Here is a 115,343-nt window from a genome sequence, read left to right as displayed (position 1 = left end):
CGTGATGCTGGGGCGCGAGGCGTATCACAACCCTTATCTGCTGGCCGAGGTGGACCAGCAGCTGTTTGGCAGCGATGCGCCGGTGGTCAGCCGTAGCGAGGCATTGGCGCAACTGCGGCCTTACATCGTGGCGCATATGGAAAGTGGCGGTGCGATGCACCACGTTACCCGGCATATTCTGGGGCTGGCCCAAGGATTCAAAGGGGCGCGGCGCTTCCGCCAGTTGCTGTCGGCAGACATTCACAAGGCGGCTGAACCCTTGGCGGTGTTTGACCAGGCCGTGGAGTTGTTGCAGGGGCGGTGACCTCAGAGGGAGGGAACCTCGGGCTTGCTTGCGACTCGAATCTTCACCTTTCGTACAGCCCCGTGCGGGCCAGCGGGTCCGCAGGGTTTCGGCGGCCCTTGAGCGGCTGCCGGGGCTCGGGTAATGTCGAGTAAATGCACAGGACAGAGCACGCCCATGACCTCCAAGCTGGAACAACTCAAGCAGTTCACCACCGTGGTCGCCGACACCGGGGACCTGGACGCCATCACCCGCCTGAAGCCGGTCGATGCCACCACCAACCCGTCGCTGCTGCTCAAGGCTGCTGCCATCCCGGGCTACGCCGACCTGCTGAAACAGGTGAAGGCCGACGCCAAGGGTGATGTCGACCTGGCCTGCGACAAGTTTGCGGTGGCGGTAGGCTCAGGCATTCTCAAGGTCATCCCAGGGCGTATCTCCACCGAGGTGGATGCACGCCTGTCGTTCGATGAGCCAGCCCTGCTGAACAAGGCCCGTCAGCTGATCGCCCTGTACGAGGCGGCCGGAGTGGCAAAAGAGCGTGTGCTGATCAAGCTGGCCTCCACCTGGGAAGGCATTCGCGCCGCCGAAAAGCTGGAGAAGGAAGGCATTCAGACCAACCTTACCCTGCTGTTCTCCTTCGCCCAGGCCCAGGCTTGCGCCGATGCCGGGGTGTTTTTGATTTCGCCGTTCGTGGGCCGTATCTACGACTGGTACAAGAAGAGCACCGGCCAGGAATACGTGGGCGCCGAGGACCCAGGCGTGCAGTCAGTTACGCGCATCTACAACTACTACAAGGCCAATGGTTACAACACTGTGGTCATGGGCGCCAGCTTCCGCAATATCGGCCAGATCGAACAACTGGCCGGCTGTGACCGCCTCACCATCAGCCCCGAGCTGCTGCAGCAACTGAGTGATGACCAGGGTGAGTTGCCGCAGGTGCTGAAACCGGGCAACGCCGGTGAAGCCAAGCAGCACCTGAACGAAAGCCAGTTCCGCTGGGCGATGAACGAAGACGCCATGGGCACCGAGAAGCTGGCCGAAGGTATCCGCCAGTTTGCGCGGGACCAGGAAAAGCTGGAGAAGTTGATGGCTGAAAAGGCCTGATACAGTTCGGGTTTGCCTGACGGGCGGGAAGTGTTCAGTATTTTCCGCCCGTTTTGTTTGCCACGCCTTAGTTGTGTATTGAATTCTCGGGCCTGTTCGCGGGCAAGCCCGCTCCTACACCAATCGATGTAAGGGCGGGCTTGCCCGCGAACAGGCCGCCATAGCCACCCGAGCTGTCGATGACCTCCCCTAACCCGTTGCCCCTCGTTCTCGCCGGCCCGATACTGCGCCGCCTGGAACCCCAGCGTCTGGCCGTCTGGCTGGTCACTACCCAACCGCTGCAGCCCGCGTTCGTCTGCCTGGCAAGCGAGGCCCACGTCGATTGCCAGGTGGTGCCGATTGGCCGGCATGCCTACGTTCACCTGCTGGACATCCAATTCGCCAGCCCCCTGCCCTGCAACCAGCTGCTCGACTATGACCTGCTGATCAATGGCCAGGGTATCGCCGACTGGGCGCCGCACTTGCTCTACCCGGGCGCCCAGCGCCCAAACCTGGTGCTGCGTGAGCGCCTCGAGCAGTTGCTGCACGGCTCCTGCCGCAAGCCGCACCACCCTGCTGCCGACGGCCTGCTGTGCGCCGACCGGCTGCTGCAGGCGTGCAAGAAGCCCGAAGACCGCCCGGCCGTGCTGTTGATGACGGGCGACCAGGTTTACGCCGACGATGTCGCTGGCCCCATGCTGCGCGCCATCCATAGCCTGATCTCGCGCCTGGGCTTGTTCGACGAGCAACTGGAGGGTGCGGTGGTAGCCGACAGCCAGGCGCTGTACCAGCACCCGGCCAGCTACTACCACCGCGCCGACCTGCTGCCGGCGCTGGAACGCAACGACACCCTGCGCGAGCGTTTTTTCGGCGGCAAGCGCAAGCCGATCTTCTCGTCCAGCAACGCCGACAACCACCTGGTGACCTTCGCCGAAGTCATGGCCATGTACCTGTTGGTATGGTCGCCGGTGCCCTGGCAACTGGTGGACCTGGGCATCCCCAGCGGGCTCAGCGACGAGCATCAAGCCCGATACCGGCAAGAGCTTCCGCTGATCCAGGGGTTTGCCGACAATCTCGGTCAGGTGGCGCGGGTGATGGCCCACCTGCCCTGCCTGATGATTTTCGACGACCACGACATCACTGACGACTGGAACCTCTCGGCGCAGTGGGAGGAAACGGCCTACGGCCACCCATTCTCGCGAAGGATCATTGGCAACGCCTTGCTCGGCTACCTGCTCTGCCAGGCCTGGGGCAACAACCCGGACGATTGCAATCCGCTGATCAAGCAGTGCCAGGTGCTGACCCGCCAGAACCAGGATGAACTGATTGGCGAGCTGCTGCGCTTCCAGGGTTGGCAGTTCAGCCTGCCGACAGAACCACCGCTGCTGGTACTGGACACCCGTACGCGGCGCTGGCGCAGCGAAAGTAACCTGGCCAAGCCGTCCGGCCTGCTGGACTGGGAAGCGCTGAGTGAATTGCAGCAAGCACTGCTCGATCATCCTTCGGCGGTCATCGTGTCACCTGCGCCGATTTTCGGGGTGAAGCTGATCGAGACGGTGCAGAAGGTGTTCAGCTGGCTGGGCTACCCGCTGCTGGTGGATGCGGAGAACTGGATGGCCCACCGCGGTGCAGCACAGGTCATCCTCAATATCTTCCGCCACTCGCGCACGCCGGGGCACTACGTGGTGCTGTCGGGGGATGTGCATTATTCATTCGTGTATGAGGTGCTGATTCGCCACCGCCAGCGCAGCCCGCATTTGTGGCAGGTGACCAGCAGCGGAATCAAGAACGAGTTCCCCCGGCGCTTGCTGGATGTGCTCGACCGGCTCAACCGCTGGTTGTATGCGCCGCGCTCGCCGCTCAACTGGTTTACCAAGCGCCGAGAAATGGAGGTGGTGCCGCGTACGCCCAGCCACAGCAAGGCCGGGGAACGGCTGTGGAATGGTGCCGGGCTGGGACAGGTGTTTTTTGATGAACAGGGGCGGCCGGCGCGGGTGTATCAGCTGGATGCGGGCGGGGGTGAGGCTACAGAGTTTAAAAACCGGGCGTAGTGAGATTCAGATTTTTTACAGCCTGTGCCGGCCTCTTCGCGGGTAAACCCGCTCCTACACCTGATTGGGGGTGGACACACATTGGTGTTTGGGCGCAGGCCGTCGTAGGAGCGGGTTTACCCGCGAAGAGGCCGGCACAGGCTATAGATCAACTACGCTCCAGCGCATTGACCAGATCATGGAAGGCTTCGCGGTTGGAGTCATTCAGGCCCATGAGGATCTTGTGCGCCTCCAGCACCTTGGAGCGCACCACCTCTTCATTCTGGTCCTGCGACGGCAAGTCGGTCAGGCAATCGGTGCAGGGTATCGGCCGATCGACGATGTTGAACACCTGATCGAAGCCCATCGACTGCAATAACCGTGAAATGTCCGGATTGGTAGTCACCACCGTCGGCAGCAGGCCCACCTTCTGCCGCGACAGGATCGACAGCTTCGCCAGCAGGCCCAGCGTGGTGCTGTCGATACTCTCGGTTTCAGTCAGGTCGATGACAATCGCCGAGAAGTTCAGCGCAGTGAAAATCTTCTCGATCGTCGCATCCAGCGCCGAACACAGGGTCAGGCGCACTTCACCAACGAATTTCAGTACGAAGGTACCGCTCTGCTCGGCGAACTGAATTCTACCGGTACTCATTGAAGGTTCCTGCTCAACACCAATAGGGCGATATCATCCGGCATCTCCCCAAGCGTAGCCAATCCAAATCGTTGACGCAGCCCATCCAGACTGCCACCTGCTGCCTTGACGATCTCCGGCAAGGCGGCTTCTTTATCTTTGAGCGTATCACCCGGCAAAAGGTCCAGAATGCCATCGGACATCAGGCTGAGGCTGAACTGCGGGGGCAGCTCCACCACCAGGTCCTGGTAGGTGGCCTCATCGAACAACCCCACCGGCAGGCCGCGGCCTTCCAGGTAGCGGCAATGCTCGGGGGTGTACAGTACCGGCAACGGCAAATGGCCGCCGACAGCGTAGGTCAGCAGGCCGGACTCTTCGTCGATCACCCCGCCGACCATGGTGACGTGCTTGCCCAGCTTGCTGTTGATCAGGCCGCGGTTGATGTGGCTGAGCACTTCAGACGGCTTGAACTCACGCATCCTGCTGCGTTTGAGCTCGAACATGAGGCGCGTGGTCATGAATTTCAACAGCACGGTGACAAAGGCCGACGACGCCCCATGCCCGGATACATCGGCGAGGTAGAAAGCAATGCGCCGCTCGTCCACGCGGAAATAATCGACAAAATCACCCGATAGGTACAACGACGGGATGATCTGGTGCTCGAAGGCGAACTCACCGGCCACCCAGGGGCTTTCCGGCAACATGTTCATCTGCACCTGGCGACCGGCGGTCTGGTCCTCCTGCAACAGGTGCAGGCTGGCCTCCAGTTCACGGTTGGCGGCTTCGAGCTTGTCGCGGTAGCGCTGGTTTTCCAGCACAAGGCGCGAGCGGTCGAGGGCGCGGCGCACCGAATGCTCGAGTACGGCCAGGTCTTCCAGCGGCTTGATGAGGTAGTCGGCGGCGCCCAGGCGCAACGCTTCCACCGCATCACTCATGACGCCGGCACCGGACACCACGATCACCGGCAACTGCGGCGCACGCTCGCTGACCTGACGGATCAGTTCGAGGCCGCCCATCTGCGGCATGCGCAGATCGCAGATCACGAGGTCGGGCTGGTGTTCTTCGAAGACCTGAAGCCCCTGCTGGCCATTACTGGCCTGGAGGACGCTGAAACCACTGTCTTCAAGGTAGGCGGCGAGGCTGGCACGGACCACGTCGTCGTCATCGATGATCAGCAGCGTTGCACTGGTTTTCTGCATGTGGGCGAACGGCGCCGATTTAGGTTGGTGCAGCGGTGTCGGCAAGGCAGACGGCCAGCTACGGGAATTCTTTATGGTCACACTCTACTTGAGTTGTAGGACAAGAACACCTGCCCGGCAACTGTCAGAGGTACCTTGTAAGGCGCAGACGGTACTCCCATCCGGCAGGGGTTTCAAGCATGCTGGGGTCGACCTCGCCGCTCTTTACAGGGCAAATCACCGGGAGTTATAAGAAAGTCGACCAGCGCAACCCGACGGGAAGGATGCAGCATGCCCCACACGCCCTCCAGCCATAGCGAAAAACGCGACTTCATTCGCATGCGCATCGACACCGAGGTCAGCCTTTTGCACGAAGGCCAGGTGATTGCGGCGGTGTGCCTGGACCTGTCCAGCGGCGGCATGCAGGTGCAGGCGCCGCAGCGCTTTCTGGTGGGTGATCTGATCGAGGTACGGATCGACTCCGACCATCCGGCGCTGAAGGGGCTGCATGCCAGCACCGAGGTGGTATGGATTGCCGACCAGCCGGGCGGGCAGCAGAAGTTCGGGCTGCGGATTCTGGCCATGCATTGATCCTGAGGCCGCTTTGCGGCCCCAGGTTCACAGATCAGAAGTCGTCTTCGACCTCGCCATCCTTCACCTTGAACTCGCGGTTTTGCAGGTAGGCATTACGAATGAAGATGTACTTGTCACCCTGAATCAGCTTTTCGGCCGAGAGCAGGCTGGCGCGGGTGTCGATCACGTCCAGCGCAAAGATCGAGTTGCGCGTAGGCACGTGGTCGATGTAGCGATAGGGTTTGGTATAGGTGTCCGGGTACTTGGCCACACCGTCACGCACGGTGCTTGGGCCCAGCAGCGGGATGACCACATACGGCCCGCTCGGCACGCCCCAGTAGCCCAGGGTCTGGCCAAAGTCCTCGTCGTTGCGCTGCAGGCCCATCTTGGTACCCACATCGAAGAAGCCACCCAGGCCGAAGGTGGTGTTGACGATCAACCGTGCCGTATCCACGCCCGCCGCATGCGGCTTGAGCTGCAACACGTTGTTGGCCAGGTTGGTCACGTCCCCCAGGTTGCGAAAGATGTTGTGGATGCCATCTTCGAGGAACTGTGGAGTGACCGCTTGGTAGCCCTTGGCCAATGGTTTGAGGGCATAGGTGTCGAGGGTATCGTTGAAGCGGAAGATCGGGCGGTTGACCGCTTCCCAGGGATCTTCCTCGGTGGCGGCCTGGGTGGCTGCCACGGGCGCCAGCAGCATGCTGGCACAGACACAGGCCTGGGTGACTCGTTCGATCACACTGGCACCGATCCTACGCATAGATGTTTCTCCATCGAATTTCTCGGCCGCAAGCGCAACAGGTCGCGCTGCTGTTAAGGCGGCAGTATAGAGACTTGCGAGCTGATAAACAGCCTTACACATTTTTGCTGAATATTTTGTGAACAACTGTTGCGCAGCGGCCGATGTCACAAGACGGTAACAATCAACGCATAGCCTTCGAACCATTTGGGGGAAGTTGCCATGGACACTGCGCCCGCCTTCACTGCTGTGTTGTTCGGCTTGCGCGGCTGCCTGGTGCAGGCTACCCATGGCGCGCCATCACCCGCCCCCGGCGCCCTGGCCACCCTTGCCAGCCTGCGTCAGCGCCAAGTGCCGTGCATCTGGCTGGATGACCTCAATACCGCGCAAAGCGAGCGCCTGGCCCATGTGCTGCCCGACTGGCTGCCAGGGCATGCGGTCAATGGCGTGCGCTGGCCAGCGCCGAACGCTTGCTGGCAGGCACTGATGGCGCTGGACAGCGAGCGCCTGGATGGCTGCGTATTGGTCAGTGGCGACCCGCGCCTGCTGCAGTCTGGCCTTAACGCCGGCTTGTGGACAGTGGGCCTGGCCGCCTGCAGCCCGTTATGCGACCGCACTTCTGCGCAATGGCAAGCCATGAGCCCGCAAGAGCAGGATCTGGCGCGTAGCAAGGCGACGCTGGCGCTATTCAGCCTGGGCGTGCACTCGGTGATCGACCATCTGGAAGCGCTGGACACCTGCCTGGTGGACATCGCCCAGCGCCGGCGCAAGGGTGAAAAACCCTGATACAGCAGCCTTGACGCGGATCATGCAAATCGCCAGCAGGTAGATTACCCTGAAGACAGGCCAGAACCTTTGCCACGCCGCCGAGGTCCATGGCTTGCCAAGCCATTGATGGAGAATAGCCAATGCCTGCCCGCGAATTGCAAGAGCGCCTGAACAGCTTGCGCGAGCAACTGGACCGCAACGTACCGCTTTCGGAAGAAGAGCTGGCCGCCCTGCACGAAGAGGCGCGCCAGATCGAGGCGCAACTGAAACTTGAGGAAGCCACGCCAGACAACAACCTGGTGGACGGCGTGAACCTGGCGATCGAACGCTTCGAGGCCGACCACCCCGACCTCACCGCCACCCTGCGCAGCATTGCCAACTCGCTGCACAGCATGGGGATCTGAAAGAGCGGGGGCCGCAAAGCGGCCCCCTGTATTACTGCCGGACCAGGCGTTTGTTATCCGGGCTGATCGCCCCGGTGCTGCGATACGGGTTGATGTCCAGCCCACCGCGGCGCACATAGCGCGCATAGACCGTCAGGTGCTCCGGCTGCAGCAGATTCTTCACGTCCAGGTAAATCCGTTCCACACACTGCTCATGGAAGTCGGCATGCTGGCGGAAGCTGATCAGGTAGGTCAGCAGGCTGGCGTGGTCCAGCGCCCTGCCCTTGTACTCAACCACCACGCTACCCCAATCCGGCTGGCCGGTGACCGGGCAGTTGGACTTCAGCAGATGGCTGTGCAAGGTTTCTTCCACCACCCGCGCCGGGTCACAGCGCAACAGCTCTGGCTGCGGCTGCTCGTAGTTGCTGATGGCCACATCCAGTGCATCGATGCACTGCCCCGGCAACGCCACCACACCCTGGGCTTCAACCTCGGCCAAAGTGCGCACCTTCACCCCCACCGGCTTGCCGGCAGCGGCGGACAGGTCTTTTTCAAGGCATGCCTGCAACGCGTCCAGCGAGGCGAACACCGTCTGGTTCAGCGAGTTGAGGTACAGCTTGAATGACTTGGACTCGATGATGTTTGGCGAATCCGCCGGGATGGCGAACTCGCCGATCGCCACCACCGGCTTGCCCGAAGGCAGCAACCAGCTCAGCTCGAAGCAGTTCCAGAAATCCACCCCCTGCCAGGGTAAGGTCTGTGCAGTGACGCCCAGCTCGGCCCACTTGGCAGTACGCGGGATCGGGAACAACTGCTCCGGGGAGTAGGTGGCGATGTATTCGCTGGACTTGCCCAGCGGGGAATGTTCGGCAGCGGGATGCATGGAAACTGACCTAGAGGTTCGAAAATGCCCCTAGTCTACCGGTTTTGCACCCCGCCTTGCAGGGCCAGTCACTCAATGGTCAATGTCCCGACCATACCTGCCTGGTAATGACCCGGCACGTTGCAGGCAAACTCGATGGGTGCCGATTGGCGGAAGGTCCAGGTCAGCTCGGTGCGCTGGCCGGGCATGACCATCACAGTGTTGCCACCCCCGTGACCATGGCCGTCACCGTGGTCCATCATTTGGCCGTGGCTCATCATCTTGCCGTGATCCATGCCTTCGTGGTTCATCGCCTCGGTGAACACCTTGCCTTGCATGGCAACCATTTCCTTCTGGTGTTCGGCATGCATGGCCTTGTCGCCCAGGTTGAATTCGTGCGGCAGGTTGCCCTCGTTGACCAGCACGAAGCGTACCGTCTCGCCGGCTTTTACCTGCAGGCTTTTGGGCTCGAAGGCAATGTCCTTGAGCACCACGTTGACCGTGCGGGTGGCCTTGGCCGCCGGGGCAGGCTCGCCAAAGGCGAAGCTCTGCGCCTGGCTAGCGACAGCCGGCAGGCTGCCCAGGGCAAGGGTGGCGGCAATGAACAGGTGTTTCATGATGACTCCGGGAATACACAGCAGGATGAAGCCACATTAGCCGGGGCGACTGGCAGTTACCTGACAGGCACATTACAACTTTGTCAGCTTGGGCGAGCGGGCACATCGTCACGTATCATTTCACCCACCCCATTACCCCTGTGCTAGCGGTAAAGCGACGCCATAGGCTACGCACAATCTTTCAGAATATGGACAGTGCATGAAACTGCTGATCGTCGAAGACCAGGCCCGCACCGGCCAGTACCTGAGCCAAGGCCTGAGCGAGGCCGGCTTTGCCACCGAGTTGGCTACCGATGGCGAGACCGGCCAGTTCCTCGCCCTGACCGGCGACCACGACCTGCTGATCCTCGACGTGATGCTGCCTGGCCGCGACGGCTGGCAGATTCTTCAGGCCGTGCGCCAGGCTGGCCTGGATACGCCAGTGCTGTTCCTGACCGCCCGCGACGCCGTCGAGGATCGCGTGCATGGCCTGGAGCTGGGCGCCGACGACTACCTGGTCAAGCCGTTCGCCTTTTCCGAACTGCTGGCCCGGGTACGCAGCCTGCTGCGCCGTGGCACCAGCCCGAGCCAGGACACGACCCTGAGCCTGGCCGACCTGCGCCTGGACCTGATCCGACGCCGCGCCGAGCGCGCCGGGCAGCGCATCGACCTGACCGCCAAGGAGTTCTCACTCCTTGAGCTGCTGCTGCGCCGCCAGGGTGAGGTGCTGCCAAAATCGCTGATCGCCTCGCAGGTGTGGGACATGAACTTCGACAGCGACACCAATGTGATCGAAGTGGCCATCCGCCGCCTGCGCCTGAAAATCGACGACCCGCACCCCAACAAGCTGATCCACACCGTACGCGGCATGGGTTACGTACTCGAAGAGCGCACCGAGTGATGCGCCGGGTTTCCCTCGGTAACCGCCTGGCCCTGCTGTTCGCCGCCTGCACCGCCACCGTCTCGCTGGGCGCCGGGCTGCTGTTCAGCCGGGCCAGCGAGCAGCATTTCGTCGAACTTGACCAACAACTGCTGGACTCGCGCCTGTCCTTGTTTCGTACGCAACTGGCTGGCGTCAGCACATCTGATGAACTCCAGGCCCGCTTGCCTGCGCTGCGCGATGAACTGAGTCACCAGGCCGACCTGGCCTTGCGTATCAGCGCAAGCAATGGCGCCACCTGGTTCGAAAGCCGCAGCGGGCTGCCGCAAGCAGCGCTGGCCACCGGGCTGGCCACCCTGCATGCGCAAGGCATCGACTATCGCAGCCTGTCCGTGCCCCTGAAACAGGGCGCCATGCAGTCGCCGCGACTAACCCTGTACCTCGACATCACCCACCACCAGCACTTCCTGCAGGGCATGCAACGGCTGATCTGGCTGACGGTCGGCCTGTCGGCGCTAACCACCGCACTACTGGGTGCCTGGGCCGCCCGCAGCGGCCTTCGCCCCTTGCGGCAGATGGGCCAGGTGGCCGCCAGCGTGTCAGCGCGTTCGCTCACCACCCGTCTGCCGGTGGCGCAGATGCCCGAAGAGTTGGCCGAGCTGGCCAGCAGCATGAACGCGATGCTGCAGCGCCTGGACGATGCCTTCCAGCGCCTGTCAGCGTTCTCGGCCGATATCGCCCACGAGTTGCGTACGCCGCTGTCCAACCTGCTGACCCACACCCAGGTCACCCTCACCCGCCCACGCAGCCTCGAAGAATACCGAGAGGCGCTGCATGGCAACCTGGAAGAACTGCAATGGATGGCGCAGATGATCAACGACATGCTGTTTCTGGCCAAGGCCGACCACGGCCTGCTGGTACCGGGGCACGCGCCTTTGGCGCTGCATGACGAGGTGGATGCACTGCTGGAGTACTACGCGCCTCTGGCAGAAGACAACGACGTGCAGATGCTGCGCGAGGGTGAAGCGGTGCTGCACGGCGACCAGCATATGCTGCGCCGGGCGCTGTCCAACCTGCTGGACAACGCCATGCGTTTTACCCCGGCAGGAGGACAGATCAAGGTGACCCTGGGGCCGGGGCCGACGATCAACGTGGCCAATACCGGGCTGGCTATCGACCCGGCGGCACTACCGCGGCTTTTCGACCGTTTCTACCGGGTGGACCCGGCTCGGCGGGAAGGCAGTAGCGAGCATGCGGGGTTGGGCCTGGCGATTACCCGGTCGATCGTGCAGGCCCATGGCGGGCGTATAAGGGCAGAATGCGAGGATGGGTGGACCCGATTCGTGATCGAGTTCACTCAAGACCGGTAACCCTGGGGCGCTTTACGCCCCCAGGATCTCAGGCAAACATCAAACCGCCAGGCCAATCGCCGGCTGCACCTGCGACGCCCGGTAGGCCGGGTAAAGGGTCGCCAGGAAACTCATCACCAGGCCGGCGGTGCAGATGATCGCCACATCCCCCCACTGCAACTGCGACGGCAAGCTGCTGACGAAGTACACATCCGACGTAAAGATGTGCTGCCCGCTCACCCGCTCCAGCCAGCCGACGATCTGGCTGACATTGAACGCCGCAACCACGCCCAGTACGCCACCAATCAGCGTGCCGACAATGCCGATCAGGCTGCCCTGGACCATGAACGTGCCCATGATCTGCGCCGGCGTGGCGCCCAACGTACGCAGGATGGCAATGTCCGGCCCCTTGTCGTTCACCACCATCACCAGGGTGGCGATTATATTGAACGCCGCGACCGCGATGATCATCATCAGCAACAGGCCGATCATGGTCTTTTCCATTTTCATGGCGCTGAACAGGCTGCCCTGGGTATGCGACCAGTCATCGGCCCGGTAGTCGTCCCCAAGCCCGGCAGCAATCGCCTTGGCCACCTGCGGAGCGGCATACAGGTCGTGCAGCTTCAGCCGCACACCTTGCACCTGGCCTGGCGCCCAGCGCTGCATCTCGGCTGCATCAGCAACATGGATATAAGCCTGCGACCCATCCAGCTCGGCGCCGACCTTGAAGATGCCGACCACGGTGAGGCGCTGCATGCGCGGGGTGATGCCACCCGGTTCCTTGCTGATTTCCGGCACGATCAAGGTCAGCTTGTCGCCGGTGTTCAGGCGGAAGCGGCGTGCGGTCAGCTCGCCGATGACCACACCGAACTCACCGGGCTGCAAGCCCTGCAGGCGGCCCTGGACGATGTGCTGGCCAACGATGGAAACCTTGCCCTCCTCGGCCGGGTCGATACCACCCACCTGGATCGGCTGCATGGCGCCCTTGTACGACAGCATGCCTTCCATCTCGGTAATCGGCGCCACAGCCATCACCGCCGGATTCTTCATGGCGGCGTCGGCCACCTTGTGCCAATCGTCCAGCGGCTGCACGCCCAGGATGGCGGCATGCGGCACCAGGCCGAGAATGCGCGAGCTCATTTCGCGCTGGAAGCCGTTCATCACCGACAGCACCACGATCATCGCCAGCACGCCCAGCGACAGGCCGATCATCGAAGTCATCGAGATGAACGAGATGAAGTGGTTGCGACGCTTGGCTCGGGTGTAGCGCGCGCCGATAAAGATGGGCAAGGGTCTGAACATGTACGAAATCACCCAGTGGAAACAGGAAAACGGGGCAGCACCTGCCACCCCGGCAGTCGATCAGATGGCCACCAGGTGGCCATCGTCGAGCTTCAGCACACGGTCCATCTGCCGCGCCAGGTTGAGGTCGTGGGTGACCACCAGGAATGCCGTGCGCGAAGCGCTGGACAGCTCCTGCATCAGCTCCTGGATGCCTTGGGCGGTATGGTGGTCGAGGTTACCGGTCGGCTCGTCGAGCATCACCAGGCCGGGGCGGTTGACCAGCGCCCGGGCAATCGCCACACGCTGGCGCTCGCCGCCGGAAAGCTCGGCCGGCTTGTGGTTCAAGCGGTGGCCCAGGCCTACCCGCTTGAGCAGCGCCTCGGCACGCTCCCGGGCCTCGGGGATGGGCGTTCGGCCGATCAGCAGCGGCATGCACACGTTCTCGATGGCGGTGAATTCCGGCAGCAGGTGGTGGAACTGGTAGACAAAGCCCAACTCACGGTTGCGTAGCAGGCCACGGGCACGCTCGCCCAGTGCCGACAGCTCTTCGCCAGCCAGCCACACGCTACCCTGGGTCGGCCGGTCGAGGCCGCCCAGCAGGTTGAGCAAGGTACTCTTGCCCGAGCCGGAACTGCCAACGATGGCCACCCGCTCACCGGCCTGCAGTTCCAGGTTGAGCCCGGACAGCACCTGCACCGACTCCGGGCCCTCGTCGTAGGACTTGCCCAGGTTGCGGCAACTCAGAACGGCTTTATCACTCATGCGCGACTCACTCATAACGTAGCGCCTCTGCAGGCTGGGTGCGGGCCGCACGCCAGGCCGGATACAGGGTGGCGAAGAAACTCAGGACCAGTGCCGCACCGCAGACCATGTACACGTCCTGGGCCAGGATCTGCGACGGCAGGTAATCGATGAAGTACACGTCGGCGTTGAGGAACTTGTGACCGATCAGTGTCTCGATGCCGGCGATCGCCGCGCTCACGTTCAGGGCCGCGAAGATCCCGACGACGGCGCCGATCAGGGTACCGATCACCCCGATCACCGTGCCCTGGACCATGAAGATGAGCATGATCTGCGCGGGCGTGGCGCCCAGGGTGCGCAGGATGGCGATGTCGCCGCGCTTGTCGTTGACCACCATCACCAGGGTGGAAATGATGTTGAAAGCCGCCACCGCCACGATCAGCAGCAACAGCAGGCCGATCATGGCCTTTTCCATACGGATCGCCTGGTACAGGTTGCCGTGGGTACGGGTCCAGTCACGGCTATAGAACTCCTGTTCGCCCAGCTGCTGGGCGATGCTCCAGGCTACGCGCGGCGCCTGGAACAGGTCGTCGAACTTCAGGCGCAGGCCCTGGACCTGGTCGGGCTTCCAGCGGTGCAGGCGGGACAGGTCGCTGATGTTGGTCAGGCCCAGGTAGCCGTCGATCTCCCCCGCGCCAACGTGGAAGGTGCCGACCACGGTGAAGCGCTTCATGCGCGGGAACATGCCGGCGGGGGTCACGCTGACCTCGGGGGCGACGAAGGTGAGCTTGTCGCCGATGGCAACGCCCAGCTTGGCCGCCGCCTTGTCGCCGATCATGATGCCCCACTCGCCCGGCGCCAACTGGTCCAGGCGGCCTTGCAGGACGAAGTTGTCGATGATCGACACCTCGCGCTCGCGAGCAGGGTCGATGCCGTTGAGCAGCACCTTCTGCACCTTGCCATCATGGGTCAGCAGGCCCTGCATCTGGGTGAACGGTGCAACCGCCACCACCTGCGGATTCTGCTTTACTTGTTGGGCAAGGGCCTGCCAGTCGGCAATGGGCTGGCCGCTCTCCAGCGTGGCATGGGGAATCATCCCCAACACGCGGGTGCGCATCTCGTGGTCGAAACCGTTCATCACCGACAGCACCACGATCATTACCACCACGCCCAGGGCGAGGCCGATCATCGAGGTCAGGGAAATGAACGAGACGAAGTGATTGCGACGTTTGGCACGGGTATAACGCGTACCGATGAATGCGAAAAGAGGTCTGAACATGTCGGGGCTTGTTCGGATGAAAGGGAACGTCCTTGTGGCGAGGCGCCTACGGCGGCTTTACACTCGGACCACCGCCGCTACCTTGGGTTCGCCATGACGACATTAGACGAAGAAGATCGCCGCGAATACTACCGCATCGAAGATCGGATCGCACTTCAAATAAGCCCCCTTAGCGCGGCCGAAGCCCTTGAACCAGATGTGTTGCAAGATGATTCGCCGTTGTTCAACCTGCTCAGCGAGCTGCACCTGTCCGACTTCGAGTCGCAACACCTGTTGCGCCAGCTAAGCGACAAGGACCGCACCCTCGCCGCGTTCCTGCGGGCACAGAACAAGCGCCTCGACTTGCTCAGCGCGGTGGTTGCACAAACCCTGCTTGGCGAGGTCGGCGAGCCGCTGCCGGTGGTCATTTCCGAAGGCGGCATCGAATCCGCCCAAGCCACACAGATTGCCCCCGGTACCCGGGTGAAAGTGAAAATGGTGCTGATGCCGCGCGCCCATGGCCTGCTGCTGCGCGGCAAGATCACCCATTGCGACCCTCGCCCGGAGGGCGGCTTCGAGGTCGGCACCGAGTTCATCGACATGACCGATGCCCAACGACAACTGCTGGCGCGTTACATCCTGCAGCGCCAGCAACAGCAACGGCGCCAGCAGCTGGAACTGAACGACCCCGCCTCCTGAGCCAATTTCTCCCTGATTTGAAGGAACGAACGTGACCCTGATCTACGGCCATCGCGGCGCCAAGGGCGAAGCACCCGAGAACACCCTGAAGAGCTTTCAGCAATGCCTGTCCCATGGCGTGACCCGCTGCGAGCTGGACCTGCACTTGTCATCCGACAACGAACTGATGGTCATCCACGACCCCACCCTCAAGCGCACCACGGGCCGGCGCGGCAAAGTGGTCGAGCACCCGGCCGCCGAACTGGTCAAGATCGATGCCCGCAAAGGCGGCCCGGGCCATGTGCAGCCCTGCCCGATCCCGAAACTGGAAGAGCTGTTCGAAAAATGCCCGTTCGAACACTGGCAACTGGAGGTGAAAAGCGCCTCGCGCACCCGCGCGGCCACCACCGTCCTGGCGATCCGTGAACTGGCCCAGCAATATGGCCTGCTGGACAAGGTGACCATCACCTCCAGTTCACGCGAAGTACTGGGCGCCGCCCTGGAACTGGTGCCAGACGTGAAGCGCGGGCTGGTGGCCGAATACGCCTGGCTCGACCCGCTGAAGGTGGCACAGAACTACGGCTGTGAACTGCTGGCATTGAACTGGACGCTGTGCACCCCCGAGCGCCTGCTCAAAGCACAGGGCCAGGGTTTGCATGTGTCGGTGTGGACGGTCAACGAGCCGGCACTGATGCGCCGGCTTGCTGACTTTGGTGTGGACAGCCTGATTACAGACTTTCCCGGTTTGGCCAAGACCACCCTCGGGTAGGGTTGAAATCGGTCTCTCCGACCGGCTCAGGCCACCGGTCGGAGCCGCTCAAAAAAGCCGGTTCAGGCCGTCATAGGCAGCTACCCGATAGGCTTCGGCCATGGTCGGGTAGTTGAACGTGGTGTTGACGAAGTACTTCAGGTTGTTCTGCTCACCCGGCTGGTTCATGATCGCCTGGCCAATGTGGACGATCTCCGAAGCCTGGTAGCCGAAGCAATGCACGCCGAGGATTTCCAGGGTTTCGCGGTGGAACAGGATCTTCAGCATGCCCTGCGGCTCGCCGGCGATCTGCGCACGCGCCATGCTCTTGAAGAAGGCCTTGCCCACTTCGTACGGCACCTTGGCCTGGGTCAGCTCCTGCTCGTTCTTGCCGATCGAGCTGATCTCGGGAATGGTGTAGATACCCGTCGGCACGTCGTTGACGAAGCGCCAGCTGCCGTTATCGACAATGCTGCCAGCGGCCGACCGGCCCTGGTCATGAGCGGCACTGGCCAGGCTTGGCCAGCCGATCACGTCGCCGGCACCGTAGATGTTCGGCACGGTGGTGCGGTAGGCCTCGTCGACCTCGATCTGACCGCGGCTGTTCACCTTGATGCCGATATTTTCCAGGCCCAGCTTGTCGGTGTTGCCGGTACGGCCGTTGCACCACAGCAACGCGTCGGCCTTGATCTTCTTGCCCGACTTGAGGTGCAGGATCACCCCGTTGTCCAGGCCTTCGACACGCTCGTACTCTTCGTTGTGGCGCACGGTGATGTTGTTGTTGCTGAAGTGGTAGCTCAGCGCCTGGGAAATTTCCGAGTCGAGGAAGCTCAGCAGCTGGCCACGGTTGTCGACCAGCTCGACCAATACGCCCAGGCCACTGAAGATCGAAGCGTATTCGCAACCGATCACGCCGGCACCGTACACGATCAGCTTGCGCGGGGTATGGCTGAGGCTGAGGATGGTGTCGCTGTCGTACACGCGCGGGTGGTGGAAGTCGATGTCGGCCGGGCGGTAGGGGCGCGAGCCGGTCGCGATGATGATGTGCTTGGCGTTGAGCTTCTCGACCACGCCGTTCGGGCACACCACTTCCACGGTTTGCTCGTCGGCAAAGCTGCCGGTGCCGACGAACACGTCGACGCGGTTACGGGCATAGTAGCCGGTGCGCGATGCCACCTGCTTGGCGATGACCTTCTCGGCGCTTTTCAGCACGTCCGGGAAGGAGAACCAGCGCGGCTCGCCGATGGCACGAAACATCGGGTTGGTGTTGAACTGCATGATCTGCCGCACCGAGTGACGCAGTGCCTTGGACGGAATGGTACCCAAGTGGGTGCAGTTGCCACCGACCTGGCGACGGTCATCGACCATCGCCACCTTGCGCCCTGCTTTGGCGGCGTTCATTGCCGCGCCTTCACCGGCCGGGCCGGAACCCAGCACCACTACGTCGTAGTTGTAGACAGCCATGCGTACTCCTTCAGAACTGGCCCGCAAGCCACGGTCGCTCGCGGGGCACGATCATGCCGCCGGGGCGCCATGAGAAAATTCGGGTGCAGTCTAATCAACCCTGAACGCCGCGCACATTAACCCTTGGTCGCGTCGTAGGCCAATTTTGCCCGCACTACATATGCTTCACCCATTCCCTGGCGGCAATCATCCCTGCTTGTGCTTTCACTGGCCTTTCACTGCCCGTTCGAACGCGGGCGTAGCTCGGGAGACGAAGCCTCCCTCTGCTCGAGTCACCAAAACCGCAGCCAAGTCATGCGCCACGGCAAAATCCCAGCCTTGCTGTGGACCCAGGATGAGCAGCAGCGTCGAATAGCCATCGGCCAGCAGTGCTGAGGTGTCCAGCACCGTAACGGCAGCCAGGTCATGTTCGACCGGGCGCCCGAGGCGGGCATCGAAGGTGTGCGAATAGCGCCGGCCATTCTGCTCGAAATAGTGCCGATAGTCACCCGAGGTTGATACTGAAAGGCTATTGACCGGGATGATCTGGCGGGCGACCTGACGGTCTTCGCGGGGCAGTTCCAGGGCAATACGCCAAGGGCTGCCGTCAGGCTTGCGGCCAACCGCCTTCAGCTCGCCAGTGGCCTCGGCGACAAAACTACTGATACCCATGGCCTGCAGGCGCGCAGCGATCAAGTCGACAGCATGACCGGCGACGATGCTGTTGAAGTCGAGCTGCACCGGGGCATCCTTGCACAGGGCTCGACCTGTGACGCGCAAGTGCTGGTAACCCACGCGCCGGCGTACCTGGGCCAGTGCCTGTGGTTCGGGCACCTGCTGGTGACGGGCCTGAGGGCCGAAGCCCCACAAGTCGAGCAATGGCTCTACCGTGAGGTCGAAGGCGCCATCGCTCTGCTCGGCAAGGTGCTGGCCCAGGCTGACCAACGCGAGCATGTCAGGCGGCAGGGCCAGGCACTGGCCGGCAGGCAAGCGGTTGAACTGGCTTACGATGGAATCGCCGCGGTAAGTCGAGTAGTGGTAGTCGATGTCGTGCAGAATGGTTTCCACCGCCCTCTGCACCTGGGCCGGCTCCGGGCCACCAGGCTCGCGGACGTACTGGATGCTGTAGCTGCTGCCCATGGTCGGGCCACCCAGGCGCTCCAGGGTGGGGCCCTGGTTGCAGGCGGTGAGTAGCAGCAGAATGAACAGTAGGGCTGTGCGCACAGTAGGGTTTCTCGGTTGCCGGTGCTGGCCCTTTCGCGGGTAAACCCCGCCTACAGGGGCAGCGATAATCCTGTAGGCGCGGGTTTACCCGCGAAAGGGCCGGCACTCACAACACACATTCAGAATAAAAAAACGGGAACCCGAAGGTTCCCGTTTTTTCATTGCCTTACAAGCGAATCAGCGTGGAAACGCTGGCGGGTTCACACCGGCCATGTCTTCCATCACACGAACCACCTGGCAGCTATAACCGAATTCGTTGTCGTACCAGACGTACAGAACAACGCGGTTATCGTTGGCGATGGTCGCCTCTGCGTCAACCACACCGGCGTGGCGCGAGCCCACGAAGTCGGTCGAAACCACTTCCTGCGAAGCCACGTAGTCGATCTGCTTGTGCAGCTCCGAGTGCATGGCGGTCTGGCGCAGGTACTCGTTGATCTCGTCGCGGGTGGTGGCCTTTTCCAGGTTCAGGTTCAGGATGGCCATCGAAACGTTCGGCGTCGGAACACGAATCGCGTTGCCGGTCAGCTTGCCCTTCAGCACTGGCAGTGCCTTGGCAGCAGCGGTGGCGGCGCCGGTTTCGGTGATTACCATGTTCAGCGGCGCGGCACGGCCCCGGCGGCTGCCCTTGTGGAAGTTGTCGATCAGGTTCTGGTCGTTGGTGAACGAGTGAACGGTTTCGACGTGGCCGTTGACGATGCCGTACTGGTCGTTGATGGCTTTGAGCACCGGCACGATCGCGTTGGTGGTGCAGGAGGCCGCCGAGATGATCTTGTCATCGGCAGTGATATCACCGTGGTTGATACCGTGCACGATGTTCTTCAGCGCGCCCTTGCCAGGTGCGGTGAGGATCACGCGGGCAGCACCCGGGCAGGCCAGGTGCTGGCCCAGGCCGTCGGCGTCACGCCATACGCCGGTGTTATCGACGATGAGCGCATTGTCGATGCCGTACTGGGTGTAGTCGACTTCGCTCGGGCTCTTGGCGTAGATAACCTGGATCAGGTTGCCATTGGCGGTGATGGTGTTGTTGGCTTCGTCGATGGTGATAGTGCCATCGAACGGGCCGTGCACCGAGTCACGGCGCAGCAGGCTGGCACGCTTGACCAGGTCGTTTTCGGCGCCTTTGCGCACGACGATGGCACGCAGACGCAGGCCGTCACCACCACCGGTCTTCTCGATCAGGATGCGCGCCAGCAGGCGGCCGATGCGACCGAAGCCGTACAGGACAACGTCGGTGCCTTTGCGCGCCGAAGCGTTCTGCTGACCGACCACGTCGGCCAGCTCTTCACGGACGAACTGCTCGGCAGTGCGGCCATTGCCTTCCTGCTTGAACTTGTTGGCCAGCTTGCCCAGGTCGACCGATGCGGCGCCCAGTTTCAGCTCGCTCATGGCCTTGAGCAGGGGGAATGTCTCGTGGACGGACAGTTCGGTTTCGTCGGTTTGGCGGTGGCGCGCAAAGCGGTGCGCCTTGAGGATCGAGATAACCGAACGGTTGATCAGGCTGCGGCCATAAATCGAGCTCACCACATTGTTATTGCGGTAGAGCTGACCGATAAGCGGGATCATCGCTTCAGCCAGGGCTTCACGATCAATCCACTCACCAAGACACTGGTCGGGCTTCTGAGTCACGGGAACCTTCCACATGTAGGGACAGAAAAAAGGGGCTACATTATGACGCCCCAACGCGGAACCGGCAATGAGTGCCTGACGCAGTGACGCAAGCCAGCGTTCATGCCCTTTCGAGCCTGACAGCCGGCACCGTCACCGGTACAATCGGTCTCTTTGCCGCAACGCTTGGAGTGCAATCTCCCGTGTCAGTTCTGCGCCTACCGCAAATGTCGGCCACGGCCGGCAAACAAACCTGGGGCAACCTGCCCGGTGCCGCCCTCAGCCTTGCCATCGCCGAAGCCGCCAGCAGCGCTGGCCGCTTCACCCTGCTGCTGACGGCCGACAGCCAGGCCGCCGACCGTCTGGAGCAGGAGCTGCGCTTCTTTGCCCCAGACCTGCCAGTGCTGCCGTTCCCCGATTGGGAAACCCTGCCCTACGACCTGTTCTCGCCGCACCAGGACATCATCTCCCAGCGCATCGCCAGCCTGTACCGCCTGCCGGAGCTGAGCCACGGCATCCTCGTGGTGCCGATCACCACCGCCCTGCACCGCCTGGCACCCACGCGTTTTCTGCTGGGCAGCAGCCTGGTGCTGGATGTGGGCCAGACCATCGACGTGGAACAGATGCGCCTGCGCCTGGAGGCCAGCGGCTACCGTTGTGTCGACACCGTCTACGAGCATGGCGAGTTCGCCGTGCGCGGCGCGCTGATCGACCTGTTCCCGATGGGCAGCAAACTGCCCTATCGCATCGACCTGTTCGATAACGAGATCGAAACGCTGCGCACCTTCGACCCCGAGACCCAGCGCTCGATCGACAAGGTGGATTCGGTGCGCCTGCTGCCGGCACGCGAATTCCCGATGCAGAAGGAAGAAGTGACCCGCTTCAAGGCACGCTTTCGCGAGCGCTTCGACGTCGACTTCCGCCGCAGTGCAATCTTCCAGGACCTGGCCAGCGGCATCATCCCCGCCGGTATCGAGTACTACCTGCCGCTGTTCTTCGAAGAAACCTCGACCCTGTTCGACTACCTGCCGACCGACACCCAGGTGTTCTCGCTACCCGGTGTGGAACAGGCCGCCGAGCACTTCTGGAACGACGTGCGCGGGCGCTATGAAGACCGCCGCGGCGACCTCAGCCGGCCGCTGTTGCCGCCGGCCGAGCTGTTCCTGCCGGTGGAAGATTGCTTCGCCCGGCTCAAGCAGTGGCCGCGGGTGGTGGTCAGCAGCGAAGCGCTCGAGCCTGGCGTGGGCCGCGAGCGCTTCCCGGCGCGCGCCCTGCCCAACCTGGCCATCGAGGCCAAGGCCAACCAGCCGCTGGCCGAGCTGGCCAACTTCCTCGACCAGTTCCCCGGCCGCGTACTCTTCACCGCCGAATCAGCGGGCCGCCGGGAAGTGCTGCTGGAGCTGCTCGAACGGCTGAAGCTGCGCCCGCATACCGTCGAAGGCTGGGACGATTTCATTACCGGTGCCGAGCGCCTGGCGATCACCATCGCCCCGCTGGACGACGGCCTGCTGCTGGACGATCCAGGGCTGGCCCTGATTGCCGAAAGCCCACTGTTCGGCCAGCGGGTGATGCAGCGCAGGCGCCGTGACAAGCGCGGCGAAACCGCCAACGACGCGGTTATCAAGAACCTCACCGAGCTGCGCGAAGGTGCGCCGGTGGTGCACATCGACCATGGCGTCGGGCGCTACCTGGGCCTGGCCACCCTGGAAATCGACGGCCAGGCCGCCGAATTCCTGACGCTGGAATACGCCGAGAACGCCAAGCTGTATGTGCCGGTGGCCAACCTGCACCTGATCGCCCGCTACACCGGCAGCGACGACGCCCTGGCGCCGTTGCACCGGCTGGGTTCGGAGGCCTGGCAGAAAGCCAAGCGCAAGGCCGCCGAACAGGTCCGCGACGTGGCCGCCGAACTGCTCGACATCTATGCCCGCCGCGCCGCGCGCAAGGGCTACGCGTTTGCCGACCCGTCCGCCGACTACGCCACCTTCAGCGCCGGCTTCCCGTTCGAGGAAACCCCGGACCAGCAGGCCGCCATCGAGGCCGTGCGCGCCGACATGCTGGCACCCAAGCCAATGGACCGCCTGGTCTGCGGCGACGTGGGCTTCGGCAAGACCGAAGTGGCCATGCGCGCGGCGTTCATCGCCGTGCACAGTGGCCGCCAGGTGGCCGTACTGGTGCCCACCACCCTGCTTGCCCAGCAGCATTACAACAGCTTCCGCGACCGCTTTGCCGACTGGCCCGTGACCGTGGAAGTGATGAGCCGCTTCAAATCGGCCAAGGAAGTGGCCGCCGCCGCCGCGGACCTTGCCGAAGGCAAGATCGACATCCTCATCGGCACCCACAAGCTGCTGCAGGATGACGTGCGCTTCAAAGACCTGGGCCTGGCCATCATCGATGAAGAGCACCGCTTTGGCGTGCGCCAGAAAGAACAGCTGAAGGCGCTGCGCAGCGAGGTCGATATCCTCACCCTGACCGCCACGCCGATTCCGCGCACGCTGAACATGGCGGTGGCGGGCATGCGCGACCTGTCAATCATCGCCACGCCGCCAGCACGCCGCCTGTCTGTGCGCACCTTCGTCATGGAACAGAACAAGAGCACGGTCAAGGAGGCGCTGCTGCGCGAACTGTTGCGCGGTGGCCAGGTGTACTACCTGCACAACGATGTGAAAACCATCGAAAAATGCGCCGCCGACCTTGCCGAGCTGGTGCCCGAGGCACGCATCGGCATCGGCCACGGGCAAATGCGCGAACGCGAGCTGGAACAGGTGATGAGCGATTTCTACCACAAGCGTTTCAACGTGCTGGTGGCCTCGACCATTATCGAAACCGGTATCGACGTGCCCAGCGCCAACACCATCGTCATCGAGCGCGCCGACAAGTTCGGCCTGGCCCAGCTGCACCAGCTGCGTGGCCGCGTTGGCCGTAGCCATCACCAGGCCTACGCCTACCTGCTTACACCTACCCGTCAGAAGGTGAGCGCCGACGCCGAAAAGCGCCTGGAAGCGATCGCCAACACGCAAGACCTTGGCGCAGGCTTTGTGCTGGCCACCAACGACCTGGAAATCCGCGGTGCCGGCGAGCTGCTGGGCGAAGGCCAGAGTGGGCAGATCCAGGCAGTGGGCTTCACCCTGTACATGGAAATGCTCGAACGTGCGGTCAAGGCAATCCGTAAAGGTACCCAGCCGAACCTTGAGCAACCCCTGGGTGGCGGCCCGGAGATCAACCTGCGCCTGCCGGCACTGATCCCCGAGGACTACCTGCCTGACGTGCATGCGCGCCTGATCCTGTACAAACGCATAGCCTCGGCTGCCGACGAAGAGGGCCTCAAGGACTTGCAGGTCGAGATGATCGACCGCTTCGGCTTGCTGCCAGAGCCGACCAAGAACCTGATGCGCCTGACGTCACTAAAGCTGCACGCGGAAAAGCTCGGCATCAAGAAAGTCGATGCGGGGCCCAACGGTGGCAAGCTCGAGTTCGAAGCCGAAACCCCGGTCGACCCACTGACCCTGATCAAGCTGATCCAGGGTCAGCCCAAACGTTACAAGTTCGAAGGCGCCACCCAGTTCCGCTTCCTGGTACCGATGGAACGCCCCGACGAACGCTTCAATACCCTGGAGGCGCTGTTCGAGCGCCTGACCCCACAGCCTGCCTAAGGAAGACTCATGCGTGCCATCCGTTGCCTGACCCTGCTGCTGGCGCTGTTCGCCCCAGCTGCCTTCGCCGAAGGCTTGTATCAGGTAGAAATGATTCTGGTGCGGCAGAACAGCGTGCCCGCCTTCACCAGCCCGTTCGCCCTCGAAGACTGGAGCGCTGGCGCCCCACGCCTGGCGAAAGACGCCGAGCGCCGCCCAGCACTGGAAGATGAAGCCACCCGCCTGGAAGCCACCGCCGACTACACCGTGCTGATGCACAAGGCCTGGCAACAGCAGGTGGGCAACGCACCCAGCCGCATCGCCCTGGGCGAAGGCACCGAACAGTTCGGGCACTTCCCGATCGAAGGCAACCTGAGCATCGCTGAAGGCCGCTTCATCACCGTCGAGGCCAACTTCTGGGTCAACCAGCTGGATGGCAACGGCAGCGTGCTGCAAAGCGAGCAGTTCAGGCAGAGCAACAGCAACGTCAAGGGCGGCCAGCTGACCTTTCTCGACGGCGGGCACCTGGCGGTGCTGCTGAAGGTGACCCCACCAGGCACGCCGAAAATGCCGGTGATGGACCCGGAGATGATGGAGCAGTAAGCCCATGAAGGACGATGCCGCCGAAATGGTGAACGCCTATCCGAACTGGATTCAATCGTTCAGCAAAGCTGCCCTGCAGCGCGGTGAGCGCTATGCCGAGGAAGGCAGGGCCGAACTGGAAGGCATTCATGGGCCAACCATAACGGCCAGTTGCCAGGGGAGCGGCAACAACCACTACCGGCAACACATCAAGTTGCACGTAGCGGGCGGCCGGTGCCATGTGCGCGGTGACTGCGATTGCCCGGTACGGCAAAACTGCAAGCATTGCGCCGCTGTACTTTTCTGCGTCAGCGAGCGCTTTTCCAGCCGTAAGGACACGCAAGCCAACCCGGGCACCTTGTCCGCCGAACTGCAGCACTGGTTGAGCGGCCTGGAGCAGGCCCCACCCAAAGCCGACGCGACCGAAGACAAACGCAGGCGCATGGTGTGCTATCAGCTGCAGCTCACCGACGATGCGGGCTGCGCCCTGCTCGTGCGCAAGGGCACGCGAACGGAGGACGGCATCCGCTTCAGCCGCGTCCAGTCCCTTTACGATTTCCTCTACGAGCCACCGCGCTTCGTAACAGACGAAGACATCCGCATTCTGCGCCTGCTCTCGGCCCTGAATCAGGGCGGCGGCCAGGATCGGGGCTACAAATTGAAGGGCCATGAAGGTGGCGAGCTGTTCCGGCGCGCACTCGAAACTGGCCGAATGTTCTTCGATACCGACCTTCCCCTGCTTCATGAAGGCCCGGTGCGCCACGCCGAGTTTCGCTGGGTACGCCTGGACAACGGAAATTACCGGGGACGGTGGTACAGCGGCGAAGCGATGCTGCGCTGCGTCATCCCGCTGCTGCCGCTTTACTACCTGGACCTGCCGACGCGTGAAGTGGGCAAGGTCGAGCACAGCCTGGATCCCCACGTCGCCGTGCAGCTGACTATCGCACCCGATGTGCCGGAACACCTGGTCGTACCCCTGAGCCACAAGCTCAATGCCCTCAGCCACAAGGTGCCGACCCCGACGCAAGTGCAGGAGCAGTTGCTCGATAACATCCAGCCAAAGCCCCTTCTTGCTCTCGGCAGCCTTGAATACACCGCCTACATGCCGAAAACCGGTCGCATGCAACGGCAGATGCAACACCGCGCCGCATTGGCGTTCGATTATGACGGCTTGCAGGCCAGCGGCACCGACGAGAAGCCGCTGACCCGCCTGGCAGGCAGCACCAGCCAGCGCATTCGCCGCCAGACTCAAGCCGAGCAGGCGCTGCGCAAGGTGCTGCGCGATTTCGGCTTCAAACCCGCCACACGGCAGAGCAAGGCCCTACCCGACAGCGCCGGCGAAATGCACCAGTTGCCTGACGACGAAGCCTGGCTGCGCTTTGCCCGCGAAGGCCTGCCGCGCCTGCGCGAAGCCGGCTGGGACATCGATATTCACCGCGACTTCGCCTTCAACCTGCAGGAGGTGGACGACTGGTATGCAACCATCGACGAAGCGCCTGGCCATGAATGGTTCGACCTGGAACTCGGCATCGTGGTCGATGGCCAGCGCCACAGCCTGCTGCCGATCGTGTTGCACCTGCTGCGCAGCAGCCCGGAGCTGCTACGCCCCAGCGAACTGGCCCGGCGCAGTGATGACGAACATCTGCTGATCGACCTCAATCGCGGCCGTCTCGATGCCCCGGCTTTGCGCGTCGCCCTGCCCTACGGCCGCATCAAGGCAGTCATGGGTACCCTGGGCGAGCTCTACCTGCACGAGGACACGGCAGGCCCTTCCCTGCGCATGGAGCGCGCCGACGCCGCGCGCCTGAACGAAATCGAAGGCCTGCCCCTGCACTGGGAAGGTGGCGAGCACGTACGCGATCTGGGCCGGCGCCTGCGCGATGCCCGGGACCTGCAGGTAGAACCACCCACAGGGCTGCAGGCCAGCTTGCGCCCCTATCAGCAGCAAGGCTTGAACTGGCTGCAGGCCCTGCGCGAGATGGGTACCGGCGGTATCCTCGGCGACGACATGGGCCTGGGCAAGACCCTGCAGGCCTTGGCCCATCTGCTGCTGGAGAAACAGTCCGGGCGCCTGAATGCACCGGCCCTGGCAGTCATGCCGACCAGCCTCATACCCAACTGGCTGGACGAAGCCCAGCGCTTCGCCCCCGACCTGCGCGTCCTGGCACTGCATGGGCCGGGGCGCAGCAAGCACTTCACCAAACTCCATGAGTACGATCTGGTCCTGACCACTTACGCGTTGATGCCACGCGACCTGGAACAGCTGCGTCCCCTGGCCTGGCACGTGCTGATACTGGACGAGGCGCAAAACATCAAGAGCAGCAGCAGCAAGGCTGCCCTCGCCGTCTGCGAGCTACAGGCCGGGCAGCGCCTGTGCCTGACCGGCACGCCAATGGAAAACAACCTGGGCGAACTGTGGTCGATCTTCCACTTCCTGATGCCCGGCTGGCTGGGCGACCTGAAGCGCTTCAACCAGGATTACCGCAACCCGATCGAGCGCCACGGTGACAGCGAGCGCATGGCCCACCTGGCCAGCCGCATCCGGCCGTTCCTGCTGCGCCGCACCAAGGAGCAGGTGGCCACAGAACTGCCGGCCAAGACCGAGATGGTGCACTGGGTCGAACTCAGTGATGCCCAGCGCGATACGTACGAAGCCGTGCGAGTGGCCATGGACCAGAAAGTCCGCGACGAAATCGCCCGCAATGGCGCCGCACGCAGCCAGATCGTGATCCTCGATGCGTTGCTCAAGCTGCGCCAGGTGTGCTGTGACCTGCGCCTGGTCAAGGGGGTAGAAAGCAAAGGCAACCAGGCCGACAAGGGCAAGCTGGGTGCGCTGCTGGAGATGCTCGAAGAACTGCTCAGCGAAGGGCGCCGGGTGTTGTTGTTCTCACAGTTCACCTCGATGCTGGCGCTGATCGAACAGGAGCTCGAGAAGCGCAAAATCCGCTACAGCTTGCTGACCGGTGACACCCGTGACCGTCGCACGCCAGTGCAGCAGTTCCAGCAAGGTGAAAGCGAAGTGTTCCTGATCAGCCTCAAGGCAGGGGGCGTAGGCTTGAACCTGACGGCGGCGGACACCGTGATCCACTTCGACCCCTGGTGGAACCCGGCCAGCGAAAACCAAGCTACCGACCGTGCCTACCGCATCGGCCAGGACAAGCCGGTGTTCGTGTTCAAGCTGATTACCCGGGGTACGGTGGAAGAGAAGATCCAGTTGTTGCAGCAGGAAAAGGCTGCATTGGCGGCCAGCCTGCTGGACGGCGGGCAGGCTGGGCAATGGCGGCTTGGCGATGAAGAAATCGAGGCCCTGTTTGCGCCATTGCCTGGAAAGCGCGGGCGGTAGACCAAAAGCGGATACAGCCTGTGCGGGCCTCTTCGCGGGCAAGCCCGCGCCTACACACGCATCGGTGATTCGGCACAGGCCGCTGTAGGAGCGGGTTTACCCGCGAAGAGGCCGGGCCTGCTGGCCAATTACCACCCGCCGTTCAGCGTTGCCGCCGCCACCGTATTTGCGGGTAAACCCGCGCCTACACACACACGCATCAGTGGTTGGGCACAGGTCGTCGTAAGAGATGCGGTACCTGTGAGCGCGAACAGGCCAGCGCAGTCAATCGACCAGCTGAGCTTCCCTCAACGCCCCCAACGCCTCCAGCCAGCGCGGCTGCTGGCGATAATCGGTCCGCGCAAACCCTTGCCCACGCATCCGGGCAATCCGCGGCGATGGCTTGACCTTCATGCGCTGCGCCGCACTCAGCGCCAGCTCCGCCGCCGCCCGGTCATTGCACACCAGGCCCATATCACAACCGGCGCTCAGCGCCGCCTCGATACGGCTGGCCGCGTCGCCAACTACATGCGCACCAGCCATCGACAGGTCATCACTGAAAATCACCCCATCAAAGCCCAGCTCGCCACGCAGGATGTCCTGCAACCAACGCCGCGAGAAGCCAGCGGGCTGGTTGTCAACCTGCGGGTAGATGACATGCGCCGGCATCACTGCCGCCAGTTGCCCGCTCAGGCGGGTAAACGGCACCAGGTCGGCCTGGCGCAGTTGTTCCAGGCTGCGCTCATCGGTGGGGATGGCCACATGCGAATCGGCTTCGGCCCAGCCATGCCCTGGGAAATGCTTGCCACACGCGGCCATACCTGCCGCATTCATGCCACGGATGAACGCGCCGGCCAGTCGCGTTGCACGCAGCGGGTCACCCTCGAAGGCGCGGCTGCCCACCACGGCGCTACGCTGGTGGTCCAGGTCGAGCACCGGAGCAAAGCTGAGGTCCAGGCCAACCGCCAGTACCTCGGTCGCCATCAGCCAGCCGCACAGCTCAGCCAGGTACTCGGCATTGTCGTTATCGGCCAGCGCACGCATGGCCGGCAGGCGCACAAAGCCCTGGCGCAGACGCTGTACGCGACCACCTTCCTGGTCCACTGCCAGGATCAGTTCGGGGCGAATAGCGCGGATGGACGCGCACAGTTCGCGCACCTGGCGCGGGCTATCGATATTACGGGCGAAGATGATCAGGCCAGCCACTTCCGGCTGGCGAAGCAGTTGACGGTCTTCGGCGGTCAGCCATTTACCGGCGATATCCACCATCAGGGAGCCTTGCAGGCTGACAGTCATGGGTAATCCTTCATTGAAGACAGAGAGAAGCCCACCGGGGGGCAGCAGACACCGGCAGACACGCGCTGTTGGCCACCGGCGAAGCCATAAAGGCGCTGGTCAGCAAGGGAAATGTGAAGTAGATCGAGATAGGGCATGGGCGCTAGCTTAGCGGAAGCGCCCCGCCACGCCCAGCCTTCAGGCCTTGGCTGTAGCCGAACTGGTCTTGGTTCGCGGACGCAGCTGCGCAGTGGCCATCGCCTCGTCGGTTACACCGCTGTCAGCGCGCATGCCTGCCGCCAGGAAAGGCACCATCAGGCGCATCACCTGCTCGATCGAGGTATTGATGCCGAAGTCAGTCTCGGCAATCGCCCGCAAGGCCTTGATACCGGACATGCTGAAGGCCGCGGCACCCAGCATGAAGTGCACACGCCAGAACAGTTCCAGTGGCGGAATGCGTGGCGCAGCCTCGTTCACCAGCAGCATGTAGCGGCGGAACACCTTGCCGTACATGTCTTCCAGATAGCGCCGCAGGTGACCCTGGCTCTGGCTGAACGCCAGACCCAGCAGGCGCATGAAGATCGACAGGTCGTTGTTGCTACGCGGCTGCACGGCCAGCGCCTGCTCCACGAGCATTTCCAGCAGTTCTTCAAGGCTGGGCTTTTGCTCCGGCTTGGCCTGGCGGCGCTCCAGCTCACGCTCGAGACTGGCGCAGAATGGGCCGAGGAAACGGGAAAAAACAGCCTGGATCAGCGCCTTCTTGGAGCCGAAATGATAGTTGACTGCCGCCAGGTTGACCCCGGCCTTGCTGGTAATCAGCCGCAACGAGGTTTCGGCGAACCCCCTTTCCGCGAACAGCTGCTCGGCAGCATCGAGAATGCGTTCAACGGTTTCCGATTGGGCCATGACTACTCCGACTACTCCGTCAGACAAACAGGTGTTTGAAACATACGTTTCAGCCCTGCTTCTGTCAAGGCTCGGTGACTGGGCGGTCGCCATTTAAAAGCGCCAGCCGGCCCACTGCAAGCGCCACCTCTTCTGTTTATTGCGGTTTTTGGCTTGCAGCGCACCCAGTACTGTATATAATCCCAGTCACTGTACAAAAAGACAGAGCGCTTACCATGTTGAAACTGACGCCACGCCAAGCCGAAATTCTCGCGTTCATCAAGCGCTGCCTGGAAGACAACGGCTTCCCGCCTACCCGCGCCGAGATTGCTCAGGAGCTGGGCTTCAAGTCGCCCAATGCCGCCGAGGAGCACCTCAAGGCCCTTGCCCGCAAGGGCGCGATCGAAATGACGCCGGGCGCTTCCCGCGGCATCCGCATCCCTGGCCTGGAAGCCAAGGCCGAAGAAGCCGGCCTGCCCATCATCGGCCGGGTCGCTGCCGGTGCGCCGATTCTTGCCGAACAGCACATCGAGCAATCCTGCAACATCAACCCTGCCTTCTTCCACCCCCAAGCCGACTATTTGCTGCGCGTACACGGCATGAGCATGAAGGACGTCGGCATCTTCGACGGTGACCTGCTGGCGGTGCACACCTGCCGTGAAGCCCGTAACGGCCAGATCGTGGTAGCGCGTATCGGCGACGAAGTGACCGTCAAGCGCTTCAAGCGCGAAGGCAGCAAAGTCTGGCTGCTTGCCGAAAACCCCGAATTCGCCCCCATCGAAGTCGACCTGAAAGAACAGGAGCTGGTGATCGAGGGCTTGAGCGTCGGCGTCATTCGCCGCTGATCCAGGAGGCGTCATGCAGCAGTTCATTCACGCACCCGAGCAAGCCCAGTTGCCCCTGTTCGAAGCATTCCTCGCTCAGCCCGTGCTGCCTGGTTTGAAAGCCAGGGAACCGGCGCGCAAGAGCAGTCAGCCCGAGCTGTTCAGCGAACTGTCGCTGCGCGGTGCCCCTGGCCACTGCCAAAGCCTGCTGGCACCCGTGCTGCGCGAACTGAGCGAAGAGGACGAGGCCCGTTGGCTGACCCTGATCGCCCCACCGCCAAGCCTGACCCAGGCCTGGCTGCGCGATGCCGGGCTCAACCGTGAACGTATTCTGCTGCTGCAACCCCGGAGCAATCAAAGTGCGCTGCAACTGGCCTGTGAGGCTTTGCACCTGGGCCTCAGCCACACCGTGGTGAGCTGGCTGGGCAACGTCAATGCCACTGCACGCCAGCAACTGCTACGTGCAGCCAGTGCCGGAAACGCACAAAGCCTGAACATCCGCCTCGGCTGATGTTCAGGCTCTGCCTGTCACTTCAAATAGCCTGATACGCTGCTGCACACTCAGTGCAGCACACGCGGCCCTTCATCACGCTCGAGCTCGCCATCCATCAGGCGACCGGCCATCTGCACGCCCACACTGAGCATGGCCTTGGCCACTTCCACATGCTGACCCTGCAGGAACACCTTGGCGTCTTCCGAGAAATCCAGGGTTACCAGAGAGCCCTCATCCTCGGCGCGACGAAGCTCGATGCGGCCGTCAGGCAACTCGACAATTTCCAGAAAAGACGTAGACATAAATGGCAGTTCTCCGCGAAAGGCGATTATTGTACCAGCCGTTGCGGCTATCAGCACTCACTCAACGCGTCACGGAAACGTCTCACCAAACTTTTAAGGTCATTGCGCCAGCTTTCCAGCTCGGCACGCGACAGCGCTGGATGCTCAGGCTCATCAAGATTGACAGCTTGAATCAGGGGTTGGGTAACGTCGGTTTTCGGCGCTTTTCTGGCGACCGGTGGTCGGAACAAATCGGCATAAGCACCGAGCATTTGCGCCAGCCAGGTTTCCCGCTGGCGGGCCAGTTCCAGCAACTCGGCCACCTCCGGAATGGCGATACCGTTCAGGGCATCGTCGGCCAGGGCTTGCTCCACCGTTGCGACGACCGGCAGGCGATAGAAGCCCCCGATTTCATGGCACAGGCCTAACAGAGCGCCATACAGGTGGAACAGCGCCGACTCGCGCTCAGCCTGAACCAGGCCTTGGGCATTCATGGCCTGGCTTTGTTCAGCCTTGGCCATGGACTCGAGGGCGAGGCCGGCGAAGAACAGTTTCTGGTTGGTGCGGGTGTAGAGTTCCTGGGCCATTTCAGTGCCCTCCCATAAGGCTACAAGGCGGATATCTGCATCATAAATGATTGGGGCCGCAAAGCGGCCCCACATTACAGCACCGATGGATCAGCGCTTGTCTTCAACCTTCCAGGCATTACCGTCGTAGAACGCCTTCCAGCCGGTCGGCTTGCCATCGACCTCGGATTGCACGTACTGCTCCTTGGTCTTGCGGCTGTAGCGAATCACCGCCGGGCGGCCATCCGGGTCTTTCTGCGGCGCATCGCACAGGAAGTGGTACTTCGGGTCAATCTCATGCTTGTGCGGCACAATCTCCAGCACCAGCGGCGCACGGGTTTCGCGGTTCTTGGGGAACTGGCTGGCAGCCAGGAACAATCCGGAAGCACCGTCGCGCAGCACGTAGGTATCGTCGACCTTCTCGCACTTGAGCTCCGGCATGTCCACCTTGTCCATCTTCGGTGGCGCCGCCTCGCCGCTCTTGAGCAGCTTGCGGGTGTTCTTGCACGCCGGGTTGGTGCAGCCGAAGAACTTGCCGAAACGGCCGGTCTTCAATTGCATCTCGCTACCGCACTTGTCGCACTCCAGGCTCGGCCCTTCGTAACCCTTGATGCGGTAGTTGCCCTCTTCGATCTCGTAACCGACACAATCAGGGTTGTTACCGCAGATGTGCAGCTTGTGTTTCTCGTCCAGCAGGTAGGCGTCCATCGCCGTGGCGCAGATCGGGCAACGGTGCTTGCCCAGCAACACGCGCGATTCCGACTCGCCCTCGTCGTCAGCGGCAATCTCGTCGCCCGGCACCAGGTTGACGGTAGCCTTGCAGCGCTCCTTCGGCGGCAGGCTGTAGCCAGAGCAGCCCAGGAACACGCCTGTAGAGGCGGTGCGAATCATCATCGGCCGACCACATTCCTTGCACGGAATGTTGGTCATGGTCGGCTGGTTTGCGCGCATGCCGTCTTCGCTGGACTCGGCAGTCTGCAGCTTTTTGCTGAAATCGCCGTAGAACTCGTCGAGCACGTTCTTCCAGTCACGCTCGCCCTGGGCCACGTCGTCGAGGTTCTCTTCCATGTCGGCGGTAAAGCCGTAGTCCATCAGGTTGGAGAAGCTCTCCGACAAGCGCTCGGTGACGATATCGCCCATCTTCTCGGAGTAGAAGCGGCGGTTGTGCAGCGTCACATAGCCACGGTCCTGGATGGTGGAAATGATCGCCGCGTAGGTCGATGGGCGGCCAATGCCGCGCTTTTCCATTTCCTTGACCAGGCTGGCTTCGGTAAAGCGTGCAGGCGGCTTGGTAAAGTGCTGGCTCGGGTCGATCTGGATCAGTTTCAGCGCTTCACCCTGAACCATCTCTGGCAGCACGTCGTCTTCGCCCGGCTTGCTCTGCTGTGGCAGCACACGGGTGTAGCCGTCGAACTTGAGGATGCGGCCCTTGGCACGCAGCTCGAAATCGCCGGCAGCGACGGTAACGCTGGTGGACAGGTACTGCGCTGGCGGCATCTGGCACGCCAGGAACTGGCGCCAGATCAGCTCGTACAGGCGCTCGGCGTCACGCTCCATGCCGCTGAGCTTGGTCGGGTGGGTATTCACGTCAGAAGGCCGAATCGCTTCGTGCGCCTCCTGGGCGCCCTCCTTGCTGCCGTAAACCAGTGGCGCCTCCGGCAGGTACTGCTTGCCGAACTCCCGCTCGATGTAGCTGCGTGCCATATCCAGGGCGTCAGCCGACAGGTTGGTCGAGTCGGTACGCATGTAGGTGATGTAACCGGCTTCGTACAAGCGCTGGGCCATCATCATGGTTTTCTTCACACCGAAGCCCAGGCGGTTACTGGCCGCTTGCTGCAAGGTGGACGTAATGAACGGTGCCGATGGCTTGCTGCTGGTCGGGCGGTCTTCGCGCTTGACCACGCTGTAACTGGAAGCCTTGAGCTTTTCCAGTGCAGCCATGGCCTGAGCTTCATTCAGCGGCTTGAAGGCCTCGCCCTTCTCGCGCGCCACCTCGAAACGCACCTTCGCGTTCTTGGCGGTGCCGAGGTCGGCGTGGATCTCCCAATACTCTTCCGGGATGAACGCGCGGATCTCACGCTCTCGCTCAACCACCAGCTTCACCGCTACCGACTGCACGCGGCCAGCGGACAGGCCACGGGCAATCTTGGCCCACAGCAGCGGCGAAACCATGTAACCGACCACGCGGTCGAGGAAACGCCGCGCCTGCTGGGCGTTGACCCGGTCGATGTCCAGCTCGCCTGGCTGCGAGAACGCTTCCTGAATGGCCTTCTTGGTAATTTCGTTGAACACCACGCGCTTGTAGCGGGTGTCGTCACCCCCGATGGCCTCACGCAGGTGCCAGGCAATGGCTTCCCCTTCGCGGTCCAAGTCGGTTGCGAGATAGATGGTGTCGGCATCCTTGGCCAGGCGGCGCAGCTCTTCGATCACCTTTTCCTTGCCAGGCAGGATCTCGTACTTGGCCTTCCAGCCATGGTCGGGGTCGACGCCCATGCGTGCCACCAGCTGGCGGCGGGCCTTCTCTTTCGGCGAAAGCGCCGGCGCCTCACCCGCAGCCTTGCCACGCTTGGCGGCCGGCTCTTTGCTCGCGCTGGCCGAACCGCTGGTGGGGAGGTCTCGGATATGGCCGATACTCGACTTCACCACGTACTGGTTGCCCAGGTACTTGTTGATGGTCTTGGCCTTGGCCGGGGATTCCACAATGACCAGCGATTTGCCCATGGATCGGAGTATTCCTGAATCTGAAGATAAAAAACGCGCCAAGTGCCAGACGCGGCACCGCTATATATAGTGGCAAAAGTGCGAGGTCAAGCTCGGACGATCACGCGTGCGACTTGCCCAGCAACCCGGGCAGCCCCTCTTCGGCCTTGACCAAAGCAAAGCGTGGCACCTGCTCGCCGTCAAATTCGACGGACTCCTGGAACATCGAAAGGGGACGTACCCAGAAGCTGTAATCACCATACAGGCATTGGTAGAACACCATCCACTCTTCGGTTTCGGAGTGCCGCGCAACGCTGAAGACACGGTACTCAGGCCCTTTGTAATGCCGGTATACGCCTGGTTGTATCTGCATGTTGCACACCTCCTGAAGAAAACCTGAAAAAACAAAACCGGGGCACTAGGCCCCGGCTGCTGTCCCGCTACGCGATCAGACGCGTTCGAAGACAGTGGTGATACCTTGGCCCAGGCCGACGCACATGGTCGCAACACCCAGCGTACCGCCATTTTGCTTCATGACGTTGAGCAGGGTGCCGGAAATCCGCGCCCCGGAGCAACCGAACGGATGGCCCAAAGCAATGGCGCCGCCGTGCAGGTTAACCTTCTCATCCATCTTGTCGAGCACTTTCAAGTCTTTCAGCACGGGCAGGGCCTGTGCAGCGAAGGCTTCGTTGAGCTCGATGAAGTCGATATCGGCCATGGTCAGGCCGGCACGCTTGAGGGCTTTCTGGGTCGATGGCACCGGGCCGTAGCCCATGATTGCGGGGTCGACACCGGCCACTGCCATCGAACGGATCACCGCCAATGGCTGGATACCGAGGTCCATGGCACGCTGACCAGACATGACGATCATGCACGAGGCGCCGTCGGTGATCTGCGACGAGGTACCGGCCGTGACCGTACCGCCTTTCGGGTTGAACGCAGGCTTGAGCGACGCCAGGCCTTCGAGGGTGGTTTCCGGGCGAATGGTTTCGTCGAAATCGAACACCTTCAGGAAGCCGTTCTCGTCGTAGCCCTGCATCGGGATGATCTCGTCCTTGAACTTGCCCTCGACCGTGGCCTTGTGGGCCAGCTGGTGCGAACGCAAGCCGAACAGGTCCTGCTGCTCACGGGTGATGCCGTGCATCTTGCCGAGCATTTCTGCAGTCAGGCCCATCATCCCGGAAGCCTTGGCGGCATGCAAGGACAGGTGCGGGTTGGGGTCGACGCCGTGCATCATGCTGACGTGGCCCATGTGCTCCACGCCACCCACCACGAACACATCGCCGTTACCGGTCATGATCGCCTGGGCAGCCGTGTGCAGGGCGCTCATGGACGAGCCGCACAGGCGGCTGACGGTCTGCGCCGCAGAGGTGTGCGGGATCGGGGTCATCAGCGAAGCCATGCGGGCAATGTTCCAGCCCTGCTCCAGGGTCTGGTTGACGCAGCCCCAGATCACGTCCTCGACTTCTTTCGGGTCGACCTTGCCGTTGCGCTCCAGCAGTTTGCTGATCAGGTGCGCCGACATGTCTTCAGCGCGGGTATTGCGGTGCATGCCACCCTTGGAGCGGCCCATTGGCGTGCGACCGAAGTCGACAATCACCACGTCTCTTGGATTCAGGCTCATATCAAATCTCTCGCTCTAGCTCGTTGACCGCTCAGTTGAAGAAGCGCTGGCCGTTCTTGGCCATTTCACGCAGCTTGGCGGTCGGGTGGTACAGCGGCCCAAGGTCGGCGTACTGATCGGCCAGGGCAACGAATTCGGCCACACCAATCGAGTCGATGTAACGCAGCGCACCACCGCGGAAGGGAGGGAAACCAATGCCGTAGACCAGGCCCATGTCGGCTTCGGCAGCGGTTTCGACGATGCCGTCTTCCAGGCAACGCACGGTCTCCAGGCACAGCGGGACCATCATCCAGTTGATGATGTCTTCGTCAGTGACTTCACGCTGCTCGAACACGATCGGTTTGAGCACGTCGAGCACGGTGGCATCGAAGACCTTCTTCGGTTTGCCGCGCTTGTCGGTTTCGTAGGCGTAGAAGCCCTTGCCGTTCTTCTGGCCCAGGCGGTTGGCCTCGTACAGCGCATCAACGGCCGAGCGACGCTCGTCCTTCATGCGGTCCGGGAAACCTTCGGCCATCACATCGCGGCCATGGTGACCGGTGTCGATGCCGACCACGTCCATCAGGTAGGCCGGGCCCATCGGCCAGCCGAACTTTTCCATGACCTTGTCGATGCGCACGAAGTCGACACCGGCGCTGACCAGCTTGGCAAAACCACCGAAGTACGGGAACAGCACGCGGTTGACCAAAAAGCCCGGGCAGTCGTTGACCACGATCGGGTTCTTGCCCATCTTCTTGGCGTAGGCCACGGTGGTGGCGACCGCCACGTCACTGGACTTCTCGCCACGGATCACTTCAACCAGCGGCATCATGTGCACCGGGTTGAAGAAGTGCATGCCGACGAAGTTTTCCGGGCGCTTGAGCGCCTTGGCCAGCAGGTTGATGGAGATGGTAGAGGTGTTGGAAGCGAGGATCGCATCGTCCTTCACCTGGCCTTCCACCTCGGCCAGTACCGCTTGCTTGACCTTCGGGTTCTCGACCACAGCCTCGACGACGATGTCGACATTGGCGAAATCGCCATAGGACAGGGTCGGGCGAATGGCGTTGAGGGCCTCGGCCATCTTGGCCGGGGTCAGGCGGCCCTTCTCGACGCGGTTTCCGAGCAGCTTGGAGGCCTCGTTCAGACCCAGCTGAATGGCTTCCTCGCGGATGTCCTTCATCAGGATCGGCGTACCTTTGACCGCCGACTGATAGGCGATACCGCCGCCCATGATGCCGGCGCCGAGCACGGCGGCCTGCTTCACGTCGTGGGCGATCTCGTCATGCGCCTTGGCCTTGCGCTTGAGTTCCTGATCGTTGAGGAACAAGCCGATCAGGCTCTCGGCGACCGAGGTCTTGGCCAGCTTGGCAAAGCCTGCGGCTTCGACTTCCAGGGCCTTGTCGCGACCGAAGTTGGCGGCTTTCTGGATGCTCTTGATCGCTTCGACCGGGGCCGGATAGTTCGGGCCGGCCTGGCCAGCGACGAAGCCCTTGGCAGTCTCGAAGGCCATCATCTGCTCGATGGCATTGAGCTTGAGCTTTTCCAGCTTCGGCTGGCGCTTGGCCTTGTAGTCCAGCTCGCCACTGATGGCACGCTTGATCAGGTCGAGGGCACCGGCCAGCAGCAGCTCAGGGGCAACCACGGCGTCGACGGCCCCCACTTTGAGGGCGTCTTCGGCACGGTTTTCCTTGCCGGCGGCGATCCACTCGATGGCGTTGTCCGAGCCGATCAGGCGCGGCAGGCGCACGGTACCGCCAAAGCCCGGGTAGATACCCAGCTTGACTTCCGGCAGGCCGATCCTGGCGCTGGTGGACATGACCCGGTAGTCGGCCGCCAGGCACATTTCCAGGCCGCCGCCCAGCGCGATGCCGTTGATGGCGGCAACGGTCGGCACTTCGAGGTCTTCAAAGGCGTTGAAGATGCGATTGGCTTCCAGGTTGCCGGCGACCAGTTCGGCCTCAGGCAGCTTGAAGTTGTCGACGAACTCGGTGATGTCGGCGCCGACGATGAACACGTCCTTGCCACTGCTGACGATCACGCCCTTGACCGAGGCATCGGCCCGGATGGCATCGACGGCCTGGCGCAGCTCGTTCAGGGTAAGGCGGTTGAACTTGTTGACGGACTCACCCTTGAGGTCGAACTTGAGCTCGACGATGCCACTTTCAAGAGCCTTAACCGTGATGGCTTTACCTTCGTAAATCATCAACTGATCTCCACGATATGGAAGCTGAACTGTACACGCCGATCGCTGCAGCAGAAGCAGGCCTAAGCTGCCTTGCCCCAGGCACACCCGTCAGCGCGCTAGTCGGAAGTATGGCTTGGCGTCATGACATACAAACGCTCAATTCATACGCCCGTTTGATTTGGGTGTGCACACATTCTCCGAAAAGATGGGCGTTGTCAAATGCTCACGAGCACGGCGAAAACGCGACTTTCCAGTCATTTTCTATCGTTCGGGTACAAAACATGATGACAGTGATCGCTGGTCATTCATGTCAGCGATTGACCACAAGCATTGGCTGATTGCTTTGCGCTTGCGCGGCGAGCCAAGGCGACTACACTGGCACTTGCTTGAATGAATAACCCGGCCTGCCTGGCCTTTTCTGCGCAGCAGAACGCAAAGCGGCGACTTGGCACCCCACCCCTTCAGGGTTATGCCGAGCCGCCGCTTTGTCGTTACAGAACAGATTGACCCGCCTGGATGCCCCCGTAGGAGCGGGTTTACCCGCGAAGCAGGCACCGCGGAGTTTGGCACCGGCTCTGCCAGTGTTCGCAGATGAATCCGCGCCTATAGGGGTCGCGCATGGGCGGCGCTCAAGCCAAGGTTTCGAGGGCGTAGGCAACATCCTGCAACACAGCAGTATCGCCACGTTCGGTCCAGTAAAGGGCAATCATCCGCGCATCGGCCTCGACCTTGTATACACTCGCCGGCAAGCGCGACAAGGCGCCCATGAAGCGTGGGTCTTCGCAGGGCTCGCGCCACTGGTTCCACCACACCCCGGGGCTGACCTGCCAGAAGCTGAAGCTGTCCTCATGCCCACGGCGCCGGGCTCTGTGATACTGCGGGCAAGGGCTTGGCGGCTCCTTTTCCAGCCAGTGCGGCCACTGCTGCGGCGCCAGTTGCATGGCCAACCCCATGCGCCGCGCCTCCAGGCGCAACTTCATCTGCTCGCTCTGCTTGCGCGAGCTGCGCAGCCAGGAAAGCGGACTGAGAATCAGCGCAAGGATTGACACCACCAGCAATACCGTCATATCAGTAGTTCCCATAAAGCGTTGCAAATGAGCTGGTTAGCCATTTTTCACGGTAGACCCGCCCTAAAGCGACCATACTTCTTCTATCGCGATTGTCAGGAGTACCGCTCATGCAATACGAACATTTGTTGGTCGCCGTCGACCTGACCGAAGAATGCGACCCGGTGATCAAGCGCGCCATGGCGCTGGCAGAGCCTTCGAATGCCAAGGTATCCCTGGTGCACATCGTCGAGCCGATGGCCATGGCCTTCGGCGGTGACGTACCGATGGACCTGTCGCAGCTGCAACAGCAGCAGTTCGACCAGGCCAAGGAGCGCATGGACCGCCTGTTCAACAAATACCCGGGAATCAACCGCGGCGACTCGCACCTGACCTACGGCCAGCCTCGCCAGGAAATCCACCAGTTGGCCAAGGACCAGCAGTGCGATCTGATCGTTGTCGGCAGCCATGGCCGTCACGGCCTGGCATTGCTGCTGGGCTCCACGGCCAACGATGTGCTGCACGGTGCGCCGTGTGACGTGCTGGCGGTACGCTTGCTGAAGAAGGATTGACTGGACCTGAACCCGCCTCTTCGCGGGCCAGCCCGCGCCTGCAAGGGTATGGCAATCCCTGCAGGTGCGGCTTTACCCGCGAAGAGGCCGGAACGGGCTAACGCCAATCAGCCTTCCAGCTCAGCCCAGCGCTCCACCAAGACATCCAGCTCGCCCTGCAGCTTCTCGATCCGTGCCAGCACCGCCGAAGTTTCTGCAATCGGCCGCTGATAGAAGCCCGCCGCATTCACTTCTTCCTGGGCTTCAGCCATACGCTGCTCCAGCTCATCGATCTGCCCCGGCAGCATCTCCAGCTCACGCTGCAGCTTGTAGCTCAGCTTTTTCTTCGAAGCGTCTTCCACCACCGGCGCCGCAACAGGCTCAGGCTTGGCCTCGACCTTCTCCACCACCGCGCTGTTGAGCGCAGACTTACCGCCCTTGCTCTCGGTCACACCCAGCAGCTTCGGCGAGCCGCCCTGGCGAATCCAGTCCTCGTAACCGCCCACATACTCACGCACCTTGCCCTCGCCTTCGAACACCAGGGTGCTGGTCACGACGTTGTCGAGGAAGGCCCGGTCGTGGCTGACCATCAGCACGGTGCCCTTGTAGTTGGACAGCACCTCTTCCAGCAGCTCGAGGGTTTCCACGTCCAGGTCGTTGGTCGGTTCGTCAAGCACCAGCAGGTTGGCCGGCTTGCTGAACAGCTTGGCCAGCAGCAACCGTGCACGCTCACCACCCGACAACGCCTTGACCGGCGTACGCGCGCGCTGGGGGCTGAACAGGAAGTCGCCCAGGTAGCTCAGCACGTGGCGGTTCTGGCCATCGATCTCGATGAAATCACGGCCTTCAGCCAGGTTGTCGATTACGGTCTTTTCCAGGTCGAGCTGGTGGCGCATCTGGTCGAAATAGGCCACCTCAAGCTTGGTGCCGCGCTCCACTTTACCCGCAGTGGGCTCAAGGTCGCCCAGCATCATCTTGAGCAACGTGGTCTTGCCAGTGCCGTTTGCGCCCAGCAGACCGATGCGATCCTGCCGCTGCAGGACCATGGAAAAGTCCTTGACCAGCAGGGGGCCGTCCGCGTGATGGAAGCTGACATTTTCCAGCACCATCACCTGCTTGCCGGATTTGTCCGCGGCTTCGATCTGGATGTTGGCCTTGCCCTGTCGTTCACGGCGCTCGCCACGCTCCACACGCAGGGCCTTCAGTGCACGCACGCGGCCTTCGTTGCGGGTACGGCGAGCCTTGATACCCTGGCGGATCCACACTTCTTCCTGGGCCAGGCGCTTGTCGAACAGCGCGTTGGCGGTTTCTTCGGCGGCCAGTGCGGCCTCCTTGTGCACCAGGAAGCTGGCGTAGTCACCGTTCCAGTCGATCAGGCCGCCGCGGTCCAGTTCGAGGATACGGGTGGCCAGGTTCTGCAGGAACGAACGGTCGTGGGTGATGAACAATACCGCGCCGTTGAAGCCACGCAGGGCCTCTTCGAGCCAGGCGATGGCACCGATGTCCAGGTGGTTGGTCGGTTCGTCGAGCAGCAGCAGGTCGGGCTCGGACACCAGCGCCTGGGCCAGCAGTACGCGGCGGCGCCAGCCACCGGAAAGCTCGGCCAGGGTCTTGTCGGCCGGCAGCTGCAGGCGGCTGAGTGTGCTTTCCACCACCTGCTGCAGGCGCCAGCCGTCGCGGGCCTCCAGCTCGTGCTGGACGTGCATGAGTTTTTCCAGGTCTTCATCGCCCTGGATGTTCATGCTCAGGTGGTGGAACTGCGCCAGCAATTCGCCCACGCCGTCCAGACCAGCGGCTACCACGTCGAACACCGTGCGCTCGTCGGCCACCGGCAGCTCCTGTGGCAACTCACCGATCTTCAGGCCAGGGGCACGCCAGATTTCACCGTCGTCGCCCTTCTGCTCGCCCTTGACCAGGCGCAGCATGCTCGACTTGCCGGTGCCGTTGCGGCCGATGATGCACACCCGCTCGCCACGAGCGATCTGCCAGGACACTTTGTCCAGCAGCGGCATGGCGCCGAATGCGAGGGACACATCGCTGAATTTGAGCAGGGTCATGTTCGTCTCCATAAATCGGGCGCGCATTCTACCTGACTTGGCCCCCGACGGCATCCGCCAGGCCAACCGGCGAGCACCTGGCGACATCTGGTCGAGCTTAATTTCCCGATACAAGCACAGTGCTTTCACCCACCGCCGGCAAACAGCTAAGCTAAGGCAATAGCTTTCAACAGTGCTGGCTCCGCCGACACTCCCCATGGTTCAACTGCCCGGACGTATCATGCGCAGCCGCCTGTTACACATCGCATCCTGCCTGCTGCTTACCGCTGCCACCAGCGCGGCGCAGGCCACCGACCTGACCCTGCAACGCCAGTACTATGACGAAGCCAAGCGAGCGCTGGCCAAAGGCGACAAAGGCCCCTACCTGCGCTATGCCCAGGCCTTGAGCGACTACCCGTTGACGCCCTACCTGGCCTACGACGAACTCACCGCCCGCCTGAAAAGCGCCAGCAACCAGGAAATCGAAGGTTTCCTGGCCAAGCATGGCGACCTGCCCCAGGCCAACTGGATGAAACTGCGCTGGTTGCGCTGGCTGGCCGAACGCGGCGAGTGGGATACCTTCGTCAAGTACTACGACCCCAAGCTCAACTTCACCGAGCTGGACTGCCTCAACGGCCAATACCAGCTCAGCCACGGCTTGCGCGCCGAAGGTTACGCCACCGCAGACAAGCTGTGGAACGTCGGCAAATCGCAACCTGCCGCCTGCGACACGCTGTTCGGCATGTGGGCAGCCGAAGGCCAGCTAACCGAGGCCAAGCGCTGGGAACGCACCAAGCTGGCAGCCCAGGCGCGCAACTACGGCCTGGCCAACACCCTGGTCAAGTCCCTGACCACCCTCGGCCCGCAGGGGCGCCTGTTGATCGACGTTGCGCAGAAGCCCGAGCTGCTTAACCAGCCGTCGCGCTTTACCCCGGCCAACGAGGCCATGTCCGACGTGGTCAGCCTCGGCCTTCGTCGCCTGGCCCGGCAGGACCCGGAGCGTGCCATGGCACTGCTCGACGATTACGCGCAGCGCATGCACTTCTCGCGTGACGAAAAGGTGGCCATCGCCCGCGAAATCGGCCTGACCCTCGCACGCCGCTACGACCCACGCGCGCTCGACCTGATGACCCGCTATGATCCCGAGCTGCGTGACAACACTGTCAGCGAATGGCGCCTTCGCCTGCTGCTGCGCCTGGGCCGCTGGGATGACGCCTACGAGCTGACCAAGCGCCTTCCCCAGGATCTGGCCAGCACCAGCCGCTGGAAGTACTGGCAGGCTCGCAGCCTGGAGCTGGCACAGCCAAACAACCCGCAGATCCCACTGCTTTACAAGACCGCAGCGCGTGAGCGTGACTTCTATGGCTTCCTCGCCGCCGACCGGTCACAAACACCGTACCAGCTGAACAACAAGCCGCTGCTGCTGAGCCCACAACTGGTCAAGAAGGTCCGCAACACGCCCGGCATCCAGCGCGCACTGGAATTCCACGCCCGCGGTCAGATCGTCGACGGCCGCCGTGAGTGGTACCACGTCAGCCGCCACTTCACCCGTGACGAAATGGTTGCGCAGGCACGCCTGGGCTATGAGCTGCGCTGGTACTTCCCGGCCATCCGCACCATCAGCCAGGCCCGGTACTGGGACGACCTGGACATCCGCTTTCCCATGGCCCACCGCGACACGCTGGTGCGTGAAGCCAAGGTTCGCGGCCTGCATTCGAGCTGGGTATTCGCCATCACTCGCCAGGAAAGCGCCTTCATGGAGGACGCACGCTCACCCGTGGGCGCCAGCGGCCTGATGCAACTGATGCCGGCCACGGCCAAGGAAACCGCACGCAAGTTCAGCATCCCGCTGGCCTCACCGGCGCAAGTGCTGAACCCGGACAAGAACATCCAGCTGGGGGCGGCCTACCTGAGCCAGGTACACAGCCAGTTCAACGGCAACCGGGTGCTGGCTTCGGCAGCCTACAACGCCGGGCCCGGGCGCGTGCGACAGTGGCTCAAAGGGGCCAAGCACCTGAGCTTCGATGTGTGGGTGGAGTCGATCCCGTTCGACGAAACACGCCAGTATGTACAGAACGTGCTGTCGTATTCGGTGATCTACGGGCAGAAGCTGAATTCACCGCAGCCACTGGTGGATTGGCATGAACGGTATTTCGATGACATGTGATTGCTGTTGAGCCTGTACCGGCCTCTTCGCGGGTGAACCCGCGCCTACAAGGGTTACGCGGTCGTTGTAGGAGCGGGTTCACCCGCGAAGAGGCCGGTACAGGCAACACACCTATTCCAGGATTTCTACTTCCATCCCTACCTCCAGCCACCCACTGCCATCCACAGCCAGGTTCTGGCCGAACAGCACGTCGCCTTCTTTTTCGCGGAAAGTCTTCAGCGTGGCCATCGGCTCACGGTCAGCGCTGCGCTCCCCGGTAGCCGGATCGATGGTCGTGAAGATGCAGCGCACACTGGGCTTGAGCACGCGAAACACCAAGCTGCCGATGCGAATCCGCTTCCAGGCATCCTCGGCAAACGGCTCCGCGCCCTGCACCACCAGGTTGGGCCGAAAGCGCCGCATCGACAGGGGCCGGCCAATACGCCGGTTAAGCTCGTCCAGCGAGCCCTGCCCAATCAGCAGCAAGGGGAAGCCATCCGGAAACGCCGCACGGTCACTGTTGAAACCGTAACCATTGGGCAGGTAACGCGCACGCTGCTCCGGGCAATGCACCAGGCGTACGGCTTTGCCCAGCAACTCACTCAACCAGGCCGCCGCGGCATCGCCAGCGTCCGGCACACGCAGGGTATCACGCCAGATCGTCACGCCGCGCAGGGCATCATCGGCAGGCGGTACAGGCACCCGCAACGGCGCCTGTCCAGGGGCTTGCAGCAGCAACTGGCCGCTGTCGTCATCGCTCGCGTCGATCTGGCCAAGTAGTGGCCAGGCACGCTGGGTCAGGAAGCGTCCGTTTTCTTCCTCGACCACCATCCAGCGCCGGTCGCCTTGCAACCCCAGCAACCCCACCGGTGATGCCTGCAGGCTTTGCGCCTGCCCCGACTTCACCGGGTATCGATACAACTCACTGAGAAACATCCCTGCTGCCTCGCTTCATGCCAAAAGCCAAGCTTATACCTGGCCGGCACAACGTTCACGCGGCGGTGGTATCCAGCAGCAGGCGCTGCTTGACCACATCGACCAGGCGATCAGGCTGGAACTTGGAAAGGAAGTTGTCACAGCCCACCTTCTTCACCATGGATTCGTTGAAACTGCCCGACAGCGAAGTGTGCAGCACCACATAGAGCTGGCGCAGACGGGCATCGCTGCGGATCTCGGTGGTCAGCCGATAGCCGTCCATTTCCGGCATTTCTGCATCGGTGAACACCATCAGCAGCTTTTCGCACACGTCCTCGCCGGCGTCGGCCCAGCCCTTGAGCATGCGCAGCGCCTTCAGGCCATCACTGGCCACATGCAGCTTCATGCCCAGCTGAGACAGGGTATCGCGCAATTGCGCCAAGGCCACACTGGAGTCGTCCACCAGCAGCACTTCGCGGCCGCGGGCCCGCGCCAGCACTGGGTCGGCGAGCTTGTCGCCAGAAACCCGGGCGTTGTAGGGCACGATTTCGGCCAGCACCTTTTCCACGTCGATCACTTCCACCAGCTTCTCATCGACCTTGGTGATGGCAGTCAGGTAGTGCTGGCGACCGGCACTGGAAGGCGGCGGCATGATCGACTCCCAGTTCATGTTGACGATGCGGTCGACACCGCCCACCAGGAAGGCCTGCACCGAGCGGTTGTATTCAGTGACGATGATGGTGCTGTCCGGCCCCGGCTGTAGCGGGCGCATACCGATCGCCTGGGACAGGTCGATCACCGGCAGGGTCTGCCCGCGCAGGTTGACCACACCGCAGACATAGGCGTGGCGCTGGGGCATCAGGGTCAACTTGGGCAGTTGCAGTACTTCCTGCACCTTGAACACGTTGATCGCGAACAGCTGGCGACCGGCCAGACGAAACATCAGAATTTCCAGGCGGTTCTCACCCACCAGTTGCGTGCGTTGGTCTACCGTGTCGAGAATGCCAGCCATTGGAAAGCCCCCAGGCTTGAGTCTTAAAAGGTGAAATCATCTACCCTGTATCGGCGGCTTCACGCACACCTTGACCCTTGCGGGAAAATGCCGCGCAGATAATTGATATCACTTTACCATCATGTTTTACTGCCGACACGCCAGGGCAAATCGGGGGCACGACAAAAGTTCCCTACCCTAGCCCTTGATCAGGGAAACCCTTAGCGGCAATCGGGTGCAACCTGATGTTCGCGATATCCTTTAGCCATTAATGTGACGCCATTCTCATTGCATGAATGGAGTCAGGCTTTTGCTAGCTATCGTTTCGGCGTGCCCGCCCCCTGCGCCTACCCCACGCGCGGGGACTTGATGATGGACACTGCCTTATCGTTCGATGACGCCCTGCAGGGCTTCCTGCTGGATGCCCAGGTACTGCTGACCCAGGCCCAGGAATGCCTGCAGCATCTGGAGCTTATAGACAATGACCCGGATGCCTGCAGTTGCCTGAACAACACCCTCGACACTATCGCCCGTCAAGCTACGCGCCTGGGCCTGCGTGAAGTTGCCCACTACACCACCGCCCTGCAACAGTTGCTCGCCCCGGCCTGTCACGGTGGTTGCCTGCAGCGTGAAGCCCTACCCGCGATAGAGGCGTGCCTGACCTTGCTGGCCTGGCAGTTGGAGCTGGTCGATAGCCGTACAGGGCGGCTGAACCTGGACATCGGCGAGCAACTGGTTCTACTGGGTGAATTGGCCAAAGTCGTACACCCCCCCTTTGCGCCAGCCTGCGCGTCCTGCGATGAAGAAGGCAGCGCGTGCATTCACCCGCCCAGTGACGTGGCAACCGGCAACCGCCCCAGCCGCTCTAATCGCATGCATTAACCTGACGCAAAGTGCAACTAAGCAACTTTATTGAAACCCGACCATGGTCGAACTTGGAAAGTTCACCAGGCTTTCGGTGCATGCCCTTGAATCATTGCCGCGTTAGTTACAGCACAAGTGGGTACAGGGCGATTAAAGGGTGGCACTTTGCTACCCGAAAGGGCCCGACCAGTAGGCGTTTCAACGCGTTACACGGCCGCGACCGATGCAATGCAAAGTGGTAATATGCGCCCCCACAAACGCTTGCGACCGGAACAAAGGTGGCAAGAATACGTGTTCGAAAAAACAACGAAAGTACTGCGCCAAAGCCTCTGAGCAGCATTGTGCAAGGCCTCCATCAGCAATACTTCAGTGGCCTCCCTACCTATGTTTCCACGCTTGAAGACTTCTTTGCATTGCTGCTCCCGCGCCGCCGTGCTGCGTTGGGCAACGGTCGGGCTTTGCGTGGCCTCACTGGTTGCCAACATGGCGCTGTACCTGGCCAACCAGACAATCCCGGCCACCCTGCTGGTGCTGCAGTTGGTCGCCACGCTGGGTGCTGTTGTACAACTGGGGCTGGGCGCCAGGTCGATCCACCTGCGCCCGGCCGAGCTGGCCGAGCGCATGCTCAAGGTGCAAGAAGACGAGCGTCAGCATCTGAGCCGGGAACTGCACGACGACATCGGTCAACTGCTCACCGCTGCCAAGCTGCAACTGCAGTGGCTGCAACGGCGCATGCCCGAAGACTTGCAGGGGCACTGCGACGCCCTGCGCAGCACGCTGGATGACACCCTCGGTAACGTGCGCGATGTTTCCGCGCTGCTCAACCCCCGGCAGTTGGCCAGCCTTGGCCTGGAGGCCAGCCTGCGCGCGCACCTGGTACGCACCCTGGCCAGCAGCGGCGTGCACTGGAGCCTGGCGTGCAACCAGCGCCTGGGCGGCATCGACGAAGCCGTGGCCATGGCGGTGTTCCGTATTACCCAGGAGGCAGTGACCAACATGCTGCGCCACGCCCAGGCACACAACCTGGTCATCCGCCTGCAACGCACCCCTGAGGGGCTGGCGTTGTCGATCCACGACGATGGTCGTGGTTTCGCCCCTGCCCGGCACCCGGCCGAAGCCGGTCAGCGCGGCTTGGCCGGCATGCAGGAGCGGGTAATCGCGCTGCAGGGCAGCCTCGACATCACCAGTCAGCATGGCCGAGGCACGCAGATCGAAGCGATGTTCCCGTGGTCCCCGCGCACCCAGCAACGCGCCAGGAGTATTACCAACCATGACCTGTAGACTACTGCTGGTAGATGACCACTCGCTGATCCGCGCCGGGGTGCGCGCACTGGTCTGCGATATCCCCGGCTATGACGTGGTCGGCGAAGCCGACGACGGCAACCAGCTACTCGACCAGGTACGCACACTGGCGCCCGACATCATCTTGCTGGACATCTCCATGCGTTCGACCAGCGGCCTGGACGCCCTCACCCAACTGCGGGCCAGCGGCAGTACCTGCAAAGTGCTGATCCTGTCCATGCACACCGACCCGGACCTGATCATGCGGGCGCTGGAAAGCGGTGCCCACGGCTACCTGCTCAAGGACACCAGCGCCACCGAGCTGGAACAGGCGCTGGGTGCCGTACGCCACGGTGAGCGCTACCTCAGCCCGGCCATCGCCCACACCGTCATCAACCAGGCGCTGCGGCACACCAAACAAGGCAAGCAAAGCGCTGGCGAACGGCATAATCTGACCTCACGGCAACTTGAGATCCTGCGCCTGATCGTGCGCGGCAAGTCCACCCGGGAAATCGCGGCGGGTCTGGGCCTGTCGATCAAGACCGTGGAAACTCACCGCTCGCAAATCATGAAGCGCCTGCAGATTCACGACGTGGCCGGCTTGGTGCTGTTCGCCGTACGCGAAAAAATCATCAGCCTGGATGACTGAGCAACGGCGACCCGGCAGGCAGGTGCAGGTGCAACGCCGCCGGCCTTGCCTGAAAACGCAGATTGGCAGCTTGCAACGGCTCGCCATCGAGGTTGATGTCCAACCCCTGCGAACTCTTGATCTCGACCCATGGCAACCTGGCCCGAACGAACAGGCCGTCACCACCCAACAGGTCCCGCAGAGCCCCCACCACTTCCTGTGGTGCAGGCAGAATAGCGACGTCAAGCAAACCGTCGTTGACCATGGCTTCGGGGCACAGCACTTGCCCGCCCCCAGCCTGTCGGCCATTGCCGATACCCAGCGCCAGCAAATCCCCTTGCCAGTGGAAGCCTGGCCCTTGTAGCTCTACCGAAGCCGCCTGTAGCTCACTGAAGCGGGATAACCCGGTGAACAGGTAGGCGGCAGCGCCCAGTACTTTCTTGAGGTCTTCGGAGGTATTGGCGGTGACCTGGCTGCCAAAGCCACCCGTGGCCATGTTGAGGAACAACTGATCGCCAGCCTGCCCCAGGTCTATCGGTTGTGGTGCGACATTCAGCAAGGCCAGCGCCGATGCCGGCTCCAGGGGGATGCCAGCGGCTTTGGCGAAATCGTTGGCCGTCCCCAATGGCAACAAGGTCAGGCTGGCGTTGGTAGCGGCCAAGCCCATGGCCTCGGCCACATCCCGCAACGTGCCGTCCCCGCCACCGGCGACGATATGGCTGTAACCCGCCGCCAGTGCCTCGGCGACCAGCCGTTGGGCGTCGCCCGCCTCCCAGGTAACCCGTACATCCAGCACCCAGCCGCTATCGCGCAGGTCGCGCACGGCGCTGCGCACGTCTTCGTTCATCGCCTGCTTGCCGTGCAGCACCAACATTGCCTTGCGCCCTTGCATGTGCGCGTCTCCGTAAAGTGGACCACCCCCTATCTCGACCACTGGCCCACCCGGATCGTTGCATGCCCTGGAAAAAACAGTGTGCCGGCGCCAGGCCTGCAACTGGTCACGTCGCCGGTCATTTTTTCCACACTTGGCAATCCCGGCTATGCTCAGCAAATACCCCTATTGCCATGGACGCGCCCGGCAGTGGCTCCCCCACTGCTGCCAACGGGCGCGTTTTGCTATCTGCAGCCTTTCGCGAGGACTTCGGGTCATGCGCATTCTCTGGACACTGCCCTACCTGCCTTGGCCGACCACCAGCGGCCACAAGACCCGGCAATACCATCTGCTGCGCGCACTGGCCCAGCGCGGTCACCGGATTACCCTGCTGGTGCAGTCGAAGATCCCTCTCTGCGACGCAGCACGTGAGGCCCTTGAGCCCCTACTCGAACGCCTGATCGTGCTACCCCGCAGGCCGCTGCACAGCCCACTCAACCTGCTGGCCTCACCCATCATCGACTACCCCATGCGGGCAATCATCAATGGCCTGGCGCCTTGCCTGCGGCACCGGTTCGAGCAACTGCTGGACGAACCCTGGGACGTGATCCAGATCGAGCACAGTTACAGCTTCCAGCCGTTCGAAAAAGCCCTGCAGGCTCGCAGGCTGCCCTACATGCTTAGTGAGCACACCCTGGAATCGGTAATGGGCAGCGCCTGCCACGATCGCCTGCCGCTGTGGCTGCGCCCGCTCAACGCCTTCGACCGCTGGCGCTACCGGCGCTGGGAGCACCGTGTGCTGCGCCAGCCCACCGAACTGGTGGCTGTCAGCGCCCATGATGCCGAGCTGATCGCGCAGATCAGTGGGCGCCCGGTGAATGTGGTGGTTAACGGCGTGGACTGTGATTTCTACCAGCAGGTACAACCTGCGCTGCACAGCCAGCGTCTGTTGTTCGTCGGCAATTTCGAATATGGCGCCAATCTGGAGGCCATCGAATGGGCACTGGACGACATCATGCCGAAGGTGTGGATGAGCAACCCGGCGGTGCGCCTGGCGATTGCCGGGCACGCCATGCCGGCCAACTGGAAGCTTCACTGGAACGACCCACGCATTGAATGGTTTGGCTACCGCCCCGACCTGCGTGAACTGCAACGACGTTCAGCGCTGTTCTTTGCTCCCCTGCGTTATGCCGGTGGCTCGAAGGTGAAAATCCTCGAAGCGATGGCCGCCGGCTTACCCGTGATCACCACCGACAAGGGCGTTTCAGGCCTGACCGTGAACAACGGCGAACACTACTTGGGCAGTGACGACGGTGATCAACTGGCATTGCTGATCACCCAGCTGCTCAATCAGCCTTGGCGCATGAGCCAGTTGAGCGATGCCGGGCGCCAGTTTGCCCGCCAGCGCCACGACTGGAGCGTGGCTGCCCAACAACTGGAGAATGTGCACATACGCCTGACCCAGGCGGCACCGGCCGAGGCCACGCCGCTGGCCAGTGCCTGGCTGGGCCGCTCAGCCAAGTAGCTCGCTGAAGGGGATGAATGGCACGATGTCGCCCTGCTTCGGCGTGCTGCCTTCACGCACTTCCACCAGGCCCTCCGCCCAAGCGGCGCTGCGCAGCACACCCGAGCTCTGGTTCTTGTAGATGCGCACGCGGCCCTGTTCGATGCGCGCGCGCAGGTATTCGCGACGCGTACCCGGCTTGGGCCAGTCAAACCCTGCCGGCATGTCGAACCGCAACGGCGTGACGTCAATCACACCCTGACGACGCAGCAGGTAGGGCCGGGTCAGCAGACCGAAGGTGACCAAGGTCGAGGCGGGGTTGCCCGGCAAGCCAATCACCGGCACGCCCTGGAAGTGGCCGAAGGTCAGCGGCTTGCCCGGTTTGATCGCCAGCTTCCACAACGCCAGTTCGCCGGCCTCGCGCAGGGCGGCACCGAGGTAATCGGCTTCACCCACCGAGACGCCTCCGGTGGACAGAATCAGGTCTACGCCACCCAGTTCAGCCAGGCAGGCGCGAGTGCGCGCCAGGTCATCCGGCAGGATGCCGGCATCGACCACTTCGCAACCCAGCCGCTGCAACCAGCTGACCAGCAGCCTGCGGTTGCTGTTGAAGATCTGCCCAGGCCCGAGCGGCAGGCCTGGCTCGACCAGTTCGTCGCCGGTGGACAGCACCGCCACTTTCACCTTGCGCACCACGTCCAGACGGCCATGCCCCAAGGTCGCCGCCAGGCCCAGTTCGATCGGCCCAAGGCGGGTGCCGGCGCTCATCACCTGCTCGCCCTTGCGGGTCTCCTGACCTTGAGGGCGTATGTTCTGCTCGGCGCGCAACGCTTCGAGAAAGCGCACCCGGCCATCTTCGAGTACTTCGGTGTTTTCCTGCATCTCGACGCAGTCGGCCCCCTCCGGCACAGGCGCACCGGTGAAAATCCGTGCGCAGGTACCCGGTTGCAGCGGCTGGGGCGCATGGCCGGCAAAAATACGCTGGCTGACCGGCAGCGGCTGGCCCTGCCAGTCAGCCAGGCGCAAGGCATAACCGTCCATGGCGCTGTTCGGCCAAGGCGGCAGGTCGAGCGAGGCCACCAAGTCAGTGGCCAGCACGCGGCCTTCGGCTTCGGCCAGCGGCAGGTTTTCGGTCTCGCGGATCGGTGCAGCTTCGGCCAGCGCCAGCAGTTGCTCCAGCGCCTGTTCCACCGGCATCAGCGGCCGGGCCTGGCTGACCTCAGCCACGGCTGTCACAGGCCGCTGCCTGCTTCAGGTGCGCCACGAAGTTGCAAGGGCGATGACGGGCATCGAGCTGCTCGGCCAGGATGCCATCCCAACCGGTACGCACAGCGTTGGTGGAGCCCGGCAGGCAGCACACCAGCGTGCCGTTTGCCAGCCCGGCCAAGGCACGCGACTGCACGGTGGAGGTGCCAATGTCGGCCACGGAAATCTGCCGGAACAGCTCACCAAAGCCGTCTACTTGCTTGTCCAGCAGGCAGGCCACCGCCTCGGGGGTGCTGTCGCGACCAGTAAACCCGGTACCGCCCGTAATCAGCACCACTTGCACGTTGTCATCGGCGATCCACGTGGCGACCTGGGCCCGGATCTTGTACAGGTCATCCTTGAGCAGCACGCGCTCGGCAAGGCGGTGACCGGCGGCGCTCAGGCGGTCGACGAACATCTGGCCAGAGGTGTCGGTGTCGAAGGTACGGGTGTCGCTGACCGTGAGTACGGCGATGCTTAGCGCCACGAAGGGGGTATCTGCCTTGGCTTTCATGGGTGTCCGTCACAACAGGATGAGATGGACGCAGTTATATCACAGCGCACCTTTTCCAGCGTTGCTCCCCTAAGCCTTGCCATGGGTCAAGGGGACAAATTAGTCGCTATGCTGCACTTGGAGTGAACTTGCACTAACGTCCTGCGTCATAAATGTCATCTAGCACCATCGCACTTGGAGAAACACGATGATCAAACGGACCCTACCCGCCTTCCTGCTTGCCTTGGGTTTGGGCGCCCTTGCTGGCTGCTCGACCCCAACCGTCATTACCCTGAACGATGGCCGGGAGATCCAGGCAACCGACAAACCGTCCTACGACGAAGACTCTGGCTTCTATGAATTCGAGCAACTTGACGGCAAGCGCACGCGCCTGAACAAGGACCAGATCCGCACCGTCAAAGAGCTCTGATCAAGGCCCCGTTCAGGCCATGGCCCTTTAAACAACAAGGGCTTGCGGGCAAAAACGGGATGCAGTAGGATTTTGGTCATCGGAGTGTAGCGCAGCCAGGTAGCGCGTCTCGTTCGGGACGAGAAGGCCGCAGGTTCGAATCCTGTCTCTCCGACCAAATCCTTGTCAAAAAGCCCGCCTTGCGCGGGCTTTTTGTTGTGTGCGAAAAATACGTCAGTGCGCCGCTTCAGCCTCCAGGGGCACATGCAACCCCTGAAGACCGAGTCAGGCGGTCAGCCGGGAGGTGACTTCGCCCAACTGCCCTGACAAACCATGCAGGCGCTGCCCCGCCTGCTCGGTATGCTGCACCGCTTCCTGGTTGGCCGTGGCAATCCGGGTAATTTCGATCAGGTTGCGCGAGATATCTTCGGCCACGCTGGTCTGCTCCTCGGCCGCGGTGGCGATCTGCCGGTTCATGTCGCGGATCGCCTCCACCGCCTGGGTAATACGTTGCAGCATCTGCCCGGCCTGCTCGACCTGCTCAGCCCCTTCCTGGCTACGTTGCCGGCCGCTTTCGATGGCCTTGACCGCCTCCACAGCCCCCGACTGTACCGCTTCGATGATCTGGTGAATTTCTGCAATCGACGCTGCCGTGCGCTGGGCCAGGCTACGCACTTCATCGGCGACCACCGCAAAACCACGCCCGGCTTCGCCCGCACGGGCCGCTTCGATGGCCGCGTTAAGCGCCAGCAGGTTGGTCTGTTCAGCAATGCCGCGGATCACTTCCAGCACTTTGCCTATACGCGTGCTGTCATGCTCCAGATCGCGAATGACCGTCGCCGTGCCGGCGATTTCGCGGTTGACCGCGCCGATAATGTCGATGGTCTGCTGCATCACCTGCTCGCCGGCCTGGGCGCTGTGGTCGGCGTCATCGGCCGCGCGGGCAGCCTCGGCGGCGTGGCGAGCGACCTCTTGGGCAGTGGCGGACATTTCGTGCATGGCCGTGGCCACCTGGTCGGTACGCTGGAACTGGTCATGAGTACCGCGGGCCATGTCACCGGCAATACTGCGCAACTGGCCGCTGGCACCTTCCAGCTCCTGCGCGTTGTCCTGCAGCCGGCCGACAGTATCGGCAAGAAAGTCACGCAGGGTGTTGGCCGCCCGCGCCAGGCGCCCCAGCTCATCCTCCCGACGGCTGTCGACTCGGGCAGCAAAGCAGCCCTGGCTGAGCTGCGCGACGTACTCGATCAACTGGCGGATCGGCTCGATCAGGCTACGGTTGACCAGCCACAGGCTGAGCAGCCCCACCAGCACCGCTGAAGCCAGCATCACCAGCAGGCCCAACCATACCGTGCGCTCGGCACTGGCATTGAGGCTGGCGGCACGCTGGCGAGCATCGGCGCGCAGTTGCTCGACCAGTTCGCTCATTTGCTCACTGGCGGCACGGTCCACGCCTTTTACCGCCCGGTCGCCCGCTACCGGGTCGCCGCCTGCCGTCAGGAAGGCCTGGCGACCTTGCGCATAGGCCTGGCCCAACTGGCGGTGGCTGTCGCGCAATTGCTGCAGCGGCGGCTTGAGCCTGGCATCACTGTTGTCGATCAATTGCCCGAGCAGTTGTTGTACTTGCTCTTCGCGGGCCTGGAACTGCTGCCAGTACTTGTCCATTTCCGCAGGCTGGCGCCCGCGCAACAGCACGTTCTTCCATTCCTGCACCTGGATCTTGAACTGCAGGTTGGCTTCGTCAATCAATTGCGAGGCCCGCAGCGGCCCGTCGACCAGCTCGGCGTAACCCCGCACGCTGGACGACAGGAACTGGAAACACACCAGGGCGATCAGCAGCATCGCCAGCACACTGCCGCCGAGCAGCGAGAGAATTTGCACTCTGAGGGATTTACGCAACATCGAGGGTCTCGGAACCAGAGGGAGTAGGCTGAGGCCGCTGTACAGCCCCATTACTGGCAGGCCAAAAAAAAGCTGCCATCACGCAATGGCAGCCAGGTCGAGCACTTACGCAACAGTTGAGGCAAATCTTCTCAGGCAATTACTACAGAAATGTTACAAAGCCGCGACACGCTAGCCCGTGGTGAACTGCAGCGCTGCCAGCCGCGCATACAGCGGGCTGTCCTCAATCAACTGACGGTGGGTGCCCACCGCCACCAGCCGGCCCTGGTCGATGACCGCGATACGCTCGGCATGCTGCACCGTGGCCAGACGATGGGCGATCACCAGCGTGGTACGGCCGGCCATCAGGCTGGGCAGCGCTTGCTGGATCAAGTATTCGCTTTGTGCATCAAGGGCACTGGTGGCTTCGTCCAGCAACAGGATCGGCGCATCGACCAGCAAGGCCCGGGCAATCGCCAGGCGCTGGCGTTGCCCGCCGGAAAGGCCTATGCCGCCCTCCCCCAGTTGTGTCTGGTAGCCTCGGGGCAGTTGCCGGATGAATTCGTCGGCATGGGCGCCGCGGGCTGCTGCTTCGACTTCGGCCAAGGTCGCCTCGGGCCGGCCATAACGAATGTTGGCCTCCACCGTGCCACGGAACAGCGAAGGGTTTTGTGCCACCAAAGCGAACTGCCGGCGTAGCTGGTCGGGATCAAATTCGGTAACCGGCTGGCCATCGAGCAGGATGCGCCCTTGCTGTGGGTCGTAAAAGCGCAGCAACAGATCGAACAGGGTCGACTTGCCTGCCCCGGAAGGGCCTACCAGGGCGACGGTCTGCCCGGGTTCGATGGTCAGGCTCAGGCCGTCGACAGCTGCCACTGTGGGCCGTGAGGGGTAAGCGAACACCACCTGTTGCAGTTCGATACGCCCGCTGGCCCGCTGCTGTGGCAGCTGCTGCGCCACGGCGGGCGGCAGGATGGCACTTCGCGCGGCCAGCAGTTCGGCAATGCGCTCGGCGGCACCCGCGGCCCGTTGCAGTTCGCCGATGACCTCACTGAGGGTACCGAAGGCGCTGCCGACGATCAGGCTGTAGAACACGAATGCAGCCAGCTCGCCTGCGGATATACGCCCGGCGATCACATCCATGCCGCCGACCCACAGCATCACCCCCACCGCCCCCAACACCAGCACGATCACCAGGGTAATCAGCCAGGCACGCTGTGTAATCCGCTTGCGGGCAACAGTAAACGCGGCTTCGACCGTATCGGCGAACAATGCGCGGTCGTGCGCCTGGTGGTTGTAGGCCTGCACGGTCTTGATCTGCCCGAGCGTTTCAGCCACGTAGCTGCCCACATCGGCGACCCTGTCCTGGCTCTGCCGCGACAGGCTGCGCACCCGACGGCCGAACAACAGGATCGGTGCCAACACCAGTGGCAGCGTTACCACCACGATGCTGGTGAGCTTGGGGTTGGTGATGAACAGCAATACCACACCGCCAATGACCATCAGCGCGTTGCGCAGGAACATCGACAGCGATGAACCGATCACTGATTGCAGCAAGGTGGTGTCCGCAGTCAGCCGAGACTGGATCTCGGAGCTGCGATTGTCTTCGAAAAAACCTGGGTGCAGGCCGATCAGGTGATCGAAGACCGCACGACGGATATCGGCCACACAACGCTCGCCAATCCACGACACCAGATAGAAACGGCTGAAGGTACCCACCGCCAGCGCCAGCACCAGCAGCAGGAACAGCCCGATGGTCTGATTGAGCTGATGCGCGGAGCGGGTCATGAAGCCTTGATCCACCAGCAGGCGGATGCCTTGGCCCATCGACAGGGTAATGGCAGCGGTCACCACCAACGCCAGCAAAGCCAGCAGCACCTGACGGCGATAAGGGCGAACGAACTGCCAAGCCAGGCGCAAAGCGCGACGTTGGCGCGGAGAAACCGATTCGGGCATGGCAACGACCACAAAGGGTGGGGAAGCCGCAGCCTACCACTCATCCCGGTCGGGAGACTGCATCAAGGTTGCTATAACGCATCGATCTAAACAGCTTATGGAGCTTTCACAGGGTTTCTGCTGGACTGTTGCTGCCGTGACCTGGAAGCTGTCACAGGCCAGTCACGGCGCAGGTCTACCCTGAGCTTGAACCTGAAGAGGAGACAGTGCATGAGCTTGCAGCATGGCAGTGATAACCAGAAGCCCCAGACCTCCCCGCAACCGCAAGTATGCGGTTCGATCATCGACGCCAAGGGGCGCGAAGTGCCGATCACCGAGCAGATGATCCAGCAGGCCTGCAAGGCCCTGGAAGAAAGCCGTGTCGAGCGCGTACGCAAAGGTTGATCGGCGAATTCTTTGCAACCCGGCGCTTGCGCCGGGTTTCTATCTGCCCAAGCCGTGGGCTTGGCCGCTCCAACAGGCAACCACACCTACCTGCAAGGTCAAGACAAGGCCTGCTTAGACCAACACCCCACCCAAGGCACTGACCAACTGCGCCAACTGCGGCGCCTCCCCGTGCAAGCGCACGGCCAGCCCCTCGATCTCGCGCCTTGGCGGGTATTGCTTGCGCAACTGGTCGAACGCCGCTCGCTGTTGCTGCGGATCATCGCTGAGGCTACGGCGGAAATCGGCATCATCACGGCGCGGGTCATATACGGCGCGACACAGGGTGGCCAAGGCCCATGACAGGTCGGTGCTGGCATCCAGCTCGATCTGCGCCAGCGGTGGCTTGGGCAGCAGCTCGGCCAGTCGCACCTGCTCATTCACACCGAGGAAGCGGCACAGCGCTTGGTAGATCTGCGCCGTGCCACGCTGGCGGCCATCGAGGCTATAGCCGGCAATGTGCGGCGTAGCCAGGGTGCACAGGTCCGCCAACTGCAGGTCGACCTGTGGCTCCCCTTCCCACACATCCAGCACCGCGTGCACGTCTTCACGGTCCAGCAGCAGCTCGCGCAGGGCCACGTTGTCCACCACCGGGCCACGGCTGGCGTTTACCAGCCAGGCCCCCGGGCGCAACTGTGCCAGCTGCGCCTGCCCCAGCAGGTGCCAGGTCGGGTGCTGGCCGCCGCGTTGCAACGGAGTATGCAAGCTGATCACATCGCACTGCTGCAGGATGGTTTCGAGGCTGACGTAGTCGCCACCCTCCGCGGCCTGACGCAATGGGTCGCACACCAGCACCTTCCAGCCCAGGCCATGCAGCACCCGCACGAGGCGGCCACCCACTTCACCCGCGCCGACAACGCCATATATGCGCTCAGGCAATGCCACGCCATCCAGTTCGGCCAGGGTCAGCAGGCTGCCCAGCACGTAATCGACCACGCCACGGGCATTGCAGCCAGGTGCGCTGCTCCAGCGGATGCCAGCTTCTGCAAAGTAGTCCAGGTCCAGGTGATCAGTGCCGATGGTGCAAGTGCCGACAAAGCGTACACGGCTGCCTTCGAGCAACTGACGGTCGACCTTGGTCACCGAGCGCACCAGCAGGATATCGGCGTCCTTGACGCTGGCAGCATCGAGGCTTCGGCCGGGGTAGCGGCGAATTTCACCGAAACCCTGGAAGAAGGCATCGAGCAGCGGGATGTTCTCGTCGGCAACTATCAGCATGGCGCTCTCCTTTCTGGGGAGCGCAGTGTAGGCGCAACGCCGGGCGTGTTCCAGAGCGATTCAGTCGGCTTTCTTGCGGATCCAGTACAGGAAAGTGCCGGCGTCCTCTTGCTGCTGCAGCAGCTCGTGGCCCAGGAAGTTGCAGAACTTGGGGATGTCGCGGCGGGTCGACGGGTCGGTGGCGATGACCTTGAGCAGGCCGCCGGCGGCCAGGTTGCGTACGTGCTGGTGCAGCATCATCACGGGTTCCGGGCAGTTCAGGCCGGTGGCATCGAGGATGGCGTCGGGGGTGAAATCGGTCATGGGGGGCTCCGAAAATGATCGCTATTGTCGCGCATAGCGCGACGCGGTCCAAGCACGGCTTTCAAACCCAGCGCTCTTGATCTTGATCTTGATCTTGATCTTGATCTTGATCTTGATCTTGATCTTGATCTTGATCTTGATCTTGATCTTGATCTTCGCGACTTCAGGAGGCCGAACGCAGGCCTTGCGAAGGGAGGTGACGGGCATGGATGCCCGTCAAGCGCTGGGCCCCAGGATGGGGCCTGCAGCGCGGTCCTCCCGGGAGCGAGGCCGGAGAGAGGGAACCCCGGAGCGCAGCGCAGGGGCCGGATGATGGGAGCGCAGCGTTTTTTGGTTACTTTTTGTCGCGTTTGACAAAAAGTGACTCGCCGTAAGGGCGAAAAGGTGAGTCAGCGTCGCCATCGCAAACGGACGGTTCGCTGAGTCAAAACAGACGAATTTGCTTCTTGCTTCTTGCTTCTTGCTTCTTGGATGTGAGCATCCACATCAAGTAGGTATTCATTTGCGAAGGTGGCGCATAGTCACCCTTCCGCCCTTACGGCGGGTCCCTTTTTGTCGTGGCAAAAAGGAACCAAAAACCGTCGGCTCCCATCATCCGGCCCCTGCGCTGCGCTCCGGGGTCCCCTCGCTCCGGGCTTGCTCCCGGGAGGACCGCGCTGCAGGCCCCATCCTGGGGCCCAGCGCTTGACGGGCATCCATGCCCGTCACCTCCCTTCGCAAGCCCTGCACTCGGCCTCCTGAAGTCGCAATCTGCGTCGCCTGAACTATCGCGCGCTTAGAAGCAACAGCAACAGCAAAAGCAGACGCAGACGCAGAAGCAAAAGCAGAACGACGTGCTGGCCTCAGCGTGGCTTCAAGTCGAGCCGCCGCAGGTGGCAGGTTACTTCTTCACGGTCGTGGTACAGCTGCTTGCAGGCAATCGACACCCTGATCTTGCGTGCCTTGAATGTTGCCTCCATACGGTCGAGCAGGCGCCGTACTTCGGCATAACGCTGCTTCATCGGCAACTTCAGGTTGACCACCGCCTCGCGGCACAGCCCCTCACCCAGCCAGGTTTCAATCAGCGAGGTGGTACGCGCCGGCTTCTCGACGATATCGCACACCATCCAGTCTACCGGGTGCTTCGGCTGCCAGGTAAACCCATCGGCCATCAAGTGCTGGACCAGGCCTGTGTCCATCAGGCTTTCGGCCATCGGCCCGTTATCGATGGCTGTCACCAGCATGCCACGGCGCACCAGCTGGTAGGTCCAGCCACCCGGTGAGGCTCCCAGGTCGACGCCGGTCATGTCATCCCCCAGGCGCTGCTCCCACTGCTCACGCGGAATGAACTGGTGCCAGGCCTCTTCCAGCTTGAGTGTCGAACGGCTAGGTGCCTCGCGAGGAAACTTCAGGCGCGGGATGCCCATGGGCCACAAGGCGCTGTTGCTGGCCGATGCCACGCCGACAAATACCCGACGGCCGCTGATGAAGGTCAGCAGCAAGCGTGGGCGACCGGGGTCGTCGACCAGGCGGCCGGCCTTCTCCAGGGCCTTGCGCAACGGCACTTCGAACTTTCGGCAGAAGGTGGACAATTCCTTGCCTTCGTTGCTGTCCAGCACCTCCAGCCAAAGGCTGCCGAACACCGGGAAATCGGCCAACTGCGCCAGCAACACACTGATGCGGTCACTTTCCGGCAGTTCAACGTAACCGCCACGTGCCCACTGCCGCGGGAAAATCAGCTGGTTGAAACGCAGTTCCCCCATCAAGCGCTCGGCACCGCCCTCCTCGCTACAGACAAACTCGGCACTGGCACTTTGCGGCTTGCCTTTGGCATAGCCGGCAACACCCAGGCGGGCGGCATGTTCGCTGATTTCGGCGCAAACCTCGCCCTCGAAACCGGGCCGGCAATGCATGAACAGGGTATTCATCTCTCACTCCACGACGGCTGGCGCACCACAGGCGCCGGCAGGGCGGCGATGATAAAGGAAGTTCGGAACCTGCGACACGCCCCGCCGGTCCAGAAAAGGGTCAGGTAGCGTAAACCGGTCTAACCTGACCATTCAGCCAGGTCCGTGCCGTGCGGACCGATACAGAGCGGTGCTGCCGGCAAACCGTGAATATTTGCCGGGCACCGGTGCAGAAGGAGTTGGCAATGCCCTCGCTCGATAGCCTGAACACCCTCAAGCCCCTCAAGGTCGGCGACCAGACCTACCACTACTTCAGCCTCACCGAGGCCGCCCGCCAGCTGGGTGACCTGCAGCGCCTGCCCATGTCGCTGAAAGTGCTGCTGGAAAATCTGCTGCGCTGGGAGGATGGCGCGACCGTCACCGGCGACGACTTGCGCGCCATTGCCCAATGGCTTGGCGAACGCCGCTCGGACCGCGAGATCCAGTACCGCCCGGCGCGGGTGTTGATGCAGGACTTCACCGGCGTGCCCGCCGTGGTCGACCTGGCGGCCATGCGCGCCGCCATGGCCAAGGCTGGCGGCGACCCGCAACGGATCAACCCGCTGTCACCGGTCGACCTGGTGATCGACCACTCGGTAATGGTCGACCGCTACGGTACGCCGCAAGCCTTCGCCGAAAACGTCGACATCGAAATGCAGCGCAATGGCGAGCGCTATGCCTTTCTGCGTTGGGGCCAGAGCGCCTTCGACAACTTCCGCGTGGTCCCCCCGGGCACCGGCATTTGCCACCAGGTCAACCTGGAATACCTGGGCCGCACGGTGTGGACCCGTGAGGCCGACGGCCTCACCTATGCCTTCCCCGATACCTTGGTGGGCACAGACTCGCACACCACCATGATCAACGGCCTGGGCGTACTCGGCTGGGGTGTCGGCGGCATCGAAGCGGAAGCGGCCATGCTCGGCCAGCCGGTATCGATGCTGATCCCCGAAGTGATCGGTTTCAAGCTGACCGGCAAGCTGCGGGAGGGCATCACTGCCACTGACCTGGTGCTGACCGTGACACAGATGCTGCGCAAGAAAGGCGTGGTGGGCAAGTTCGTCGAATTCTACGGCGACGGTCTGGCTGAGTTGCCCCTGGCCGACCGCGCGACCATCGCCAACATGGCACCGGAATACGGCGCCACCTGTGGTTTCTTCCCGGTCGACCAGGTCACCTTGGACTATCTGCGCCTTTCGGGCCGCCCCGAAGCGACCGTGCAGTTGGTCGAACAGTACTGCAAGGCGCAGGGCATGTGGCGCCTGCCCGGCCAGGAGCCGTTATTCAGCGACACGCTGGCCCTGGACATGGACGACGTCGAAGCCAGCCTGGCCGGGCCCAAACGGCCACAGGACCGCGTAGCGCTTGGCCAGGTCAGTCAAGCCTTCGACCACTTCATCGAGCTGCAGCCCAAGCCGCTGGCCAAAGAAGTTGGCCGCCTGGAAAGCGAAGGTGGCGGCGGTGTGGCAGTGGGCAACGCCGACCAGACCGGCGCAGTCGACTACAGCCATCAGGGCCAGACCCACACCCTGCGCGATGGCGCCGTGGTGATTGCCGCGATCACCTCATGTACCAACACGTCCAACCCCAGCGTGATGATGGCTGCCGGGCTGGTGGCAAAAAAAGCACTGGAGAAAGGCCTGCAACGCAAACCTTGGGTCAAGAGCTCGCTGGCGCCGGGCTCCAAAGTCGTCACCGACTACTTCAAGGCAGCCGGGCTCACGCCTTACCTCGACCAACTGGGTTTTGATCTGGTCGGCTATGGCTGCACCACCTGCATCGGCAACTCCGGCCCGCTGGACGAGGCGATCGAAAAAGCCATTGGCAGCGCCGACCTCACCGTGGCCTCGGTGCTATCGGGCAACCGCAACTTCGAGGGCCGCGTGCACCCACTGGTCAAGACCAACTGGCTGGCATCGCCCCCGCTGGTGGTGGCCTACGCCCTGGCCGGCAGCATGCGCCTGGACCTGACGCGCGACCCGCTAGGCTCAGGCAAGGACGGCCAACCGGTCTACCTGCGTGATATCTGGCCGACCCAGCAGGAAATTGCCGAGGCTGTGGCCAAGGTCGATACGGCGATGTTCCATAAGGAATACGCCGAAGTGTTCGCCGGTGATGCGCAATGGCAGGCCATTGAGGTGCCACAGGCCGCCACTTACGAGTGGCAGGCTGACTCCACCTACATCCAGCACCCACCGTTCTTCGACGGCATCGGCGGGCCACCGCCACAGATCGCCAATATTCACGGCGCACGGGTGCTTGCGCTGCTGGGCGACTCAGTGACCACCGACCACATTTCCCCCGCGGGCAACATCAAGACCGACAGCCCGGCCGGGCGCTATCTGCGGGAACAGGGTGTGGAGCCTCGCGACTTCAACTCCTACGGTTCGCGGCGTGGCAACCACGAAGTGATGATGCGCGGCACCTTCGCCAACATCCGTATCCGCAACGAAATGCTGGCAGGTGAAGAAGGCGGCAACACCTTGCATGTGCCCACTGGCGAGAAGCTGTCGATCTACGACGCGGCCATGCGTTACCAGCAGGAGGGCACCCCGCTGCTGGTGATTGCCGGCCAGGAGTACGGTACCGGCTCGAGCCGCGACTGGGCAGCCAAGGGTACCAACCTGCTGGGGGTCAAGGCCGTGCTGGCAGAAAGCTTCGAGCGTATTCACCGCTCCAATCTGGTGGGCATGGGCGTGTTGCCGCTGCAATTCAAGGCCGGGCACAACCGCAAACAGCTGGGGCTGACCGGCAAGGAACAGATCGATGTACTGGGGCTGGACGGCGCACATATTCGCCCCGGCATGAGCCTGCCCTTGCGCATTACCCGCGAGGATGGCCAGCAGGAACAGATCGAGGTGCTATGCCGGATTGATACCCTGAACGAGGTGGAGTACTTCAAGGCCGGGGGGATTCTGCACTATGTGTTGCGCCAGATGATCGCCGGTTGAGACGGAGCGTCTGGCCGTAGATTTGTTCCGTTCTCGAGACCGAGCGCTGCGCAGGCGGCGCTCGGTCTAATACGCGCCTATGCCCCAAAGCCTTACGCTTCCAAGTCCCCCGCGTCAGCACTGGCCCTTGGCCATCCATTCGGTCATCATCTGACTTACCCGTCATTGAGTGCAATCAATGAACCAAATATCCATTCAATAAAACCAGCGGCTTGCCGATACCTGTCGAAAGCCCTGCGGACTATCAACCATGCGTAACAACCAGCCGATTACCCAGAGAGAACGGACTTTCCCTGCCCAGCAGCGGTTGATCTCCACTACCAACGCCAAGGGTGTGATCACCTACTGCAACGATGCCTTTATCGAAATCAGTGGATTCACCCGCGAGGAGCTGACTGGCGCACCGCACAACCTGGTGCGTCACCCCGACGTACCGCCTGCCGTGTTTGCCCATATGTGGCAGACCCTCAAGCAGGGCCAGCCGTGGATGGGCATCGTCAAGAACCGCTGCAAGTCCGGTGACCATTACTGGGTCAACGCCTATGTCACACCCATCTTCGATAACAACCAGGTTGTCGGCTTCGAGTCGGTGCGGGTCAAGCCCACAGCCGAGCAGATCCGCCGTGCCGAGGCCCTGTATCAGCGCATCAACCAGGGCAAGCCACCGGTACCGCGCCGCGACAAGTGGCTGCCAGTGCTGCAGGACTGGCTACCGTTCATCCTGATCAGCCAGGTGGGCTTCCTGATCGGCAACTGGCTGGGTCATTCCTGGGGCTTTGCCTTGGCCGCTGGGCTTTCGGTACCACTGGGCCTGCTCGGCCTGAGCTGGCAGCAGCGCGGCCTCAAGCGCCTGCTGCGCCTGGCCGAGCAAACCACTTCCGACCCCCTGATCGCGCAGATGTACACCGACAGCCGTGGCGTGCAGGCGCGCCTGGAAATGGCCATGCTCAGCCAGGACGCACGCATGAAAACCTGCCTGACCCGCCTACAAGACAGTGCCGAACACCTGAGCGACCAGGCACGCCAGTCCGATGCCTTGGCGCACAAGAGCTCTACGGGGCTGGAGCGCCAGCGGGTGGAGACCGAGCAAGTCGCCGCTGCGGTAAACCAGATGGCCGCCACCACTCAGGAAGTGGCCAACCATGTGCAGCGCACCGCCGATGCCACCCAGGAGGCCAACCGCCTGACCAGCCAGGGCCGGCAGATTGCCGGAGAAACCCGCGAAGCCATCGAGCGCCTGTCGGCGGCAGTGGGCGAGACCGGCCAGACGGTTACGCAACTGGCCAAGGACAGCGACGAGATTGGTGGCGTGGTCGACGTGATCAAGGGCATCGCCGACCAGACCAACCTGCTGGCACTGAACGCAGCCATTGAAGCAGCGCGCGCCGGTGAAATGGGCCGTGGTTTTGCCGTGGTGGCTGATGAAGTGCGTCAGTTGGCCCAGCGCACCGCCGAATCCACCGGGCAGATCCACGGCCTGATCGCCAAGCTGCAACAGACCGCCAGTAACGCAGTGCTGACCATGGAAACCGGCCACCGCCAGGCACAGGAAGGCGTCGACCGGGTAATGCAGGCCGATGAGGCGTTGGTAGGCATCAGCGAAGCGGTAGCCAATATCACCGACATGGCCACCCAGATTGCTGCTGCAACCGAGGAGCAGACCGCAGTGGCTGACGAGATCAGCCGCAACATCAGCACCATTGCCGAACTGGCCGACCAGACCGCCGAACAGGCGCAGCACTCGGCACTGCTGAGCGAGGAACTGACCAGCACGGCGGGCAGCCAGTATTCGCTGGTGGAGCGCTTCAACCGCTGAAGCTCGCGACTTGGCCCTCCGCCGCGGTGGAGGGCACCGGGTCTGCCGGTGTTCGCGGGCAAGCCCGCTGCTACGACGGCCTGTGCCGAACCACCGATGCGTGTGTAGGAGCGGGTTTACCCGCGAATACGGTAGCGGCAGCAACGGTGAACGGCGGGTGGAAATTGGCCAGCAGGCCCGGCCCTTTCACAGGTGAACCCGCGTGCTGTGTTACCAGTCCAACCGCAACCGGCTCTCGAAGTAGCGCTCTTCGCCACTCAGCGGGTCCTCGAAACGCAGGCTCTGCGCCAACAGTTTCAGCGGCCGCTGGTAGTCATCCTCTTCATTGAGCAACTGCGGATAGAACGGGTCATTGCTGATCCCTGCCCCCAAGGCCGCCATGTGCACACGCAACTGATGGGTCTTGCCGGTCACGGGCGATAGCCCATAGCGCCATCGCTCACCGTTCTTCTCCAGCACCTCGGCCAGGGTTTCACTGTTGGCCTCACCCTCCACCTCATGCATGCGGAAAAATGGCTCGCCATGCACCAGGCGGCTTTTGTGCACCAGCGGAAATACATGCTGCGGCATGGCAGCGGCAATGGCCTGGTAACGCTTGTCGATACGCCGCTCGGGGAACAGCCGCTGGTAGGCGCTGCGGCTGTGCGGGTTGGCGGAAAACAGCACGAGCCCAGCGGTGTGCCGGTCGATGCGGTGCAACGGCACCAGGTGCGGATTGTCCAAGCGACGGATCAGGCGGCGCAACAAGGTCTGCTCGACGTATTCACCGGTCGGCGTCACCGGCAGGAAATGCGGCTTATCGGCCACCACCAGATGCTCGTCCACATGCAGCACCACCTCCTGCACCGGAATCGGCCGTTCGTTCGGCACTTCGCGGAAGTAGTGCAAACGCATGCCACGCTTGTAAGGCAGGTCGGCGGCAACTGCCTGCCCCTTGGCATCCAGCACCCGGCCACGGGCAAAGCGGTCAAGCCACTGGGCGCGGTCGATGGCCTTGAAATGGTCACACAAGCAATCGAGCACCGTCACCCAGTTACCAGGTGGCAGGCACACCGTACTGGCTTGCTGGCGGGCGGGGTCGAAAGGCGTGGTCATGGCTGGGCTCGAGACGTTCATGGCCGCGCATTATCGCCCAAGCCCGCCCCCTCAACCAGCCTGGGCCATCGCCTCGCAGCGCTCCTTCAGCCAGCGCAGTACCTGCACCGGCTCCCAGCGGCCAGGATCGTAGAGTGCATAGAGCAATCCCTCATAGCCCACCACATCCAGCCCTCGGTGGTAACCGGCCCGCTGGAACAAGGCCTCGATCTCGGCGAAGCAGGTATTGAAGTGGACTTTGCCGAACGGCGTGCAGTCGCCCGTCACCAGGCCTTCGAGGCGCAGTTCCAGAACGGCGTCAGCCACCCGATCCACGGGCATGCGGTTGACGCTGTACTTGAGTTGCTCGACATTGAGCATGGCTTCACCTCGATACTGTATTTATATACAGCATACGAACATCCCCTTGCTGCCGTCAATGCGCTTCATTGCAGCCCCGCCAGGTAGCCGCTGCCTTTACGCAGGGTCAGCACCTGCCTGCGCGGCGTGCCGCGCGTCACCGACAGGTGCACCCATTTATCGAATTCCAGGATCAGCTGATCGAAGGGCAGCGCACTTTCGCTGATTCGCCGGACGGTCTCGCGCGGGCTGAACTCGATCACCGTGAAGTCCGCCGCCAGCCCTTGCACGTGCTGGCTATCGGAGGCGCCACCGATCAACCGATTGACCCTTTCACTGCGGTACCCACTGCTGATGATGATGGGCGCGTCGAACAATGCACGTACCTGTTCCAGCGCACCACACAGTAATTGCAGGTTGGCCCTGGCTTCGAGGGGCGGTGCATTATCGAACCCTTCGCGGGCGGCGAGCTGGGAAACGGTCATTTCATCAAAGGTGAAATGTGGAGTGATGAACATGGCGAGCTATTCCGATGATGGAGAAGGTTACCGGCGACGGTGCGCCTCCACCGGATCATCAGCTCGCTTCACAGAACATGGAGCAGGGTTGCCACTCCTCTGCAGCCATCATTGCCCAAGGAAGGCCACCACTTGTTCGGTATCGAACGGCCAGTGCAACTCGGCGCCGTTGTCACAGCGCCGCAACACCGGAATGATCAGGCCATAACGTTCGAACAAAAGCTCGCTCTCGGCGATATCGACCAGCTCTACCAGCAGGCCATGATCGACGAGAGGCATCAACACAGCCTCGGCCACTTCGCAGAGGTGGCAGCCGAGGGTGCCGAACAGTTGACATTCAGGCAGCATGTGGCAGGTCCCGGGTTGGCATACACAGAAGCCTATTCTAGGCGCGCCACGCCTACCCTGCACCTGACCAGACTCAATCCTGGCTGGTAGCACCGATCCGGTGCAGCGACAGGTCCGCGCCCTGGAACTCCTGCTCATGGCTCAAGCGCAGGCCATGCAACGCACGAATGGCTCCGTACACGGCAAAGCCACCGGCCAAGGCCACCAGCACGCCCATCAGGCTGCCCAGCAGCTGGCTGACCAGGCTGACACCGCCCATGCCGCCCAGCGCCACCTGGCCGAACACGCCACAGGCGATGCCACCCCACACGCCACACAGGCCATGCAACGGCCACACACCCAGGACGTCGTCGATTTTCCAGCGATTTTGCGCGGCGGTGAAGGTCCAGACAAACAGAGCGCCGGCCACCAGGCCGGTAGCGAGCGCACCCACCGGGTGCATCAGATCGGAACCTGCGCAAATCGCCACCAGCCCGGCCAGCGGGCCGTTATGCAGAAAACCCGGGTCGTTGCGCCCGGCCAGCAACGCCGACAGGGTGCCACCCACCATGGCCATCAGCGAGTTGATCGCCACCAGGCCGCTGACGCCCTGCAAGGTCTGGGCACTCATGACGTTGAAGCCAAACCAGCCGATGATGAGGATCCACGAGCCCAACGCCAGAAAGGGAATGCTCGACGGCGCAAACGCCACCAATCGGCCCTCGCGGTAGCGCCCACGGCGCGCCCCCAGCAGCAGCACCGCCGCCAGCGCCAGCCAGCCCCCCATGGCGTGTACCACCACAGACCCGGCAAAGTCGTGGAACGGTGCGCCGAAGCGTGCCTGCAGCCAAGCCTGCACGCCCAGGTTGCCGTTCCACACCACGCCCTCGAAGAACGGATAGACGAACGCCACGATCAACGCCGTGGCGCACAACTGCGGCACGAACCGCGCCCGCTCGGCAATGCCCCCGGAGATGATCGCCGGAATCGCCGCCGCGAAGGTCAGCAGGAAGAAGCACTTGACCAGCGCATAGCCATGGTCGACAGCCAGCGTTGTCGCCGGCTGGAAGAAGTTGACCCCGTAGGCGATCCAGTAGCCTATAAAGAAGTAGACCAGCGCCGAGATGGCAAAGTCACTGAGGATCTTCGACAAGGCGTTGACCTGGTTCTTGTGGCGCACCGTGCCCACTTCAAGGAACGCGAAGCCGGCATGCATGGCCAGCACCAGAATGGCGCCCATGAGAATGAACAGGGTGTTGGAACCGTGGACGAGAGAGTCCATAGCGCTGTGCATGTTTTCCATGAAATAGGCAGACCTGCTGAAAAAGGCACCAGGACAGTTCAAGAACCTGCATCCCTGCACCGAATCGGTGCCAGCCCCTACCCTGTTCAGGTGAGCGGGGTGAAGCCTGCGTGGTTTTTTCTTGGGTTTGTCGTGGATTGGGTTAAGGTTTATCGGTATCCGCTGCGCGGGCGCCCTGAATCGGCGCAAAACCGGTTACAGGCGCTCCGCAACGTGGCAAAAACTTAGCAAGGCCCATACCAGCAGCCGCACTTGAACCTTCCATGCGTGCTGTCACTCGAACTACCAACACTCATCGACAGGGAGAGACCCATGGCCAGCAAATCGGCAAAGAATGCACAAGAGATATTGATGGCTGACTTCCAGGCCTTGGTGCGCGACACCGAGAAGCTGCTGGCCGACACCGCCAACCTGGCCGGCGACCAGGCCGACGAACTGCGCGAGCAGATTCACGAGCGCCTGGCCCAGGCCCGCGAAACCCTGCAACTGACCCAGGACTCGGTGCGTGAACGCGGTCAGGCAGCGCTTGGCAGCGCCGAGCAGTACGTGCAGGAAAACCCGTGGCGGGCAATCGGCATCGCGGCCGGCGTCGGCCTGTTGATCGGTCTGCTGGCCAACCGGCGCTAAGGGGAACCCATGGAGAATGACGCCAACGGCACCAGCGCTTCGGGCAAGCGCCTGGGCGCGGCCATGCTGGGGCTGCTGCACAGTCACATCGAACTGTTCGGTATCGAGTTGCAGGAGCAGAAGGGCCGTACCTTGAGCCTGCTGCTGTTCGCCGGCCTGGCGCTGGTGTTCGCCCTGCTGCTGCTGACCGCACTGTCCGGGCTGCTGCTGGTGCTGCTGTGGGACAGCTATCGACTGGCCGGTATCATTGGCCTGTGCGTGTTCTATGGCATTGCCGCCCTGTACTGCGGCGTGCGCCTGAAGGCGGCGGTGTTCGACGAATCATCGCCCTTCGGCGCCACCCTCGACGAACTTGCCAAGGACAGGGAGCGCCTGTTGCCATGAGCCTGCCAGAACTGCCAAACACGCGTAACCCGCGCGAACTGCGCAAGGCGCTGCTGCGCCTGCGCATGGAGATGCACCGCCAGGAAATCCGTCATGAGTCCGGTCAGTTGCTTGAACCGCTGCGCCGCGTGCGCGGCATGGGCAGCTCGCTACATGAAGGCCTGGGTATCAAGCATGCGCCACTGTGGGGCATCGGCGCTGTGGTGGCGCTGGGCTTTCTCACCGGCAAGGGCGTACGCAGCGGCAACCTGACGCGCCTGGTACGGTTGGGCAGCACCCTGCTGCCGCTGGTACGCCTCTACCTGCAAGGCGGCCGCCGCCCCTGACGCTCGCCCCGGCAGAAGCAGCCTTGTGTTGCGAAGAGGCCCGTACGATCGATACAAATGCATCAAAGGGCCGGCCTTTTCTTCGCAGCACAAGGCGCTTCCTGCAGGGTATGCTGCTGCCTTCGATCGACAGGAGACCGCGCCTTGGACTGGCACACCTTGCTTACCCGCGAACGGCTGGGCAAAGCCCTGTACAGCGCCGATGAACTCGGGCGCAGCCCCTTCCACAAAGACCATGACCGCATCATTTTTTCCGGTGCCTTCCGCCGCCTTGGCCGCAAGACCCAGGTGCACCCGGTGTCGAGCAACGACCATATCCATACGCGCCTGACTCATTCGCTGGAAGTCAGCTGCGTCGGCCGATCGCTGGGGATGCGCGTCGGCGAGACCCTGCGCGACAACCTGCCGGACTGGTGCGCCCCCAGTGACCTGGGGATGATTGTGCAGTCAGCCTGCCTGGCCCACGACATCGGCAACCCGCCATTCGGCCACTCCGGCGAAGACGCCATTCGCCACTGGTTCCAGCAGGCCGCCGGGCGTGGCTGGCTGGACGACATGAGCGATGACGAACGGGCCGACTTTCTCAACTTCGAAGGCAATGCCCAGGGCTTTCGCGTGCTCACCCAACTGGAATACCACCAGTTCGATGGGGGGACCCGACTGACCTATGCCACCCTCGGCACTTACCTCAAGTACCCCTGGAGCGCCCGCCATGCCGACGCCCTGGGCTACAAGAAGCACAAGTTCGGCAGCTATCAGAGCGAGCTGCCCCTGCTCGAACAGATCGCCCGCAAGCTCGGCCTGCCGCAGCTGGAACACCAACGCTGGGCGCGCCACCCACTGGTGTATCTGATGGAGGCTGCCGATGACATCTGCTACGCGCTGATCGACCTGGAAGACGGCCTGGAAATGGAGCTGCTGCAATACGCAGAAGTCGAAGCACTGTTGCTTGACCTGGTCGGCGAAGACCTGCCAGAAACCTACCGCCAGCTCGGCCCACGCGATTCTCGTCGGCGCAAACTGGCCATCCTGCGCGGCAAGGCCATCGAACACCTGACCAACGCCGCCGCCCACGCCTTCGTCGAGCAGCAGCAGGCGTTGCTGGCCGGGCAACTGGCGGGCGACCTGGTGGAACACATGCATGGCCCGGCCAAACGCTGTGTACTGCAAGCCAAGGACATGGCGCGCAACAAAATCTTCCAGGACAAGCGCAAGACCCTGCACGAAATCGGCGCCTACACCACCCTGGAGATTCTGCTGAACACGTTCTGCGGTGCGGCCCTCGAGCAGCACGGTGGACGGACGCCATCGTTCAAGAGTCGCAGGGTGCTGGACCTGATCGGCAACAATGCGCCAGACCCGCATGCCTCGTTGCACAGCGCCTTCCTGCGCATGATCGACTTCATCGCCGGCATGACCGACAGCTATGCCAGCGAAATGGCCCGGGAGATGACCGGGCGCTCCAGCCCGACCTGAAACGCGTCGGTGCAGCGCGGGCTCGGCCAGGCGCTGCACCACGCTTGCAGGAAACTTCCTACACCGAGGTAACTACACTAAACGGCACGAATAGAAACCAATGAAAAGTTACCAAAATTGCTTTGACAGCGAGTTAAGTACACCTATTCCGTAGCCCATTTTGCTTTATCTTGTAAGCCGTTTCCCATATAAGCCTAACAGCCATTCCTCGCACGCCTGACGACTTCCAACTGCGATAAGGTGCCCACTGTCACCCTCAATCGACCGCAGGGAAGTTGAACATGCATTCCATATTTATCGTTGACGACCATCCGGTGATTCGCCTGGCCGTCCGTATGCTGCTGGAAAACCAGAACTACAAGATTGTCGGCGAGTCGGACAACGGCGTAGACGCCATGCAGATGATCCGCGAGAGCAACCCCGACCTGGTCATTCTCGACATCAGCATCCCCAAGCTAGACGGCCTGGAGGTGCTGGCCCGCTTTCAGAGCATGGCCCTGCCCTTGAAGGTTCTGGTGCTGACTGCACAGTCCCCGGCATTGTTTGCCGTACGTTGCATGCACTCGGGCGCGGCGGGTTATGTTTGCAAGCAGGAAGACCTGAGCGAACTGCTCAGTGCAATCAAGGCTGTACTGGCCGGTTATAACTACTTCCCCAGCCAGGCAATAAAAAACAACCAGACGACCGACAGTGACCTGCAACTTTTCCGCCAGGTAAATGACCGCGAACTGATGGTGCTTCAACTTTTCGCCCAAGGCCGCAGCAACAAGGAAATTGCCAAGGGCATGTTTCTCAGCAGCAAGACTGTCAGCACCTACAAGAAGCGCCTCATGCACAAACTGCAAGTCAATACGCTGGTCGATCTGATCGAGATGGCCAAGCGCAACGCGCTGGTCTGATTATGGTCATGGCCCGAGCTATCAACTGCCTGCTGCTCGTTCTGCTGCTCAGCGGCGCGACACAGGCTGGCCATCGTGAAGCCGCGTCTTTTACGTTACTGGCGCGCTCATCGGCCCGCCCCGTCCAGCCCGTGCTCACGCCCGAACAACGGCAATGGCTCGAAGGCCAGCAGGAACTGGTACTGGGAACGTCGGCCCCCGACTATCCGCCGTTCGACATTACCGCTGGCGGCAACGACTACCAGGGCCTGACCGCCGAGTATGCAAGCCTGATCGGCAAGGCCTTGCAGTTGCCAGTGAGGGTGCTGCGTTTCTCCAGCCGGCAGGCGGCGGTAGAGGCGCTCAGGCACGGGGATATTGACCTGCTGGGCAGCGCCAATGGCTACGAAGCGGCCAGTGACGGCCTGGCACTGTCGCGGCCCTATGCCGTCGATCAACCTGTACTGGTAACGCGTGAAGACGAAAAACGGGCGCTGGACATGGACCTGGCCGGCATGCGCCTGGGTATGCTCTACCACTATTTGCCCAGACAGGAAGTACTCACCGCCTACCCCAAGGCCGAGCTGCTGGCCTTTGGTTCTTCCAGCCAAGCACTGAATGCTGTCGCATTCGGCCAGGCCGACGTGTTCCTCGGCGACACCATCTCCACGCACTACCAGCTCAACCGTGGTCATCTGCCCCGCCTGCGCATGGCCAACTTCGGCAAACACGAGGCCATCGGCTTCGGTTTTGCCTTGCGTCAGCAAGATACCGTGCTGCTGGACCTGGTGAACACCATCCTGGACAGGCAAAGCCCGGCCATACGCTCCAGTATCTTCAAACGCTGGAGCGCCGGCAGCGACCTGTTGCTGAGCGATCGCCAACTGCAATTGAGCGCGGCCGAGCAGCAGTGGCTGCAGAAGCATCCCGTGATGCGCGTGGCAGCCGATGACGCGGCTGCACCACTGTCCTATTTCGATGATTCGGGGCATTTCCGAGGCATCACCGCCGACCTGCTGGAACTCATTCGCCTGCGCACCGGGTTGCGTTTCGAAGTGCAGCGCGCCAGTGGCATTGCCGACATGGTCGCCCGCCTCAAGGATGGCCGGGCCGATGTCATCGCCGCACTGGCCAGCGCCGGGGAAGCAGGGGACGACCTGCAAATCAGCCGCCCCTACCTCGAAAGCGCCTATGTGCTGGTCAACCACAAGGACAACAACACACTGAGTTCACTGGAGCAGTTGCAGGGGCATCGCATCGCCATTACCCGGGACAGCACCATGAACGCCATGCTGTCCCGGGACTACCCAAAGATAAGCTGGGTCGAGACCGAAAGCGCGTTCTACTCCATGGCGTTGCTCAACAGCGGGGCCGTCGATGCGGTGATCACCACCCTGATCGACGCCAACCACGCCTTGGCCAGCAACCCCGAACTGGTCATCCGCACCTCGGTCGGCAGCGAACCCGCCAACTTCGCCATGGCCACTACTGCTCCGTCACCGGCGCTATTGTCTATCCTCGATAAGGCTTTGCTGAGTATCTCACCCGAGGAGCTGGGGGTAATCAACAACCGCTGGCGCGGCTTTGGCAGGCATGAGGATGACAACACCAAAGGCTACAGCCGCCTTGCTCTGCAGGTGGTGCTGGCCACGGTCGTGCTCCTGTTGCTGGCCCTGCTCTGGAATGCCCGCCTGCGCCTGCAGATTCGCCAGCGCCAGCGCGCCGAACGCGCGCTGAACGACCAGTTGGCATTCATGCGCGCCCTGCTCAACGGTACGCCCCACCCCATGTATGTGCGCGACCGCGAGGGTTGCCTGAAAAGTTGCAACTACAGCTACCTTGAGGCCGTGCAGGCCCGCTCTGATCAGGTGATTGGCAGAAAACTCAACGACAGCCTGTTTGCCGATTCCGAGCAGGCTCGGCAGATCCAGGCTGATTACCAGAAAGTCATGGCGGCGGGGTCGCCGCTGATCAAGGACCGCCCACTACGGATCAAGGGCCGGGAATTGACTATCTACCACTGGATCTTGCCGTACCGCGACTCCCTGGGTGAGGTACAGGGGATCATCGGCGGCTGGATCGACATCAGCGAACGCCGCCAACTGGTCATGGAGCTGCGCCAGGCCAAGCAGCAGGCCGACGATGCCAACCGCGCCAAGAGCACGTTCCTGGCGACCATCAGCCACGAAATCCGCACCCCGATGAACGCCGTCATCGGCATGCTGGAGCTGGCGGTCAAGCGCGCCGACCAGGGCCGGGTGGACCGCAGCGCGCTGGAACTGGCACACCATTCGGCCAAAGACCTGCTAGGCCTGATCGGTGACATTCTCGACATCGTGCGCATCGAGTCCGGGCACTTGTCCCTGGCCCCGGAGGTGGTCGACCTGGCGGCGCTGGTCGAATCGGTGGCGCGCATTTTCGATGGCCAGGCGCGGCAAAAAGGCCTGGCCCTGGAGGTGCAGATCGCCCCGGCCGCACGCTGCCATGTCCTGCTTGACCCGCTGCGCTTCAAGCAGGTGCTGTCCAACCTGGTGAGCAATGCCATCAAGTTCACCGAGCATGGTCAGGTGCGCATCTGCGTCAGCCTGCTGGATGACGGTACCAGTACACCCGCCGTACTGGAGCTGGAGGTGCGCGACAGTGGCATCGGCATCCACCCCGACGACCTGCAGCGCCTGTTCAACCCGTTCATCCAGGCCAACCCGCACAGCCAGGGCGCCCGCGCAGGTACCGGGCTGGGCCTGGCCATCTGCCGCAACTTGTGCGAAATGATGGGCGGCAGCCTGTCCATGAAGAGCCTGGAGGATGTCGGTACCCAGGTGCGCCTGAAGATGCCGCTGCAACGGGTGGATGGTGCAGAGCAGCCGAAACCACTGCCCGAGCAGCTCGACGTGCCCGACCCACGGCTGAACGTGCTGGTCATCGATGATCACCCGGCCAACCTGCAACTGATGGCGCAACAGCTTGGCTACCTGGGCCTGGAGCACGCCAGCGCCCGCGATGGGCGGGAAGGCCTGGCGACCTGGCGAGAAGGCGACTTCGATGTGCTGGTACTCGACTGCAACATGCCGCACATGAACGGTTACCAGCTGGCGACTGCCGTGCGCGCCGAAGAACGCCATGGCAAGCGCCCCCCCTGCACCATCCTCGGCTATACCGCCAACGCACAGCCGGAAGTACGCCGCAAGTGCCTGACCGCCGGCATGGACGACTGCCTGCTCAAGCCCATCAGCCTGAGCACCCTCAGCCAGCGCCTGGCTGGCATTCGCCCGCGCCGCCAGCAACGCCCCCGCCGCAAGCTGTACCAGCTGGACGGCCTGGCCGCCGTGGTCGGGCCTGACCCGGTCGATCGTCAGCGCTTCCTGGAGGCCCTGCACCAGAGCCTTCAGGCCGATCTGGCCAGCCTGATGGCGCTTCACCCGCAACACGACAGCGGCGCCATTGCCGAGCAGGCCCATAAGGTGCTCAGCGCCGCACGCATGCTGGAAGCCCCTGACCTGATGGCGGCCTGTGAAGCCCTCGAGGCCAACGGCTTGCCCACTGCCCAGGTGCGCCTGCGGCGCCAGGCACTGGCACGGCATATGTGCCGAGTGGAACGTGCCCTGGCCAAGGAATTGGCCACAAGCAGAGATACTCAGGCAGGCAACCAGACGTGTTAACTGGTAGACTGCGCGGCGTTATTACCTAAGAGGATTGTTTCATGGCCACAAACCGCTCCCGTCGTCTGCGCAAGAAGCTGTGTGTCGACGAGTTTCAGGAATTGGGCTTCGAGCTGAACCTGGAATTCAAGGAAGATCTGGATGACCAGGCAATCGATGCTTTCCTCGACGCGTTCCTGGAAGAAGCCATGGACGCCAACGGCCTGGATTATGTAGGCGGTGACGATTTCGGCCTGGTGTGCTCGGTCAAACGCGGCTCGGTCAGCGAAGAACAGCGCGCTGCCGTTGAAGCCTGGCTCAAAGGCCGCAGCGAACTGACCAAGATCGAAGTCAGCCCGCTGCTGGATGCCTGGTACCCGGAAAAGCCTATCAACAAGGCTGAGTGATACTTGTCAGCTTCGGGCTGAAAGGTTGATTGCTGAAAAGGCCACCCCATTCGGGTGGCCTTTTTATTGGCGATGCTTTTCCGTCGAACGTGACGCATCGTGGCTGCGCTTGGGGCATAATGCGTAGTGTTTACGTCATGGGGCCATCATCTCTTACAGCCCCAAAGCCCTTTTCCCTCGCCGCAGGGTATTCACTCACTATGATCAAAACGCTTCGTCCCCTCGTTCTTGCCGGCCTGCTGTTGCCACTTGCCTTGCCCAGCCACGCCGCCGTCAATACCACCCTGCCTGCCAAAGTGCAGCAGGCGCTCAAGGCCAACAAGCTGCAGGACACAGCGCTGTCGCTGGTGATGCTGCCGCTGGATGGCCCCGGCACCCCGACCGTGTTCAATGCCGATGTGTCGGTGAACCCGGCCTCGACCATGAAACTGGTCACGACCTACGCTGCCCTCGAACTGCTTGGCCCGACCTTCCAGTGGAAAACCGAGTTCTACACCGACGGCACTCTGAGCAACGGCGTGCTTAACGGTAACCTGTACCTTAAGGGTGGCGGTGACCCCAAACTGAACATGGAAAAGCTGTGGCTGCTGATGCGTGACCTGCGCGCCAATGGCGTGCGCACCGTCACCGGTGACCTGGTGCTGGACCGCAGCCACTTCGTGCAACCCAACCTGCCGCAGTTCAACGACGACGGCGGTGATGAAAACAAGCCGTTCCTGGTCAAGCCCGACTCGCTGCTGGTCAACCTCAAGGCCCTGCGCTTCGTGGCGCGCAATGATGGTGGCAAGGTCACCGTCGCAGTCGAGCCGCCGATTGCCAATATCCGTATCGACAACCAGGTCAAGCCGGTAGCCTCGAAGAAATGCACCGGTGATGTGCGCTACAACCCGGTGCCCCAGGCCGACGGCATCAGTGTCACGGTCAGCGGCCAACTGGGTGACGGCTGCAACTCGCAAACCTACCTGTCGCTGCTCGACCATTCCACCTACGCCGCCGGTGCCGTGCGCGCAATCTGGAACGAACTGGGTGGCAACATCCAGGGTGGCGACCGCATCGAGAATGTGCCCAAGAGTGCTCGCCTGTTGGCCCGCGCCTTCTCGCCAGACCTGGTGGAAGTGATCCGCGACATCAACAAGTACAGCAACAACACCATGGCCCAGCAGCTGTTCCTGAGCCTTGGCGCGCAGTTCCGCACCGATGCCGATGGTGACGACGCCCGTGCTGCTCAGCGCGTGGTACGCCAATGGCTGGCGAAAAAAGGTATTACTGCGCCGCATCTGGTGATGGAAAACGGCTCTGGCCTGTCGCGTGCCGAACGGGTCAGTACCCGAGAAATGGCCGAGATGCTGAAAGCCGCCTGGAAGAGCCCTTACGCTGCCGAATTCATGAGCTCGATGCCGCTGGTGGGCATGGACGGCACGATGCGCAAGCGTCTCAAGCGCACCGCGATGACCGGTGAAGGGCACATCAAGACCGGCACACTGAATACTGTGCGGGCGATTGCCGGCTTCAGCCGCGACAGCAACGGCCATACCTGGGCGGTGGCGGCTATTCTCAACGACCCTAAACCGTGGGGTGCCTCGCAGGTGCTGGATCAGGTGTTGCTTGACCTGTATCGCCAGCCGAAGCTGGCTGGCAGTACAGCAGCTAATTGATTGGTTAGCCTGTATTGGCCTTTTCGCGGGAGAACCCGCTCCTACAGGGGTGAGCACGGCTTGCCAAACCTGTGCAACCTGTAGGAGCGGTTTTCGCCGCGAAAGGCTCGGTACCGGCAACCGACAGCGCTTAGGCCGACTCCCCCTCCACCCGGTCCCGCCCGGCCTGTTTGGCCGCATACACGCCGGCGTCGGCGCGCAACAGCAAGGCATCAGCGCCTTCGCCCGACCGCCAACCTGCCACCCCAAAGCTTGCAGTCACCTGGCCCACGCCTTCCACCGGCACATTGCGCACCCCTTGCCACAACTCCAGCGCCAGCAACCGCGCCTGATCGACATCGCTGCCCGGGCAAAGCACCATGAACTCTTCCCCGCCCAAGCGGCAGAACACATCGGTACGCCGTAAACGCTGACCGATGCGCTGGCACAGGCTACGCAGCACCCGGTCGCCGACGGCATGGCCGAAGCGGTCGTTGATGCGCTTGAAGTGATCGATGTCGAGCATGATCACCGCCAGCGCCAAGCCATCGCGCTGGGCCCGTTCCAGTTCGATCTTGAGCCGCTCCTGGAAGTAGCGACGATTATGGATACCGGTCAGCGAGTCGGTGACCGACAGCGCCCGCAACTCTTCCTCCACGCCCTTCAGGTCGGAGATGTCAGTCAGGTAGCCATGCCACAGGGTGCAGCCCTGCTCGCCCACTTCCGGGGTCGCCTCGCCACGCACCCAGCGCAGTCCGGCCCGGGGCAGGCAGACCCGATACTCCTCGCGCCAGGGTGACAGGTGTTCGGCCGAATAGCGCACCGAGCGGCGCACGCGCTCCAGGTCATCGGGGTGGATACGTTCGAACACCCCCGAGGCATCCTCACGCAACTGCATCAGGTCGACCTCATAGATGTCATACAGGCCCATGCTGGCATATGGAAAACACGAATGGCCGTTGGCATCCAGGCGATATTGGTAGATACCGCCCGGCACCTCGGCACTGAGCTTTTCCAGCAACCGGTCACGCGCTGCCAACGCCTCATGCACCCGGCGCCGCTCGGTCACGTCAATGCAGATGGCCAGGTAGCCAACCCACAACCCCTGTTCGTCGAGCATGGCAGTCACCAGCATGTTGGCGACCAGCTGGCTGCCATCGGCCCGTAGCAAGGTCCACTCGCCAGGCTCGGCACCGTGCTCTTGCACCGTTTCAGCGAACATCGCCTGGCCGCCAGCAATGGCGCGGCCAAAACGCAGGGTCAAGGCCTGGGCACGCAGGTTCAGCTCCTCCGGCAGCACCAGGTCTTCAAGGCGCAAGCGGCCGATCGCTTCGCTGGCCGCGTAACCGAGCATGCGTTCGGCACCGGCGTTGAACGTGCTGACCACCCCCTTGAGGTTGGTGGCGATGATCGCCACCTGGGTCGCGGCATCCAGCACACTGCGCAGTTGGTTGTGGGTGCCACGCAACGACTGCTCGCTGACCTGCAACTCGGCCGTACGCTGAGCGACCAAGGCCAGGGCGCGCTGACGCTGGCTCAACAGGCTGTAGAGCAGCACGCTGAGCAACAGGCTCAACAGTCCACCCAACAAACCGACCGCCAGCACTGCCGAGGAGCGGTTCGCCTGGACGAACGCCTGGCTCGGCTGAATGCTCAGCTGGAAATAGTGATCGGCCAGGCGCAACAACTGATTGCTGGCCAAGGCCAAGGGCGCGACCTGATTTTGCGAATCGAACATCACGACGGGGCCTTGTAACCCAGACGGGTCCGTGATGCGCACGACAAGGTTGTCATCAGTCGCTACCGGCCGACCGTCGCTGACCAGCTCGCGCATGCTCAGCAAGGCCACCACATAACCCGCTGCAGCACCGCGGGGGTCGGCATCGGAAAATACCGGCGCGACCATCAACAGGCCGCGCTCTGCCGAGTGGGTATCGAACAGGGCCAATGGCTCGGACACCGCCATGCTGCCTGGCCCCAACGCCCGCGCCAAGGCCGCCTGAGGCTCGCTTCGGCCAGCGAGGTCCAGGCCGTAGGGCAACCCGGGCAGTTCGCCCGATTGGGTATAGAGTACCGGGAAGTAATGGTCGCGCTGCGACGCCGGGCGCCACTGGCCTTGCGCGTCCTTGTCCCGGATCACGTAGCCTGGGCCGGTATGGGCACTGGCCAGGCGCTCGAATTCGGCGCGTTGCGCAGCCTCGACGCGCGGCGCCCAGGCATAGGCCAGGGTGCGTTGCAGCAGTGGTCGGGCATAGCCGTCGAATTCGCGCGGGGTGATCTCGCTGGAAAAACTGAAGAACCGCCGCAGCCCATCCAGGCGCTGCTGCTGTTCGTCAAAGCGCTCGGCAATACGGCTGGCGCGCTCACTGGCCAGCAGCTCAAAGCGCTGGCGCAGCTGCTGTTTGTAGAAGGTGTGCGCGGCAAATGCCAAGGCGGCGGTCAACAAGCCGCCCGCCACCAGTGCAATCAGCGCCATCGCCCAGGCGGACGCCCTCTCTGTGCACAAGCCAAGCAACCGCGCACGCACGCCACACTTTGACATACACCCATCTCGTCACGTCAGCGTCCTGCGGATTATCTTGCCCTGCCCTCAGTTATAGCCATTGGCCATTAGCCGTGCAATGTACCTCGTCGCCTCAACGAAGCTGCAAACGCCAGGCGCGATGGATACGGTTATTACGGGCGAAGTCCGGGTCCAGGGTCTGCGCGCTGATTTCTTCCACCACGTAACGCGCCATCAGGTGCTCGTCCAGCTGGAACTTGCGGAAGTTGTTGGAGAAATACAGCACACCACCCGGCGCCAGACGGGCCATGGCCAGGTCCAACAGCTGAACATGGTCACGCTGCACGTCGAATACACCTTCCATGCGCTTGGAGTTGGAGAAGGTTGGCGGGTCGATGAAGATCAGGTCGTAGCTGTCACGGTTGCCTTCCAGCCAAGCCATTACATCGCTTTGCTCCAGGCGGTTGCGCTCGGAATAGCCATTGAGTGCCAGGTTACGCCGCGCCCAGTCCAGGTAGGTTTTCGACAGGTCGACGCTGGTGGTGCTGCGCGCACCGCCCTTGGCCGCGTGCACGGTGGCCGTGGCGGTGTAGCAGAACAGGTTGAGGAAGCGCTTGCCGGCAGCCTCACGCTGGATGCGCATACGCATCGGGCGGTGGTCGAGGAACAGCCCGGTATCCAGGTAGTCGGTGAGGTTGACCAGCAGCTTGACGCCACCTTCATTCACTTCCTGGAAGCGGCCCTCGGTAGCCTGACGTTCGTACTGGCGCGTGCCGCTTTGCCGCTCGCGACGTTTGAGCACTACACGCTGCGGCGAAATGCCCAACGCCTGCGGGATGGCCGCCAGTGCATCGAGCAGACGCGCCTGAGCCTTGTCCGGGTCGACCGAACGTGGCGCGGCGTATTCCTGCACGTGTACCCAGTCCTGGTACAGGTCGACCGCCAGGGCATATTCAGGCATGTCGGCATCGTACAAGCGGTAGCAGTCGATCTGCTCGCGACGGGCCCACTTGCCCAGTTGCTTGAGGTTCTTCTGCAGGCGGTTGGCAAACATCTGCGCCCCTTCCGACAGCCGCGCGGGCTCGCTGGCCTGCGGCACCTGCTGACGGGCTTCGGTGCCTTCAGGCTGCGCTTCGCGGCGTTCACCGGTGACGAACTGGTCAGGCTGCACCTTGAACAGCAGCAGCTTGCATGGCAATGCGCCGTTCCAGAACGCGTACTGCTTGTGGCTACGAATGCCCATGCGCTTGCCCAGTTGCGGCGCACCAGTGAATACCGCTGCTTCCCAGCCCATGCAGGCCTGGCGCAGGCGCTCGCCCAGATTCTGGTAGAGGTACAGCAGGCTGGCTTCGTCACCCAGACGCTCACCGTAGGGCGGGTTGCTGATGACCAGGCCTTTCTGGTTCTGGTCTGGGCGTGGCTCGAAGGTACTGACTTCGCCTTGGTAGATCTTCACCCAGTCGCCCAAGCCAGCACGCTCGACGTTGTTGCGGCCCGGCTGGATCAGCCGCGGGTCAGCCTCGTAGCCACGGATCCACAGCGGTGGCTTGGCCAGGCCGGCCTGCGCGCGCGCCTGCGCTTCGTCATGCACCTTGCGCCACAGCGCCGGCACATGGCCGAGCCAGGCACTGAAGCCCCAGCGTTCGCGCTTGAGGTTGGGGGCGATATCGGCGGCGATCATCGCGGCCTCGACCAGGAAGGTACCCACACCGCACATCGGGTCGGCCAGCGCACCACCTTCGGCAGCAATACGCGGCCAGCCAGCACGGATCAGCACCGCTGCCGCCAGGTTTTCCTTCAGCGGCGCGGCGCCTTGCTGCAGGCGGTAGCCACGCTGGTGCAGGCTGTGCCCGGACAGGTCGAGGGACAAAATGGCCTCGCCACGGTCCAGGCGCAGGTGCACACGCACGTCAGGGTCGATCTTTTCCACAGACGGGCGCAGGCCTTCGCGGTTACGCAGCTTGTCGACGATCGCATCCTTGACCTTCAGCGCACCGAAGTGAGTATTGTCGATGCCTGAGCCATGGCCGCTGAACTCCACAGCCAGGGTGCCGTCGGCTGCCAGGTGGTCAGCCCAGTCGACCGCGTGCACGCCGTCGTAAAGGTCGTCGGCGTTCTTCATCGAGAAGCGCTTGAGCACCAGCAATACGCGGTTGGCCAGACGTGACCAGACACACAGGCGGTAAGCAGTTTCCATGTCGGCGGCGCCGCGAATGGCCGAGGTGTGCTCGCGCACCTCGTCAAGGCCGAGGCCCTTGGCCTCTTCGGCGAGCAGGCTTTCAAGGCCTTTGGGACAGGTGAGGTAAAGTTCGAAACGGTCCGACATGAGTATTCCAGCGCCTTGGGCTATTTGACTGACGGGGCGACGCATCGCCCCGCGATGTTTGCCCGTACACCTTTCCAGCAGGCGTGCGGGTGGCCCTCTGCGATACACAACGTGCTGCAGAAAAGCCGGGCCGCCTGACCGATCTGTGCTTGGCCCAGTGGCAAAGACAGCTTAGATCATCAGGCAGTACGCGTAATTCTGGCGATCTGCGGGCCAATGTGACCCTTCGTCGCATTTCAAATTATTTCTGTCATCCGCAAACAACGCTGGCGAAATGACGTCAAAGAACGGCAAACCCCGATCATTGCGGGGCTAAACACCAAACAAGGTTGAGTCGCATTTATTTACTTATCCCCTCACCCTTGGAAAGGTTACGTGCTTATGACAAATCGATCATTCCCACCGTGACTCGCATTCGATAGAACTGGTCTCAGGCCGCTTCGCAACGAGGCGGCACTTTCAGCTCGCCACGCCGGCAGCGAGCGCAAACCGGCAGAACGACTCTGCCCGGCCTCGGAGAGGCCGACGGGACATTACAGTCAACAAGTGAGGGCAACACCCTATGAGAAGACTTAAGCGTGATCCGTTGGAAAGAGCATATTCACGTGGCTACCAATACGGGGTCACCGGCAAATCCCGCGAACTTTGCCCCTTCAATCTTCCTTCTGTTCGCCAAGCCTGGATCAACGGCTGGCGTGAAGGTCGCGGTGATAACTGGGACGGAATGACTGGCACCGCTGGCATCCATAGACTCAACGAAAATCACGCCGTTGGCTGAACGAGGACACTGAATTCGATTTACCATGCACGCCCCATCCGGGCGGCGGGCTAAGGCCCAGGGGCCCCTCGAAGGGGCCCTTTTTTATGCCTTGGCAAACCTCATCAGCTGTACCCACACTATCCCTGCAAGAGCGGGCTGGCCCGCGAATCGGCCCATCAGGTCACCGCGGCATTGCCGCGATAGCATCCACCGCTTCGCGAATCAGCGCCGGCCCTTTGTAGATGAAGCCCGAGTAAATCTGCACCAGGCTCGCCCCGGCCGCGATCTTCTCGGCAGCATGGCGGCCTTCGGTAATGCCACCGGCGGCAATGATCGGCAACTTGCCGCCCAGCTCACCTGCCAGCACCTTGACGATGTGGGTGCTCTTCTCCCGCACCGGTGCGCCCGACAGGCCGCCCGCCTCACCACCGTACGGCAGTGCTTCGACACCTTCACGCCCCAGCGTGGTGTTGGTGGCGATCACCGCATCCATACCCGACGCCATCAGCGCGGCGGCCACCAGCGCCGTTTCTTCGTCGCTCATGTCCGGTGCGATCTTGATTGCCAGGGGCACGCGCTTGCCATGTGTACCGGCCAGTTGCTCGCGTCGCTCGGCCAGGGCATCGAGCAACTGCTTGAGCGAGTCGCCGAACTGCAGGCTGCGCAGGCCCGGGGTGTTGGGCGAGCTGACATTGACCGTGATGTAGCTGGCGGCGGTGTAGACCTTGTCCAGGCAGATCAGGTAGTCATCGACGGCACGTTCGACCGGGGTATCGAAGTTCTTGCCGATGTTGATGCCCAGCACCCCCTTGTAGCGCGAGGCGCGTACGCGGTCGAGCAGGTGATCAACGCCCAGGTTGTTGAAGCCCATGCGGTTGATGATGGCCGTGGCTTCCGGCAGGCGGAACAACCGTGGCTTGGGGTTGCCTGGCTGCGGACGCGGGGTGACAGTGCCGATTTCGACAAAGCCGAAGCCCAGCTGGGCGAAGCCGTCGATGGCCGCGCCGTTCTTGTCCAGGCCAGCTGCCAGCCCCACCGGGTTGGCGAAGTTCAAGCCCATGACCGAAACCGGCAATGACGCCGGTTGCTTGCACAGCATGCCGTTGAGGCCCATACGGCCACCGGCGCCGATCAGGTCCAGGGACAGGTCGTGGGAAGTTTCCGGGGAAAGCTTGAACAGCAGCTGGCGGGCCAGGGTATACATGGGCGGGCAAGGCTCAGGGTGAGTGAGGGGGCGATTATAGCCAGCGCGGGGCTGGCAGGACAGCAAATCGTGGAGCGCTTGGCACATCGGTTGCACCTGTTCAGCCCACAGCCTTATCAGTAAGGGCGAGGACTCTTGTGAACACTGTACCCCGAGCAACGCCCCTGGCCTGGGTCAACGGCAGCGACGCGCCGGAAAAAACCAGCCTGAACATCGGCTACATGGCCCTGACCGACTGCGCCTCGGTCGTGGTCGCCGCCACCCAGGGCTTCGCTCAGCAGCACGGCCTTACCCTCAACCTCAAGCGCCAGGGCTCGTGGGCCGGGCTGCGCGACAAGCTGGTCAGCGGCGAACTGGACGCCGCGCATTGCCTGTATGGCCTGGTCTACGCCGTGCACCTGGGCATTGGCGGCGTACCTGCCAGCGACATGGCCGTGCTCATGGGGCTGAACCAGAACGCCCAGGCGATCAACCTGTCCCCTGCCTTGCAGCGCAAAGGCGTGACCAACCCTGAGGCACTGGCGCGCCTGGTGCACCAGCATGGCGCACGCCTGACGTTCGCCCAGACCTTCCCCACCGGCACCCACGCCATGTGGTTGTATTACTGGCTGGCCAGCCAGGGCATCCACCCGCTGCGCGACGTCGATAGCGTCGTGGTGCCACCGGCGCAGATGGCTGCACACCTCCAGGCCGGGCGCATTGACGGCTTCTGCGTTGGTGAGCCCTGGGCCGCCGACGCGGTGGCCAAAGGCCAAGGCTTCACCCTGGCCACCAGCCAGTCGATCTGGCCGGATCACCCGGAAAAGGTCCTGGCCTGCGCGCGCGTCTTTGCCGAGCAATACCCCAACAGCGCCCGCGCGTTGATCAAGGCGATCCTCACCGCCAGCCGGTTCATCGAACAAAGCCCGGAAAACCGCCGCAGCACCGCGCAACTGCTCAGCGCAAGTGCCTATCTGGACACCCCGCTGGACAGCATAGCCCCCCGCCTGCTCGGCCATTATGAGGATGGCCTGGGCAACCAGTGGCAAGACCCACACGCGCTGCGCCTGTTCGACCAAGGCCGGGCCAACCTGCCCTACCTGTCCGACGGTATGTGGTTCATGACCCAGTTCCGCCGCTGGGGCCTGCTGCGCGAAGACCCCGACTACCTCGGCGTGGCCCGGCAAGTCCAGCAACTGCAGTTGTACAGCGAGGCCGCACAGACCCTGGGCATCGCTTGCCCGGGCCAACCGATGCGCAGCAGCCTGCTGATCGATGGCTCCCGATGGGACGGCAGCGACCCCTTCGGCTATGCCCGCAGTTTCAGCTTGCATGCCTTGGGCGACTTGCCCGATGCCCGCGTCGGCGCGTGAGGGGGACGAACATGTTGCGCATCCTGCTGATCGACGACACCCAGAGCAAGCTCGGTCGCCTCAGGGCGGCGTTGAGTGAGGCCGGCTTCGAGATCATCGAAGCCCCAGACCTGACCATCGACCTGCCCGCCTGCGTCGAAACGGTGCGCCCGGACGTGGTGCTGATCGACACCGACTCGCCAGACCGCGATGTAATGGAACAGGTAGTGCTGGTCAGCCGTGACCAGCCGCGGCCCATCGTGTTGTTCACCGACGAGCACGACCCCGGGATGATGCGTCAGGCGATCCAGGCAGGGGTCAGTGCCTATATCGTCGAAGGCATCCATGCTGCGCGGCTGCAGCCGATCCTGGACGTGGCCATGGCCCGCTTCGAAAGCGACCAGGCACTGAAGGCGCAGCTGCTGGCGCGCGACCAGCAATTGGCCGAACGCAAGCGCATCGAGCAGGCCAAGGGTTTGCTGATGAAGATGAAGGACTGCAACGAAGAGCAGGCCTACACCCTGATGCGTCGCCAGGCCATGAGCCGGCAGCAGAAGCTGATCCAGGTGGCCGAACAGATCATTGCCATGCATGAGATGCTCGGCTGATGCGCTGAAAATCTCAAGCCAGCCCCACCAGAAGTTGGCCCATCTCTTGCTCAACAAATCTCACCGGTAGCCAACGGCGGTTACCCCACTTGAATCCCGACAAAGACGTCGCTCTCCCCTCCACGCCCGTGGAGCGGGTAGCGGCGTTTTTTTCGTTCCGTTGTACTACCGAGTGAGGTGTTCGATGAGTACCAGCTTCTGGAAATCCGGGCATGTGCCCACGCTGTTCGCCGCATTTCTGTATTTCGACCTCAGCTTCATGGTCTGGTACCTGCTGGGCCCGCTGGCGGTGCAGATTGCTGCCGACCTGCAACTGAGCGCACAACAGCGGGGCCTGATGGTGGCCACGCCGATCCTGGCCGGGGCAATCCTGCGCTTTGCCATGGGCGTTCTGGTCGACCGCCTGTCGCCCAAGACGGCTGGCCTGATCGGCCAGGTGGTGGTCATCGTCGCCCTCGCCGCAGCCTGGTACCTTGGCGTACACAGCTACGAACAGGCCCTGCTGCTCGGCGTGTTCCTGGGCTTTGCCGGTGCGTCCTTCGCCGTCTCGCTGCCGCTGGCCTCGCAGTGGTACCCGCCACAGCACCAGGGCAAGGCCATGGGCATCGCCGGCGCCGGCAACTCCGGCACGGTGTTCGCGGCCTTGCTGGCACCGGCACTGGCAGCGGGCTTTGGCTGGAACAATGTGTTCGGCTTTGCGCTGATCCCGCTGTCACTGGCGCTGGTGGTGTTCGCCCTGTTGGCGCGCAATGCCCCGCAACGGCCCAAGCCGAAAGCCATGGCCGACTACCTCAAGGCACTGGGCGACCGTGACAGCTGGTGGTTCATGTTTTTCTACAGCGTTACCTTCGGCGGCTTCATCGGCCTGGCCAGTGCCCTGCCCGGCTACTTCAGTGACCAGTACGGCCTGAGCCCGGTCACCGCCGGCTACTACACCGCCGCTTGCGTGTTCGCCGGCAGCCTGATGCGCCCGCTCGGCGGTGCCCTGGCTGACCGTTTTGGCGGCATCCGCACCCTGCTGGGCATGTACGGCGTTGCCGCCATCTGCATTGCCGCCGTCGGCTTCAACCTGCCCTCTGCCGCGGCCGCACTGGCGCTGTTCGTCAGCGCCATGCTCGGCCTGGGTGCCGGCAATGGCGCCGTGTTCCAACTGGTGCCCCAACGCTTCCGCCAAGAGATCGGGGTAATGACCGGTCTGATCGGCATGGCCGGTGGCATCGGCGGCTTCCTGCTGGCGGCCGGGCTTGGCACCATCAAGCAGCACACTGGCGATTACCAACTGGGGCTGTGGCTGTTCGCCAGCCTGGGCCTGCTGGCCTGGTTCGGCCTGCACGGGGTGAAACAGCGCTGGCGCACCACCTGGGGCTCGGCTGCAGTCACTGCAGCGCGGGTCTGAGGCACGCCGATGAGCCTGCAACTGAGCTTTGCCCAGGCCAGCGCCACCGGGCCGCGCGCGGAAAACCAGGACGCGCTGCGCCTGGTGACGCCGGCACCAGAACTGGCCGCCAGCAAAGGCTACCTGTTCGCGCTGGCCGACGGCGTCAGCCAATGTGCCGACGGCGGCCTGGCGGCACGCGCCAGCCTGCAGGCACTGGCCCTGGATTACTACGCCACGCCGGCCACCTGGAGCGTAGCCCAGGCCCTCGACCGTCTGCTGCTGGCGCAAAACCGCTGGTTGCGCGCCCAGGGCAGCGGCCAGCCGTTGTTGACCACGCTTAGCGCGCTGGTGTTGCGCGGCCGGCGCTTTACCTTGGCCCATGTAGGCGACTGCCGGGTGTACCGCTGGCACGGAGGGACGCTGCAATGCCTGAGCGAAGACCATGTCTGGGACCAACCGGGCATGCAGCATGTACTGAAACGGGCATTGGGCCTGGACCAGCACCTGCTGGTGGATTACCAGGAAGGCGAGCTGCAACCGGGTGAATGCTTCCTGCTGCTCAGCGACGGGGTCTGGGCCAGCCTGGGCGAACAGCACATCCAGGCCGTGCTGCGCGAGCAAACTGACCTGCAACTGGCCGCCGACACCCTGGTGGCCAGTGCGCACCTCAACGGCAGCAAGGACAACGCCAGCGCCTTGCTGGTGCAAGTCGATCAACTGGGCACGGCCAACCTGGGCGATACCCTGGCGCAACTGCAACAATGGCCAGTGCCCGGCCCGCTGCGCGAAGGCCAGGTGATCGACGGCTGGCAGGTCGAAACACTGCATGCGCACAGCCGCCAGTCCTTGCTGTACAAAGTGCGCGATAGCCAGAACCAGCCTTGGCTGCTCAAGACCCTGCCCACGGCACGCGAACAGGAACCTGGGGCGGCACAAGGGCTGTTGCTGGAAGAGTGGTTTCTGCGCCGCATCGCCGGCCGGCATTTCCCCGAGCTACACACCGCCAGTCAGCGTCAGCACCTGTACTACGTGATGCGCGAATATCCCGGCCAAAACCTGGCGGCGTTGCTGGCCGAACAAGGCCCGCTGCCCTTGCCGCAATGGCTGGAAGTCGCACGGCAACTGCTGCAGGCAGTCGGTGTGCTGCATCGGCGCAACTTGCTGCACCGCGATATCAAGCCAGACAACCTGCACCTGGGCCGTGATGGCCAGCTGCGCCTGCTGGACTTCGGCCTGGCTTATTGCCCGGGCCTGTCCGAAGACCCGCTGCACGAGCTGCCCGGCACACCCTCGTACATCGCCCCGGAAGCATTCGAAGGCCACCCGCCCAGCCCGCGTCAGGACTTGTATGCAGTGGGCGTGACCCTGTACCACCTGCTGACCGGACACTACCCGTACGGCGAGGTAGAGGCCTTTCAGCGCCCGCGCTTCGGCCAGCCGGTCAACGCCGCGCGCTACCGACCCGACCTGCCGGAATGGCTGCAGCACAACCTGCTGCAGGCCGTGGCGAGCGACCCGGCGCAGCGCTTCGAAACCGCCGAACACTGGTTGCTGCTGCTCGAGCGCGGCGACCGCCAGGAACTGCCCAGCCGACCCCGGCCGCTGCTGGAGCGCGAGCCGCTGAAGGTGTGGCGCACCCTGGCGCTGATGTCATTGCTGATCAATCTGATACTGCTGTTCACCCTGCTCAAGGGCTGAACGCGCCTTGCCGATGAGGAAACCCTGATGAATGCAAAAGTATGGCTGGTCGGTGCCGGCCCTGGTGACCCTGAACTGCTCACCCTCAAGGCAGTGCGTGCGTTGCAGCAAGCCGCCGTGGTCATGGTCGACGACCTCGTCAACCCGGCAGTGCTCGAGCATTGCCCGCAGGCCCGGGTAATGACCGTGGGCAAGCGCGGCGGCTGCCGCTCTACACCGCAAGCGTTCATTCAGCGCCTGATGCTGCGCCACGCGCGACAGGGCCGTTGCGTGGTGCGGCTCAAGGGCGGCGACCCTTGCATCTTCGGCCGTGGCGGTGAGGAGGCACTGTGGCTGCAGGGCCATGGCATCGAAGTGGAGGTGATCAATGGCATCACTGCCGGCCTTGCCGGGGCCACGCAGTGCGGGATCCCCCTGACTTCACGGGGCGTGAGCCGAGGGGTGACGCTGGTGACGGCGCACACCCAGGACGATAGCGAGCTGAACTGGGCGGCCTTGGCTCAGGGCGGGACAACGCTGGTGGTCTACATGGGGGTGGCGCGGCTGGAACAGGTGCGCCAAGGATTGCTGGCAGGGGGCATGGCGCCGGGAATGCCGGTGGCGATGATCGAAAATGCCTCGTTGCCGCAGCAGCGGGAGTGCAGAAGCGATGTGCAGGGAATGATGGAAGCTGCGCGGGCGTTTGGCTTGCGTAGCCCGGCAATCCTGGTGATTGGAGAGGTGGTGGGAGAGCAACAGGCTGTGGGGCGGATCGCAATCGCAGGCTAACAGCAGGAACAGCCTTCGAGGCCGGTTAAACCCCAGGCAAAGAAAAACCCGGCCGAGGCCGGGTTTTTCATGAAGCTTCAAACCAATTACTTGGCCTGGGCTTCTACCTGAGCTTCAACGCGACGGTTGACAGCACGGCCTTCTTCGGTGGCGTTGTCAGCAACCGGACGGGTTTCGCCGTAGCCAACCGAGTCAACACGGCTGGATTCTACGCCGTACTGCTGGGTCAGCACTTGCTTGACAGCGTTGGCACGACGCTCGGACAGCTTCTGGTTGTAAGCGTCTGGACCCACGGAGTCAGTGTGACCTTCAACCACGGTGGTGGTTTGTGGGTACTGCTTCATGAAGTCAGCCAGGTTTTTGATGTCGCCGTAGCTGTTAGGCTTGACGACCGACTTGTCGAAGTCGAACTTGACGTCCAGCTCAACGCGAACGACTTCGGCAACAGCCGGGCAGCCGTCGGCGTCAACGGTAACGTTGGCCGGGGTGTCTGGGCACTTGTCGACGTTGTCGCACACGCCGTCGTTGTCGGAGTCGGAGCAGACTTCAGCAACTGGAGCAGGAGCAGCTTCAGCTTGCTTCGGGCTACCGCCGAAGTTCAGGCCAACACCAACGCTCGGGGCCCACTCGGTGTCGCCCTGGTCGATGTTGTACTGAGCTTCTACGCCGGCACGGGCATAGAACATGTCGGTGATGTACCACTTGGCGCCAGCGCCAACGTTGGCGAAGGTGGAGTGGTCACGACCGCCACGGCCGGTCTGGCCCAGCGACTGGTGCGAGAAACCAGCGGAAACGTACGGACGGATGGCGTCGTACGGGTTGTTGAAGTGGTAAACGGCGTCCAGGGCGGTGTTCGAGCCCTTGATGTTCTTGCCGTCTTCGCCACGAGCGTTGTGCACTTCGTCGTAGCCCAGACGCAGCTCAACGTCGTCGGTCAGGAAGTAACCGATCGAGCCGCCGAACAGGTTGCCGTCGTTCTTGAAGTCGCGCTGGCTGTCGAAGAATTCTTTCTTGTAGAAGATTTCAGTCTCGACGGCGCCTTGACCTTGTGCCATAGCGCCAATCGAAGTGGCGGCTACAAGCGAACCAATGGCCAAGCCCAAGGTGTTTTTCAATTTCATCCGTTAAATCCCCATCTGGTGATAGTTAAGCAGTCCCACCACAAACAAGAGGGACAACTCGACGGCGAGTCTAGCAGAACTCGCCGGTTCGTTAGAGATATTTGCACGCCACTAAGTTTCATCAAGGCCGGCAAATTTCTCCCGAAGCTTGTCTAGCGCGCGCTTGTAACGCATTTTCGTCGCGCTCAGGCCCATGTGCATGATGTCGGCAATTTCCTGAAACTCCAGCTCTGCGACAAAACGCAGCACCAGAATTTCCCGGTCAATCGGGTTCACATGCACCAGCCACTTGTCCAGCCCGCCTTTTTCTTCCGGCTTTGGAGCCTTGTCCTCGGACGCCTCTTCAACAGGGTCCAGACTCAAGGCATCCATCAACCGACGCTTGCGACGCTCCTTGCGGTACTGGGTAATGCACTCGTTGTAGGTGATGCTGTAGAGCCAGGTCTTGAACTTCGACTTACCCTCGAAGTTTTTCAGCCCGTACAGCACTTTCAGCATCACTTCCTGACAGACATCGTCCGCGTCACGGTCGTTCCCCAGATAACGCGCACAGACGTTGAACAGGGTCCGTTGGTAGCGCCGCATGAGCTCTTCATAGGCGCGGGTAACGTGGTACAGCTCCTCATGCGAACGCGCCACCAACTCTTCGTCTGTGAGCTCGCGGGGGTCATAGCGCATGGGCGGCGAATGAACTTTATTCAAAACGGATCTGGCCGACAGTCAGGTCAATGTCGCCGCGCGACCCCGTGGGTCGAATTTCGCGGCGGCATACATTAACAGCTTTTGTGCGGTTAGCGGCTATTGACGCGCTGTTCAAGCAGCTCGCGGTTAGACAGCGACACCAGTTCGCCATCATCGGTCAACAGCGTCGTCTTCACCGTACCGATCTCCTCGATATGCCCTTCGACCTCTCCAATCCGCACCTGCTGGCCCACTTGGTATAGCTCGCGCACGTAGATGCCGGCCAGGATCTGCCCGGCAATTTCGCGACTGCCAAGGCCCATGGCCAAGGCAACGGCCAGACCAACGGTAATCAGCCCGATAACGATGACGTGGTTCAGCAGGTCGGTTTTCACTTCCAGCTGGCTGATGGCCACCGAGATGCTGATGATGATCACAAGGCCTTGGGTGATACGCCCCAGGCCTGCCGAGTATTCCAGGCCGATACCTTCGGCAGCGCCACGCACCAGGCCGTTGGCCACCTGCGCCAGCAGCACGCCGGCCAGCAGCACCAGGGCCGCGCCGAACACTTTGGGCAAGTACAGGGCGAGCATGTCGAGGGTTGCCGAAACCCGCTCCAGGCCCAGCGATTCGGCGGCCGAGACCAGGAAGATGAGCAGCACGAACCAATAGACGATCTTGCCGATCAGGGTCGAGATTGGCACCTGGATGCCGCCCCGACCGAGCATTTTGGTGAGGCCGGTACCGGCCATCAGGCGGTCCAGGCCAAATTTGGCCAACAGTTTGGACAGCAGCGTGTCGAGCAGCTTGGCCACCACGAAACCGAGCAGCACCACGACCAGCGCGCCGAACAGGTTGGGGATGAAGTTCGCTACCTTGGTCCAAAGGGCAGTCATCGCGGTGACCAGGCTCTGGGTCCAGAGATCGAGTTCCATATTCAATCGGCCTTATCTGCTTTGCTGCCGGGGGCAGCGTTGCGGGAAGAGTGTCGACGCACCGGCGCAACATGCGCCGAGCCATTGTTCACGGCAATCAGCAGCGCCTGGCTCCAACGGCCAAGCAGGCTGAACAGATCACCCGCGCCAACCTGGCGGTTGGCGGTTTTCAGCACGCGACCCAGGCAAGCGGCGTCGTCCCGGTCGTCCCGGTCATTGCCGGAGGGTGACGCCTTGAGCAGGTCGCGCAGGGATTCTTCAAACGGATCGTGCATGGGCACCTCGCGCAGTGTCAGCAAGAGACGAGACGGCCGGGCAACGGGTCACACATCCTGTTGGCACGAAGGTTTCAAATTGCACCGCTATACCCACCGCAACCGCCGGAACAGCCACCACTGCCCCACAGCCAACCCCAGCACAACGATGCAGGCGAACAGGAAGCCCAAAGGGTTTTCCGCCCCGGGGATGCCGCCGACATTGATGCCCAGCAGCCCGGTGACAAAGCTCATGGGCAGGAAGATGCAGGTGATGATGCCAAAGCGGTACATGGTGCGGTTCATCCGCTCGCTGCGCCGCCGGTCCTCGCTTTCCAGCACCAGCGCAGCGCGTTCGCGGGCCAGTTCCAGCTCTTCGAGGTAGCGGATCAGGCTGTTGTTGAGTTCATTCCAGTAATCGGCGTCGGCATTGGCGAACCAGCTCCATTTGCTGCGCGACAACTGCGCGTAGATTTCCCGTTGCGGGGCGAGAAAGCGGCGCAAGCCAGCGGCACGGCGGCGAATCTGCTGCAGGCTGCCCTGCTCCGGGGCATACCGCTCGTCGGATTCGACCTTTTCTTCCTCCAGGTCGACGAGCTCGGCCAGGTCGCTGACCAGGCCCTGGACCTTCTCGGTCAGCAACTCACCCATCAACAACAACAGTTCCGAGGCCGATTTCGGTCCCCTGCCCTGCTCCAGCAACTGGAGAATTTCATCGCTGGCGCGCAACGGCCGCAGGCGCAGCGAGATGACCCGCTTCGCCTCGGCGAAGATGCGTACCGAAACCATGTCTTCGGGCTCGGCACCCGGGTTGAGGTTGACCCCCCGCAGGAACAGCAACAGCTGTTCGTCCGCCATGGGCAGCAGGCGCGGCCGGGTGTTTTCTTCCAGCAGCAGCTCGCAGGCGAACTCGCTCAGGCCGCTGTCGTGCAGCAGCCAGGAACGGGTTTGCGGATGGCTGCGGTCCCAGTGCAGCCACAGGCTCTGCTCCGGTTGCAACTGCAGGTCGTCCAGTTCGGTACGGGCAATCGAGCGCGCGCCGCCTTTGCCATCGAGCACCAGGGCATGCACCAGCCCCCACTGCGCGTTGTCTTCCTCGAACATCAAAGCTCCATCAGCGCGTGCGGCGCATTACTCCGGCATTTTCAGCGGGCTCGGCGAGACCAGCACGCCATTGTTGTCGGCATATACATACTCACCCGGGCGGAAGGTGACCCCGGCGAAGGTCACCACCACGTTGAGATCGCCAATACCGCGCTTGTCAGTCTTCATTGGGTGGCTGGCCAGGGCCTGCACGCCAACGTCGGTCTGGATCAGCACGTCGACATCACGCACACAGCCGTAGATCACCAAGCCTTCCCAACCGTTTTTTGCGGCTTTTTCGGCGAGCATGTCGCCGAGCAGCGCACGGCGCAGCGACCCCCCGCCATCGACCACCAGCACTTTGCCCTTGCCGTCGAGTTCGACCTGTTCCTTGACCAGCGAATTGTCCTCGAAACACTTGATGGTAACGATCTGGCCACCGAACGAATCGCGGCCACCGAAATTGCTGAACATCGGTTCCAGCACTTGTACCCGGTCCGGGTAGGCGTCACACAGGTCGGGCGTTACGTAATGCTGCATGGGAAACTCCTGTCAGTCACAACGAAAGCGGGTATCGGCCAAGGCTACACCTTGGAGGCTGTCGCAGTCATCCGGGACCGGGCAGTCATTTGTACTCATCCTGTCTCGGCCCTTCCACGCGTGACCCGTTCCTGCACAGGAACGCGCCGTTATCCAGGTGTAGGAGCGGGTTTACCCGCGAATACGGTGGCGGCGGCAACGGTGAACGGCCGGTGGAAATTGGCCAGCAGGCCCGGCCCTTTCGCGGGTAAACCCGCTCCTACACGACGGCCTGTGTCCAACCCCCGATGTGCGTCCACCACCAATCTGTGTAGGCGCGGGTTCACCCGCGAAGAGGCCATGACAGGTACAGCAAACTCAACTGGCAGGCACAGGGTCGGCAACGACAGTGGACGCATGCACCGGCAGCAGCGGGTTGCGCAGCCAGCGCTCCACCAGCGGCCACACCTGCACCTGCGCGGCCTTGCTCACCAGCATGTCGACATGCCCAAAGGCCTCGAAACCTTCTTCACGACCCAGCCGCAGGAACTGCTTGCGCTCGCCGCCCAACTGCTCGAACAGCTTGCGACAGGCCCACACCGGATCCTGGAAGTCCCCTGCACCGGCCACTGCCAGCAGCGGTACATCCACTTCAGCCAGCCCTGCCCACCAATCGTTCTGCTTATCGCCAAAGCGCCCGAACAGGCCGTGCCAGCGCATGCTCTCCAGGGCGAGGCCTATCGGCTCGTCTTCAGGCCCACGCTTGAAGCGCGGCCCGGATATCTGTCCCCAACGCTTGAGCACCAGCTTCGCGCCCCAAGCCAGCGGCGGCACTTTTAATGGCCAATAGACACGGCTGATCTGGGTACCGAACAAGGCCACACTGGCGACTTGCCCAGGCTCCAGGAAGCCGCCACCCAGTGCTGCCGCCAATGTCGTACCACCCAGCGAATGGCCCACCCAGTGCGGCGCCTGGCCCGATTGCTCGCGCACGAAGGCGTTGATCAGCGGCAGGTCATCACGGGCGTAGGCAGCAACACTGTTGTGTTTCCAGGCAAGGTTGCGCGGCGACAAGCCATGGCCTCGCATTTCCGGGATCCAGACATCGAAACCGGCACGCGCAAGGTAGGCACCCAGGCCAACCCCTTTGGGCGAATACCAGAAGCGCCGATTGGAAAAACTACCGTGCAGGAGAATGACCGGTACGCCTTGGGCCTGAACCTGGTCGGCCAGCCCCAGACGGGTGATGGCGAGCTCGACGCTGGGGTCCGGGCCGTTACCGGCCTTGATCCGATACACGTCTTCGCTGAGATCGCCGCGGCGCTCGGCACTGAGCAGGGCCACGGGGAATAGAGTGCTGCTGCTTTGCATAAGGTTGCTTGGTGCACAAAAAAGGGCGGGGTCCATTGCTGGAGCTCGCCCTGGAAAAAACCAGGCAGGAGGACGCCAGACGTCCCCCCGCGTTTTACTGCATCAGGCCGCGCCTTGGCCTTCGGCCAGGAAGAACCAGGTTTCGAGTACCGAGTCCGGGTTCAGCGACACGCTTTCGATGCCCTGTTCCATCAGCCACTTGGCCAGGTCCGGGTGGTCCGATGGGCCCTGGCCGCAGATGCCGATGTACTTGCCAGCCTTGTTGCACGCGGCAATGGCGTTGGCCAGCAGCTTCTTCACCGCAGGGTTACGCTCGTCGAACAGGTGGGCAATGATGCCCGAGTCACGGTCCAGGCCCAGGGTCAACTGGGTCAGGTCGTTGGAGCCGATCGAGAAGCCGTCGAAGTATTCCAGGAACTCTTCAGCGAGGATGGCGTTGGATGGCAGCTCGCACATCATGATCACGCGCAGGCCGTTGTCGCCGCGGGCCAGGCCGTTTTCGGCGAGCAGGTCGACGACCTGGCTGGCTTCGCCCAAGGTGCGTACGAACGGCACCATGATCTCGACGTTGGTCAGGCCCATCTCGTTGCGGACACGCTTCAGTGCACGGCACTCGAGCTCGAAGCAGTCACGGAACGATTCGCTGATGTAGCGCGACGCACCGCGGAAGCCCAGCATCGGGTTTTCTTCTTCTGGCTCGTACAGCTTGCCGCCGATCAGGTTGGCGTACTCGTTGGACTTGAAGTCCGACAGACGCACGATGACCTTTTTCGGGTAGAAGGCCGCCGCCAGGGTGCTGATACCCTCGACCAGCTTCTCGACATAGAAGCCAACCGGGTCGTTGTAGCCGGCAATGCGCTTGTCGACGCTGTCTTTCAGGTCGGCAGGCAGGCCCGCATAGTTCAGCAGCGCCTTGGGGTGCACGCCGATCATGCGGTTGATGATGAACTCCAGGCGTGCCAGACCGACACCGGCGTTGGGCAGCTGGGCGAAGTCGAAGGCGCGGTCCGGGTTGCCGACGTTCATCATGATCTTGAACGGCAGTTCCGGCATGGCATCGACCGAGTTCTGCTTGATGTCGAAGCCCAGCTCACCTTCAAAGATAAAGCCGGTATCGCCTTCGGCACAGGAAACGGTCACGCCCTGGCCGTCTTTCAGGATCTGGGTAGCGTTGCCGCAACCGACAACCGCCGGGATACCCAGCTCACGGGCGATGATCGCTGCGTGGCAGGTTCGGCCACCGCGGTTGGTGACGATGGCACTGGCGCGCTTCATCACCGGTTCCCAGTCCGGGTCGGTCATGTCGGAGACCAGCACGTCACCCGGCTGGACCTTGTCCATTTCCGATACGTCGTTGATGACGCGAACCTTGCCGGCGCCGATACGCTGGCCAATGGCACGGCCTTCGACCAGCACGGTGCCTTTCTCTTTGAGCAGGTAGCGTTCCATGACGTTGGCGCTGGAACGGCTCTTCACCGTTTCCGGGCGGGCCTGGACGATGTACAACTTGCCGTCGTCACCGTCCTTGGCCCACTCGATGTCCATCGGGCGCTGGTAGTGCTGCTCGATGATCATGGCCTGCTTGGCCAGCTCGCTGACCTCGGCATCGGTCAGGCAGAAGCGTGCGCGCTCGGCGCGGTCGACTTCGACGGTCTTGACCGAACGGCCGGCCTTGGCTTCTTCGCCATAGACCATCTTGATCGCCTTGCTGCCCAGGTTACGGCGCAGGATGGCCGGGCGGCCGGCCTGCAGGGTGTTCTTGTGCACGTAGAATTCGTCAGGGTTGACCGCCCCCTGCACCACGGTTTCGCCCAGGCCGTAGGCGCCGGTGATGAACACCACGTCGCGGAAGCCCGACTCGGTGTCGAGGGTGAACATCACCCCGGCTGTGCCGGTTTCCGAGCGGACCATGCGCTGCACGCCGGCAGACAGAGCCACCAGCTTGTGGTCGAAGCCCTGGTGCACGCGGTAGGCGATGGCACGGTCGTTGAACAGCGAGGCGAACACTTCCTTGGCCGCGCGGATCACGTTGTCGACGCCACGGATGTTGAGGAAGGTTTCCTGTTGGCCGGCGAAGGAGGCGTCCGGCAAGTCTTCGGCAGTGGCGGAAGAACGCACGGCAACGGCCATGTTGTCGTTGCCGGCGGCCATTTCGGCGAAGGCCGTACGGATTTCCGAATCCAGGCGTGGCGGGAATTCGGCTTCCATGACCCACTGGCGAATCTGCGCGCCGGTTTTGGTCAGGGCATTGATGTCGTCAACGTCCAGCGCGTCGAGCGCGGCGTGAATGCGGTCGTTCAGCCCACTCTGCTCGAGAAAGTCACGGTACGCCTGAGCCGTAGTGGCAAAGCCGCCCGGCACCGACACGCCGGCACCGGCGAGGTTACTGATCATCTCGCCCAGGGATGCGTTCTTGCCCCCCACATGCTCCACATCATGGACGCCGAGCTTATCGAGGGAAACTACGTACTCTACCAAGGTGATCTCTCCACTAACTGTGTTGGAAAAGCTCAAAAGGCGCCCGCCTGTCATCTATGACTTGGCCGGGCGTTTGTGGCCTGTACCTGGAAAATAGGCGCTGCAAATGTGGCAGAATGTCGACAGCCGCATTCGGCAAACCGAACTTATCATATCCAAGAATCGTCATCAGCTTAAGGCCCAGATCGCAAATGAAACGAACCGCGTTCTTCATCTCCGACGGCACGGGTATCACTGCCGAAACCCTGGGCCAGAGTTTGCTCGCGCAATTTGAGAGCATTCCCTTCAACAAATTCACCCGTCCTTACATCGATTCGCCGGACAAAGCGCGGGCCATGGTCCAGCAAATCAACGCTGCGGCCGAGCGGGATGGGGTCCGCCCGATCATCTTCGACACCATTGTCAACCAGGACATCCGCGAGATCCTGGCGACGTCGAACGGCTTCATGATCGACATCTTTTCTTCGTTTTTATCCCCACTTGAGCAGGAATTAATCGCCCATTCGTCGTATTCCGTGGGCAAATCCCACTCGATTGGTGGCAATTCCAACTACATGGAACGCATCGAGGCGGTGAATTTCGCCCTGGATAACGACGATGGTGCACGCACCCACTACTACGACAAAGCCGACCTGATTCTGGTTGGCGTGTCGCGTTGCGGCAAAACCCCAACCTGCCTGTACATGGCCATGCAGTTCGGCATACGTGCCGCCAATTACCCGCTGACCGAGGACGACATGGAGCGCCTGCAGCTGCCGGCGGTGCTGAAAAAGCACCACAACAAGCTGTTCGGCCTGACCATCGACCCCGACCGCCTCACCGCCATCCGCCACGAACGCAAGCCCAACAGCCGCTATTCCAGCTTTGCCCAGTGCGAATTCGAAGTGCGTGAAGTGGAAAGCCTGTTCCGCAGGGAGAACATCCCCAATATCAATTCCACGCATTTTTCGGTGGAAGAGATTTCCGCCAAGATCCTGGTGGAAAAAGGCGTGGAGAGACGGTTCAAGTAACGGCCCCGCCCCCTGTAGGAGCGGGTTTACCCGCGAATACGGTGGCGGCAGCGACAGTGAACTGCGGGTGGAAATTGGCCAGCAGGGCCGGCCTCTTCGCGGGTGAACCCGCTCCTACACGGCGGGCTGTGTCCAACCCCCGACGTGTGTCCACCACCAATCTGTGTAGGAGCGGGTTCACCCGCGAAAGGGCCAGCCCAGGCATACAAAAAAAGCCCCGGCATCACTGCCGGGGCTTTGTTTTACCTCACCAGAAGGCTCAGGACGGCACCACCGCTGCCTGCCCGCTCATGGCCAGGTCGACCAGCTCGCGGTTGGCCACCGCGTACATCGCATAGTCAGTGCCGGTGGCATTGCGCAGGTCGTCGAGCATGGCGCGCCAGCGCTCCACCATTCCCCGATGCTGCTCTGACCACAACGCCACGCGGGCATCCATGTCTTCCGGTGCATCGACCATCTGCAGGACCGAAATGGTGATCGCCCGCTGCTGCAAGTCGATATCGTCGCGGAATGCCTCGCGGGCCAGCGCCTGCCAGTTGTTTTCCACCGGCAGGTTGCTGATTTCCTGCAGGTACCAGGTCAGGTCCAGCGCGCTGCCCACGGCGAAGAATGCCTTGGCCACCTGCGCTGGCTCATGGCCGGTCACGTCGGCCGCCTCAATGATCGGCAGCAGGGTGTACAGGTGGCTGGTACCCGCCACCATCCGCGCCAGCAACTCCGGCACACCGGCGTCGACAAAGCCTTGGTAGCGCACCATCCAGCGTTCGCGGGTGGGGCCTTCGAGCAGCTCATCCAGCTTCAGACCCAGCTGCGCGATCTTCGGCCCGAAGTGCGCGGTATCACGCCCGGCGTCCTGTTCGTTGCGGCGGCTACGCAGGAACCAGCGGGTGGCACGGCGGCCCAGGCGCATCAGCTCGTCCATCAGGGTGAGCTGGATTTCTGCCGGCACCTGATAGTCCAGCGCCTCGATCTGGCGGAACCAGTGCGGCAAGTGGAAGATGTCGCGCACGATCACATAAGCGCCGGCCACGTTGGCCGGGCTCATGCCGGTCGACTCCTTCAGGCGCTGGACGAAGGTGATACCCATGTTGTTGACCAGGTCGTTGGCGATCTGGGTGCTGACGATTTCGCGCTTCAGGCGGTGGCGGCGCATGGCCTCGGCGAACTTGTTGACCAGGGACGGCGGGAAAGCGGTGTCCATGTCACGGGTCAGGTAGTCGTCGTCCGGCACCAGCGATTTGAGCAGTTGCTCCTTGAGGTCGATCTTGCTGTACGAGATCAGCACGGACAGCTCGGCGCGGGTCAGGCCCTGGCCGGCAGCCAGGCGTTCGGCCAACTGCTCTTCGGACGGCAGGAATTCGATGGCACGGTCCAGCTTGCCCCGCGCCTCGAGGTCGGCCATCAGGCGCTTGTATTCGGCAATCCGCTCGCGGGCGCGGCGGGCGGCCAGCGACAGCGCCTGGGTCTGCTTGTAGTTGTTGCCCAGCACCAGCCCGGCGACTTCGTCGGTCATGCTGCCCAGCAGCTGGTTGCGCTGCTTCTCGGTCATGTCGCCACCCTGCACCACTTCGTTGAGCAGGATCTTGATGTTGACCTCGTGGTCGGAGCAGTCCACGCCGCCGGCGTTGTCGATGAAGTCGGTGTTGGTGGCGCCGCCGTTCAGGCCGAACTCGACGCGGCCGAGCTGGGTCATGCCCAGGTTGCCGCCCTCGCCCACTACCTTGCAGCGCAGTTCGTTACCGTTGACCCGCAGCGCATCGTTGGCCTTGTCGCCGACATCGGCGTGGCTTTCAGTGCTGGCCTTCACGTAGGTACCGATGCCGCCGTTCCACAGCAGGTCCACCGGGGCCTTGAGCAGCGCGTTCAGCAGCTCGGTCGGGGTCAGGCGGTCGGCTTCGATGGCGAAGCGCTCTTTCATCTGCGGGCTGATGGCGATGCTCTTGGCACTGCGCGGGAAGATCCCGCCGCCTTCGGACATGATGCTGGTGTCGTAGTCGCTCCAGGCCGAGCGCGGCAGGTCGAACAGGCGCTTGCGTTCAGCGAAGCTGGAAGCGGGCTCCGGGTTGGGGTCGATGAAGATATGCAGGTGGTTGAACGCTGCCACCAGTTGCAGCTTGTCGGACATCAGCAGGCCATTGCCGAACACGTCGCCGGCCATGTCGCCGACCCCGATGACGGTGATCGGGTCTTCCTGCACGTTGATGCCACGCTCGCGGAAGTGGCGCTGCACGCCCACCCAAGCGCCGCGCGCGGTAATGCCCATCTTCTTGTGGTCGTAACCGGCCGAGCCGCCGGAAGCAAAAGCATCGCCCAGCCAGAAACCGTAGTCGATAGCGATGCCGTTGGCGATGTCGGAGAAGGTCGCGGTGCCTTTGTCGGCCGCTACCACCAGGTACGGGTCGTCATCGTCATGGCGCACCACGTTGGCCGGCGGTACCACGCCACCGTCCTTGAGGTTGTCGGTGATGTCGAGCAGGCCGGAAATGAAGATGCGGTAGCACGCCACGCCTTCAGCGGCGATCTCGTCACGGCTGCCGCCCAGCGGCAGGCGACGCGGCAGGAAACCACCCTTGGCGCCGACCGGCACGATGACCGAGTTCTTCACCTGCTGGGCTTTGACCAAGCCCAGCACTTCGGTACGGAAGTCCTCTTCGCGGTCGGACCAGCGCAGGCCACCACGGGCAACGTTGCCAAAGCGCAGGTGCACGCCCTCGACGCGCGGCGAATAGACGAATATCTCGAACTTTGGCACCGGTTTGGGCAGTTCGGGGATCAGCTTGGGGTTGAACTTGAAGCTGAAGTACGACTTGTTCTGGCCGTTTGCGTCGGGCTGGTAGAAGTTGGTACGCAGGGTGGCCTTGATCAGGTCCAGGTAGCGCCGCAGGATGCGGTCTTCGTTGAGCACTTGCACGTCGTCCAGCGCAGTCAGAATGGCCTGTTCCAGGCGCTGCTGCTTGTCGTCAAGGTCGTCCTGGGTGAGCTTGCGCGCCAGGTAGAAGCGGGTCTTGAACAACCGGGTCAGCTCGCGAGCGATGTCGGTGTGGTTGTTCAGGGTGCTGGCAATATAGCCCAGATCGAAGCCGAGACGGATCTGTTTCAGGTAACGGGCGTAGGCACGCAGCAAGGCCACGTCGCGCCAGGGCAGGCCAGCGGTGAGCACCAGGCGGTTGAAGGCGTCGTTCTCGGCGTCACCCCGGACGATGTGGATGAAGGCGTCCTGCAGGGTGTCGTTGAGCTGCTGGATGTCCAGGCTCAGGCCTTCGCTGTAGGTGAAGGCGAAGTCGTGGATCCAGTATTCGCGGCCATTGGCATGGCGCAGGCGGTACGGGAACTCGCCGAGCACGCGCAGGCCGAGGTTTTCCAGAATCGGCAGCACGTCGGACAGCGCCAGCGGGGTGTCGGCGTGGTACAGCTTGCAGTGCAGGATGCGCTCGCCCACCTGGGTCAACGGCTGGTAGAAGCTCATGGCCAGCGGCTTGTTTTCCGACAGGTTCAGCACATGCTGCAGATCGACCACCGCCAAGTGCGCGGCGAAGCGCTCGCGGTAACCGGCCGGGAAGCCTTTGGGGAAATCGGCGAGGATGTTGGTGCCCTGGGCTTCGCCGAAGTTCTCCACCACCAGTGCCGAGTAGTCGTCATGCCACGAGCGGCAGGCCTGGATGACTTCGCGTTCCAGCTGCTGCGGGTCGATGTCGATACGGTTCTTGGGGTCGACCCGCAGGATAAGTTGCACACGGGCCAGTACCGATTCGGAGAAGAAGGTCCAGAACTCGCAGTCGCTGGCCTTAAGGCGCTCCATCAGCACCTGCTGGATCTTCTGCCGCACTTCGGTGGAGTAGATTTCCCGCGGGACGTAGGCCAGGCAGTAGCAGAAGCGGCCATACGGGTCTTTGCGCAGGAACACGCGGATCTTGTTGCGCTCCTGGATCTGCACGATTGCCATGACCGTGCTGAACAGCTCGTCGATCGGCGTCTGGAACAGGTCGTCGCGCGGCAGCACTTCCAGCACCTGGGCCAGTTCCTTGCCCAGGTGGGCCTTGGGATCGAAGCCCGAACGGCGCTCGACTTCGGCCACCTTCACGCGGATGTACGGAATGGCATGCACGCTTTCGCCATACACCGACGAGGTGTACAGCCCCATGAAGCGGTGCTCCTTGATGACCTTGCCGTCGGCGTCCAGCTGGCGGATCGACACATAGTCCGGGTAGGCCGGGCGATGCACGCGGCTGGGCAGTGCGGCCTTGGCGAACGACAGCAGCAGCGGCTCGTTGAGGTAGGCCACAGCGTAGTCTTCGATGCGCAGCTCTTCTGCGGTCAGGCCCACGCGCAGACGGCGCGGCAAACCGAGGAACGACTGCTCGTCGTAGACCATCTGGCCGCCATCGGCGTCGCCCTTGACGGTGAATTCTTCATAGCCCAGGAAGGTGAAGTGGTTATCCAGCAGCCACTCGAGGAAGGCCTTGACTTCGCCCTTCTCGTTTTGGGCAGGACCAAAGCCGGTCTGTTCCACCTGCGCTACCACTTCACGCAGCTTGGCCTTCATCGGTTCGAAGTCGGCCACCACCACCCGTACCTCGGCCAGCACCTGCTCGATCTCGCGGGTCAGCACTGTCAGCTCGGCGGCATTGGCGCAGCGGTCGATCTCCAGGTACATCAGTGACTCGTAGCGCACGCCTTCGCCCTGGGTGCCCTTGGGCAGCAGCTCCAACAGCTCGCCCTTGGCGCCACGGCGCACGCTGAGCACGGTGGTTTGCAGGGTGTGAATGCTGTAGCCACGGCGGTTGAGCTCGGTGCGCACCGAGTCGACCAGAAACGGCAAGTCATGGTGCAGCACTTCGACCACGGTATGGGTCGACTGCCAGCCATTGCGTTCGTAATCAGGGTTGTACACCCGCACTTGCGGGTATTCGGGGTCGAAACGCTCGATGATGCGCCAGGCTGACAGGGTGCAGCCGGCCAGGTCGGAAAGCCTGCGCTGGGTGAGTTCGTCCAGAGAGATGATGCCGAAGAACTGCTCGGCGAACAGCGCCACTTGTGGCAGGGACTGCTCGCTGATGTGCTGCGCCAGGGCCGCTTGCAGTTGGTGCTGGAAGTCGGCTTTGCTGGCTGCGGTGAAGAACGCCATCTGTGGTACTCCGCTTGGGCTTTGTAATAATTGAAGCGTCGCTGCGTGCGCCGTGTACGGATCAACGATAGCCAACCCGTGGCATGGCGGACGGTAAAAACCAGACGTTGAACGTGCGCAGGCACGCCCAGGGCTCGCCGAAGCTTAACGACTGATCGGTCATCTACGCTTGCAGCGCTGCGACAATTTCGGTCAAGGGGCGGTAACTTTACGTTTATGCCTGTACGCAAGACTGTCAGAATTCCCTTCCGTTTCCTTTGACCCGAGCCTGCTCATGCAAATCAACACCGCCCTGCTGTTCGCCACCCCTTGCGATGACGAGGAAGACAACATGGCGACCCTGTGCTGCCACAGCGACAAGGGTCAGATGTTCCTGCTTACCCGTTACCCGGACGAGGACACCGTCGACCTGACGCTGGATGACGAGCCGTCGACACTGGATGGCCTTAAGGTGACCCTGAGCGCCAAGCGCCTGCTGATTGAAGTGGCGGCCGGCGACCGGGACGCGCTGAAGGGGGATGAAGCACTGGAAATCACCCTGACCAGCGAGCTGAGTGACATGGATGAAGTGAAGGAAACCCTGGAGAAGATCCTGGCCGGTACTGGAACCTTGGTCTGCGAGCTTTGAACCCTGCCCCTGCCTAGTGGGAGCGCGGTCCCTGGGGGAGCAACTGTCTTGCTCAATTTCTAAAAGCTGACGCGATCCCTGTGGGAGCGGCCTTGCGTCGCGAAAGGGCCGCGCAGCGGCCCCAGGATCTCGACATCATGCATAGATTGCTGGGGCCGCTTTGCGGCCCTATCGCGACACAAGGCCGCCCCCACAATGATCAGGCCAGCGCCTGCTGCATCTCTTTGGCCTGCACCCGCAACGCCTCGCAAAACGGCTCCACCGCTGCCGATGCCGGCCGATGGTCCGGGCGTATGAGCATCACCTGATAGGGCACCGATACCCGTAACCTGCGGATCGGCAACCCGCCTTGCGCCGCCTCCAGCCCGCTCAGTGGGTTGATGATCGCCACCCCCAGGCCTTGCCTGACCATGGCGCACACCGAAGCGGCACTGGTGGTTTCGATGACCGTGCGGCGGTTAACCCCGGCCGCACGAAAGTGCTGATCCAGACGCTGGCGGTAGGTATCCAGGCTGGCCAGGTTGATGAAATCGACCTCATGGAAATCACTCAGCTCCAGTTCAGCCTTCACCTGCAGCGGGTGATGCTCGGGCAACACGCACACCATGTTGGCACTGAACAGCAATTCACCATACGCGCCGCGCGGTATCTGTTCGACTTCAGTCAGGCCAAGGTCATGCTGCTGGGCAACCAGTGACTCCTCCAGCAAAGGCGACTCCTGCGCCAGAATGCTCACGCTCACGCCGCTGTGCTGCTGGTGAAAGCGCTGGCAAGCCTTGGGCAACAAGGTTTGCGAGAACAGCGGCAGGCAGGTGATGGCCAGCCGGCCCTGCTCGAAGTTGCGGATGGCCTGGGCAAAGCGATCGATCCGCTCCAGCCCGACGTAGGCGCGCTCGACCTCTTCGATCAACAGCAGCGCCTGGGCCGTCGCCACCAGGCGCCCGCCCTCGCGCTCGAACAGGTTCAGGCCAGTCACCTGCTCCAGCCGCGCCAGTTCGCGGCTGACGGTCGGCTGCGAGGTGAACAGCAGGCGCGCCGCACCGGTGACACTACCAGCGGCCATGATGGCGCGGAACACTTCGATGTGGCGGACGGACAGTTTCACGGCAGCACCCGGTGAGTCGACAAGGGGTATATCAAATATGAATGACTGGAAGAAAAATAGCTATTTTTCTGAATTCCCGCTTTGATTCATCCTCGTGGCCTTCCTTATCCGAGTAGCGCCACCATGACCGCACCCTTCACCCTTCTGGCCGAGGCGGTTCGCCAGCACGGCTCGCCGCTTTGGGCGTACGACGCCAGCACCATCGCCGAGCGTGTCGAGCAGTTGAACGTATTCGACACCGTGCGCTTCGCCCAGAAAGCCAACCCCAACCTGCATGTGCTACGCCTGATGCGCGCCCATGGCCTGGTGCTGGACGCCGTGTCGCTGGGTGAAATGGAGCGGGCCTTCGCTGCGGGTGCGAGCGTGGACGGTGACCCTGCCGGCGTGGTGCTGACCTGCGACGCGCTGGACCGGCCAACCCTGGAGCGAGTGGTGGCAGAGAAGATCGAAGTCAACGCCGGCTCCATCGACATGCTGCGCCAACTGGGTGAACGCTCGCCCGGCCACCGCGTGTGGATCCGCATCAACCCAGGCTTCGGCCATGGCCACAGCCGCAAGACCAATACCGGCGGCGAAAACAGCAAGCATGGCATCTGGCACGAAGAGCTGGACGAGGCGCTGGCGTGCATCAAGGCCCATGGCCTGCACCTGGTGGGCGTGCACATGCACATTGGTTCCGGGGTGGACTACCAGCACCTGGAACAGGTGGCCCGCTCGATGATCGAGCTGATCGGCCGCCTGGGCGTGGACATCGAGGCGTTCTCCATCGGCGGCGGGCTTTCCACCCCTTACCGCAGCACCGACAAACCGGTCGACCTGCAGCGTTATGCGCAGACCTGGGCGGTGGCGCGCAAGGAGATCGAAGCGATGCTCGGCCACCCGGTGCGCATGGAGATCGAACCCGGGCGCTTCCTGGTGGCGGAGTCGGGCTACCTGGTGGCCGAAGTTCGTGCCGTGAAACAGGTGGGGCGCAATACCTTCGTCATGATCGACGCTGGCTTCAACGACCTGATGCGCCCGGCGATGTACGGCGCCTACCACGGCATGACCCTGCTCGATGCCGATGGCCAGGCAGTAGATCGCCCGCGCCAGCCGACCGTGGTGGCCGGGCCGTTGTGTGAATCGGGTGACGTGTTCACTCAGGATGACCAGGCGCTGACCCCGCAGGACCTGCCTCAGGCACAGGTGGGCGACCTGCTGGTGATCCACGATGCCGGGGCCTATGGCGCGTCGATGTCGTCGAACTACAACAGCCGGCCGCTGCTGCCGGAGTTCCTGATCGAGAACGGTGCCCTGCGGATGATCCGCCGGCGGCAAACGGTGCAGGACCTGCTGAGCCTGGAGGCCGGGTTCTAACCACTGCCCTGCAAGCCTGCACGACTCTGTGGGAGCGGCCTTGCGTCGCGATAGGGCTGCACAGCAGCCCCACAAATGTAGCCGTGATGCCGAAACCCGGGCCGCTTTGCGGCCCAATCGCGACGCAAGGCCGCTCCCACAGGGTGTGTGCTCGCGGTCCTTGCAATAAGCCCCGCCTCTCGCGACAATGCGATCAATTCCCATTAATATTGCGGTCTTGACGCCATGGCAACGCTCGATCCCCAGGCCCTGCACCAGCTGTACAGCGAAAACAACAGCTGGCTGAAGGGCTGGCTGCGCGCCCGCCTGGGCAACGCCGCCGACGCTTCCGACCTGGCGCACGACACGTTCTTGCGGGTAATGACCGCGCGTAACCCGTTGCCGATCCGTGAGCCGCGCAGCTACCTCAGCGCTATCGCCCGCGCCCTTCTGATAGACAAAGCTCGCCGTCGCATCATCGAAAAAGCTTACCTGCAGGCGCTGGCCCTGCGTCCGGAACCGGTAGAGGTGTCGCCGGAGGTGCGCTTGTCCATCATAGAGATGCTGGTGGCCGTGGACAGCCTGCTCGACGAACTCGGCGCCAAGACCCGCGCCATCTTCCTTGCCGTTCAACTCGAAGGCCTGACCTACGGCGCTGCGGCCGAGCGCTTCGGCGTGTCGATCACCACCGTGAAGAATCACCTGATCAAGGCCATGACTCGCTGCCTGCTGGCAGTCGAAGGCTGACGCCCATGGATCTCAAGACACTCGAAGCCGCTGCCACCTGGTATGTTCAGCTCAACGACGGCGCCAATAGCGAGGCCCGCACCCAGGCCTGGCGACAGTGGCTGCAGGCCAGCCCCCTGCACGCAGCCGCCTGGGCGCGGGTAGAAAAGCTGCAGCAGCAATGGGCCATGGTGCCGCCGCAGGCGGCGCTGTCCGGCCTTGGCGCGGCCCAGGCGCAGCGGCGTGACGTGCTGAAAGTGCTGGGCCTGCTGATGGCCATGGGGGGCGGCAGCTGGCTGGCGGCCGAGCAGGTGCCCTATCGTGCCTTGCTGGCCCAGCACAGTACCCGCAGCGGCGAGCGCCGCGCCCTGCACCTGGAGGATGGTTCACAGCTGGAACTGAACGTGGATACCGCGCTGGATGTGCGCTACGCCACAAAGGTGAGGGCGATTCAGCTGTATCAGGGGGAAATTCTGGTGCGTCCGGTCAGCGATCGTCAGCAGCGCCCGTTTATCGTGCACACCGATGACGGCAGCGTACTGGCCCGCAGTACCGCGTTCAGCGTCCGCAAACTGGCGCAGCAGACCCGCGTGGGTGTGCTTGAGGCCAGCGTCGAAGTTCGCCCCCTGCGCCACCCTGATCGAGTGCTGCAACTGCACGCTGGCCAGCAAGTGAGTTTTGATCAGGGTGTCGTCCTCGACGCCCATGCCCTCCCCGCCGATTCCACGGCCTGGTTGCAAGGCATGCTCAGCGTGAACGACTGGCGCCTTGGCGATTTCCTCGAAGAACTGGGGCGCTATCGTCCAGGAGTGCTGCGCTGTGCCTCGTCGATCCAGGCCATGAGCATTTCCGGTGCGTTCCGCATTGACGACACCGATATCGCCCTGGCCAACCTGCCGAAAACCTTGCCCGTGAAAGTGCGCTACTTAAGCCGCTACTGGGTGAGTGTGGAGCCCGCCTGAGCAACTGCGGAAAAACTTTCGCCGCAATCTTGCTGATTTCGATTCTCGTCCGTCCCTGACACAAGCCGCGACGACAGCGACTTTCTGCCATGACTCGGAAGGACCACGAAATGCCACACCTGCACCCTACCCCAGCAACCAAGCTCAGCCAGGCCGTCCGCCTGGTGCTGTTCGGCATGTCCCTGGCCAGCGCGCCCGGCCTGCTGCTGATGCCTGCCCAGGCAATGGCCCAAAGCCAGGCCACCTACCATGTCCCCGCTGGCTCACTGGGCACCGCCATCACCCAGTTTGGTGTACAGGCGGGTGTGACCATTTCGTTCGACACCGCACAGACGCGCAACCTCGACAGCGCGGGCCTGGACGGCAGCTTCAGTGTCGAGGAAGGTCTGGCGCGGCTGCTGGGCAACAGTGGCCTGCAGGCGCAGCGTCAGGGCAATGGCGGCTATGTGCTGGTCCCTGCGCAAAACGGTTCGGCCATGGAACTGGCGCCGATGAACATCGACGCCAACCGCCTGGATGCGACCAGCGAAGGCACCCAGTCCTACACCGCCCGTGCCATCACCATCGGCAAGGGCGTACACACGCTGAAAGAAACCCCGCAGTCGGTCACCGTGATGACCCGCAAGATGCTCGACGACCAGAACCTCAACACACTGGAGCAGGTACTGGACAAGACCCCGGGCATCACCGTGTATGACTCGCCCATGGGCGGCAAGTATTTCTATTCCCGTGGTTTCAACCTGGATGGCCAGTACCAGTACGACGGCGTGCCCTTGGACGTGGGCGGCAACTACGTGCAGGCCAACAGCTTTTCCAGCGACATGGCGTTCTATGACCGCGTCGAGGTGCTTAAAGGTGCGGCCGGCATGATGAAAGGCTCTGGCTCCTCCGCCGGGGGCGTCAACTTCGTGCGCAAACGGGGGCAGGAAAAAGCCGCCACCACCGTCACCCTGTCAGCCGGCAGCTGGGACAACTACCGCGGGCAAGTGGACGTGGGCGGCCCGCTGAACGCGTCGGGCACCGTGCGGGGGCGCGCCGTGGCGACGCTGCAGGACCGCCAGTACTTCTATGACACGGCCAAGCGCCAGGACCAGATACTGTACGGCGCCATCGACTGGGACGTCACGGCCGACACCACCGTGGGCGCTGGCCTGGCTTACGAGGATGTCGATGCCACCCCGTGCTACGCCGGCCTGCCACGCTACGCCGATGGCAGTGACCTGAAGCTGTCGCGCTCCACCTGCCTGGGGGCCAGCTGGAACGACATGCAAAGCCAGCGTATTACCGGCTTTGCCGACCTCAAGCACCGCTTCAACGATGACTGGACCCTGAACTTCGCCTCGATCTACACCCACAACACCCAGGACATCGAATACGCTTATTCCGAAGGCACGGTACCCGTCGGCGCCAGCACCGCCAGCATGAACGTCCGGGCCGGCCGTTTCGACTACGACCAGGACGACTACGGCTTCGATAGCTATGTCGATGGCAAGTTCGAGGCGTTCGGCCTGCAGCACGAGCTGATCATGGGTGTCAACGCCAGCCGACAGAAAACCCATGATTACTTCGCGCTGATGCTGCTGGACGGCAAGCAGGACCCGTTCAACCCATCCGCGAACTTCACACACCCGTCCAAGGCCGATTACCTGGTCAACCCGAGCCGCGGTGGCAGTGTGCCAACCGATACCACTACCACCCAGTACGGCACTTACGCCAACCTGCGCCTGAAACTGGCAGAGCCACTGACCTTGGTGCTGGGCGCGCGGGTCAGCTGGTACCGTAACAAGAGCGACTCCTATACCCAGTTCTACGATTACTGGGTGCATAATCGCAGCCAGGAAAACGGTCAGGTCACGCCGTTTGCCGCCGTGCTGTACGACCTGAACGAGCAGTGGACCGCCTATGCCAGCTACGCCGACATCTTCCAGCCACAGAGCGACAAGGTGAATGCCGAGCGGCAGGCGTTACAGCCAAAGACCGGCGCCAACTATGAAGTCGGCATCAAGGGCGAGCTGCTCGACGGCGCGTTGAACACCTCCTTCAACCTGTTCCGCACTGTCGAGAATCACCGCGCAGAAACGGACTACGTCGATACCTGCCCCTCAGGCGACGGGTATTGCTACAGCGACAGCGGCAAGGTCCGCGCACAGGGGTTCGAAGCCGAGATCAGCGGCTCGCCGATCGAGCGGCTGCAGTTGCTGGCGGGTTACACCTACACCCAGACCAAGTACCTGAGTACCATCGAAGACACTGACCCCACCGAACTGACCTTCACCTCCAGCTTCATCCCACGGCACATGCTCAAGGTGTGGGGTGACTACCAGCTGGGCGGTGCACTGGAGCGCTGGACCCTCGGCGCTGGCCTGAACAGCCAGAGCGAGAACTTCCGTACCACCGGCACTACCCGTGTCGAGCAGGCGGGCTACACCGTGTGGAACGGCCGTGTGCAGTACCGTCTCGACCCGAACTGGACTGTCGCGCTCAACGGCAACAACCTGTTCGACAAGAAGTACTACGCCACCATCGGCGCGCCGGCGTGGGGCAACTTCTATGGTGAACCGCGCAATTTCATGGTGACATTGCAAGGGGCGTTCTGAAGTACTTCCCTGGGTGCGATCGGGCCGCTTTGCGGCCCTGTCTGGATGCGGACCGTATTTAAAATAGCGACCAGGGTGGCGCCTCCACCCAGTAACGATGGGCCTGCCCCGTGACAGCGGACGGGTTGACGTGAAAGGCGATGAAAACCCTGGTAACGTCAACGATGCCGCTTAATCAGAAATTTCCTACGCACCTATCGGAAGCGCAACGCTCCTTTGAGAAGTGATTCCTCGCTAGTGTCCAGCCCTGGGTCGAATGCAACGCTTGCATGCATTTGATAATCATCCCTGCTCGCTGGAGCTATACATGGATTCGTTGAAAGAAACCCTCGAACTGTGCAGGCGCATCACCTCCGGCTACCGCCCGGCCCTGCGCAACAGCCCCGTCGCCGACTGCACCCGCCGCTTCGAACTGCTGCCCCTGCGCTACGCCGCCGTCGGCGGCAACCCGGCACAACGTGCCCGCCTGCCCAAATTGCCGGGCTATCTCAGCCCGTTCCAGGAGGTCGGCGAGCTGACCCACTCCAGCTACGCCATCCGCCCTTTGCGCGAAGGCTTTCTCTACCTGCTGATCAAGCGCCATAGCGCGCCGGCCTACGAATGGCACAGCCAGTACCGCGTGGCGCCCAATGGCTCGCTGCTGTACATCAGCGCCGACGCACCGTGGGAGCCCGCCCCCCTCACTGGCAATCTGGATGACATCATCCGCAGCTTCGGCTGGACCATCACCCTCTACGACCTCGACGACATCCAGGAACTGCGTCCGCTTTTTAGCCCTTCCCCACTCACTCCGCGCCTGCTCGACAACTACCGCCTCCTCGAAGACGAATACCGCAATAGCCTGCCCGCCATCGATATCGCCCGCTTCATCCAGCCCTCCGACGCCCCGCCGCAGCCCCATGTGCTCAAGCACGATCAACTGAACTGGGTAGCCGACTTCAAGGCCCAGGACGATGCCGACCTGCAGGCGCTACTGGACCTGCAGCCGTTCAACAACGACCAGATCGTCTCGCCCCACGCCTCACGCCTGGCCCTGGCGCCGCCGGTGAACCAGACCAAGCCCCGTGGCGCCGCCATCGTCATCGAAGACGCCATCGGCATTACCCAGGAGCTCAACGCCTGGCGCAATGCCGCCGTCGATGATGTGAAAACGAAATGGCTGGAACGCACCGTTGAACCCGGCGTGGACAACGAGCGCAAGCTTCTGGTCGCGCAGTCGTTCCTGGAAATCGAAAAACTCTACCCGCAGATGGTGGCCGAGCAGATCGTCAAGCGCGAAGTCATGGCCGAAAAAGTCCGCAACCAGCTCCACCTGCATCCCGAGATCTACTTGTTCTCCGAACGGGCCAGGCAACAGGCCGATGCCCATGATGAACGCATGAAGCCGCACATGGCGCAGTTCGAGCGCGACGTCCGCAGCAAAGTCCAGGCCCGCCAGGATGCCGGCGAGTTCCGTAAGCGGTTCGATCAGAAATACGGCCACCTGGTCGACCGCCAGGCCATGCACGATCAGCTCGACGCTTTCGAGCAGGCCATGCAACACGCCCAGCAAGCCGCCGAAGACCGCGCCAAGGACCATGCCCGCTGGGTGGTCAGCGAACGCTTGTTGCAGGCGCTGGACCGCTACGACAACGCCGACCTCATCAACGGCCTGGCCTTTGCCGAACAGACCGGCCAGTGCGTGATCGGCATGGAGTTGAGTGAATGGGGTACAAAGGTGCTGGACCACTGGTGGCGCAGTGACGTGGCAGACC

96 protein-coding genes, 1 tRNA gene and 1 pseudogene (1 of these 98 running past the window's edge) are annotated in these 115,343 nt (G+C 62.7%); 47 read left to right on the top strand and 51 right to left on the bottom strand.

All coding sequences use genetic code 11. The features are described 5' to 3' along the window. The 3 genes from dusA to ACF8Q6_RS19260 form a co-directional block, all read left to right on the top strand. Positions 1-304 carry the end of a tRNA dihydrouridine(20/20a) synthase DusA gene (gene dusA / locus ACF8Q6_RS19270; RefSeq protein WP_003248827.1) on the top strand. It extends 707 nt beyond the left edge of the window, so only the last 304 of its 1,011 coding nucleotides appear in the window; its start codon lies beyond the left edge, outside the window; its stop codon occupies positions 302-304. Positions 305-460: 156 nt separating this feature from the next. Beyond that, entirely contained in the window at positions 461-1,387 is a 927-nt protein-coding gene (tal, locus tag ACF8Q6_RS19265; protein ID WP_012053145.1) for a transaldolase, read from the top strand. Positions 1,388-1,566: 179 nt separating this feature from the next. Further along, on the top strand, positions 1,567-3,417 hold the full coding sequence (locus ACF8Q6_RS19260) for an alkaline phosphatase D family protein (protein WP_392493760.1): 1,851 nt from the start codon (positions 1,567-1,569) through the stop codon (positions 3,415-3,417). 148 nt (positions 3,418-3,565) lie between these two features. On the opposite strand, the gene rssC is transcribed toward ACF8Q6_RS19260, so the two are convergent. Both rssC and rssB read right to left on the bottom strand, forming a co-directional pair. Continuing rightward, positions 3,566-4,048: an anti-sigma factor antagonist RssC gene (gene rssC, locus ACF8Q6_RS19255; RefSeq protein WP_161774733.1), complete on the bottom strand. Its 483-nt coding sequence runs from the start codon at positions 4,046-4,048 to the stop codon at positions 3,566-3,568. After that, a complete protein-coding gene (rssB, locus tag ACF8Q6_RS19250) occupies positions 4,045-5,226 on the bottom strand; it encodes a two-component system response regulator RssB (protein ID WP_003248822.1) in 1,182 nt (393 codons plus the stop codon). Before rssB ends, rssC begins: the two co-directional genes overlap by 4 nt. Before the next feature lie 270 nt (positions 5,227-5,496). Between rssB and ACF8Q6_RS19245 the strand changes: the two genes are divergently transcribed. After that, a complete protein-coding gene (locus ACF8Q6_RS19245; protein WP_003248821.1) occupies positions 5,497-5,796 on the top strand; it encodes a PilZ domain-containing protein in 300 nt (99 codons plus the stop codon). Between the two features lie 34 nt (positions 5,797-5,830). On the opposite strand, the gene ACF8Q6_RS19240 is transcribed toward ACF8Q6_RS19245, so the two are convergent. After that, on the bottom strand, positions 5,831-6,538 hold the full coding sequence (locus ACF8Q6_RS19240; protein WP_176684866.1) for a VacJ family lipoprotein: 708 nt from the start codon (positions 6,536-6,538) through the stop codon (positions 5,831-5,833). A gap of 201 nt (positions 6,539-6,739) precedes the next feature. Between ACF8Q6_RS19240 and ACF8Q6_RS19235 the strand changes: the two genes are divergently transcribed. Beyond that, entirely contained in the window at positions 6,740-7,303 is a 564-nt protein-coding gene (locus ACF8Q6_RS19235; RefSeq protein WP_012053149.1) for a hypothetical protein, read from the top strand. 122 nt (positions 7,304-7,425) lie between these two features. Then, a complete protein-coding gene (locus ACF8Q6_RS19230) occupies positions 7,426-7,689 on the top strand; it encodes a DUF4404 family protein (protein WP_003248815.1) in 264 nt (87 codons plus the stop codon). A 31-nt stretch (positions 7,690-7,720) separates the two neighbouring features. Here ACF8Q6_RS19230 and queF read toward each other — a convergent pair whose 3' ends face one another. After that, complete coding sequence (gene queF / locus ACF8Q6_RS19225) at positions 7,721-8,551, bottom strand: NADPH-dependent 7-cyano-7-deazaguanine reductase QueF (protein ID WP_392493784.1); 831 nt, start codon at positions 8,549-8,551, stop codon at positions 7,721-7,723. Between the two features lie 68 nt (positions 8,552-8,619). Then, positions 8,620-9,147, bottom strand: coding sequence for a plastocyanin/azurin family copper-binding protein (locus tag ACF8Q6_RS19220; protein WP_392493785.1), 528 nt, complete (start codon positions 9,145-9,147; stop codon positions 8,620-8,622). Positions 9,148-9,346: 199 nt separating this feature from the next. On the opposite strand from ACF8Q6_RS19220, the gene cinR reads away from it, so the two are divergent. Together cinR and cinS are read left to right on the top strand one after the other, a co-directional pair. Then, the gene (gene cinR / locus ACF8Q6_RS19215; protein WP_014753919.1) at positions 9,347-10,027 is read left to right on the top strand and encodes a two-component system response regulator CinR; all 681 of its coding nucleotides are present in this window, start codon (positions 9,347-9,349) and stop codon (positions 10,025-10,027) included. Next, positions 10,024-11,376 carry a two-component system sensor histidine kinase CinS gene (cinS, locus tag ACF8Q6_RS19210; RefSeq protein ID WP_392493786.1) on the top strand — a complete coding sequence of 451 codons (1,353 nt, stop codon included), beginning with the start codon at positions 10,024-10,026 and terminating at the stop codon, positions 11,374-11,376. Before cinR ends, cinS begins: the two co-directional genes overlap by 4 nt. Before the next feature lie 39 nt (positions 11,377-11,415). On the opposite strand, the gene ACF8Q6_RS19205 is transcribed toward cinS, so the two are convergent. Genes ACF8Q6_RS19205 through ACF8Q6_RS19195 form a run of 3 tightly spaced genes read right to left on the bottom strand, consistent with a single transcriptional unit; the run spans position 11,416 to position 14,659 of the window. Further along, a complete protein-coding gene (locus ACF8Q6_RS19205; protein WP_392493787.1) occupies positions 11,416-12,657 on the bottom strand; it encodes a lipoprotein-releasing ABC transporter permease subunit in 1,242 nt (413 codons plus the stop codon). Positions 12,658-12,717: 60 nt separating this feature from the next. Then, entirely contained in the window at positions 12,718-13,401 is a 684-nt protein-coding gene (lolD, locus tag ACF8Q6_RS19200) for a lipoprotein-releasing ABC transporter ATP-binding protein LolD (RefSeq protein WP_014753922.1), read from the bottom strand. Between the two features lie 7 nt (positions 13,402-13,408). Then, positions 13,409-14,659: a lipoprotein-releasing ABC transporter permease subunit gene (locus tag ACF8Q6_RS19195; RefSeq protein WP_392493788.1), complete on the bottom strand. Its 1,251-nt coding sequence runs from the start codon at positions 14,657-14,659 to the stop codon at positions 13,409-13,411. 93 nt (positions 14,660-14,752) lie between these two features. On the opposite strand from ACF8Q6_RS19195, the gene ACF8Q6_RS19190 reads away from it, so the two are divergent. After that, the gene (locus ACF8Q6_RS19190) at positions 14,753-15,337 is read left to right on the top strand and encodes a PilZ domain-containing protein (RefSeq protein ID WP_003248801.1); all 585 of its coding nucleotides are present in this window, start codon (positions 14,753-14,755) and stop codon (positions 15,335-15,337) included. 31 nt (positions 15,338-15,368) lie between these two features. Then, on the top strand, positions 15,369-16,085 hold the full coding sequence (locus ACF8Q6_RS19185) for a glycerophosphodiester phosphodiesterase family protein (protein WP_003248799.1): 717 nt from the start codon (positions 15,369-15,371) through the stop codon (positions 16,083-16,085). A 48-nt stretch (positions 16,086-16,133) separates the two neighbouring features. Here the strand turns inward: ACF8Q6_RS19185 and sthA are convergent, their stop codons facing one another. The 3 genes from sthA to ACF8Q6_RS19170 all read right to left on the bottom strand — a co-directional run bounded on the left by sthA (position 16,134) and on the right by ACF8Q6_RS19170 (position 20,372). Next, entirely contained in the window at positions 16,134-17,528 is a 1,395-nt protein-coding gene (gene sthA, locus ACF8Q6_RS19180) for a Si-specific NAD(P)(+) transhydrogenase (RefSeq protein ID WP_010953139.1), read from the bottom strand. A gap of 204 nt (positions 17,529-17,732) precedes the next feature. Next, entirely contained in the window at positions 17,733-18,731 is a 999-nt protein-coding gene (locus tag ACF8Q6_RS19175) for an FAD:protein FMN transferase (protein WP_392493789.1), read from the bottom strand. A 177-nt stretch (positions 18,732-18,908) separates the two neighbouring features. Next, positions 18,909-20,372, bottom strand: a complete 1,464-nt coding sequence (locus ACF8Q6_RS19170; protein WP_010953137.1) for a glyceraldehyde-3-phosphate dehydrogenase — start codon at positions 20,370-20,372, stop codon at positions 18,909-18,911. Between the two features lie 167 nt (positions 20,373-20,539). On the opposite strand from ACF8Q6_RS19170, the gene mfd reads away from it, so the two are divergent. Genes mfd through ACF8Q6_RS19155 form a run of 3 tightly spaced genes read left to right on the top strand, consistent with a single transcriptional unit; the run spans position 20,540 to position 27,893 of the window. Further along, the gene (gene mfd / locus ACF8Q6_RS19165; protein ID WP_012053155.1) at positions 20,540-23,989 is read left to right on the top strand and encodes a transcription-repair coupling factor; all 3,450 of its coding nucleotides are present in this window, start codon (positions 20,540-20,542) and stop codon (positions 23,987-23,989) included. 9 nt (positions 23,990-23,998) lie between these two features. Continuing rightward, the gene (locus ACF8Q6_RS19160) at positions 23,999-24,571 is read left to right on the top strand and encodes a CsiV family protein (RefSeq protein ID WP_392492347.1); all 573 of its coding nucleotides are present in this window, start codon (positions 23,999-24,001) and stop codon (positions 24,569-24,571) included. A gap of 4 nt (positions 24,572-24,575) precedes the next feature. Then, entirely contained in the window at positions 24,576-27,893 is a 3,318-nt protein-coding gene (locus ACF8Q6_RS19155) for an SNF2-related protein (RefSeq protein ID WP_392492349.1), read from the top strand. Positions 27,894-28,157: 264 nt separating this feature from the next. Here ACF8Q6_RS19155 and nagZ read toward each other — a convergent pair whose 3' ends face one another. Then, a complete protein-coding gene (nagZ, locus tag ACF8Q6_RS19150; RefSeq protein WP_392490551.1) occupies positions 28,158-29,156 on the bottom strand; it encodes a beta-N-acetylhexosaminidase in 999 nt (332 codons plus the stop codon). A 189-nt stretch (positions 29,157-29,345) separates the two neighbouring features. Beyond that, the gene (locus tag ACF8Q6_RS19145) at positions 29,346-30,053 is read right to left on the bottom strand and encodes a TetR/AcrR family transcriptional regulator (protein ID WP_003248784.1); all 708 of its coding nucleotides are present in this window, start codon (positions 30,051-30,053) and stop codon (positions 29,346-29,348) included. Positions 30,054-30,268: 215 nt separating this feature from the next. Between ACF8Q6_RS19145 and lexA the strand changes: the two genes are divergently transcribed. Together lexA and sulA are read left to right on the top strand one after the other, a co-directional pair. Further along, on the top strand, positions 30,269-30,877 hold the full coding sequence (gene lexA, locus ACF8Q6_RS19140) for a transcriptional repressor LexA (protein WP_010953131.1): 609 nt from the start codon (positions 30,269-30,271) through the stop codon (positions 30,875-30,877). 13 nt (positions 30,878-30,890) lie between these two features. Beyond that, a complete protein-coding gene (sulA, locus tag ACF8Q6_RS19135; protein WP_014753928.1) occupies positions 30,891-31,367 on the top strand; it encodes an SOS-induced cell division inhibitor SulA in 477 nt (158 codons plus the stop codon). Between the two features lie 50 nt (positions 31,368-31,417). Here the strand turns inward: sulA and ACF8Q6_RS19130 are convergent, their stop codons facing one another. From ACF8Q6_RS19130 to ACF8Q6_RS19100, 7 genes are all read right to left on the bottom strand, one after another. Then, entirely contained in the window at positions 31,418-31,651 is a 234-nt protein-coding gene (locus ACF8Q6_RS19130; protein ID WP_003248777.1) for a hypothetical protein, read from the bottom strand. A gap of 50 nt (positions 31,652-31,701) precedes the next feature. Further along, positions 31,702-32,217 (bottom strand): DUF6586 family protein, encoded by a 516-nt coding sequence (locus ACF8Q6_RS19125; RefSeq protein WP_003248773.1) that lies wholly within the window; start codon positions 32,215-32,217, stop codon positions 31,702-31,704. Between the two features lie 90 nt (positions 32,218-32,307). Beyond that, on the bottom strand, positions 32,308-34,917 hold the full coding sequence (topA, locus tag ACF8Q6_RS19120; protein ID WP_003248770.1) for a type I DNA topoisomerase: 2,610 nt from the start codon (positions 34,915-34,917) through the stop codon (positions 32,308-32,310). A 100-nt stretch (positions 34,918-35,017) separates the two neighbouring features. Next, on the bottom strand, positions 35,018-35,269 hold the full coding sequence (locus tag ACF8Q6_RS19115) for a DUF1653 domain-containing protein (RefSeq protein ID WP_003248769.1): 252 nt from the start codon (positions 35,267-35,269) through the stop codon (positions 35,018-35,020). A 75-nt stretch (positions 35,270-35,344) separates the two neighbouring features. Further along, entirely contained in the window at positions 35,345-36,520 is a 1,176-nt protein-coding gene (fadA, locus tag ACF8Q6_RS19110; RefSeq protein WP_010953128.1) for an acetyl-CoA C-acyltransferase FadA, read from the bottom strand. Positions 36,521-36,551: 31 nt separating this feature from the next. Continuing rightward, positions 36,552-38,699 carry a fatty acid oxidation complex subunit alpha FadB gene (gene fadB, locus ACF8Q6_RS19105; protein ID WP_014591781.1) on the bottom strand — a complete coding sequence of 716 codons (2,148 nt, stop codon included), beginning with the start codon at positions 38,697-38,699 and terminating at the stop codon, positions 36,552-36,554. A gap of 611 nt (positions 38,700-39,310) precedes the next feature. Next, a complete protein-coding gene (locus ACF8Q6_RS19100; RefSeq protein ID WP_003248762.1) occupies positions 39,311-39,748 on the bottom strand; it encodes a hypothetical protein in 438 nt (145 codons plus the stop codon). Positions 39,749-39,858: 110 nt separating this feature from the next. Between ACF8Q6_RS19100 and ACF8Q6_RS19095 the strand changes: the two genes are divergently transcribed. Continuing rightward, positions 39,859-40,299, top strand: a complete 441-nt coding sequence (locus ACF8Q6_RS19095; RefSeq protein ID WP_012053160.1) for a universal stress protein — start codon at positions 39,859-39,861, stop codon at positions 40,297-40,299. Between the two features lie 107 nt (positions 40,300-40,406). Here the strand turns inward: ACF8Q6_RS19095 and ACF8Q6_RS19090 are convergent, their stop codons facing one another. Next, positions 40,407-42,335 (bottom strand): ATP-binding cassette domain-containing protein, encoded by a 1,929-nt coding sequence (locus tag ACF8Q6_RS19090; RefSeq protein WP_003248759.1) that lies wholly within the window; start codon positions 42,333-42,335, stop codon positions 40,407-40,409. Between the two features lie 220 nt (positions 42,336-42,555). Between ACF8Q6_RS19090 and ACF8Q6_RS19085 the strand changes: the two genes are divergently transcribed. Then, entirely contained in the window at positions 42,556-44,481 is a 1,926-nt protein-coding gene (locus ACF8Q6_RS19085) for a transglycosylase SLT domain-containing protein (protein WP_392493117.1), read from the top strand. Positions 44,482-44,592: 111 nt separating this feature from the next. Here the strand turns inward: ACF8Q6_RS19085 and ACF8Q6_RS19080 are convergent, their stop codons facing one another. Together ACF8Q6_RS19080 and ACF8Q6_RS19075 are read right to left on the bottom strand one after the other, a co-directional pair. Next, entirely contained in the window at positions 44,593-45,396 is an 804-nt protein-coding gene (locus ACF8Q6_RS19080; protein ID WP_392490424.1) for an MOSC domain-containing protein, read from the bottom strand. 55 nt (positions 45,397-45,451) lie between these two features. Then, positions 45,452-46,387: a chemotaxis protein CheV gene (locus tag ACF8Q6_RS19075; protein WP_003248753.1), complete on the bottom strand. Its 936-nt coding sequence runs from the start codon at positions 46,385-46,387 to the stop codon at positions 45,452-45,454. A gap of 351 nt (positions 46,388-46,738) precedes the next feature. Between ACF8Q6_RS19075 and ACF8Q6_RS19070 the strand changes: the two genes are divergently transcribed. The 3 genes from ACF8Q6_RS19070 (at position 46,739) to ACF8Q6_RS19060 (ending at position 49,160) form a co-directional block, all read left to right on the top strand. Continuing rightward, positions 46,739-47,248 carry a hypothetical protein gene (locus ACF8Q6_RS19070; RefSeq protein WP_017147798.1) on the top strand — a complete coding sequence of 170 codons (510 nt, stop codon included), beginning with the start codon at positions 46,739-46,741 and terminating at the stop codon, positions 47,246-47,248. A 366-nt stretch (positions 47,249-47,614) separates the two neighbouring features. Beyond that, positions 47,615-48,511 carry a sensor histidine kinase gene (locus ACF8Q6_RS19065; RefSeq protein ID WP_392490425.1) on the top strand — a complete coding sequence of 299 codons (897 nt, stop codon included), beginning with the start codon at positions 47,615-47,617 and terminating at the stop codon, positions 48,509-48,511. Beyond that, on the top strand, positions 48,501-49,160 hold the full coding sequence (locus ACF8Q6_RS19060; protein ID WP_012053165.1) for a response regulator transcription factor: 660 nt from the start codon (positions 48,501-48,503) through the stop codon (positions 49,158-49,160). The genes ACF8Q6_RS19065 and ACF8Q6_RS19060 overlap by 11 nt, the downstream gene beginning before the upstream one ends. Here ACF8Q6_RS19060 and yegS read toward each other — a convergent pair. Continuing rightward, positions 49,144-50,031: a lipid kinase YegS gene (gene yegS / locus ACF8Q6_RS19055; protein WP_392490426.1), complete on the bottom strand. Its 888-nt coding sequence runs from the start codon at positions 50,029-50,031 to the stop codon at positions 49,144-49,146. The genes ACF8Q6_RS19060 and yegS overlap by 17 nt on opposite strands. A 256-nt stretch (positions 50,032-50,287) precedes the next feature. On the opposite strand from yegS, the gene ACF8Q6_RS19050 reads away from it, so the two are divergent. Beyond that, complete coding sequence (locus tag ACF8Q6_RS19050) at positions 50,288-51,535, top strand: glycosyltransferase family 4 protein (RefSeq protein WP_012053167.1); 1,248 nt, start codon at positions 50,288-50,290, stop codon at positions 51,533-51,535. On the opposite strand, the gene glp is transcribed toward ACF8Q6_RS19050, so the two are convergent. Both glp and moaB read right to left on the bottom strand, forming a co-directional pair. Further along, positions 51,524-52,750 carry a gephyrin-like molybdotransferase Glp gene (gene glp, locus ACF8Q6_RS19045; RefSeq protein ID WP_392490427.1) on the bottom strand — a complete coding sequence of 409 codons (1,227 nt, stop codon included), beginning with the start codon at positions 52,748-52,750 and terminating at the stop codon, positions 51,524-51,526. The two genes, ACF8Q6_RS19050 and glp, sit on opposite strands and share 12 nt — an antisense overlap. Continuing rightward, the gene (gene moaB, locus ACF8Q6_RS19040; RefSeq protein WP_014591793.1) at positions 52,734-53,273 is read right to left on the bottom strand and encodes a molybdenum cofactor biosynthesis protein B; all 540 of its coding nucleotides are present in this window, start codon (positions 53,271-53,273) and stop codon (positions 52,734-52,736) included. Before moaB ends, glp begins: the two co-directional genes overlap by 17 nt. A 187-nt stretch (positions 53,274-53,460) precedes the next feature. On the opposite strand from moaB, the gene ACF8Q6_RS19035 reads away from it, so the two are divergent. Beyond that, positions 53,461-53,682 (top strand): YgdI/YgdR family lipoprotein, encoded by a 222-nt coding sequence (locus ACF8Q6_RS19035; protein WP_003248738.1) that lies wholly within the window; start codon positions 53,461-53,463, stop codon positions 53,680-53,682. Positions 53,683-53,762: 80 nt separating this feature from the next. Beyond that, positions 53,763-53,839, top strand: a tRNA-Pro gene (locus ACF8Q6_RS19030). A 107-nt stretch (positions 53,840-53,946) separates the two neighbouring features. On the opposite strand, the gene ACF8Q6_RS19025 is transcribed toward ACF8Q6_RS19030, so the two are convergent. The 3 genes and pseudogenes from ACF8Q6_RS19025 to ACF8Q6_RS19015 all read right to left on the bottom strand — a co-directional run bounded on the left by ACF8Q6_RS19025 (position 53,947) and on the right by ACF8Q6_RS19015 (position 57,498). Continuing rightward, positions 53,947-54,651 carry a methyl-accepting chemotaxis protein gene (locus ACF8Q6_RS19025; RefSeq protein ID WP_392499314.1) on the bottom strand — a complete coding sequence of 235 codons (705 nt, stop codon included), beginning with the start codon at positions 54,649-54,651 and terminating at the stop codon, positions 53,947-53,949. Between the two features lie 228 nt (positions 54,652-54,879). Beyond that, positions 54,880-54,990: pseudogene (locus tag ACF8Q6_RS19020) on the bottom strand (hypothetical protein); the annotation flags it as partial. A 744-nt stretch (positions 54,991-55,734) separates the two neighbouring features. Further along, positions 55,735-57,498, bottom strand: a complete 1,764-nt coding sequence (locus tag ACF8Q6_RS19015) for an ABC transporter transmembrane domain-containing protein (RefSeq protein ID WP_392490428.1) — start codon at positions 57,496-57,498, stop codon at positions 55,735-55,737. A gap of 210 nt (positions 57,499-57,708) precedes the next feature. On the opposite strand from ACF8Q6_RS19015, the gene ACF8Q6_RS19010 reads away from it, so the two are divergent. Further along, positions 57,709-57,882, top strand: a complete 174-nt coding sequence (locus ACF8Q6_RS19010) for a PA1571 family protein (protein WP_003248731.1) — start codon at positions 57,709-57,711, stop codon at positions 57,880-57,882. A gap of 114 nt (positions 57,883-57,996) precedes the next feature. Here the strand turns inward: ACF8Q6_RS19010 and pdxB are convergent, their stop codons facing one another. The 4 genes from pdxB to rlmM form a co-directional block, all read right to left on the bottom strand. Further along, on the bottom strand, positions 57,997-59,139 hold the full coding sequence (gene pdxB, locus ACF8Q6_RS19005; RefSeq protein WP_392490429.1) for a 4-phosphoerythronate dehydrogenase PdxB: 1,143 nt from the start codon (positions 59,137-59,139) through the stop codon (positions 57,997-57,999). Between the two features lie 60 nt (positions 59,140-59,199). Continuing rightward, positions 59,200-59,442 (bottom strand): sulfurtransferase TusA, encoded by a 243-nt coding sequence (tusA, locus tag ACF8Q6_RS19000; RefSeq protein WP_003248727.1) that lies wholly within the window; start codon positions 59,440-59,442, stop codon positions 59,200-59,202. 21 nt (positions 59,443-59,463) lie between these two features. Further along, on the bottom strand, positions 59,464-59,649 hold the full coding sequence (locus tag ACF8Q6_RS18995; RefSeq protein WP_392499280.1) for a hypothetical protein: 186 nt from the start codon (positions 59,647-59,649) through the stop codon (positions 59,464-59,466). Between the two features lie 635 nt (positions 59,650-60,284). Next, a complete protein-coding gene (gene rlmM, locus ACF8Q6_RS18990) occupies positions 60,285-61,349 on the bottom strand; it encodes a 23S rRNA (cytidine(2498)-2'-O)-methyltransferase RlmM (protein WP_392490458.1) in 1,065 nt (354 codons plus the stop codon). A gap of 224 nt (positions 61,350-61,573) precedes the next feature. Here rlmM and acnA point away from each other — a divergent pair, with 224 nt between their 5' ends. Both acnA and ACF8Q6_RS18980 read left to right on the top strand, forming a co-directional pair. Further along, positions 61,574-64,315 carry an aconitate hydratase AcnA gene (gene acnA, locus ACF8Q6_RS18985; protein WP_392490459.1) on the top strand — a complete coding sequence of 914 codons (2,742 nt, stop codon included), beginning with the start codon at positions 61,574-61,576 and terminating at the stop codon, positions 64,313-64,315. A gap of 250 nt (positions 64,316-64,565) precedes the next feature. After that, positions 64,566-66,131, top strand: a complete 1,566-nt coding sequence (locus tag ACF8Q6_RS18980; RefSeq protein WP_392499277.1) for a methyl-accepting chemotaxis protein — start codon at positions 64,566-64,568, stop codon at positions 66,129-66,131. A gap of 210 nt (positions 66,132-66,341) precedes the next feature. Here ACF8Q6_RS18980 and ACF8Q6_RS18975 read toward each other — a convergent pair whose 3' ends face one another. The 5 genes from ACF8Q6_RS18975 to ACF8Q6_RS18955 form a co-directional block, all read right to left on the bottom strand. Next, the gene (locus ACF8Q6_RS18975) at positions 66,342-67,226 is read right to left on the bottom strand and encodes a pseudouridine synthase (RefSeq protein ID WP_392490512.1); all 885 of its coding nucleotides are present in this window, start codon (positions 67,224-67,226) and stop codon (positions 66,342-66,344) included. A gap of 51 nt (positions 67,227-67,277) precedes the next feature. Beyond that, positions 67,278-67,586, bottom strand: a complete 309-nt coding sequence (locus tag ACF8Q6_RS18970) for a hypothetical protein (protein ID WP_003248718.1) — start codon at positions 67,584-67,586, stop codon at positions 67,278-67,280. A gap of 65 nt (positions 67,587-67,651) precedes the next feature. Next, entirely contained in the window at positions 67,652-68,083 is a 432-nt protein-coding gene (locus tag ACF8Q6_RS18965; protein ID WP_392490513.1) for a D-Ala-D-Ala carboxypeptidase family metallohydrolase, read from the bottom strand. A 108-nt stretch (positions 68,084-68,191) separates the two neighbouring features. Then, complete coding sequence (locus ACF8Q6_RS18960; RefSeq protein WP_003248714.1) at positions 68,192-68,431, bottom strand: glutaredoxin family protein; 240 nt, start codon at positions 68,429-68,431, stop codon at positions 68,192-68,194. Between the two features lie 73 nt (positions 68,432-68,504). Beyond that, complete coding sequence (locus ACF8Q6_RS18955; protein WP_012053177.1) at positions 68,505-69,713, bottom strand: ammonium transporter; 1,209 nt, start codon at positions 69,711-69,713, stop codon at positions 68,505-68,507. A gap of 312 nt (positions 69,714-70,025) precedes the next feature. Here ACF8Q6_RS18955 and ACF8Q6_RS18950 point away from each other — a divergent pair, with 312 nt between their 5' ends. The 8 genes from ACF8Q6_RS18950 (at position 70,026) to dacB (ending at position 79,104) form a co-directional block, all read left to right on the top strand. Then, positions 70,026-70,340, top strand: coding sequence for a YqjD family protein (locus ACF8Q6_RS18950; RefSeq protein WP_010953104.1), 315 nt, complete (start codon positions 70,026-70,028; stop codon positions 70,338-70,340). Between the two features lie 9 nt (positions 70,341-70,349). Continuing rightward, positions 70,350-70,724, top strand: coding sequence for a phage holin family protein (locus tag ACF8Q6_RS18945; protein WP_392490514.1), 375 nt, complete (start codon positions 70,350-70,352; stop codon positions 70,722-70,724). Next, on the top strand, positions 70,721-71,050 hold the full coding sequence (locus tag ACF8Q6_RS18940; protein WP_003248704.1) for a hypothetical protein: 330 nt from the start codon (positions 70,721-70,723) through the stop codon (positions 71,048-71,050). Before ACF8Q6_RS18945 ends, ACF8Q6_RS18940 begins: the two co-directional genes overlap by 4 nt. 144 nt (positions 71,051-71,194) lie before the next feature. Further along, the gene (locus ACF8Q6_RS18935; RefSeq protein WP_003248702.1) at positions 71,195-72,526 is read left to right on the top strand and encodes a deoxyguanosinetriphosphate triphosphohydrolase; all 1,332 of its coding nucleotides are present in this window, start codon (positions 71,195-71,197) and stop codon (positions 72,524-72,526) included. Between the two features lie 281 nt (positions 72,527-72,807). Then, positions 72,808-73,425: a response regulator transcription factor gene (locus ACF8Q6_RS18930; protein ID WP_003248700.1), complete on the top strand. Its 618-nt coding sequence runs from the start codon at positions 72,808-72,810 to the stop codon at positions 73,423-73,425. Between the two features lie 8 nt (positions 73,426-73,433). Continuing rightward, entirely contained in the window at positions 73,434-77,063 is a 3,630-nt protein-coding gene (locus ACF8Q6_RS18925; RefSeq protein WP_392490515.1) for an ATP-binding protein, read from the top strand. A gap of 41 nt (positions 77,064-77,104) precedes the next feature. Next, positions 77,105-77,449, top strand: coding sequence for a YggL family protein (locus tag ACF8Q6_RS18920; RefSeq protein ID WP_003248695.1), 345 nt, complete (start codon positions 77,105-77,107; stop codon positions 77,447-77,449). Between the two features lie 200 nt (positions 77,450-77,649). Further along, complete coding sequence (gene dacB, locus ACF8Q6_RS18915; protein WP_392490516.1) at positions 77,650-79,104, top strand: D-alanyl-D-alanine carboxypeptidase/D-alanyl-D-alanine-endopeptidase; 1,455 nt, start codon at positions 77,650-77,652, stop codon at positions 79,102-79,104. A gap of 130 nt (positions 79,105-79,234) precedes the next feature. Here the strand turns inward: dacB and ACF8Q6_RS18910 are convergent, their stop codons facing one another. Continuing rightward, positions 79,235-81,625: a diguanylate cyclase gene (locus ACF8Q6_RS18910; RefSeq protein ID WP_392490517.1), complete on the bottom strand. Its 2,391-nt coding sequence runs from the start codon at positions 81,623-81,625 to the stop codon at positions 79,235-79,237. Positions 81,626-81,719: 94 nt separating this feature from the next. Then, positions 81,720-83,912: a bifunctional 23S rRNA (guanine(2069)-N(7))-methyltransferase RlmK/23S rRNA (guanine(2445)-N(2))-methyltransferase RlmL gene (gene rlmKL / locus ACF8Q6_RS18905; RefSeq protein WP_012053184.1), complete on the bottom strand. Its 2,193-nt coding sequence runs from the start codon at positions 83,910-83,912 to the stop codon at positions 81,720-81,722. 562 nt (positions 83,913-84,474) lie between these two features. Between rlmKL and rmf the strand changes: the two genes are divergently transcribed. After that, complete coding sequence (rmf, locus tag ACF8Q6_RS18900; RefSeq protein ID WP_003248687.1) at positions 84,475-84,690, top strand: ribosome modulation factor; 216 nt, start codon at positions 84,475-84,477, stop codon at positions 84,688-84,690. A 163-nt stretch (positions 84,691-84,853) separates the two neighbouring features. Here the strand turns inward: rmf and ACF8Q6_RS18895 are convergent, their stop codons facing one another. Continuing rightward, entirely contained in the window at positions 84,854-85,876 is a 1,023-nt protein-coding gene (locus ACF8Q6_RS18895) for a quinone-dependent dihydroorotate dehydrogenase (protein ID WP_003248679.1), read from the bottom strand. Positions 85,877-86,013: 137 nt separating this feature from the next. Between ACF8Q6_RS18895 and ACF8Q6_RS18890 the strand changes: the two genes are divergently transcribed. The 5 genes from ACF8Q6_RS18890 (at position 86,014) to cobA (ending at position 91,659) form a co-directional block, all read left to right on the top strand. After that, positions 86,014-87,228 carry a CmpA/NrtA family ABC transporter substrate-binding protein gene (locus ACF8Q6_RS18890; RefSeq protein WP_047604566.1) on the top strand — a complete coding sequence of 405 codons (1,215 nt, stop codon included), beginning with the start codon at positions 86,014-86,016 and terminating at the stop codon, positions 87,226-87,228. Between the two features lie 11 nt (positions 87,229-87,239). Beyond that, entirely contained in the window at positions 87,240-87,815 is a 576-nt protein-coding gene (locus tag ACF8Q6_RS18885; protein WP_003248677.1) for an ANTAR domain-containing response regulator, read from the top strand. Positions 87,816-87,999: 184 nt separating this feature from the next. Then, entirely contained in the window at positions 88,000-89,211 is a 1,212-nt protein-coding gene (locus tag ACF8Q6_RS18880; RefSeq protein WP_088513643.1) for a NarK/NasA family nitrate transporter, read from the top strand. A gap of 9 nt (positions 89,212-89,220) precedes the next feature. Further along, positions 89,221-90,891 (top strand): protein kinase, encoded by a 1,671-nt coding sequence (locus tag ACF8Q6_RS18875; protein WP_392491535.1) that lies wholly within the window; start codon positions 89,221-89,223, stop codon positions 90,889-90,891. Positions 90,892-90,918: 27 nt separating this feature from the next. Beyond that, positions 90,919-91,659: a uroporphyrinogen-III C-methyltransferase gene (gene cobA, locus ACF8Q6_RS18870; protein WP_134697557.1), complete on the top strand. Its 741-nt coding sequence runs from the start codon at positions 90,919-90,921 to the stop codon at positions 91,657-91,659. Between the two features lie 86 nt (positions 91,660-91,745). On the opposite strand, the gene ACF8Q6_RS18865 is transcribed toward cobA, so the two are convergent. The 8 genes from ACF8Q6_RS18865 to ppsA form a co-directional block, all read right to left on the bottom strand. After that, a complete protein-coding gene (locus ACF8Q6_RS18865; RefSeq protein ID WP_010953090.1) occupies positions 91,746-92,780 on the bottom strand; it encodes an OmpA family protein in 1,035 nt (344 codons plus the stop codon). A gap of 111 nt (positions 92,781-92,891) precedes the next feature. Then, entirely contained in the window at positions 92,892-93,458 is a 567-nt protein-coding gene (sigX, locus tag ACF8Q6_RS18860; RefSeq protein ID WP_003248665.1) for an RNA polymerase sigma factor SigX, read from the bottom strand. A gap of 113 nt (positions 93,459-93,571) precedes the next feature. Then, a complete protein-coding gene (locus ACF8Q6_RS18855) occupies positions 93,572-94,396 on the bottom strand; it encodes a mechanosensitive ion channel domain-containing protein (protein WP_003248659.1) in 825 nt (274 codons plus the stop codon). A gap of 2 nt (positions 94,397-94,398) precedes the next feature. Next, complete coding sequence (locus tag ACF8Q6_RS18850) at positions 94,399-94,671, bottom strand: hypothetical protein (protein ID WP_003248657.1); 273 nt, start codon at positions 94,669-94,671, stop codon at positions 94,399-94,401. A gap of 87 nt (positions 94,672-94,758) precedes the next feature. Then, a complete protein-coding gene (locus tag ACF8Q6_RS18845; protein WP_392491533.1) occupies positions 94,759-95,754 on the bottom strand; it encodes a zinc transporter ZntB in 996 nt (331 codons plus the stop codon). 27 nt (positions 95,755-95,781) lie between these two features. Next, positions 95,782-96,273: a ribonuclease E activity regulator RraA gene (gene rraA, locus ACF8Q6_RS18840; RefSeq protein ID WP_392491532.1), complete on the bottom strand. Its 492-nt coding sequence runs from the start codon at positions 96,271-96,273 to the stop codon at positions 95,782-95,784. A 357-nt stretch (positions 96,274-96,630) separates the two neighbouring features. Next, on the bottom strand, positions 96,631-97,623 hold the full coding sequence (locus tag ACF8Q6_RS18835) for an alpha/beta fold hydrolase (RefSeq protein ID WP_392493519.1): 993 nt from the start codon (positions 97,621-97,623) through the stop codon (positions 96,631-96,633). Positions 97,624-97,725: 102 nt separating this feature from the next. Then, a complete protein-coding gene (gene ppsA, locus ACF8Q6_RS18830; protein ID WP_392499267.1) occupies positions 97,726-100,101 on the bottom strand; it encodes a phosphoenolpyruvate synthase in 2,376 nt (791 codons plus the stop codon). Positions 100,102-100,292: 191 nt separating this feature from the next. Between ppsA and ACF8Q6_RS18825 the strand changes: the two genes are divergently transcribed. Further along, positions 100,293-101,111 (top strand): pyruvate, water dikinase regulatory protein, encoded by an 819-nt coding sequence (locus ACF8Q6_RS18825; RefSeq protein WP_021785502.1) that lies wholly within the window; start codon positions 100,293-100,295, stop codon positions 101,109-101,111. 259 nt (positions 101,112-101,370) lie between these two features. On the opposite strand, the gene ACF8Q6_RS18820 is transcribed toward ACF8Q6_RS18825, so the two are convergent. Beyond that, a complete protein-coding gene (locus ACF8Q6_RS18820) occupies positions 101,371-106,236 on the bottom strand; it encodes an NAD-glutamate dehydrogenase (RefSeq protein WP_392499265.1) in 4,866 nt (1,621 codons plus the stop codon). 274 nt (positions 106,237-106,510) lie between these two features. Between ACF8Q6_RS18820 and ACF8Q6_RS18815 the strand changes: the two genes are divergently transcribed. Next, complete coding sequence (locus tag ACF8Q6_RS18815) at positions 106,511-106,864, top strand: hypothetical protein (protein ID WP_392492572.1); 354 nt, start codon at positions 106,511-106,513, stop codon at positions 106,862-106,864. 199 nt (positions 106,865-107,063) lie between these two features. Here ACF8Q6_RS18815 and ACF8Q6_RS18810 read toward each other — a convergent pair whose 3' ends face one another. Continuing rightward, entirely contained in the window at positions 107,064-107,969 is a 906-nt protein-coding gene (locus ACF8Q6_RS18810) for a LysR family transcriptional regulator (protein WP_010953080.1), read from the bottom strand. 123 nt (positions 107,970-108,092) lie between these two features. Here ACF8Q6_RS18810 and lysA point away from each other — a divergent pair, with 123 nt between their 5' ends. The 5 genes from lysA to ACF8Q6_RS18785 all read left to right on the top strand — a co-directional run. Then, positions 108,093-109,325 carry a diaminopimelate decarboxylase gene (gene lysA / locus ACF8Q6_RS18805; RefSeq protein WP_180689506.1) on the top strand — a complete coding sequence of 411 codons (1,233 nt, stop codon included), beginning with the start codon at positions 108,093-108,095 and terminating at the stop codon, positions 109,323-109,325. A 225-nt stretch (positions 109,326-109,550) separates the two neighbouring features. Beyond that, on the top strand, positions 109,551-110,051 hold the full coding sequence (locus ACF8Q6_RS18800; RefSeq protein ID WP_012053194.1) for a sigma-70 family RNA polymerase sigma factor: 501 nt from the start codon (positions 109,551-109,553) through the stop codon (positions 110,049-110,051). Between the two features lie 5 nt (positions 110,052-110,056). Then, positions 110,057-110,992, top strand: a complete 936-nt coding sequence (locus ACF8Q6_RS18795; RefSeq protein WP_012053195.1) for a FecR domain-containing protein — start codon at positions 110,057-110,059, stop codon at positions 110,990-110,992. 110 nt (positions 110,993-111,102) lie between these two features. Beyond that, positions 111,103-113,589, top strand: a complete 2,487-nt coding sequence (locus ACF8Q6_RS18790; RefSeq protein ID WP_392490602.1) for a TonB-dependent siderophore receptor — start codon at positions 111,103-111,105, stop codon at positions 113,587-113,589. A gap of 307 nt (positions 113,590-113,896) precedes the next feature. After that, positions 113,897-115,343 (top strand): T6SS effector BTH_I2691 family protein (locus ACF8Q6_RS18785; protein WP_392490603.1); only part of this gene is annotated, 1,447 nt, incomplete at its 3' end.

Origin of the sequence: Pseudomonas sp. GLN_2, from assembly GCF_043106005.1 — a bacterium.
GTDB classification, from domain to species: domain Bacteria; phylum Pseudomonadota; class Gammaproteobacteria; order Pseudomonadales; family Pseudomonadaceae; genus Aquipseudomonas; species Aquipseudomonas alloputida.
Note: the sequence above shows the minus strand (reverse complement) of the source record. Positions and strands in the feature narration are given on the sequence as shown.

Excerpts from the sequence above, each read along its gene's own strand:
- rlmKL (WP_012053184.1), bottom strand. The coding sequence starts at position 83,912 with ATGTCGGACCGTTTCGAACTTTACCTCACCTGTCCCAAAGGCCTTGAA.
- sthA (WP_010953139.1), bottom strand. The coding sequence starts at position 17,528 with ATGGCTGTCTACAACTACGACGTAGTGGTGCTGGGTTCCGGCCCGGCC.
- ACF8Q6_RS19145 (WP_003248784.1), bottom strand. The coding sequence starts at position 30,053 with ATGGCCCAATCGGAAACCGTTGAACGCATTCTCGATGCTGCCGAGCAG.
- ACF8Q6_RS19115 (WP_003248769.1), bottom strand. The coding sequence starts at position 35,269 with ATGCAGATACAACCAGGCGTATACCGGCATTACAAAGGGCCTGAGTAC.
- ACF8Q6_RS18885 (WP_003248677.1), top strand. The coding sequence starts at position 87,240 with ATGTTGCGCATCCTGCTGATCGACGACACCCAGAGCAAGCTCGGTCGC.
- ACF8Q6_RS18910 (WP_392490517.1), bottom strand. The coding sequence starts at position 81,625 with ATGTCAAAGTGTGGCGTGCGTGCGCGGTTGCTTGGCTTGTGCACAGAG.
- ACF8Q6_RS19160 (WP_392492347.1), top strand. The coding sequence starts at position 23,999 with ATGCGTGCCATCCGTTGCCTGACCCTGCTGCTGGCGCTGTTCGCCCCA.
- ACF8Q6_RS19080 (WP_392490424.1), bottom strand. The coding sequence starts at position 45,396 with ATGTTTCTCAGTGAGTTGTATCGATACCCGGTGAAGTCGGGGCAGGCG.
- ACF8Q6_RS18980 (WP_392499277.1), top strand. The coding sequence starts at position 64,566 with ATGCGTAACAACCAGCCGATTACCCAGAGAGAACGGACTTTCCCTGCC.
- ACF8Q6_RS19050 (WP_012053167.1), top strand. The coding sequence starts at position 50,288 with ATGCGCATTCTCTGGACACTGCCCTACCTGCCTTGGCCGACCACCAGC.
- ACF8Q6_RS19090 (WP_003248759.1), bottom strand. The coding sequence starts at position 42,335 with ATGACCCTGCTCAAATTCAGCGATGTGTCCCTCGCATTCGGCGCCATG.
- ACF8Q6_RS18995 (WP_392499280.1), bottom strand. The coding sequence starts at position 59,649 with ATGCCCGTCACCTCCCTTCGCAAGGCCTGCGTTCGGCCTCCTGAAGTC.
- rmf (WP_003248687.1), top strand. The coding sequence starts at position 84,475 with ATGAGAAGACTTAAGCGTGATCCGTTGGAAAGAGCATATTCACGTGGC.
- ACF8Q6_RS19130 (WP_003248777.1), bottom strand. The coding sequence starts at position 31,651 with ATGTCTACGTCTTTTCTGGAAATTGTCGAGTTGCCTGACGGCCGCATC.
- ACF8Q6_RS19155 (WP_392492349.1), top strand. The coding sequence starts at position 24,576 with ATGAAGGACGATGCCGCCGAAATGGTGAACGCCTATCCGAACTGGATT.
- acnA (WP_392490459.1), top strand. The coding sequence starts at position 61,574 with ATGCCCTCGCTCGATAGCCTGAACACCCTCAAGCCCCTCAAGGTCGGC.
- ACF8Q6_RS18955 (WP_012053177.1), bottom strand. The coding sequence starts at position 69,713 with ATGGAAAACATGCACAGCGCTATGGACTCTCTCGTCCACGGTTCCAAC.
- ACF8Q6_RS19035 (WP_003248738.1), top strand. The coding sequence starts at position 53,461 with ATGATCAAACGGACCCTACCCGCCTTCCTGCTTGCCTTGGGTTTGGGC.
- ACF8Q6_RS18895 (WP_003248679.1), bottom strand. The coding sequence starts at position 85,876 with ATGTATACCCTGGCCCGCCAGCTGCTGTTCAAGCTTTCCCCGGAAACT.
- ACF8Q6_RS19075 (WP_003248753.1), bottom strand. The coding sequence starts at position 46,387 with ATGGCTGGCATTCTCGACACGGTAGACCAACGCACGCAACTGGTGGGT.
- pdxB (WP_392490429.1), bottom strand. The coding sequence starts at position 59,139 with ATGCTGATAGTTGCCGACGAGAACATCCCGCTGCTCGATGCCTTCTTC.
- ACF8Q6_RS18850 (WP_003248657.1), bottom strand. The coding sequence starts at position 94,671 with ATGCACGATCCGTTTGAAGAATCCCTGCGCGACCTGCTCAAGGCGTCA.
- ACF8Q6_RS18865 (WP_010953090.1), bottom strand. The coding sequence starts at position 92,780 with ATGAAATTGAAAAACACCTTGGGCTTGGCCATTGGTTCGCTTGTAGCC.
- ACF8Q6_RS19230 (WP_003248815.1), top strand. The coding sequence starts at position 7,426 with ATGCCTGCCCGCGAATTGCAAGAGCGCCTGAACAGCTTGCGCGAGCAA.
- lolD (WP_014753922.1), bottom strand. The coding sequence starts at position 13,401 with ATGAGTGATAAAGCCGTTCTGAGTTGCCGCAACCTGGGCAAGTCCTAC.
- ACF8Q6_RS19095 (WP_012053160.1), top strand. The coding sequence starts at position 39,859 with ATGCAATACGAACATTTGTTGGTCGCCGTCGACCTGACCGAAGAATGC.
- lexA (WP_010953131.1), top strand. The coding sequence starts at position 30,269 with ATGTTGAAACTGACGCCACGCCAAGCCGAAATTCTCGCGTTCATCAAG.
- fadA (WP_010953128.1), bottom strand. The coding sequence starts at position 36,520 with ATGAGCCTGAATCCAAGAGACGTGGTGATTGTCGACTTCGGTCGCACG.
- ACF8Q6_RS18920 (WP_003248695.1), top strand. The coding sequence starts at position 77,105 with ATGGCCACAAACCGCTCCCGTCGTCTGCGCAAGAAGCTGTGTGTCGAC.
- ACF8Q6_RS19220 (WP_392493785.1), bottom strand. The coding sequence starts at position 9,147 with ATGAAACACCTGTTCATTGCCGCCACCCTTGCCCTGGGCAGCCTGCCG.
- ACF8Q6_RS19060 (WP_012053165.1), top strand. The coding sequence starts at position 48,501 with ATGACCTGTAGACTACTGCTGGTAGATGACCACTCGCTGATCCGCGCC.
- tusA (WP_003248727.1), bottom strand. The coding sequence starts at position 59,442 with ATGACCGATTTCACCCCCGACGCCATCCTCGATGCCACCGGCCTGAAC.
- ACF8Q6_RS19070 (WP_017147798.1), top strand. The coding sequence starts at position 46,739 with ATGGACACTGCCTTATCGTTCGATGACGCCCTGCAGGGCTTCCTGCTG.
- ACF8Q6_RS19190 (WP_003248801.1), top strand. The coding sequence starts at position 14,753 with ATGACGACATTAGACGAAGAAGATCGCCGCGAATACTACCGCATCGAA.
- ACF8Q6_RS18930 (WP_003248700.1), top strand. The coding sequence starts at position 72,808 with ATGCATTCCATATTTATCGTTGACGACCATCCGGTGATTCGCCTGGCC.
- ACF8Q6_RS18940 (WP_003248704.1), top strand. The coding sequence starts at position 70,721 with ATGAGCCTGCCAGAACTGCCAAACACGCGTAACCCGCGCGAACTGCGC.
- ACF8Q6_RS19240 (WP_176684866.1), bottom strand. The coding sequence starts at position 6,538 with ATGCGTAGGATCGGTGCCAGTGTGATCGAACGAGTCACCCAGGCCTGT.
- ACF8Q6_RS18960 (WP_003248714.1), bottom strand. The coding sequence starts at position 68,431 with ATGCTGCCTGAATGTCAACTGTTCGGCACCCTCGGCTGCCACCTCTGC.
- rraA (WP_392491532.1), bottom strand. The coding sequence starts at position 96,273 with ATGCAGCATTACGTAACGCCCGACCTGTGTGACGCCTACCCGGACCGG.
- ACF8Q6_RS18945 (WP_392490514.1), top strand. The coding sequence starts at position 70,350 with ATGGAGAATGACGCCAACGGCACCAGCGCTTCGGGCAAGCGCCTGGGC.
- ACF8Q6_RS19260 (WP_392493760.1), top strand. The coding sequence starts at position 1,567 with ATGACCTCCCCTAACCCGTTGCCCCTCGTTCTCGCCGGCCCGATACTG.
- ACF8Q6_RS19015 (WP_392490428.1), bottom strand. The coding sequence starts at position 57,498 with ATGCCCGAATCGGTTTCTCCGCGCCAACGTCGCGCTTTGCGCCTGGCT.
- ACF8Q6_RS18975 (WP_392490512.1), bottom strand. The coding sequence starts at position 67,226 with ATGACCACGCCTTTCGACCCCGCCCGCCAGCAAGCCAGTACGGTGTGC.
- ACF8Q6_RS19170 (WP_010953137.1), bottom strand. The coding sequence starts at position 20,372 with ATGTGGAAGGTTCCCGTGACTCAGAAGCCCGACCAGTGTCTTGGTGAG.
- ACF8Q6_RS18815 (WP_392492572.1), top strand. The coding sequence starts at position 106,511 with ATGCAAATCAACACCGCCCTGCTGTTCGCCACCCCTTGCGATGACGAG.
- tal (WP_012053145.1), top strand. The coding sequence starts at position 461 with ATGACCTCCAAGCTGGAACAACTCAAGCAGTTCACCACCGTGGTCGCC.
- ACF8Q6_RS18800 (WP_012053194.1), top strand. The coding sequence starts at position 109,551 with ATGGCAACGCTCGATCCCCAGGCCCTGCACCAGCTGTACAGCGAAAAC.
- fadB (WP_014591781.1), bottom strand. The coding sequence starts at position 38,699 with ATGATTTACGAAGGTAAAGCCATCACGGTTAAGGCTCTTGAAAGTGGC.
- ACF8Q6_RS18880 (WP_088513643.1), top strand. The coding sequence starts at position 88,000 with ATGAGTACCAGCTTCTGGAAATCCGGGCATGTGCCCACGCTGTTCGCC.
- ACF8Q6_RS19065 (WP_392490425.1), top strand. The coding sequence starts at position 47,615 with ATGTTTCCACGCTTGAAGACTTCTTTGCATTGCTGCTCCCGCGCCGCC.
- queF (WP_392493784.1), bottom strand. The coding sequence starts at position 8,551 with ATGCATCCCGCTGCCGAACATTCCCCGCTGGGCAAGTCCAGCGAATAC.
- ACF8Q6_RS18875 (WP_392491535.1), top strand. The coding sequence starts at position 89,221 with ATGAGCCTGCAACTGAGCTTTGCCCAGGCCAGCGCCACCGGGCCGCGC.
- cobA (WP_134697557.1), top strand. The coding sequence starts at position 90,919 with ATGAATGCAAAAGTATGGCTGGTCGGTGCCGGCCCTGGTGACCCTGAA.
- ACF8Q6_RS19195 (WP_392493788.1), bottom strand. The coding sequence starts at position 14,659 with ATGTTCAGACCTCTTTTCGCATTCATCGGTACGCGTTATACCCGTGCC.
- ACF8Q6_RS19235 (WP_012053149.1), top strand. The coding sequence starts at position 6,740 with ATGGACACTGCGCCCGCCTTCACTGCTGTGTTGTTCGGCTTGCGCGGC.
- sulA (WP_014753928.1), top strand. The coding sequence starts at position 30,891 with ATGCAGCAGTTCATTCACGCACCCGAGCAAGCCCAGTTGCCCCTGTTC.
- ACF8Q6_RS18950 (WP_010953104.1), top strand. The coding sequence starts at position 70,026 with ATGGCCAGCAAATCGGCAAAGAATGCACAAGAGATATTGATGGCTGAC.
- topA (WP_003248770.1), bottom strand. The coding sequence starts at position 34,917 with ATGGGCAAATCGCTGGTCATTGTGGAATCCCCGGCCAAGGCCAAGACC.
- ACF8Q6_RS19245 (WP_003248821.1), top strand. The coding sequence starts at position 5,497 with ATGCCCCACACGCCCTCCAGCCATAGCGAAAAACGCGACTTCATTCGC.
- ACF8Q6_RS18845 (WP_392491533.1), bottom strand. The coding sequence starts at position 95,754 with ATGTTCGAGGAAGACAACGCGCAGTGGGGGCTGGTGCATGCCCTGGTG.
- ACF8Q6_RS18970 (WP_003248718.1), bottom strand. The coding sequence starts at position 67,586 with ATGCTCAATGTCGAGCAACTCAAGTACAGCGTCAACCGCATGCCCGTG.
- sigX (WP_003248665.1), bottom strand. The coding sequence starts at position 93,458 with ATGCGCTATGACCCCCGCGAGCTCACAGACGAAGAGTTGGTGGCGCGT.
- ACF8Q6_RS18965 (WP_392490513.1), bottom strand. The coding sequence starts at position 68,083 with ATGTTCATCACTCCACATTTCACCTTTGATGAAATGACCGTTTCCCAG.
- ACF8Q6_RS19205 (WP_392493787.1), bottom strand. The coding sequence starts at position 12,657 with ATGTTCAGACCCTTGCCCATCTTTATCGGCGCGCGCTACACCCGAGCC.
- ACF8Q6_RS19085 (WP_392493117.1), top strand. The coding sequence starts at position 42,556 with ATGCGCAGCCGCCTGTTACACATCGCATCCTGCCTGCTGCTTACCGCT.
- cinR (WP_014753919.1), top strand. The coding sequence starts at position 9,347 with ATGAAACTGCTGATCGTCGAAGACCAGGCCCGCACCGGCCAGTACCTG.
- ACF8Q6_RS18925 (WP_392490515.1), top strand. The coding sequence starts at position 73,434 with ATGGCCCGAGCTATCAACTGCCTGCTGCTCGTTCTGCTGCTCAGCGGC.
- yegS (WP_392490426.1), bottom strand. The coding sequence starts at position 50,031 with ATGCAAGGGCGCAAGGCAATGTTGGTGCTGCACGGCAAGCAGGCGATG.
- ACF8Q6_RS19025 (WP_392499314.1), bottom strand. The coding sequence starts at position 54,651 with ATGTCCGCCACTGCCCAAGAGGTCGCTCGCCACGCCGCCGAGGCTGCC.
- dacB (WP_392490516.1), top strand. The coding sequence starts at position 77,650 with ATGATCAAAACGCTTCGTCCCCTCGTTCTTGCCGGCCTGCTGTTGCCA.
- ACF8Q6_RS18790 (WP_392490602.1), top strand. The coding sequence starts at position 111,103 with ATGCCACACCTGCACCCTACCCCAGCAACCAAGCTCAGCCAGGCCGTC.
- ACF8Q6_RS18795 (WP_012053195.1), top strand. The coding sequence starts at position 110,057 with ATGGATCTCAAGACACTCGAAGCCGCTGCCACCTGGTATGTTCAGCTC.
- rssB (WP_003248822.1), bottom strand. The coding sequence starts at position 5,226 with ATGCAGAAAACCAGTGCAACGCTGCTGATCATCGATGACGACGACGTG.
- ACF8Q6_RS19125 (WP_003248773.1), bottom strand. The coding sequence starts at position 32,217 with ATGGCCCAGGAACTCTACACCCGCACCAACCAGAAACTGTTCTTCGCC.
- rlmM (WP_392490458.1), bottom strand. The coding sequence starts at position 61,349 with ATGAATACCCTGTTCATGCATTGCCGGCCCGGTTTCGAGGGCGAGGTT.
- ACF8Q6_RS19100 (WP_003248762.1), bottom strand. The coding sequence starts at position 39,748 with ATGACGGTATTGCTGGTGGTGTCAATCCTTGCGCTGATTCTCAGTCCG.
- rssC (WP_161774733.1), bottom strand. The coding sequence starts at position 4,048 with ATGAGTACCGGTAGAATTCAGTTCGCCGAGCAGAGCGGTACCTTCGTA.
- ACF8Q6_RS18825 (WP_021785502.1), top strand. The coding sequence starts at position 100,293 with ATGAAACGAACCGCGTTCTTCATCTCCGACGGCACGGGTATCACTGCC.
- ACF8Q6_RS18855 (WP_003248659.1), bottom strand. The coding sequence starts at position 94,396 with ATGGAACTCGATCTCTGGACCCAGAGCCTGGTCACCGCGATGACTGCC.
- ACF8Q6_RS18835 (WP_392493519.1), bottom strand. The coding sequence starts at position 97,623 with ATGCAAAGCAGCAGCACTCTATTCCCCGTGGCCCTGCTCAGTGCCGAG.
- lysA (WP_180689506.1), top strand. The coding sequence starts at position 108,093 with ATGACCGCACCCTTCACCCTTCTGGCCGAGGCGGTTCGCCAGCACGGC.
- moaB (WP_014591793.1), bottom strand. The coding sequence starts at position 53,273 with ATGAAAGCCAAGGCAGATACCCCCTTCGTGGCGCTAAGCATCGCCGTA.
- ACF8Q6_RS19010 (WP_003248731.1), top strand. The coding sequence starts at position 57,709 with ATGAGCTTGCAGCATGGCAGTGATAACCAGAAGCCCCAGACCTCCCCG.
- ACF8Q6_RS18820 (WP_392499265.1), bottom strand. The coding sequence starts at position 106,236 with ATGGCGTTCTTCACCGCAGCCAGCAAAGCCGACTTCCAGCACCAACTG.